General features: G+C 72.1%; 108 protein-coding genes (2 of these 108 cut by a window edge). 50 read left to right on the top strand and 58 right to left on the bottom strand.

Features of this window, described 5'->3' with window-relative positions; genetic code table 11:
* Positions 1-797, top strand: the 3' portion of a protein-coding gene (locus AB0C15_RS13690) for a DUF6596 domain-containing protein (RefSeq protein ID WP_357351588.1). Its footprint begins 487 nt before the window's first position; the window shows 797 of its 1284 coding nt (coding positions 488-1284); its start codon lies off the left edge, out of view; its stop codon occupies positions 795-797.
* 111 nt (positions 798-908) lie between these two features.
* On the opposite strand, the gene AB0C15_RS13685 is transcribed toward AB0C15_RS13690, so the two are convergent.
* On the bottom strand, positions 909-2009 hold the full coding sequence (locus AB0C15_RS13685) for an ionic transporter y4hA (RefSeq protein WP_357351586.1): 1101 nt from the start codon (positions 2007-2009) through the stop codon (positions 909-911).
* A gap of 110 nt (positions 2010-2119) precedes the next feature.
* On the opposite strand from AB0C15_RS13685, the gene AB0C15_RS13680 reads away from it, so the two are divergent.
* Together AB0C15_RS13680 and AB0C15_RS13675 are read left to right on the top strand one after the other, a co-directional pair.
* Positions 2120-2482 carry a metalloregulator ArsR/SmtB family transcription factor gene (locus tag AB0C15_RS13680; protein WP_357351584.1) on the top strand — a complete coding sequence of 121 codons (363 nt, stop codon included), beginning with the start codon at positions 2120-2122 and terminating at the stop codon, positions 2480-2482.
* Positions 2479-2982, top strand: coding sequence for an SRPBCC family protein (locus AB0C15_RS13675; protein ID WP_357351582.1), 504 nt, complete (start codon positions 2479-2481; stop codon positions 2980-2982). The genes AB0C15_RS13680 and AB0C15_RS13675 overlap by 4 nt, the downstream gene beginning before the upstream one ends.
* Here the strand turns inward: AB0C15_RS13675 and mug are convergent.
* On the bottom strand, positions 2979-3548 hold the full coding sequence (mug, locus tag AB0C15_RS13670; RefSeq protein WP_357351580.1) for a G/U mismatch-specific DNA glycosylase: 570 nt from the start codon (positions 3546-3548) through the stop codon (positions 2979-2981). The two genes, AB0C15_RS13675 and mug, sit on opposite strands and share 4 nt — an antisense overlap.
* Positions 3549-3610: 62 nt before the next feature.
* Here mug and AB0C15_RS13665 point away from each other — a divergent pair, with 62 nt between their 5' ends.
* The 4 genes from AB0C15_RS13665 (at position 3611) to AB0C15_RS13650 (ending at position 10314) form a co-directional block, all read left to right on the top strand.
* Positions 3611-4354 (top strand): methyltransferase domain-containing protein, encoded by a 744-nt coding sequence (locus AB0C15_RS13665; protein ID WP_357351578.1) that lies wholly within the window; start codon positions 3611-3613, stop codon positions 4352-4354.
* A 37-nt stretch (positions 4355-4391) separates the two neighbouring features.
* Entirely contained in the window at positions 4392-5210 is an 819-nt protein-coding gene (locus AB0C15_RS13660) for a CPBP family intramembrane glutamic endopeptidase (RefSeq protein ID WP_357351576.1), read from the top strand.
* 1040 nt (positions 5211-6250) lie between these two features.
* Positions 6251-7390, top strand: a complete 1140-nt coding sequence (locus AB0C15_RS13655; protein WP_357351726.1) for a ThuA domain-containing protein — start codon at positions 6251-6253, stop codon at positions 7388-7390.
* Between the two features lie 89 nt (positions 7391-7479).
* Positions 7480-10314, top strand: coding sequence for a PQQ-dependent sugar dehydrogenase (locus AB0C15_RS13650; protein WP_357351574.1), 2835 nt, complete (start codon positions 7480-7482; stop codon positions 10312-10314).
* Positions 10315-10511: 197 nt separating this feature from the next.
* On the opposite strand, the gene AB0C15_RS13645 is transcribed toward AB0C15_RS13650, so the two are convergent.
* Together AB0C15_RS13645 and AB0C15_RS13640 are read right to left on the bottom strand one after the other, a co-directional pair.
* Positions 10512-11456, bottom strand: a complete 945-nt coding sequence (locus AB0C15_RS13645) for an acyltransferase domain-containing protein (protein WP_357351572.1) — start codon at positions 11454-11456, stop codon at positions 10512-10514.
* 29 nt (positions 11457-11485) lie between these two features.
* Positions 11486-12070 carry a hypothetical protein gene (locus AB0C15_RS13640; RefSeq protein ID WP_357351570.1) on the bottom strand — a complete coding sequence of 195 codons (585 nt, stop codon included), beginning with the start codon at positions 12068-12070 and terminating at the stop codon, positions 11486-11488.
* Positions 12071-12241: 171 nt separating this feature from the next.
* Here AB0C15_RS13640 and AB0C15_RS13635 point away from each other — a divergent pair, with 171 nt between their 5' ends.
* The 3 genes from AB0C15_RS13635 (at position 12242) to AB0C15_RS13625 (ending at position 15653) form a co-directional block, all read left to right on the top strand.
* On the top strand, positions 12242-13270 hold the full coding sequence (locus AB0C15_RS13635; RefSeq protein ID WP_357351568.1) for a hypothetical protein: 1029 nt from the start codon (positions 12242-12244) through the stop codon (positions 13268-13270).
* Between the two features lie 58 nt (positions 13271-13328).
* Entirely contained in the window at positions 13329-14249 is a 921-nt protein-coding gene (locus AB0C15_RS13630) for an NAD(P)-dependent oxidoreductase (RefSeq protein ID WP_357351566.1), read from the top strand.
* A gap of 102 nt (positions 14250-14351) precedes the next feature.
* Positions 14352-15653, top strand: a complete 1302-nt coding sequence (locus tag AB0C15_RS13625) for an alpha/beta fold hydrolase (protein ID WP_357351564.1) — start codon at positions 14352-14354, stop codon at positions 15651-15653.
* 54 nt (positions 15654-15707) lie between these two features.
* On the opposite strand, the gene AB0C15_RS13620 is transcribed toward AB0C15_RS13625, so the two are convergent.
* From AB0C15_RS13620 to AB0C15_RS13610, 3 genes are all read right to left on the bottom strand, one after another.
* Entirely contained in the window at positions 15708-16148 is a 441-nt protein-coding gene (locus AB0C15_RS13620; protein ID WP_357351562.1) for a VOC family protein, read from the bottom strand.
* 116 nt (positions 16149-16264) lie between these two features.
* Positions 16265-17095, bottom strand: a complete 831-nt coding sequence (locus tag AB0C15_RS13615) for an MBL fold metallo-hydrolase (protein WP_357351560.1) — start codon at positions 17093-17095, stop codon at positions 16265-16267.
* Positions 17096-17140: 45 nt separating this feature from the next.
* Entirely contained in the window at positions 17141-17494 is a 354-nt protein-coding gene (locus AB0C15_RS13610) for a hypothetical protein (RefSeq protein ID WP_357351558.1), read from the bottom strand.
* Positions 17495-17817: 323 nt separating this feature from the next.
* On the opposite strand from AB0C15_RS13610, the gene AB0C15_RS13605 reads away from it, so the two are divergent.
* On the top strand, positions 17818-18276 hold the full coding sequence (locus AB0C15_RS13605; RefSeq protein ID WP_357351556.1) for a hypothetical protein: 459 nt from the start codon (positions 17818-17820) through the stop codon (positions 18274-18276).
* Positions 18277-18291: 15 nt separating this feature from the next.
* Here AB0C15_RS13605 and AB0C15_RS13600 read toward each other — a convergent pair whose 3' ends face one another.
* On the bottom strand, positions 18292-18633 hold the full coding sequence (locus tag AB0C15_RS13600; RefSeq protein WP_357351554.1) for a hypothetical protein: 342 nt from the start codon (positions 18631-18633) through the stop codon (positions 18292-18294).
* 402 nt (positions 18634-19035) lie between these two features.
* Here AB0C15_RS13600 and AB0C15_RS13595 point away from each other — a divergent pair, with 402 nt between their 5' ends.
* Positions 19036-19557 (top strand): hypothetical protein, encoded by a 522-nt coding sequence (locus AB0C15_RS13595; RefSeq protein WP_357351552.1) that lies wholly within the window; start codon positions 19036-19038, stop codon positions 19555-19557.
* Positions 19558-19802: 245 nt separating this feature from the next.
* Here the strand turns inward: AB0C15_RS13595 and metH are convergent, their stop codons facing one another.
* Entirely contained in the window at positions 19803-23318 is a 3516-nt protein-coding gene (metH, locus tag AB0C15_RS13590) for a methionine synthase (protein WP_357351550.1), read from the bottom strand.
* Between the two features lie 261 nt (positions 23319-23579).
* Between metH and AB0C15_RS13585 the strand changes: the two genes are divergently transcribed.
* Both AB0C15_RS13585 and AB0C15_RS13580 read left to right on the top strand, forming a co-directional pair.
* Entirely contained in the window at positions 23580-24449 is an 870-nt protein-coding gene (locus AB0C15_RS13585; protein WP_278139358.1) for a PAC2 family protein, read from the top strand.
* 122 nt (positions 24450-24571) lie between these two features.
* Positions 24572-25363, top strand: coding sequence for a GntR family transcriptional regulator (locus AB0C15_RS13580; protein ID WP_357351724.1), 792 nt, complete (start codon positions 24572-24574; stop codon positions 25361-25363).
* A gap of 411 nt (positions 25364-25774) precedes the next feature.
* Here AB0C15_RS13580 and mshC read toward each other — a convergent pair whose 3' ends face one another.
* The 6 genes from mshC to AB0C15_RS13550 all read right to left on the bottom strand — a co-directional run bounded on the left by mshC (position 25775) and on the right by AB0C15_RS13550 (position 31305).
* On the bottom strand, positions 25775-27013 hold the full coding sequence (mshC, locus tag AB0C15_RS13575; protein ID WP_357351547.1) for a cysteine--1-D-myo-inosityl 2-amino-2-deoxy-alpha-D-glucopyranoside ligase: 1239 nt from the start codon (positions 27011-27013) through the stop codon (positions 25775-25777).
* 66 nt (positions 27014-27079) lie between these two features.
* Entirely contained in the window at positions 27080-27898 is an 819-nt protein-coding gene (locus AB0C15_RS13570) for an SCO1664 family protein (protein WP_357351545.1), read from the bottom strand.
* Complete coding sequence (locus AB0C15_RS13565) at positions 27895-28476, bottom strand: DUF3090 domain-containing protein (protein WP_357351543.1); 582 nt, start codon at positions 28474-28476, stop codon at positions 27895-27897. Before AB0C15_RS13565 ends, AB0C15_RS13570 begins: the two co-directional genes overlap by 4 nt.
* 136 nt (positions 28477-28612) lie before the next feature.
* Positions 28613-29326, bottom strand: coding sequence for an MSMEG_4193 family putative phosphomutase (locus AB0C15_RS13560; protein ID WP_357351541.1), 714 nt, complete (start codon positions 29324-29326; stop codon positions 28613-28615).
* Positions 29327-29419: 93 nt separating this feature from the next.
* Positions 29420-30256 carry an undecaprenyl-diphosphate phosphatase gene (locus AB0C15_RS13555; RefSeq protein ID WP_357351539.1) on the bottom strand — a complete coding sequence of 279 codons (837 nt, stop codon included), beginning with the start codon at positions 30254-30256 and terminating at the stop codon, positions 29420-29422.
* Complete coding sequence (locus AB0C15_RS13550; RefSeq protein WP_357351537.1) at positions 30253-31305, bottom strand: LLM class F420-dependent oxidoreductase; 1053 nt, start codon at positions 31303-31305, stop codon at positions 30253-30255. The genes AB0C15_RS13555 and AB0C15_RS13550 overlap by 4 nt, the downstream gene beginning before the upstream one ends.
* A 186-nt stretch (positions 31306-31491) precedes the next feature.
* Between AB0C15_RS13550 and AB0C15_RS13545 the strand changes: the two genes are divergently transcribed.
* Complete coding sequence (locus tag AB0C15_RS13545; protein WP_357351535.1) at positions 31492-32463, top strand: aldo/keto reductase; 972 nt, start codon at positions 31492-31494, stop codon at positions 32461-32463.
* Here AB0C15_RS13545 and AB0C15_RS13540 read toward each other — a convergent pair.
* A complete protein-coding gene (locus AB0C15_RS13540) occupies positions 32442-32993 on the bottom strand; it encodes a helix-turn-helix domain-containing protein (RefSeq protein WP_357351533.1) in 552 nt (183 codons plus the stop codon). The two genes, AB0C15_RS13545 and AB0C15_RS13540, sit on opposite strands and share 22 nt — an antisense overlap.
* An 81-nt stretch (positions 32994-33074) precedes the next feature.
* Between AB0C15_RS13540 and AB0C15_RS13535 the strand changes: the two genes are divergently transcribed.
* Positions 33075-33983, top strand: a complete 909-nt coding sequence (locus AB0C15_RS13535) for an oxidoreductase (RefSeq protein WP_357351531.1) — start codon at positions 33075-33077, stop codon at positions 33981-33983.
* Between the two features lie 86 nt (positions 33984-34069).
* On the opposite strand, the gene AB0C15_RS13530 is transcribed toward AB0C15_RS13535, so the two are convergent.
* Genes AB0C15_RS13530 through AB0C15_RS13520 form a run of 3 tightly spaced genes read right to left on the bottom strand, consistent with a single transcriptional unit; the run spans position 34070 to position 36381 of the window.
* Positions 34070-34975, bottom strand: coding sequence for a hypothetical protein (locus tag AB0C15_RS13530; RefSeq protein WP_357351529.1), 906 nt, complete (start codon positions 34973-34975; stop codon positions 34070-34072).
* 15 nt (positions 34976-34990) lie between these two features.
* Complete coding sequence (locus tag AB0C15_RS13525) at positions 34991-36052, bottom strand: WXG100 family type VII secretion target (RefSeq protein ID WP_357351527.1); 1062 nt, start codon at positions 36050-36052, stop codon at positions 34991-34993.
* Complete coding sequence (locus AB0C15_RS13520; RefSeq protein ID WP_357351525.1) at positions 36049-36381, bottom strand: hypothetical protein; 333 nt, start codon at positions 36379-36381, stop codon at positions 36049-36051. The genes AB0C15_RS13525 and AB0C15_RS13520 overlap by 4 nt, the downstream gene beginning before the upstream one ends.
* 92 nt (positions 36382-36473) lie before the next feature.
* On the opposite strand from AB0C15_RS13520, the gene AB0C15_RS13515 reads away from it, so the two are divergent.
* On the top strand, positions 36474-36893 hold the full coding sequence (locus AB0C15_RS13515; protein WP_357351523.1) for a YbaB/EbfC family nucleoid-associated protein: 420 nt from the start codon (positions 36474-36476) through the stop codon (positions 36891-36893).
* On the top strand, positions 36890-37972 hold the full coding sequence (locus AB0C15_RS13510; RefSeq protein WP_357351522.1) for an SseB family protein: 1083 nt from the start codon (positions 36890-36892) through the stop codon (positions 37970-37972). The genes AB0C15_RS13515 and AB0C15_RS13510 overlap by 4 nt, the downstream gene beginning before the upstream one ends.
* Before the next feature lie 100 nt (positions 37973-38072).
* On the opposite strand, the gene AB0C15_RS13505 is transcribed toward AB0C15_RS13510, so the two are convergent.
* Entirely contained in the window at positions 38073-38195 is a 123-nt protein-coding gene (locus tag AB0C15_RS13505) for a hypothetical protein (RefSeq protein WP_357351520.1), read from the bottom strand.
* 397 nt (positions 38196-38592) lie between these two features.
* Between AB0C15_RS13505 and AB0C15_RS13500 the strand changes: the two genes are divergently transcribed.
* On the top strand, positions 38593-38784 hold the full coding sequence (locus tag AB0C15_RS13500) for a DUF5703 family protein (RefSeq protein ID WP_053655860.1): 192 nt from the start codon (positions 38593-38595) through the stop codon (positions 38782-38784).
* Between the two features lie 46 nt (positions 38785-38830).
* On the opposite strand, the gene AB0C15_RS13495 is transcribed toward AB0C15_RS13500, so the two are convergent.
* Both AB0C15_RS13495 and AB0C15_RS13490 read right to left on the bottom strand, forming a co-directional pair.
* A complete protein-coding gene (locus AB0C15_RS13495) occupies positions 38831-39493 on the bottom strand; it encodes a hypothetical protein (RefSeq protein WP_357351722.1) in 663 nt (220 codons plus the stop codon).
* A 58-nt stretch (positions 39494-39551) separates the two neighbouring features.
* Positions 39552-40880: a M20/M25/M40 family metallo-hydrolase gene (locus tag AB0C15_RS13490; RefSeq protein ID WP_357351518.1), complete on the bottom strand. Its 1329-nt coding sequence runs from the start codon at positions 40878-40880 to the stop codon at positions 39552-39554.
* A gap of 149 nt (positions 40881-41029) precedes the next feature.
* Here AB0C15_RS13490 and AB0C15_RS13485 point away from each other — a divergent pair, with 149 nt between their 5' ends.
* The 3 genes from AB0C15_RS13485 (at position 41030) to AB0C15_RS13475 (ending at position 43013) form a co-directional block, all read left to right on the top strand.
* The gene (locus AB0C15_RS13485; protein WP_357351516.1) at positions 41030-41641 is read left to right on the top strand and encodes a hemerythrin domain-containing protein; all 612 of its coding nucleotides are present in this window, start codon (positions 41030-41032) and stop codon (positions 41639-41641) included.
* 85 nt (positions 41642-41726) lie between these two features.
* Complete coding sequence (locus tag AB0C15_RS13480; RefSeq protein WP_357351514.1) at positions 41727-42707, top strand: LysR family transcriptional regulator; 981 nt, start codon at positions 41727-41729, stop codon at positions 42705-42707.
* A gap of 60 nt (positions 42708-42767) precedes the next feature.
* A complete protein-coding gene (locus AB0C15_RS13475) occupies positions 42768-43013 on the top strand; it encodes a hypothetical protein (protein ID WP_030490930.1) in 246 nt (81 codons plus the stop codon).
* 55 nt (positions 43014-43068) lie between these two features.
* Here the strand turns inward: AB0C15_RS13475 and AB0C15_RS13470 are convergent, their stop codons facing one another.
* From AB0C15_RS13470 to AB0C15_RS13460, 3 genes are read right to left on the bottom strand one after another with little or no spacing between them, the layout of a single operon-like run.
* On the bottom strand, positions 43069-43419 hold the full coding sequence (locus tag AB0C15_RS13470; RefSeq protein WP_357351511.1) for a DUF3140 domain-containing protein: 351 nt from the start codon (positions 43417-43419) through the stop codon (positions 43069-43071).
* Entirely contained in the window at positions 43419-43634 is a 216-nt protein-coding gene (locus AB0C15_RS13465) for a hypothetical protein (RefSeq protein WP_357351509.1), read from the bottom strand. The genes AB0C15_RS13470 and AB0C15_RS13465 overlap by 1 nt, the downstream gene beginning before the upstream one ends.
* A complete protein-coding gene (locus AB0C15_RS13460; RefSeq protein WP_357351507.1) occupies positions 43631-46189 on the bottom strand; it encodes an ATP-dependent Clp protease ATP-binding subunit in 2559 nt (852 codons plus the stop codon). The genes AB0C15_RS13465 and AB0C15_RS13460 overlap by 4 nt, the downstream gene beginning before the upstream one ends.
* Positions 46190-46329: 140 nt before the next feature.
* Between AB0C15_RS13460 and AB0C15_RS13455 the strand changes: the two genes are divergently transcribed.
* From AB0C15_RS13455 to AB0C15_RS13435, 5 genes are all read left to right on the top strand, one after another.
* Positions 46330-46722, top strand: coding sequence for a hypothetical protein (locus tag AB0C15_RS13455; RefSeq protein WP_357351505.1), 393 nt, complete (start codon positions 46330-46332; stop codon positions 46720-46722).
* Positions 46723-46874: 152 nt separating this feature from the next.
* Entirely contained in the window at positions 46875-47135 is a 261-nt protein-coding gene (locus AB0C15_RS13450) for a hypothetical protein (RefSeq protein WP_130400840.1), read from the top strand.
* A 6-nt stretch (positions 47136-47141) separates the two neighbouring features.
* Positions 47142-48278 (top strand): hypothetical protein, encoded by a 1137-nt coding sequence (locus tag AB0C15_RS13445; RefSeq protein WP_357351503.1) that lies wholly within the window; start codon positions 47142-47144, stop codon positions 48276-48278.
* Positions 48271-50946, top strand: a complete 2676-nt coding sequence (locus tag AB0C15_RS13440) for an FtsK/SpoIIIE domain-containing protein (RefSeq protein ID WP_357351501.1) — start codon at positions 48271-48273, stop codon at positions 50944-50946. Before AB0C15_RS13445 ends, AB0C15_RS13440 begins: the two co-directional genes overlap by 8 nt.
* Positions 50943-51605: a hypothetical protein gene (locus AB0C15_RS13435; protein WP_357351499.1), complete on the top strand. Its 663-nt coding sequence runs from the start codon at positions 50943-50945 to the stop codon at positions 51603-51605. The genes AB0C15_RS13440 and AB0C15_RS13435 overlap by 4 nt, the downstream gene beginning before the upstream one ends.
* A gap of 174 nt (positions 51606-51779) precedes the next feature.
* On the opposite strand, the gene AB0C15_RS13430 is transcribed toward AB0C15_RS13435, so the two are convergent.
* The 10 genes from AB0C15_RS13430 to AB0C15_RS13385 all read right to left on the bottom strand — a co-directional run bounded on the left by AB0C15_RS13430 (position 51780) and on the right by AB0C15_RS13385 (position 59053).
* Positions 51780-53057, bottom strand: a complete 1278-nt coding sequence (locus AB0C15_RS13430) for a cupin domain-containing protein (protein WP_357351497.1) — start codon at positions 53055-53057, stop codon at positions 51780-51782.
* A 9-nt stretch (positions 53058-53066) separates the two neighbouring features.
* Positions 53067-53372, bottom strand: coding sequence for a hypothetical protein (locus tag AB0C15_RS13425; protein ID WP_357351494.1), 306 nt, complete (start codon positions 53370-53372; stop codon positions 53067-53069).
* Positions 53373-53702: 330 nt separating this feature from the next.
* Positions 53703-54131: a DUF2267 domain-containing protein gene (locus AB0C15_RS13420; RefSeq protein WP_357351492.1), complete on the bottom strand. Its 429-nt coding sequence runs from the start codon at positions 54129-54131 to the stop codon at positions 53703-53705.
* A gap of 295 nt (positions 54132-54426) precedes the next feature.
* Positions 54427-55299 (bottom strand): DUF72 domain-containing protein, encoded by an 873-nt coding sequence (locus tag AB0C15_RS13415; protein WP_357351490.1) that lies wholly within the window; start codon positions 55297-55299, stop codon positions 54427-54429.
* A gap of 48 nt (positions 55300-55347) precedes the next feature.
* On the bottom strand, positions 55348-55746 hold the full coding sequence (locus AB0C15_RS13410) for a TraR/DksA C4-type zinc finger protein (RefSeq protein WP_357351488.1): 399 nt from the start codon (positions 55744-55746) through the stop codon (positions 55348-55350).
* Between the two features lie 164 nt (positions 55747-55910).
* Complete coding sequence (locus AB0C15_RS13405; RefSeq protein ID WP_357351486.1) at positions 55911-56573, bottom strand: uridine kinase; 663 nt, start codon at positions 56571-56573, stop codon at positions 55911-55913.
* Positions 56574-56615: 42 nt separating this feature from the next.
* Positions 56616-57221: a winged helix-turn-helix domain-containing protein gene (locus AB0C15_RS13400; protein ID WP_357351485.1), complete on the bottom strand. Its 606-nt coding sequence runs from the start codon at positions 57219-57221 to the stop codon at positions 56616-56618.
* A gap of 247 nt (positions 57222-57468) precedes the next feature.
* A complete protein-coding gene (locus tag AB0C15_RS13395) occupies positions 57469-58017 on the bottom strand; it encodes a winged helix-turn-helix domain-containing protein (RefSeq protein WP_357351483.1) in 549 nt (182 codons plus the stop codon).
* 50 nt (positions 58018-58067) lie between these two features.
* The gene (locus AB0C15_RS13390; RefSeq protein ID WP_357351481.1) at positions 58068-58556 is read right to left on the bottom strand and encodes a rhodanese-like domain-containing protein; all 489 of its coding nucleotides are present in this window, start codon (positions 58554-58556) and stop codon (positions 58068-58070) included.
* 41 nt (positions 58557-58597) lie between these two features.
* The gene (locus AB0C15_RS13385) at positions 58598-59053 is read right to left on the bottom strand and encodes a cysteine dioxygenase family protein (RefSeq protein ID WP_357351479.1); all 456 of its coding nucleotides are present in this window, start codon (positions 59051-59053) and stop codon (positions 58598-58600) included.
* Between the two features lie 155 nt (positions 59054-59208).
* Here AB0C15_RS13385 and AB0C15_RS13380 point away from each other — a divergent pair, with 155 nt between their 5' ends.
* Positions 59209-59601 carry an ankyrin repeat domain-containing protein gene (locus tag AB0C15_RS13380; protein WP_357351477.1) on the top strand — a complete coding sequence of 131 codons (393 nt, stop codon included), beginning with the start codon at positions 59209-59211 and terminating at the stop codon, positions 59599-59601.
* Positions 59602-59633: 32 nt separating this feature from the next.
* Positions 59634-60584, top strand: a complete 951-nt coding sequence (locus AB0C15_RS13375) for a DUF3500 domain-containing protein (protein ID WP_357351475.1) — start codon at positions 59634-59636, stop codon at positions 60582-60584.
* A gap of 280 nt (positions 60585-60864) precedes the next feature.
* On the opposite strand, the gene AB0C15_RS13370 is transcribed toward AB0C15_RS13375, so the two are convergent.
* The 8 genes from AB0C15_RS13370 to AB0C15_RS13335 all read right to left on the bottom strand — a co-directional run bounded on the left by AB0C15_RS13370 (position 60865) and on the right by AB0C15_RS13335 (position 70158).
* Positions 60865-61623 (bottom strand): methyltransferase domain-containing protein, encoded by a 759-nt coding sequence (locus AB0C15_RS13370; RefSeq protein ID WP_357351473.1) that lies wholly within the window; start codon positions 61621-61623, stop codon positions 60865-60867.
* Between the two features lie 121 nt (positions 61624-61744).
* Positions 61745-61939: a DNA-binding protein gene (locus tag AB0C15_RS13365; protein WP_357351471.1), complete on the bottom strand. Its 195-nt coding sequence runs from the start codon at positions 61937-61939 to the stop codon at positions 61745-61747.
* Positions 61940-61967: 28 nt separating this feature from the next.
* The gene (locus tag AB0C15_RS13360) at positions 61968-62453 is read right to left on the bottom strand and encodes a DUF2231 domain-containing protein (RefSeq protein ID WP_357351469.1); all 486 of its coding nucleotides are present in this window, start codon (positions 62451-62453) and stop codon (positions 61968-61970) included.
* 476 nt (positions 62454-62929) lie between these two features.
* Positions 62930-63670, bottom strand: a complete 741-nt coding sequence (locus AB0C15_RS13355; protein ID WP_357351467.1) for a GAF and ANTAR domain-containing protein — start codon at positions 63668-63670, stop codon at positions 62930-62932.
* 181 nt (positions 63671-63851) lie between these two features.
* Positions 63852-66143 carry an accessory Sec system translocase SecA2 gene (gene secA2 / locus AB0C15_RS13350; RefSeq protein WP_357351465.1) on the bottom strand — a complete coding sequence of 764 codons (2292 nt, stop codon included), beginning with the start codon at positions 66141-66143 and terminating at the stop codon, positions 63852-63854.
* A 76-nt stretch (positions 66144-66219) separates the two neighbouring features.
* On the bottom strand, positions 66220-68025 hold the full coding sequence (locus AB0C15_RS13345; protein ID WP_357351463.1) for an ABC transporter ATP-binding protein: 1806 nt from the start codon (positions 68023-68025) through the stop codon (positions 66220-66222).
* Between the two features lie 41 nt (positions 68026-68066).
* On the bottom strand, positions 68067-69155 hold the full coding sequence (locus tag AB0C15_RS13340; protein WP_357351461.1) for a zinc-binding alcohol dehydrogenase: 1089 nt from the start codon (positions 69153-69155) through the stop codon (positions 68067-68069).
* Positions 69148-70158 carry a Gfo/Idh/MocA family oxidoreductase gene (locus AB0C15_RS13335; RefSeq protein WP_357351459.1) on the bottom strand — a complete coding sequence of 337 codons (1011 nt, stop codon included), beginning with the start codon at positions 70156-70158 and terminating at the stop codon, positions 69148-69150. The genes AB0C15_RS13340 and AB0C15_RS13335 overlap by 8 nt, the downstream gene beginning before the upstream one ends.
* Positions 70159-70352: 194 nt before the next feature.
* Between AB0C15_RS13335 and AB0C15_RS13330 the strand changes: the two genes are divergently transcribed.
* The 5 genes from AB0C15_RS13330 (at position 70353) to ctaD (ending at position 76078) form a co-directional block, all read left to right on the top strand.
* Positions 70353-71369: a glucosyl-3-phosphoglycerate synthase gene (locus tag AB0C15_RS13330; protein WP_357351457.1), complete on the top strand. Its 1017-nt coding sequence runs from the start codon at positions 70353-70355 to the stop codon at positions 71367-71369.
* A 19-nt stretch (positions 71370-71388) separates the two neighbouring features.
* Complete coding sequence (locus tag AB0C15_RS13325) at positions 71389-72546, top strand: glycosyltransferase (RefSeq protein ID WP_357351455.1); 1158 nt, start codon at positions 71389-71391, stop codon at positions 72544-72546.
* 79 nt (positions 72547-72625) lie between these two features.
* Positions 72626-73084, top strand: a complete 459-nt coding sequence (locus AB0C15_RS13320; protein ID WP_357351453.1) for a DUF4383 domain-containing protein — start codon at positions 72626-72628, stop codon at positions 73082-73084.
* A 147-nt stretch (positions 73085-73231) separates the two neighbouring features.
* A complete protein-coding gene (locus AB0C15_RS13315; protein ID WP_357351451.1) occupies positions 73232-73960 on the top strand; it encodes an ATP-binding protein in 729 nt (242 codons plus the stop codon).
* A gap of 126 nt (positions 73961-74086) precedes the next feature.
* A complete protein-coding gene (gene ctaD, locus AB0C15_RS13310; RefSeq protein ID WP_357351449.1) occupies positions 74087-76078 on the top strand; it encodes a cytochrome c oxidase subunit I in 1992 nt (663 codons plus the stop codon).
* A 95-nt stretch (positions 76079-76173) separates the two neighbouring features.
* Here the strand turns inward: ctaD and AB0C15_RS13305 are convergent, their stop codons facing one another.
* Both AB0C15_RS13305 and AB0C15_RS13300 read right to left on the bottom strand, forming a co-directional pair.
* Positions 76174-77316 carry a SigB/SigF/SigG family RNA polymerase sigma factor gene (locus AB0C15_RS13305; RefSeq protein ID WP_357351447.1) on the bottom strand — a complete coding sequence of 381 codons (1143 nt, stop codon included), beginning with the start codon at positions 77314-77316 and terminating at the stop codon, positions 76174-76176.
* Between the two features lie 222 nt (positions 77317-77538).
* Positions 77539-78981, bottom strand: coding sequence for a hypothetical protein (locus AB0C15_RS13300; protein ID WP_357351446.1), 1443 nt, complete (start codon positions 78979-78981; stop codon positions 77539-77541).
* A 145-nt stretch (positions 78982-79126) separates the two neighbouring features.
* Here AB0C15_RS13300 and AB0C15_RS13295 point away from each other — a divergent pair, with 145 nt between their 5' ends.
* On the top strand, positions 79127-79357 hold the full coding sequence (locus AB0C15_RS13295; protein WP_357351444.1) for a CDGSH iron-sulfur domain-containing protein: 231 nt from the start codon (positions 79127-79129) through the stop codon (positions 79355-79357).
* Positions 79358-80386: 1029 nt separating this feature from the next.
* Here AB0C15_RS13295 and AB0C15_RS13290 read toward each other — a convergent pair.
* From AB0C15_RS13290 to AB0C15_RS13280, 3 genes are read right to left on the bottom strand one after another with little or no spacing between them, the layout of a single operon-like run.
* On the bottom strand, positions 80387-81487 hold the full coding sequence (locus tag AB0C15_RS13290; protein ID WP_357351443.1) for an iron-containing redox enzyme family protein: 1101 nt from the start codon (positions 81485-81487) through the stop codon (positions 80387-80389).
* Positions 81488-81536: 49 nt separating this feature from the next.
* On the bottom strand, positions 81537-83291 hold the full coding sequence (locus AB0C15_RS13285) for a thiamine pyrophosphate-binding protein (RefSeq protein WP_357351442.1): 1755 nt from the start codon (positions 83289-83291) through the stop codon (positions 81537-81539).
* Positions 83284-84408, bottom strand: a complete 1125-nt coding sequence (locus tag AB0C15_RS13280; protein ID WP_357351441.1) for a Vms1/Ankzf1 family peptidyl-tRNA hydrolase — start codon at positions 84406-84408, stop codon at positions 83284-83286. The genes AB0C15_RS13285 and AB0C15_RS13280 overlap by 8 nt, the downstream gene beginning before the upstream one ends.
* Positions 84409-84550: 142 nt before the next feature.
* Between AB0C15_RS13280 and AB0C15_RS13275 the strand changes: the two genes are divergently transcribed.
* On the top strand, positions 84551-85099 hold the full coding sequence (locus AB0C15_RS13275; protein WP_357351720.1) for a hypothetical protein: 549 nt from the start codon (positions 84551-84553) through the stop codon (positions 85097-85099).
* Positions 85100-85194: 95 nt separating this feature from the next.
* Here AB0C15_RS13275 and AB0C15_RS13270 read toward each other — a convergent pair whose 3' ends face one another.
* Positions 85195-85533, bottom strand: coding sequence for a DUF3817 domain-containing protein (locus AB0C15_RS13270; RefSeq protein ID WP_357351440.1), 339 nt, complete (start codon positions 85531-85533; stop codon positions 85195-85197).
* Between the two features lie 153 nt (positions 85534-85686).
* Between AB0C15_RS13270 and AB0C15_RS13265 the strand changes: the two genes are divergently transcribed.
* Both AB0C15_RS13265 and AB0C15_RS13260 read left to right on the top strand, forming a co-directional pair.
* The gene (locus AB0C15_RS13265) at positions 85687-87165 is read left to right on the top strand and encodes a glutamate--cysteine ligase (RefSeq protein ID WP_357351439.1); all 1479 of its coding nucleotides are present in this window, start codon (positions 85687-85689) and stop codon (positions 87163-87165) included.
* Between the two features lie 156 nt (positions 87166-87321).
* Positions 87322-88344: an LD-carboxypeptidase gene (locus AB0C15_RS13260; protein ID WP_357351438.1), complete on the top strand. Its 1023-nt coding sequence runs from the start codon at positions 87322-87324 to the stop codon at positions 88342-88344.
* Positions 88345-88409: 65 nt separating this feature from the next.
* On the opposite strand, the gene AB0C15_RS13255 is transcribed toward AB0C15_RS13260, so the two are convergent.
* The 3 genes from AB0C15_RS13255 to AB0C15_RS13245 all read right to left on the bottom strand — a co-directional run bounded on the left by AB0C15_RS13255 (position 88410) and on the right by AB0C15_RS13245 (position 91769).
* The gene (locus AB0C15_RS13255) at positions 88410-88796 is read right to left on the bottom strand and encodes a DUF2267 domain-containing protein (RefSeq protein WP_357351437.1); all 387 of its coding nucleotides are present in this window, start codon (positions 88794-88796) and stop codon (positions 88410-88412) included.
* An 818-nt stretch (positions 88797-89614) separates the two neighbouring features.
* Entirely contained in the window at positions 89615-90787 is a 1173-nt protein-coding gene (locus AB0C15_RS13250) for a zinc-dependent alcohol dehydrogenase (protein WP_357351436.1), read from the bottom strand.
* Between the two features lie 31 nt (positions 90788-90818).
* Complete coding sequence (locus AB0C15_RS13245; RefSeq protein WP_357351435.1) at positions 90819-91769, bottom strand: SRPBCC family protein; 951 nt, start codon at positions 91767-91769, stop codon at positions 90819-90821.
* A gap of 238 nt (positions 91770-92007) precedes the next feature.
* Here AB0C15_RS13245 and AB0C15_RS13240 point away from each other — a divergent pair, with 238 nt between their 5' ends.
* The 5 genes from AB0C15_RS13240 to AB0C15_RS13220 all read left to right on the top strand — a co-directional run bounded on the left by AB0C15_RS13240 (position 92008) and on the right by AB0C15_RS13220 (position 97307).
* Positions 92008-93018: a carboxypeptidase regulatory-like domain-containing protein gene (locus tag AB0C15_RS13240; protein WP_357351434.1), complete on the top strand. Its 1011-nt coding sequence runs from the start codon at positions 92008-92010 to the stop codon at positions 93016-93018.
* A 72-nt stretch (positions 93019-93090) separates the two neighbouring features.
* Positions 93091-93603 (top strand): sigma-70 family RNA polymerase sigma factor, encoded by a 513-nt coding sequence (locus AB0C15_RS13235; RefSeq protein ID WP_357351433.1) that lies wholly within the window; start codon positions 93091-93093, stop codon positions 93601-93603.
* The gene (locus AB0C15_RS13230; RefSeq protein WP_357351432.1) at positions 93590-94795 is read left to right on the top strand and encodes a hypothetical protein; all 1206 of its coding nucleotides are present in this window, start codon (positions 93590-93592) and stop codon (positions 94793-94795) included. Before AB0C15_RS13235 ends, AB0C15_RS13230 begins: the two co-directional genes overlap by 14 nt.
* A 79-nt stretch (positions 94796-94874) precedes the next feature.
* On the top strand, positions 94875-95237 hold the full coding sequence (locus AB0C15_RS13225; protein WP_357351431.1) for an SCP2 sterol-binding domain-containing protein: 363 nt from the start codon (positions 94875-94877) through the stop codon (positions 95235-95237).
* 12 nt (positions 95238-95249) lie between these two features.
* Positions 95250-97307: a glycogen debranching N-terminal domain-containing protein gene (locus AB0C15_RS13220; RefSeq protein ID WP_357351719.1), complete on the top strand. Its 2058-nt coding sequence runs from the start codon at positions 95250-95252 to the stop codon at positions 97305-97307.
* A gap of 119 nt (positions 97308-97426) precedes the next feature.
* Here the strand turns inward: AB0C15_RS13220 and AB0C15_RS13215 are convergent, their stop codons facing one another.
* Entirely contained in the window at positions 97427-98380 is a 954-nt protein-coding gene (locus AB0C15_RS13215) for a helix-turn-helix domain-containing protein (RefSeq protein WP_357351430.1), read from the bottom strand.
* Positions 98381-98474: 94 nt separating this feature from the next.
* On the opposite strand from AB0C15_RS13215, the gene AB0C15_RS13210 reads away from it, so the two are divergent.
* Entirely contained in the window at positions 98475-99491 is a 1017-nt protein-coding gene (locus AB0C15_RS13210) for a saccharopine dehydrogenase NADP-binding domain-containing protein (protein WP_357351429.1), read from the top strand.
* 243 nt (positions 99492-99734) lie between these two features.
* Positions 99735-101240 (top strand): DUF1996 domain-containing protein, encoded by a 1506-nt coding sequence (locus tag AB0C15_RS13205; protein WP_357351428.1) that lies wholly within the window; start codon positions 99735-99737, stop codon positions 101238-101240.
* An 86-nt stretch (positions 101241-101326) separates the two neighbouring features.
* On the opposite strand, the gene AB0C15_RS13200 is transcribed toward AB0C15_RS13205, so the two are convergent.
* Positions 101327-101830: a hypothetical protein gene (locus tag AB0C15_RS13200; RefSeq protein ID WP_357351427.1), complete on the bottom strand. Its 504-nt coding sequence runs from the start codon at positions 101828-101830 to the stop codon at positions 101327-101329.
* A 128-nt stretch (positions 101831-101958) separates the two neighbouring features.
* Between AB0C15_RS13200 and AB0C15_RS13195 the strand changes: the two genes are divergently transcribed.
* The 3 genes from AB0C15_RS13195 (at position 101959) to AB0C15_RS13185 (ending at position 105790) form a co-directional block, all read left to right on the top strand.
* Positions 101959-102852, top strand: a complete 894-nt coding sequence (locus AB0C15_RS13195; RefSeq protein ID WP_357351426.1) for a carbonic anhydrase — start codon at positions 101959-101961, stop codon at positions 102850-102852.
* 649 nt (positions 102853-103501) lie between these two features.
* Complete coding sequence (locus AB0C15_RS13190; RefSeq protein ID WP_357351425.1) at positions 103502-104689, top strand: DUF418 domain-containing protein; 1188 nt, start codon at positions 103502-103504, stop codon at positions 104687-104689.
* Between the two features lie 9 nt (positions 104690-104698).
* On the top strand, positions 104699-105790 hold the full coding sequence (locus AB0C15_RS13185) for a winged helix DNA-binding domain-containing protein (RefSeq protein ID WP_357351424.1): 1092 nt from the start codon (positions 104699-104701) through the stop codon (positions 105788-105790).
* A gap of 45 nt (positions 105791-105835) precedes the next feature.
* On the opposite strand, the gene AB0C15_RS13180 is transcribed toward AB0C15_RS13185, so the two are convergent.
* Both AB0C15_RS13180 and AB0C15_RS13175 read right to left on the bottom strand, forming a co-directional pair.
* Positions 105836-106489 carry a TMEM175 family protein gene (locus tag AB0C15_RS13180; RefSeq protein WP_357351423.1) on the bottom strand — a complete coding sequence of 218 codons (654 nt, stop codon included), beginning with the start codon at positions 106487-106489 and terminating at the stop codon, positions 105836-105838.
* Positions 106490-106509: 20 nt separating this feature from the next.
* The gene (locus AB0C15_RS13175; RefSeq protein WP_357351422.1) at positions 106510-107277 is read right to left on the bottom strand and encodes an MBL fold metallo-hydrolase; all 768 of its coding nucleotides are present in this window, start codon (positions 107275-107277) and stop codon (positions 106510-106512) included.
* A 140-nt stretch (positions 107278-107417) separates the two neighbouring features.
* Between AB0C15_RS13175 and AB0C15_RS13170 the strand changes: the two genes are divergently transcribed.
* On the top strand, positions 107418-108119 hold the full coding sequence (locus AB0C15_RS13170; protein WP_357351421.1) for a DUF4396 domain-containing protein: 702 nt from the start codon (positions 107418-107420) through the stop codon (positions 108117-108119).
* A 170-nt stretch (positions 108120-108289) separates the two neighbouring features.
* Entirely contained in the window at positions 108290-110905 is a 2616-nt protein-coding gene (gene rph / locus AB0C15_RS13165) for a rifamycin-inactivating phosphotransferase (protein WP_357351420.1), read from the top strand.
* A gap of 35 nt (positions 110906-110940) precedes the next feature.
* On the opposite strand, the gene AB0C15_RS13160 is transcribed toward rph, so the two are convergent.
* Positions 110941-111453, bottom strand: coding sequence for a DUF3592 domain-containing protein (locus AB0C15_RS13160; RefSeq protein ID WP_357351419.1), 513 nt, complete (start codon positions 111451-111453; stop codon positions 110941-110943).
* Between the two features lie 166 nt (positions 111454-111619).
* Positions 111620-111638: the end of an SDR family NAD(P)-dependent oxidoreductase gene (locus AB0C15_RS13155; protein WP_357351418.1), read on the bottom strand. The gene runs 896 nt beyond the window's last position; only the last 19 of its 915 coding nucleotides appear in the window; the start codon falls outside the window, past its right edge; it ends in the stop codon at positions 111620-111622.

The raw sequence follows: 111638 nt of genomic DNA, 5'->3' as shown, positions 1-111638 counted from the left end.
GGCGGATCAGTCGGGGCAAGCAGCGGATCCGGGACAGTGGGCTGCGGTTCGCCCCGCCCACCGACCCGGAGCGCGCCGACCGGCTCGCCGCGGTGCTGCACGTGCTCTATCTGATCTTCACGGAGGGGTACTCCCGCACGGCCGGGCCCGGGTTGCTGCGCGCCGACCTGACCGCCGAGGCGATCCGACTGACCCGGCTGGTGCACCGACTGGTGCCCGAGGACCCCGAGGTCACCGGGCTGCTCGCGTTGATGTTGCTCACCGATGCCCGCGCGCCGGCGCGGATCGGCCCGCACGGTGAGCTGGTGCCGATGGCCGAGCAGGACCGCACCCGGTGGCGGGCGGACCAGATCGCCGAGGGGGTCGAGCTGATCACCGGGGCGCTGCCGGGCGGGGTGGTCGGGGCGTACCAGCTCCAGGCGGCCGTCGCGGCCGTGCACGACGAGGCGCCCAGCGCGGCGGCCACCGACTGGGCGCAGATCACCGCCCTCTACGAGGTGTTGCTGGGGATGTCCGACAATCCGGTGGTAGCGCTCAACCACGCGGTGGCGGTGGCGATGAGCCGGGGCGCGGCGGCCGGGTTGGCGCTGCTCGACGCCCTGGCCGACGACCCCCGTCTCGCCGACGACCCTCGACTGCCGGCCGCCCGCGCCCACCTGTGGGAGCGCGAGGGCGAGCGGGTCGCGGCGCGGGAGGCGTACCGGATGGCGGCAGCGCGCTCGATGAACCTGGCGCAGCAGCGTTACCTGAATTCCCGCGCGGAGCGTCTTGCGGGCGACCCGCCGCCCGCCGGCTGAGCCGGCGGGCAGGGGCGGGTCAGCCGGCGGGCCGAACGGTCACGGCTGAGCCCGGCCGGCGGGGCCGGTCAGCCGGCGGCGGGCCGAGCCGGTCACGGCCGGCAGGGCCGGTCACGGGCTGGCGGCCAGGAAGACGAAGGCGGCCAGCAGCACCAGGTGCACGCCGCCCTGCAACACGTTGGCCCGGCCGGGCACCACGGTGAGGACGGCGGTCACGGCGGTGAGCGCGAGCAGGGCGAGCTGGGTGCCGCCGAGGCCGAGCAGCAGCGGGCCGTCGAGCCAGATCGAGGCGATCGCGATGACCGGGATGGTCAGGCCGATGCTTGCCATCGCCGAGCCGAGCGCGAGGTTCAGGCTGATCTGCACGCGGTCGCGGCGAGCGGCGCGGGCGGCGGCAAGGGTCTCCGGCAGCAGCACCAGCAGCGCGATGATCACGCCGACGAACGCGTGCGGCAGGTTCGCCGCGGCGACGCCCGCCTCGATGGTCGGGGAGACGGTCTTGGCGTCGCCGACCACCGCGACAAGCGCCACCAGCAGCAGCACCAGGCTCATCAGCGCGGCGCGGGTGGTCGGCGGCTTGGCGTGCTCCTCCGCGTCGATCACCTGGCCCCGACTGTCGACCGGCAGGAAGTAGTCGCGGTGCCGGCCGGTCTGCACGAGCACGAAGAGCCCGTAGAGCGCCAGCGAGGCGACGGCGGCGAAGGCGAGCTGGGCCGGGCTGAACTCCGGGCCGGGCCGGGCCGTGGTGAAGGTCGGGATGACCAGACTCAGGGTGGCCAGGGTGATCACGGTGGCCAGGGCCCCGCCGGTGCCCTCCGGGTTGAACACCGCGACGCGACGGCGCAGTGCCCCGAGCAGCAGGGACAGGCCGAGTATCCCGTTACAGGTGATCATGACGGCGGCGAAGACGGTGTCCCGGGCGAGCGACTGGGTCTTCTCCGGCCCGCTGATCATCAGCGTGACGATGAGGGCGACCTCGATCACGGTCACCGCGACGGCGAGCACCAGCGACCCGTACGGCTCCCCCACCCGGTGGGCGACCACCTCCGCGTGGTGCACGGCCGCGAGCACGGCACCCCCGAGCAGCACCGCGACGACCACGATGATCGGGCCGGGCAGGTTCCGCCCCCAGGTGACGATCAACACCAGAACGGCGAGCACGGGTACGACGAAGGTCCAGTCGGTCATGCGGGAGCGAAGCAGGGCGGCCATCCGTACAGAGTGCCAGGTCAGGTGATCATGTGCCCACCATCGACGCACCGTTCTGCGTTGCCGGGGGTCCACAACGGGCAGACGCGTAACCTGTGGGTTACGCTTTGGGGGTGGATGACGTGGCCGTCGCGATCGCCGACCCGGTGCGGCGGCACATCCTGACCATGTTGCGCGCCGAGCCCCTCACCGCCGGCGACATCGCCGAGCGGTTCACGATCAGCCGGCCCGCCGTCAGCCGCCACCTGCGGGTGTTGCGTGACAGCGGGCTGGTCCGTGCCGAGCTGGTCGGGCGACAGCGGGTCTACCGGCTCGACCCGGACCCCCTCACCCCGCTGATCGACTGGCTCACCGCTCTCACCACTGGCGACAGGTGGGGCCGCCATCTCGACGCGTTGGAGACCGAGGTCTACCGCACCCGCCGAGAGCGCCGCAGCCGCGGCCCGGCGGAGCACCGAAGGGAGCACACCGCATGACCCGCACGCCCGCCGGACGCCTGTTCCGCACCGCCACCGGCCACGATCTCGTCCTCACCCGGACCTTCCGCGCCCCCGCCGCGGACGTCTGGGCCAGCCTGACCGAGCCGGAGCGCACCGCCCGCTGGTTCGGCCCGTGGGAGGGCGACGCCGGCCCCGGACGGACCATCCGGGTCCAGATGGCGTACGAGGAGCAGCAGCCCTGGTGCGAGGTACGCATCGACGCCTGCGAACCGGACCGGCGCCTCGCCGTGTCGATGGTCGACGACTTCGGCAGCTGGCTGCTGGAGCTGTCGCTGACCGAGACCGACGGCACCACGGAGCTGCGGTTCGTGCAGCACCTGAGCAGCGTGGAGGGCATCGCCGAGGTGGGCGCCGGTTGGGAGTACTACCTGGACCTGCTCGTCGCCTCCCGCGACGGCTCGCCGCGCCCGGAGTTCGACGACTACCACCCGGCGATGCAGCCCTACTACCAGAAGCTGGCGGCGGCAGCCGGTTAGGCGTCCAGCTCCCGCCGCAGCTTGGCGAACTCGGCGGTCAACGCCGGCAGCGGGAAGTGCGCGTTCAGGCCGCTGGGGTTCGGCAACACCCAGACCCGGGCCGGGCCCAGCCGCTCCGGTCGCGGGCCCAGCCCGGCCGTCGGTCGGGCGAAGGCGATCCGGTACGCGCTCACCCCGAGCACCGCCACCCAGCGCGGCCGATAGCGCTCGGCCTTCACCGCCAGCCCGGTCACCCCGGCCACCAGCTCCTGCGCGGTCAGCTCGGCGGCACGGGCGGTGGCCCGGTTGCTCAGGCTGGTGATGCCCAGGCCCTGCCGCAGCAGCTCGTCACGTTCCCAGGAGTGCAGCTGACGGTCGGTGAAGCCGGCCCCGTGCAGGGCCGGCCAGAACCGGCTGCCCCGGCGGGCGAACGGCTCCCCCACGGCGGCCGAGTAGAGGCCCGGGTTGTAGCCGCAGAACAGCACACGCAACCCGGGGGCGATGATGTCCGGCAGGCCCCGGCCGGCCGCCGCCGCCACCTCCTGCGGGGTCGGCCGCCGCGCCGGCCCGGCACGCTCCGCGTCCACCCCACCGATCCTGCCGTACGCCCCGGTGCCCGGTCCGGCGCACGCTTTGACACCCTCGACGGATGCAGTCGACCGACCACCTCTCCGCCAGCCGTCACGCCCGGATGCGCTGGAACACTCCGCTCTCACCGGAGCACGCCGCTCTGCTGCTGCAACGGCTCGACGTCCGGCCCGGAGCGCGCGTGCTCGACCTCGGCTGCGGCTGGGGGGAGCTGCTGCTGCGCGCGGTCGCCGCCGGCGGTGCGTCCGGCCCGGTCGCGACGCGTGGCGTCGGTGTGGACACCGACGAGGCGGCGCTCAATCGAGGGCGGCGACTGGCCGCGGATCGGTCACTGGACCGGCACGTCGCCTTCGTGCTGGGCGAAGCCGCCGCCTGGCAGGAGCCGGCCGACCGGATCATCTGCATCGGGTCGGCGCACGCCTTCGGCGGCACCACGGCCGCCCTGGACGCCCTCGCCGCCGTGGTCCGACCCGGTGGACGGCTGCTGTTCGGCGACGCGTACTGGGAACGGACCCCCACGGCGGAGGTCGCCGAGATCTTTGGCCCCGACGTCCCGACCCTTCCCGAGCTGGTCGAGGCCGCCGGCGAGCGGGGCTGGCGGTTGCTGCACCTGAGCACCGCCGACCAGCGGGAGTGGGACGACTTCGAGTCCACCTGGCTCGCCGGCCGGCAGGAGTGGCTGCTGGCGTACCCGGAGGATCCCCGTGCGGCCGACGTCCGCACGGAACTCGACGACCGGTTGCGTGAGTACGTCGGCGGTTACCGGGGTGTCCTCGGCCTCGGCTACCTCGTCCTCGGCCGTTGACGCTCGGCCGTTGACCCCGCTGGCTACGCTGCGCGGGGTGAGCGCCGAACCCCGTCTCGCCCTGCCGTGGCGGGTCCTCGTCGTGGCCACCGCCGCCGTGCTGGTGTGGCTGTCGCTGGATGCCCTGCTTGGCAGTGACTACGACCGGACCACCCACGCGGTCGGGGCGGTCCTCACCAGCGCTGTCGTCGTACCCCTGGTGGTCGTCGCCCGTCGCGTCCTGGACCGGCGGCCCTGGGCCGGCCTCGGGTTGCCGTCGCTGCGCGCCGGCTGGCGGCACCTGCTGTTCGGGATGGCCTGCTGGCTCGTCCCCGCGGCGGTGGGGTTCGCGCTCTGCCTCGGCCTCGGCTGGGTCGAGATCAGCGTCCGGACGTCCGTCGGGGACGTGCTGCGCGTGGCGGCCCTGCTGGTGGTGCTCGTCTTCCTCAAGGAGGCGCTGCCGGAGGAGGTGGTCTTCCGCGGGTACCTGCAACACCACCTCGCCACCCGGCTGCCCGCCTGGCAGGCGGTCGTCGGGCAGGCGGTGCTGTTCACCGGGTTCGGGTTCCTGATCGGGGCGGCCAGGTCCGTCGACCGACTGGCGCTGTTCCTCGTCTTCGCGCTGCTGGTGGGCGCCTTCCGGGCCGCGACCGGCGACGTCTGGGCCGGCATCGGCCTGCACGTCGCCTTCCAGACGGTCGCTCAGTTGTTCGGCGAGGTCGGGGCGGTCTTCGACGTGGTCGGCGCGGATGTGCTGGGCGTGGTGGCCATCGGAGCCGTTCCGTTCTCGGTGAGCTGGCTCGTCCTGCGCCACCGCTACCGCGACCACCTGAACTGGAACGCCATCGCACCGGAGCCGGTGCCGCAGAGCGGCTGAAGCCTGGGCGTCCCCACCCACACGCGCCCCGCCCCGCCCCGCCCCGCTCCGCCCCGCTCCGCCCCGCCGATCATGGAGTTGTGCTGGGGGACAAAGCACTCGTCAGAACCCAAAGCAGGCACCATAGCTCCATGATCGACGGAGCAGGCCCTCGCGGCCCACGACCAGGTGCGCCGATCTTGCACTTCTTGTTGCGGCATTTGGGGCATCCCACTCAATGCGACATCCGTAAGTGCAAGATCGGCGCGCGGGCGGGGCGGGTCGGGGCGTCGTGCGGAGGTTTTCGCATCGGCGATGCCTGCAATCATCCGACGGTTACCGCGCTGGTGTACGTAGCGGCGCGCACGCCGGCCGCCTGGCGGGGCAAGCCCTGCCACCTCCTCAATCCCCACGCAGAGACCGCACGACCGCAGGAGCCCTCGTGGGCCCGGCTGGGGCGACCGGGGCCAGCCGTACGACATCCGGGGCGTCGGGGCAGGTCAGGGTGCACGCGGATCCGCAGTACGGGCAGTACGCGCGCTTGGCGTTCGAGATGACCGCGATGTCGCACGACACGCAGTGGCCGTTCTCCCACCGGCCCTGGTCTGTCCCGAGTCCGCCGTCGTAGACGTCGCGATCCGGCCAGACGAACTCGCGGCCCGGCAGCGACATGGGGTGCTCGGCGAGACGTGTCCGATCTTCGTCGGTGCTCAAGCTGCCGACCTTACGTCCCACCTGCACCGCGACCCGGGCCGTGCGCGGGTGCACCCGGTGGGCTTGACGGGGCGCATACATCAGAGGTTTACTGCGTCAGCGATACCAATCGATGAATTCTGACCGTCCACAGTGGTTGTCCGAGGTCAACGATTGGTCCAGCACACCACCCCTTCACCCCCCACCACCCCGCAGCACCTCAGCCGAGCATCGGCGGCCCGGCTCCCGTACCGCCACCGTGGCCCCTGGCCTGCCCACGTGCACGCCCTGAGGTCGACGCTCAGCAGAGGAGCAGATCCATGCGTTCCCGTCCCCGCCTGTTGGCACTCGTCACCGGACTGGCAGTCATGCTTGCCAGTCTGGTCGCCCTGCCGACCCCCGCCTCGGCGGCACCACTGACCAAGGTCCTGGTGTTCAGCAAGACCGCCGGCTTCCGCCACTCGTCGATCCCCAACGGCATCGCCGCGATCCAGCAGCTCGGCTCGGCCAACGGCTTCACCGTGACCTCGACCGAGGACGCCGGCCAGTTCACCACCTCCAACCTGGCCCAGTACCAGGCGGTGGTGTTCATGTCGACGACCGGGGACGTCCTCAACGCCAGCCAGCAGACGGCCTTCGAGTCGTACATCGCGGCCGGTGGTGGCTACGTCGGCGTGCACGCCGCGGCCGACACCGAGTACAGCTGGCCGTGGTACGGCCAGCTGGTCGGCGCGTACTTCGACTCGCACCCGGCGATCCAGAACGCGACCGTGCGGATCGAGGACAACACCAACCCGTCGACGGCGCACCTCAGCGCCACCTGGGTCCGCTCCGACGAGTGGTACAACTACCGCACCAACCCCCGGTCCACCGCGCGGGTCCTGGCCAACCTCGACGAGTCGTCCTACAGCGGCGGCAACATGAGCGGCGACCACCCGATCACCTGGTGCAAGGCGTACGGCGGCGGGCGGGCCTGGTACACCGGCCTCGGGCACACCGAGGCGTCGTATACCGACCCGAACTTCACCCGGATGCTGCTCGGCGGCCTCCAGGTCGCCGCGGGTTCGGTGACCGCCGACTGCTCGCCGCGCACGACCACCCCGCCGCCCACCGTCAGCGGCTCCACCCTGCGGGCCCGTGCCAACAACCAGTACGTCAGCGCACCCAACTCCACCACGGCGTTGATCGCCAACAAGACCTCGGTGAACACGAGTGAGCGCTTCGACCTGGTCAACCTCGCCAACGGCAACGTGGCGCTGCGGGCCAAGAGCAACTCGCAGTACGTCGCGGCGGAGAACTCCGGATCGTCCGCGCTGATCGCCAACCGGGCCTCCGCCGGCGCCTGGGAGACGTTCCAACTGGTCCGTAACTCCGACGGCACGGTGAGCCTGCGGGCCACGGTGAACAACCGGTACGTCTCCGCCGACAACGGTGGCGCCTCCCCGTTGATCGCCAACCGGACCTCCATCGGCCAGTGGGAGAAGTTCGACCTGGTCACCACCAGCTGACCTGCTCCCCCGCCCGCTCTTCACCACCCCCACCTGGTCGTGGTGCGCCCCCGCGCACCCGCACCCCCGGTCGTCGAGAAAGGACGATCATGCTCTCGTATCCCCGGCGCTGGCCCCGGGCGCTCTTCGCGGCGGTTCTCACCGTCACAAGCGCGGCCCTCGCTGTGGCTGCACCGTCCACCGCGCAAGCCGCGGTGATCCCCGCCTCCGACTATCAACAGGTCAAACTCGCCACCGGCTCGGCCGAGCTGGGTGAGGCCATGTCCCTGGCCGTCCTGCCGAACCGCTCGGTGCTGCACACCGCCCGCAACGGCGTGCTGCGGGTGACCGACGTGGCCGGCAACACCAAGACCTCCGGCACCCTGTCGGTCTACACCCACGACGAGGAGGGGTTGCAGGGCGTCGCCGTCGACCCCGGCTTCGCCACCAACCGGTGGATCTACCTGTACTACTCGCCCACGTTGAGCACCCCGTCCGGGGACGCGCCGACCACCGGGTCGCAGTCGGACTGGGACCGGTGGAAGGGGCACCTGCGGCTGTCCCGGTTCACCCTCAACTCGGACGACACGCTCAACGTGGGCAGCGAGAAGATCGTGCTCCAGGTCGCCAACGACCGTGGCCAGTGCTGCCACGTCGGCGGCGACCTGGACTTCGACTCCGCCGGCAACCTGTACCTGACCACCGGCGACGACACCAACCCGTTCGAGTCGTCCGGCTACGCGCCGCTCGACGAGCGGACCAACCGCAACCCGCAGTTCGACGCCCAGCGCACGGCGGGCAACACGAACGACCTGCGGGGCAAGCTGCTGCGGATCAAGCCGCAGGCCGACGGCACGTACACCATCCCGTCGGGCAACCTGTTCGCACCCGGCACGGCCAACACCCGGCCGGAGATCTACGCGATGGGTCTGCGCAACCCGTTCCGGATGAGCGTCGACAAGGCCACCGGCGTCGTCTATCTCGGCGACTACGGCCCGGACGCGGGCAGCACGAACTCCAGCCGGGGCCCACAGGGTCAGGTCGAGTTCAACCGCATCGCGTCGGCCGGCAACTACGGCTGGCCGTACTGCACCGGCGCCAACACCAGCTCCGAGACGTACAACGAATACACCTTCCCGTCCGGGCCGTCGCAGTCCAAGTACAACTGCACGGGCGGGCCGACGAACAACTCGTTCCGCAACACCGGGCTCGGCACGCTGCCCGCGGCGAGGGCGGCGTGGATCAAGTACGCCGGCGACTCGGGTTCACCGTCGGAGTTCGGCAGCGGCTCGGAGTCGCCGATGGGCGGGCCGGTCTACCGGTACGACGCGTCGCTGAACTCCAGCGTCAAGTTCCCGCAGTCGCTCAACGGCCAGTTCTTCGCCGGTGAGTACGGTCGCCGCTGGATCAAGGCCATCGCGGTCAACTCCGACGGCTCCCGCGGGGAGATCTCCAACTTCCCGTGGTCCGGCACCCAGGTCATGGACATGGCCTTCGGACCGGACGGCGCGTTGTACGTGCTGGACTACGGCACCGGGTCGAACAACCAGGCGTTGTTCCGGATCGAGTACATCGGCGGCGGCAACCGCAACCCGATCGCGGTCGCCTCGGCGAACCCGACCTCGGGGGCCAACCCGTTGACCGTCAACTTCTCGTCGGCCGGCAGCTCGGACCCCGAGGGTGGGGCGCTGAGCTACCTGTGGACGTTCGGTGACGGCACCACGTCGACGGCGGCGAACCCGACCAAGACGTACACCACGAACGGCACCTACTCCCCCACGTTGAGGGTCACCGACCCGAATGGGTTGACCGGCACGGCGAGCCTGGTCATCACCGTGGGCAACACGGCACCGACGGTGACGCTCACCTCGCCCGCCGACGGGCAGCTGTTCAGCTTCGGTGACACGGTCTCGTACCAGATCAGCGTGAGCGACCCGCAGGACGGCACCATCGACTGTTCCAAGGTGAGCTTGACCTACGCGCTGGGACACGACAGTCACGCCCACCAGATCACCTCGAAGAACGGGTGCAGCGGCTCGATCACCCTGCCGACCGACGGCGAGCACGACTCGGCGGCGAACATCTACGGGGTCTTCGACGCCGCCTACACCGACAACGGCGGGCTGACCACGCACAGCATCAAGACGCTGCAACCGAAGCACCGCCAGGGTGAGCACTTCGGCGCCCAGTCCGGCGTCCAGGCCACCGACCACACCAACGCCGAGGGTGGCCGCACCGCCGGGTTCATCGAGAACAACGACTGGATCTCGTACCAGCCGTACAACCTGGCCAACGCCAACCGCATCACCGTGCGGGCGTCGTCGGCCGGCGCGGGCGGCACCATCGAGGTCCGGGCCGGGTCGGCGACCGGATCCCTGCTGGGCACCGTCACGGTGCCGGTGACCGGCAACTGGGAGACGTTCGTCGAGGCGTCCGGCACGATCAGCAACCCGCCGAGCGCGTCGACGACCCTGTACCTGGTGTTCAAGGGCGGGTCCGGCTACCTGTTCGACGTCGACGCGTTCACCTTCGCCACCGGCACCGGTAGCAGCACGCCGGTGAGCACGCTGCGGGCGCAGGTGAACAACCAGTACGTGTCGGCGGTCGGCACCACCGCGTTGATCGCCAACAAGGCCAGTGTCGGTGGCACGACCGAGCAGTTCGACCGGGTGGACGCCGGCAACGGCAACATCGCGCTGCGGTCGCGCGCCAACGGGCTCTACGTCTCGGCCACGAACGCGGGCGCCGGGGCGTTGGTCGCCAACGCCAGCTCGATCGGGTCGTGGGAGACGTTCCAGCTCATCACCAACTCGGACGGGACGGTGGGCCTGCGGGCCACGGTCAACAACCAGATCGTGTGCGCCGAGAACGCCGGGGCCGGATCCCTGATCGCCAACCGCACGTCGGTTGGCGCCTGGGAGAAGTTCACCCTGACCACCGGCTGACAGGTGGCGGGTGGTGGGGCCCGGTCTGGTCGCTGACCAGGCCGGGCCCTACCGTGTGAAGTAGGCGGCGCTCTGCGCGTCCGCGGGGTAGTAGGACTCGACCGCGATCTCCTCAATGGTGATGTCCGTGCCGAGGGTCGGGAGGTGATCGGACCGGCGGCGCACGCACCCGCCAACGGGGCGTGGTGGAAGGGTGGCTAGATCGGGAAGCGGCCGTGGCGCCAGTGCCAGTGGCCGCCGGCGCGCAGGTGGTCGATGATCGCGCGTTGGAGCACGGTGCCGCGCGGCAGCTCGTCGAGGGGCGTGGTCAAAGTGCGGAACCCGAACCGCAGCACCTCGATGTCGGCGTCCGGCCCCTCTGACGCCTGGTAGGGCTCCAGCTCGAAACGGCGTTGGAACCGCACGATGTTGGAGTCCTCGGGGAGGTATTCGCGCAGTTGCGGGTCGAGCAGCCACGAGGCGCAGGAGAACGCGGTGTACCGCTCGTCGGGGAAGTGCCGGGCGAAGAACGCGCGGGCCTGGTCGAGGGACGACTCGACCGCCTGCGGGGTCATCGGGCCCGAGTCGGGGACGTGCAGACCGATCGCGCCGTCGCCGCGCTGGTGTTGCAGCCGGCCCAACTCGTAGACGCTGCCGCGCGAGTGCAGCGTCAGCCAACTCTGCATGATCGGCCAGCCCTCGCCGCGCATCCGCCGGTCGATCGCGAGGTTGCGGCCCAGGTCGGCGAGGGTCACCCAGGAGACCGCGTCGGGGACGCCGTGGTCGCGGTGGTAGCCCCGCACGACGTCGACCAGGGCCAGGTACGCGTACACGTAGAGGTGCCGCCAGGCGGGGCCCCGGTCTCGGGGCAGCTCCGGGCCGGGTGACATCCACTCGTAGCCCGCGAGGTCGGCGCGGACCAGGGCGATCGAGCGGTCGAGGAGCCAGCGCAGCTCCTCGGTCCACAGCGGAGAGCCGGGGTCGGGCCAACCGGCCATGATCTCGGCGGCGTCCTGCGGCGGCACGGCGAGCCGGTCGAGGAGAGCGGACGCGTCGCCCTTGGCCGGTAACGGAGCTGACGGCCCGTCACCGGCGAGTCGGTGCACACGGGTGACGTCCTCGACGGGCACCCCGAGCCGGGCGGCGATGTCGTCCAGGTCCACGGTGACGACCATACCGGCCGGCGGGCGGCTCAGGAGCCCGCCGGCACCCCGGCGTCGAGCTGCCCGACCATCGGCGCGAGAAGGTCGTTGAGTTCCCGGGCCAGCACCGCCACGGCCCGCCGTGCCGCCACCGGGACGTCGTCGTCCGGCCCGGCGGGGGTCGGCGGCAGGTCGTCGAGCGGGACCGGAGCCTCCACCTGGAGGAGCGCGCGCAGGTGTGGGCGGCGCGTCTGGTCCTGCTCGGTGGGCGTGGTGAACTGGCCGAACAACTGCGGCCAGTTCTGCCAACCACGGTCGCGCTGCCACTGCTTGGTCCAGGTCAGCTCGGCCGGCCAGCGGGAGGCCACGGTCACCGCGCAGACCAGGCTGCCGTCCCACGGGCTGCGCGCGCAGGTCGCCGTGATGATCCGCCGGTGCCAGCGGACGAAGCCCGGCGACAGCTCGGTGGCCAGCCGCCAGGCGGTCACCGCGAACGCGACGGGCGCGAAGTCTCCCCAGGTGTCGGTGAACTCGTCGAGGCGGCCGAGCACCTCGGCCTCGTACCGGCCGTGTCCGTCGGTGCCGTGCTCGCGGTCGAACTGCTCGTCCAGCCAGAAGGCGCGCGGTTCCGGCATCCTCAACCCCCGTTTGTGAGAACTTCTCGGACACAGCCCGGTGCATCTCGCAGTCAGGCAACCGTCACTGACCGTATACGACACGCCCACTGTAGACCGTGCATCCGAGCCTAGCGTCTGCGGGAGGACGTCGGCGCGCATCCGCTCCGGCCACCAACCCCAGGAGGTCTCGTGCGTAGGCAACTCGGATTACTCTCGGCCGGCGTCATGCTGCTGGCGGCCGTCACCGTCGCGCAGCCGCCGGCCCAGGCCGGCCCGACCGCCGCCGCCGAGTCCGCGACAGTGACCGAGGCCCGCGCCACCATCCACGGGCGGCCGTCCACCGACGCCGACGCCGCGGCGAGGTCGAGCGCCGCCTACTGGACGCCCGAGCGCATGCGAGCGGCACGACCCGCACCCATGCCGGACGGGGTCGACGCACCCGACGGGGAAGCCACCGACCGCCCCGGCCGGGTCGGCGCGCCCCGCGACGTGGAAACGCCGGCGGCACCCCGGCCCTCGACCGCCACGCTGAGCGCGGCCCCGGCGGGCAGCGGTCAGGCGACCCAGGCGGTGAACGCCTCACCCGGCGTCGGACGGGTCTTCTTCACCCACCACGGCGATGACTTCTTCTGCTCCGGTGCCACCATCAACAACCCCCAGGCGAACCTGGTGTCCACCGCCGGCCACTGCGTACACCCGGGTGACGGCGGGTCGGTCTGGTTCGACAACTGGGTGTACGCGCCGGAGTTCACCGAGGGCGAGCCGCTGCACGGCCTCTGGTCGGCCAAGGAGTTCACCTCGGTGGAGGGCTGGGTCGACTGGGGTTACCTCTGGTGGGACTTCGCGTTCGTCACCATGCACCCGCTCGGCGGCGACCGACTCGTGCACGTCACCGGTGGGCAGGGGCTCAGCGTGAACAAGTCCAAGTCGTTCTCCGCGATGCTGCTCGGCTACCCGGGTGAACCGCCGTTCGACGGGCAGTCGCAGTTCTTCTCCTCCGGCACCACAAAGGCCGCCGGGGTGCAACGGATCAAGCTGAAGGACTGCCCGCTCAACAAGGGCGCGAGCGGCGGCCCCTTCCTGCGCGGCTGGGACAACGACCTGCGGTTCGGGTGGGTCAACTCGGTGATGTCGTACAAGTACTCGGGGAACATGTACGGCCCCTACTTCGACGACGACGTCCTGGACATCTACACCGTCGCGAAGAACAAGCAGTGACCCGCCCGGCGGCGACCGTGGCTTGACAAGACACCCGTTCCAGAGTGGACGATGCACCGTGCGAATTCTCGTGGTGGGTGGCAGCGGGCTGATCGGCGCTCACGTCGTGGACGTCCTGCGCGACGGTGGTCACGCCGCGACCACCGTGGCGCGGACCGCCCAACCGGGCGTCGACCACCTGCTCGATGTCGGGTCCGCCTCGGTCGACGACCTGCGGCCGTTGCTCGCCGGGCACGACGGCGTCGTGTACGCCACCCGCACCGACGAGCAACGGCCGCTGCCCAAGCCGATCTATCCCGAGTTCCGGCGCGACAACGTCGACCCGGTGGTACGCCTGCTCACCGCCGCCCGCCTCGAAGGGCTCACCCGGGGCGTCGTGATGGGCTCCTACTACACCTACTTCGACCGGCTCCACCCGCAGTGGCGCCTCGCCGAACGGCACACGTACATCCGCTGCCGCCTGGAGCAGGCCCGGGAGGGGCGGGCGGCAGCCGGCGATGGCCTTCCGGTAGCCGTCCTCGAACTGCCCTTCGTCTTCGGCCGGGCCGGCGACCGGCTGCCCAACTGGGCCGGTCCGCTGGACCGGTGGGCGCGCTCGCGTACCCCCCTGGTCGCCCCGACCGGCGGTAGCGCCGCGGCCTCCGCCCGCAGCGTGGCCGAGGTCGCGGTCGATGCCCTGGAGCGGGCCAGCGGCGCGGACATCCCGGTCGCCGACGAGAACCTGACCTGGGCCGACATGCTCGCGCGCATCGCTGACGCGGTGGGCCGGCCCCGCCGGGTCGGCCGCCTGCCGGCCGGCGCGGCGCGGGCCGCGCTGCGACTCGGCGGCGCGGCGCAGGCCCTGGGTCGCAAGGAGTCCGGCATCAACCCCAGCCACCTCGGCGACCTGCTGCTCACCGACCTGTTCATCGAACCGACGAGCGGCCGCGCGCTGGGCCCGGCCCTACGCGAGACCTTCCCGGTCGGCGACACCCACTGACGGTCACCCGGACGCCGCCGGGCACCGGGGTCGAGACGGCGTCACCGCCCTCGTCGGGCAGGCTGGGGGCACCAGGCCGCACCGACAATCGGGAGAGAGCACGTGCCGACCCACCGCCACCCGGGCACCCTCATCAGCGATCACACCTTCCGGGTACCGCTCGACCACGCGGACCCAACCGGGGAGCAGATCGAGGTGTACGCCCGCGAGGTCGTCGCCGCGGGCGCGCAGCGGGAGTCCCTGCCCTGGCTGCTGTTCCTGCAGGGCGGGCCGGGCGGGCGGTCCCCACGCCCGGTGGGCCGGGACGAGTGGCTGGACCGGGCGCTCGACGACTACCGGGTGCTGCTGTTGGATCAGCGCGGCACCGGCCGGTCCACACCCGTCGACCGGCACACCCTGCCACTGCGCGGCGACGCCGCCGCACAGGCCCGGTACCTGGCGTACTTCCGCGCCGACTCGATCGTGCGGGACTGCGAGCTGATCCGCCGGGAGTTCCTCGGCAACGCCGGGCAGTGGAGCCTGCTGGGCCAGAGCTACGGCGGCTTCTGCACCCTCACCTACCTGTCGTACGCCCCACAGGGGGTGCGCGAGGCGTTCGTGACCGGTGGTCTCGCCGGGCTGCGCCGCACGCCCGAGGCGGTGTACCGGGCGGCCTACCCCCGGGTGCAGCGCAAGGTCGAGGCGCACTACACGCGCTACCCGCAGGACGCCGACACCGTCCGGACCGTCGTGCGCCGGCTACGCGAGCAGGAGGTACGGCTGCCCGGCGGTGGTGTGCTGACCGCCGAGGCGTTCCAGACGCTGGGCATGTTGCTGGGCACCGGGAACGGCTCGCACACGCTGCACTACCTGCTGGAGGAGAGCACGCTGCCCGGCGTGCCCTTCGCCGACGCGTTCCTCGCCCAGGTCGAGCGTCACCTGTCGTTCACCGGCCGCCCGCTCTACGCCGTACTCCACGAGTCGATCTACGGCCAGCGCTCGGTGTCCCCACACGGCACCCGATGGGCGGCACAGTCGGTCCGCGCGGAGTTCCCCCGCTTCGACGTCGACCGGGCGCTCGCCGAGAACCTTCCGGTGCTGCTGACCGGGGAGATGATCTACCCCTGGATGTTCGCCACCGACCCGGCGCTGGCGCCGCTGGCCGAGGCGGCGGACCTGCTCGCCGAGCGGGAGGACTGGCCCGACCTGTACGACCCCGGACAGCTGGCCCGCAACGAGGTGCCGGTGGCCGCCGCCATCTACCACGACGACATGTACGTCGACACCGGCGACTCGCTCGACACCGCCCGCTCGGTCCGCGGGCTGCGCACCTGGGTCACCGACGAGTACGAGCACGACGGCCTGCGGGTCAGCGGCGGCCGGGTCCTCGACCGGCTGATCCGGCTGGTCCGGGGCGAGCTGTGAGGCGTACACCCGCTGGGCCCGCCCCGGGCCCCGGTTGATCCGGACCGGCGCCCCTCAGCGCAGCTGTTCGGCCAGCCCGACGATGATGCCCTCCGGGCCGCGCAGGTAGCAGAGCCGGAAGATGTCCTCGTACCGCTCCACCTCCCCGACCAGTTCGGCCCCATGGCCGCGCAGCCGGGCGATCACGTCGTCGATGTCGTCGACGGCGAACATGATGCGCCGGATGCCCAGCGTGTTCGCCGGGGCGTCCCTCGGCGTGCCGCTGGCCGCCGCCGGCGAGTGGAACATCGCCAGCTCGACCTTGCCGTGGCCGTCCGGGGTCCGCAGCATCGCCACCTCCTGCCGCACGTCGTCGAGCCCGATGACGCGCTCCACCCACCTCCCCTCGACCGGCCCTCGCCCCTCCACCTCCATGCCCAGTTCGACGAAGAACGCGATGACCGCGTCCAGGTCCTCGACAACGATGAGGACGTTGTCCATCCGCTGGATCGCCATGCTGACCCTCCCTGGCCTGGCGCGGTCCCCGGTGACCGCCTTCTCTCTGAAGAGAGAACCATTCCGTCGTTCTCGCCATCCGGAGCCGGGGTCAGCCGCCGCGAGTTCTGCGCCGATCAGCCGGCTGGCGTTCCGAGCGTCACGGTGAGCCCTTCCTCAGCCGTCAGCACAGCGCCGCCGAACTCCGCCCGCGCGGCGGCCACCGCGACCGTCCGGTCGTTGCCGGGCCAGAAGTGGGTGAGCATCAGCCGCCGCGCACCCGCCCGACGAGCCCACTGACCCGCCTCGGTGGAGGTCATCAGGTTGCGGGCGGAACGACTGGTCTCGCCGTCGTGGTCGGTGGCCTCGACGATGAACAGGTCGGCGTCGCGGCCCAGCTCGGCGAGCGCGGGCATCGGCCCGGTGTCCCCGGAGTAGGCCAGCACGATGCCGTCGGCCTCGATCCGGATGCCGACGTTGGGCACGAAGTGCGGCAGCGACAGCCCGGTCAGGTCGAACGGCCCGACCCGGTAACTACCCGGCATTGGATGCAGGTCGAACACCGTGCGCAGATCGACATCGGGCTCCAGGCCGCTGAGCCGGTCGAGCACGCCGGGCGGGCAGAACAACGGCAGCCGGGGCGCCCCGGGCCGACCGTAGAGGCGCATCCGGAACAGACCGTGCAGGTCGACGCAGTGATCCGGGTGTTCGTGGGTGATGACCACGGCGTCCACCGCGCCATCGGGCCAGTGCTGGAGCAACCGCGGCAGCGTGGCATAACCCAGGTCGAGCACCAGGCGGTAGCCGTCCCAGTCCACCGCGAAACCGCTACAGGCACGGCCCGGCTCGGGAAAGGCACCACAACTGCCGAGCACGGTCACCTGTCGCATCCGCACAGCCTGCCAGAACACCAACACCGTGTCCGTCCACCAGCTCGGGGGCACGACGGCGAGGCACCCGAAGATCACGTGATGGAAAGTAGCTCTGGACGGGCTCCTGGCAGCTACTTTTCATCACCTGATCAAGCGGGAGCCTCGGACGTTGCCGAGCGGCGCGGGAACGGGGACCTCACCCCTGATGGCCTTCTCACTCAACTCGACGCGTTCCGGGTGCAGGTTGTTCTCCTGCAACGGGTGGCCGGGCGCGTTGACGCAACGCTGCCCCGACTGCGCACTACAGACCGGGCACTGAAGGAAGAAGCCGCAGGAGGGCACCAGTTCGACGCCCTGCGCCAACGCCGACCTACCGATCTTGACGATGGCGTTGTACAGGGCGGAGTCCTGGTGCCGGGCGGCGGCAGCGGCAGCCTCCCGCATCCCGTTCCAGAACTCCTCGACCGCGTTTGGTTCGTCGACGTCAACCCACATGGCCCGGGGCTGCCCGGCTCGGACCTGACTAAACCTGACCATTCGCCGCGCTCTGCCGGCGCTTCGGTGACGTGGCATCAGCACCCGACACACGTGACGTCGCATTGATCAAGGACGAGGCGTAGCTGATCAAGCGACGACATGCCGCGTGAGCTGCTGCTTCGCTTGACAGCGATGGTCGGCTGTGGACCCAGCCGACCCCGGTGGACAACCCGCCAACGGCATGATCTTGATTGGTTGCTCGACATCGGGCAGGCGCGACAATCACCCGAAAGGCTTGCTCGGCAGCGCCAACCCTGGTCGCAGCGCCTAACCTCTTCGGCATGCAACAGCTGCGTGACCTTGCCATCCGGCTGGCCTTGGATCAGCCGGTCGGCGATGACCTGCCGATGGCGGCTGCTCACGCTCTGACCCGCGGCGTCGACTCTCCGAGCTTGCGCGAGCTCGCCGGTCTTTCGAAGGGCCAGTCACGGGAGGCCGTCGACCTGTTCCTGCAGGCGATGGACGAGCTCGGCTGTCCGGTCCCGGACGAGAGCGGCGCCCGCCTGCACCGCATGCGTGAGGCAGCAGCGCACATCGTTGCGGGAGAGGGAGACCCCGAGGACTTGGCCCACGAGATCTACTGGCAGGCGTGCTACTCCGGCATGCCGGAGCTACAGGCGGTGGGTGATCGATTCTTGGAGCTGTACGCCCTATGGGGCGCAGCGGCTGACCAGGCCGAGGAAGTAGTAGCGGTCATGAAGGCAGCGGCGCGGTCGTTCCTCCGGGACTCGTCGCCCTGATCGTCACTGAGTTTGTCAGTCAGGGGGAAAAACACCGCTCGCCGTGTACCGCTCGTCGTCGTCGCCTTGGAGATTGGCCCGCAGGTCCTCGGCGAAAGACCCGAACTCGCGGTAGGGGTCACCATCGACATGACCCTTGATGTCGATCGCACCTTCGAACCAGGTCAGCGAAACCGGGCTTCCGTCCGCGCAGGTGTACTCGTAGATGGGCTGGCGGTCCTCATCCCAACCAAGCCATCCGACGACGTTGAGCGCGGGATTACCATCCGCGTAGGACTGCCATTCGGGCATGTTTATCGGCTGCCCCTCGCTCTCGTAGTACTCCTCGGCTCGGCTGATATGAATCTCGTATCCCACGCTTCCTCCACCGTAGTCGGCTCTCTTGCCAGGAGGGACGCAGGATACCGGGCAGACGGATGCTGGCCGAAGGTCGTCAGCAATGCGCTGGCGCATGACGCCCACCCGACACCATCACCAGCCGGAGCAGCAGCCACTGACAGGTACCGCGCCCGCAACTCCGCCCTGACGTGGGCAACTCTCTGCGGTCAGCGCATGTCGCTCCACCTTGATCGGCCCTGAGAGCGGCGTACCGCTGCTTCAACCCGGCTGTGCTCCGACAACTGTGTGCGACACGACTCCGTCAGGTGACGCGCGACGGGGGGTTCGGCGCTCGAACGGCGGTTCAGCCGCCGACAGACCTCCTGCAGGCCGAGTTGGGTGCACTCGATCTATGGGCTGTTGTGAGCAATAATCAGCGACGTGGATACTGTCATCGCCATCTCTCAAGTCGTTTCCACTTTAATCGTTGCGCTGGCGCTGCTGGTCGGAGCTCGCCAGGCCCGGCACGCTGGGCGGCAGGTCGAGGCGGTATACCGTTCGCAACAGGTTCAAGGAACAATGGAAGTGGTCAGGCTGATAACCTCGCCCGAAATGCGGGCCGCCGCCCGGGTGCTGCCGTCGGTCATCGAAGTGCCTTACAGTCAGTGGACCGAGGAGCAGAAGACAGCAGTCACGGTACGTGGTAACGGCTTCGATGTGGCGGGCATGTTCGTCCGTGCCAACATGGCCGACGAGAACTTCATCGTCGACAACTGGGGAGCATCCATTCTGGAGATCCGCGAGATAGCGAGCCCGCAGATCGCCGAGCTGCGAAACAGGTACCGGGTCGAAAGCTACTGGGGGAACCTGGTGTGGCTGGCAGGTCGTTGGGAGTCCCGGCGGGCATTGCGGTCAACGCGCGATTCAGCCGCCGATGCCGCTGAATCACCCTTCAGTTTGTAACGATCATTATTCGGACGGCCCGCACCCCCTCTATGTGTTCGACGTAGGTTCGGTGACGAAATTACTGTCATGCCGCTGCGCCGGTTATCGCAGAATTCCCCGATGACCGGCGCGGCGGCAGGCACGTTCTGAGGCACACCTACGCCCCGGTCCGCCAGGACGCCCTCGACGGCCTGAAGACGGCATGACTATGGTTCAGCAACCCTCGGAACGGTCGTCATTGCAGGTCAGCGACCTTGCGCCCGTCACTTGGCGTTGAAGTAGTTGGCCTCCGGGTGGTGCACCACGATCGCGTCGGTGGCCTGCTCCGGCATGAGCTGGAACTCCTCGGACAGCTCGACCCCGATCCGGTCCGCGCCGAGCAGATCCATGATCTTCGCCCGGTCCTCCAGGTCGGGGCAGGCCGGGTACCCGAACGCGTACCGGCAGCCCCGGTAGTCGTTGTGCAGGATGCCGGCCAGGTCCGCCGGGTCGTCGTGCCCCAGCGGACGCCCGTCAGGCAGGGTCAACTCGGCGCGGATGCGCTGGTGCCAGTACTCGGCGAGGGCCTCGGTGAGCTGCACGGAGAGCCCGTGCACCTCCAGGTAGTCGCGGTACTCGTTGCGGGCGAACAGCTTCGCCGCGTACTCGCTGACCGGCTGACCGACGGTGACCAGTTGCAACGCGACCACATCGAGCTGGTCGCCCTGGGGCTTGAAGAAGTCCGCCAGGCAGAGCCGCCGCTCCTGCCGCTGCCGGGGGAACGAGAACCGGGCGCGCTCCGCGTGCCCGTTCTCGTCGAGCACCACCAGGTCATTGCCTTCGGAGTACGCGGGGAAGTAGCCGTACACCACGGCTGCCTCAAGGATCTGGTCGGCGATCAGCCGGTCCAGCCAGTACCGCAGGCGCGGCCGACCCTCGGTCTCGACCAGCTCCTCGTAGGAGGGCCCGCTGCCACCCCGGGCACCGCGCAGCCCCCACTGCCCGGAGAAGGTGGCCCGCTCGTCGAGCAGCGCCGCGTAGTCGGCCATCGGCACCCCCTTGACGACCCGGGTGCCGAAGAACGGTGGGGTGGGCACCGCCACGTCGGCCGCCACGTCGGAGCGGACCGACGAGTCGTGCAGCTCCGGCAGTGACGTGGTGACCATCGAGCGTTGCCGCTCCCGGCGCGCCCGTCGGGCCGCGAGGGCCGCCTCCCGCTCCGGGTCGATCACCGGGGCGCCACCACGCTTGGCGGTCATCACCCGGTCCATCAGGGACAACCCCTCGAACGCGTCCCGCGCGTAGTGCACCTGCCCGGGGAACGTCGAGCGCAGGTCGTCCTCGACATACGCGCGGGTCAGCGCCGCCCCACCGAGCAGGACGGGCCACCGCTCCGCGACCCCGCGGGTGGCCATCTCGGCCAGGTTCTCCTTCATGATGACGGTGCTCTTGACCAGCAGCCCGGACATGCCGATCGCGTCGGCGCGGTGCTGCTCCGCGGCCTCGAGGATGGCGCTGATCGGCTGCTTGATGCCGATGTTCACCACCTCGTAGCCGTTGTTCGACAGGATGATGTCGACCAGGTTCTTGCCGATGTCGTGCACGTCGCCGCGGACTGTGGCGAGCACGATGCGGCCCTTGCCGCCATCCTCGACGGCTTCCATGTGCGGCTCCAGGTAGGCCACCGCGGTCTTCATCACCTCGGCGGACTGGAGCACGAACGGCAACTGCATCTGGCCGGAGCCGAACAGCTCACCTACCACCTTCATGCCGTCCAGCAGGATGTCGTTGATGATCGACAGCGGTGACCGGCCGCCGGCCATCGCCTCGTCCAGGTCGGCCTCCAGGCCGTTGCGCTCCCCGTCGATGATCCGCCGCTTGAGCCGCTCGTCGAGCGGCAGCGCCGCCAACTCCTGCGCCCGACTGGCCCGGGCACTTGTCACGTCGACGCCCTCGAAGAGCTCGAGGAAGCGCTGCAACGGGTCGTACCCCTCGCGGCGCCTGTCGTAGACCATGTCCAGGGCGACCTCGCGCTGCTCGTCGGGGATCTTCGCCATCGGCAGGATCTTGCTGGCGTGCACGATCGCGGAGGTCAGGCCGGCCTGCACGCACTCGTGCAGGAACACCGAGTTGAGCACCTGCCGGGCCGCCGGGTTGAGCCCGAAGGAGATGTTCGAGATGCCGAGGGTGAAGTTGATGCCGGGATAGCGGCGGGAGATCTCCTGGATCGCCTCGATCGTCTCGATGCCGTCGCGCCGGGTCTCCTCCTGCCCGGTGGCGATCGGGAAGGTCAGCGTGTCGATGAGGATGTCGGACAGGTCCATCCCCCACCTGCCGGTCAGGTCGTCGATGGTGCGCGAGGCGATGCGGACCTTGTCCGCGGCGGTACGCGCCTGCCCCTCCTCGTCGATGCACATCACCACCACGGCGGCGCCGTGCTCGCGGATCACCGGCATCACCCGCCCGTAGCGGGACTCCGGGCCGTCCCCATCCTCGAAGTTCACCGAGTTGACCACGCACCGGCCGCCGAGCATCTCCAGCCCGGCCTCGATGACCGCCGGCTCGGTGGAGTCCAACATGATGGGCAGGGTGGACGCGGTGGCGAACCGACCGGCCAGCTCGCGCATGTCCTGCGTGCCGTCGCGGCCGACGTAGTCCACGCAGAGGTCGAGCAGGTGTGAGCCGTCGCGCGCCTGACTGCGGGCGATCTCCACACAGGCCCGCCAGTCGCCGGCGAGCATGGCCTCCCGGAACGCCTTCGAGCCGTTGGCGTTGGTCCGCTCCCCCACCATCAGCACCGACGCGTCCTGGGCGAACGGCACCGGGTGGTACACCGAGGAGACGCCCGCCTCGTGCCGGGGCTCGCGGGCCGGGGCGGTGACGCCGTGCAACCGCTCGGACAGCACCCGGATGTGCTCCGGGGTGGTGCCGCAGCAGCCGCCGATCAGCCCCACGCCGTACTCGGTGATGAACCGCTCCAGGGCCTCGCCCAGCTCCACCGGGCTCAGCGGGAAGTACGCCCCGTCGGCGGTCAGCACCGGCAGGCCGGCGTTCGGCATCACCGACAACGCAATGCGGGAGTGCTGCGACAGGTAGCGCAGGTGCTCGCTCATCTCGGCCGGGCCGGTCGAGCAGTTGAGCCCGATCAGGTCCACGCCGAGCGGCTCGATCGCGGCGAGGGCCGCACCGATCTCGCTGCCGACGAGCATCGTGCCGGTGGTCTCCACGGCAACGTGACAGATGATCGGCACCGACTGGCCCAGCTCGGCCATCGCCCGCTTCGACCCGACCACGGCCGCCTTGACCTGGAGCAGGTCCTGGCAGGTCTCGATGATCAGCGCGTCCGCGCCACCGACGATCAGACCGGCCGCGTTCTCCTGGTAGGCGTCGCGCAGCGTCGAGTAGGCGGCGTGCCCGAGGGTGGGCAGCTTGGTGCCCGGACCGATCGAGCCGAGGACGAACCGGGGCCGCTGCGGGGTGCTTGCCGCGTCGGCGGCCCCCCGTGCGATCCGGGCGCCGGCCTCGGACAGCTCGCGGATGCGGTGCGGGATGTCGTACTCGGCGAGGTTGGCGAGGTTGGCGCCGAAGGTGTTTGTCTCCACGCAGTCGGCACCGACGGCCAGGTAGGCGTCGTGCACCCCGCGTACCACGTCCGGGCGCGTGACGTTGAGGATCTCGTTGCAGCCCTCCAGCCCGTCGAAGTCGTCGAGCGTGAGGTCCGCGGCCTGCAACATCGTGCCCATCGCGCCATCGGCGATGAGAACCCGCTCAGCCAGCACATCCATCAATGAAGTCCGCACCCGTTCAGGTTAGTGCGATTCGGCGGGACTCCACGACCATCCTCGAGCGATCCCCTATTGTGTCACGGGGATCACCCTGTCTGGTTCGTTCGGGTATGACCTGCTGCCGGAGTGGCTGACCGGCGCGGCCGACGGGCCGCGCACTCGCCCTGCACGTAGGCTGACGGACGTGAAGGACAACAGGGACGCCGCCGTGCCACACGGTGTGACGACCGGGCGCGGTCCCGGCGCCAGCCGCGACGAGCAGGGTGAGGTGACGGCGTGACCGAGTTCGACGGACTGCCGGTGCTGCGGTCCCCGGTGGCGATCGCCGCGTTCGAGGGTTGGAATGACGCCGCCGACGCGTCCACCGCCGCGGTCGAGCACCTGGAGCAGGTCTGGAACGCGCGGCAGATCGCCGAGCTGGATCCGGAGGACTTCTACGACTTCCAGGTCAGTCGGCCCACGATCACGATGGCCGACGGGGAGACCCGGCGGGTGGAGTGGCCGACGACCCGGTTCATGGTGGCCAGCCCGGAGGGCACCGACCGCGACGTGGTGCTGATCCGCGGCATCGAGCCGAGCATGCGCTGGCGGACGTTCTGCGAGCAGGTGCTGGAGATCTGCCACAGCCTGGAGGTGGAGCGGGTGGTGCTGCTCGGCGCGTTGCTCGCCGACGTGCCGTACACCCGACCCCTGCCGATCAGCGGCAGCGCCTCCGACGCGCAGGCCGCCGAGCGTTACCAGCTCACCCCCACCCGGTACGACGGGCCGACCGGCATCGTCGGCGTGCTGCACGACGCCTGCTCCCGCGCCGAGGTGGACGCCGTCTCGTTCTGGGTGCACGTGCCGCACTACGCCAACAACCCGCCCTGCCCGAAGGCCACCCTCGCCCTGCTGCACCGGGTCGAGGAGGTCGTCGACCTGCCGGTGCCGATGGCCGACCTCGCCGAGGAGTCCGCCGAGTGGGAGCAGCGCGTGCGCAGCGCCGCCGAGCAGGACGCCGAGCTGGGCGAGTACGTCCGCGAGTTGGAGGAACGGGTCGGCGACGAGGGCATCACCCCGTTGACAGGTGACGAGATCGCCCAGGAGTTCGAGAAGTACCTGCGCCGCCGGGGCGGTTCGGCCGGCCCCACTGCCGGCTCCTGGTAGCACCGTTTCGCTGCGGGCCCCTGGACCTTCTGGTCCGGGGGCCCGTTTTCCGCGTGTCCGGGGTAGCGCCGTCACACCCGCTAGGGCATCCTAGGAACCTAGATGTGATCAAGGAGGCGGGTGTGCAGATCAACCCCGGGGCCGCCGAGTTCCCGCACCGACAGATCGCCGCGCAGCTCAAGGCCCAGGTCCGCCGGGGCGACTGGGGGCCGGGCGAGCGACTGCCGTCCATCCCGGCCATCGCCGAGATGTTCGGCGTCGCCAAGCAGACCGTGCAACGCGCCGTCGACCAGCTGCGGGTCGAGGGCATCCTGATCACCAAACCCGGCTCCGGTACGTACGTCCGAGGCACCCGCCGCCGACTCAACCGCCTCTCCCGAGGCCGGTACGGCGGCTTCCGCGGCTACCACACCGACCTGGCCGCCCGGTACCGGCAGCAGCTCGTCTCCGTCGGGCCCGCCCCCGCCCCCGCCGAGGTCGCCGACGCCTTCGGCGTGTCCGACGGCACCAGCCTGCTCTGCCGCCGGCACCTCGTCCGCACCGACGACTCCCCCGTCGAGGTGGGCGCCTCCTGGTTCCTGCCCCGCGACACCGCCGGCACCTCACTGGAGCGCACCGAGGCGTTCGGCCGGCCGCTCTACCAGGAGGCCGAGGAAGCCACCGGGCGGCGCTACGTCTCCGCCACCGACACGATCAGCGCCCGCCAGCCGAGCCGGGAGGAAGCCGAGACCCTCCAGATCCGGCCGGACACTCCGGTGCTGCACCTGCTGCACGTCGCGTACGACGCGCACCGCAAGCCGATCGAGGTGTCCCAGGCGACCTGGCCCGGCCCGATGACCACCCTCACCGAGGAATACAAGATCCCCGGCCCGACCCCCGACCCGGAACCCGACCCCGGCCTGGTCCTGGGCTAGCGGCTACCGCCGCGCCTCGCCCCACCCCACCTACCTCGCCCCGCCCCGGCCTCGCCCCGGCCTCGCCTCACCCGTGCCTCGCCTCAGCGATCTTGCACTTTGTGTCGCCGCTTTTCCCCGACTAGCACCTTTCGCGTCGACACAAAGTGCAAGATCGGCGAGGCGAGGCACGGGGAGCGCGTCGATCAAGGAGTTGTGGTGCCTCGTATAAGGGGCGCAGCATCACATACCGGCCACCACAACTCCATGATCGACGCCAGCCGGGCGGGTAGGGGCTGAGTATGCGCGCAGGACGCCAGCCTTGCGCGCGGGGCTAAGCAGGCGCGCACGACGCCAGCCAAACGCGCAGGAAGCCAAGCAAGCGCGCAGGAGCCACCTAGGCGGGCAGGACGCCGAGCCGGTGCCTAGAGGCTAGAGGCGGATGCCGAGGAGGGCGTCCATCGTGGTCGCGAAGAGGGCCGGGGCCTCGGGGTCGTCAGTCGCGCCGGCGAGGGTCGACTCGGCCCAGCGGTCCGCCGCCGCCAGGGCGCCGGGGGTGTCCAGGTCGTCGGCCAGACGTACGCGTACCTCGGCCAGCAGCTCAGCCCCGGACGGCCCGGCGGGCGCGGCGGCGGCCCGCCGCCAACGGGCCAGGCGCTCGTGCGCGGCGGTGAGCAGGTCGTCGGTCCAGGTGCGGTCGCTGCGGTAGTGCCCGGAGATCAGCGCCAGCCGGATCGCCATCGGGTCGACCTTGTCGGCGCGCAGCCGGGACACGAAGACCAGGTTGCCGCGGGACTTGGACATCTTCTCGCCGTCCAGACCGATCATGCCGGCGTGGACGTAGTGCTCGGCGAACGGCGCCTGGCCGGTGAGCCGCTCGGCGTGCGCGGCGGAGGCCTCGTGGTGCGGGAACAGCAGGTCGTTGCCGCCGCCCTGCACGTCGATCCGGTCGCCGAGCAGGTTGAGCGCGATGACCGCGCACTCGATGTGCCAGCCGGGACGGCCCGTGCCCAGTTCGCCGCCCGGCCAGGACGGCTCGCCGTCGCGGGCGCCGCGCCACAGCAGCGGGTCCAGTGGGTCTCGCTTGCCGGCGCGGTCGGGGTCGCCACCGCGGTCGGGGAAGATCTCCAGCATCTGCTCGCGGGTCAGGTTCGACTCGTAGCCGAACCGGCCGGTGGCAGAGATGTCGAAGTAGACGTCGCCGGTGCCGTCGTCCAGCCGGTACGCGGCGCCGTCCTTGAGCAGCACCTCGACCTTGTTGGCGATGTCCGGGATCGACTCGACCGCGCCCACGTAGTGCGCCGGCGGGATGATCCGCAGCGCCTCCATGTCCTCCCGGAACAGCGCCGTCTCGCGCATCGCCAGGACCACCCAGTCCTCGCCGTCGCGGGCGGCCCGCTCCAGCAGTGGGTCGTCGATGTCGGTGACGTTCTGCACGTAGCGCACCGGACGGCCAGCGTCGCGCCACATCCGCTGCACCAGGTCGAACGTGATCATGGTGGCGGCGTGGCCGAGGTGGGTGGCGTCGTACGGGGTGATGCCGCAGACGTACATGCTGCCCGCGTCGGCCGGCTCACTCGGGTGGACGCCCTGCCGCGCCGAGTCGTACAACGCCAGTGGCTCGCCCCTGCCCGGCAGCCGTGGCACCTCGTGTCCCGCCCAAGACTCCATGGGATCAGCCTAGCCAGCCCGGCGGCGACGCCGGAGCACCCCACGGGTGATCAAGATGACAGCGGGTCACATGGGTGGCCAGGGCATCGCCGGCCAGTCCTCCGGAGGCTGCGGGAAGCGGCCGGTCTCGCGCAGCCGGTCGACCCGGGCGGCCACCTCGGCCACCTCGCTGATCGTCAGATGGTCGGCCAGCTCCGCGCCGAGCGCACCGGCGACCTGGTCGGCAAGCGCGTCGAGCATCTCCACGGCGTCGGCCGGCAGCCGCTTACCGGCCCACCCCCAGAGCACCGTGCGCAGCTTGTCCTCCACGTGGAAGCTCACCCCGTGGTCCACGCCGTAGATCCGGTCGTCGGGACCGACGAGCACATGACCGCCCTTGCGGTCGGCGTTGTTGAGCACCGCGTCGAGCACCGCGAGCCGGGCCAGCCGTGGGTCGTCGGCGTGGGCGAGGGCGTAGTCGGCGCCGTCCTCGTCCCGGGCGGCGGCGATCGGGATCCAGCGCGGCGGCAGCTCCCCGGCGGGCAGGAAACCGACGAGCGCCTCGGCGTCCTCCGGCTCGTCGATCCAGAGCTGGCAGGAGCCGGGGCCGAACGGGCCGTCGCGCAGCACGGTGGGCGGCACGAGATCCCAGCCGGTGGCCCGGGAGACCAGGTACGCCGAGACCTCCCGGCCGGCGAGGGTGCCGTCGGGGAAGTCCCAGAGGGGGCGCTCGCCACGGACCGGCTTGTAGACGCAGCGGGCGGTCAGACCGTCCAGGGTCAGGATGCCGCGCAGCGTCGTGTTCGACGCGTCGACAAGCCGACCCTCCAGATCGAGGGCGCCGTCACGCAGCAGCCGCAGCGCGGCGTCGCCGTCCTGGCGGGGCTGGAGGCCGGACGAGGTCACCGGTGGTAACCGTTGTGCCGCGGGCAGAGGTGCCCGGCGGGGTCCAACGGTTGGCCGCAGAGCGGGCACGGTGGCCGGCCCGCGTTGACCACTCGCCGGGCCCGCTCGATGAACTGGCGGGTGGCCTGCGGGGTGAGCCGGACCCGGAGCCGGTCGAGGTCCTCGTCCGGCTCCTCGTCCTCGTCGTCGTCCTCGTCGTCGTCGTCATCGCCGAGCTCGACCTCGGGCTCCACCTCGCCCGCGGCGATCGCCTCGATCACCACGGTCGCGGTGTCGACGTCGAAGGCCAGCCCGAGGGTCCCGACCCGGAACTCCTCGTCGACGGGAGTGTCCAGCGGCTCGTTGTCGCCGATCACGGGCGCCAGCTCGGGCAGGTCCACCCCGAAGCGACGCTGCGCCTCGGTGAGCAGCTCCTCCAGCTTTTCGGCGAGCAGGGACACCTGGACCTTCTCCAGCGCGACGCTGACCAGCCTGCCGCCGCCGCGGGCCTGCAGGAAGAACGTGCGCTCCCCCGGCGGCCCGACAGTCCCGGCGACGAACCGCTCCGGCGGTTCGAAGGCGTGCACCTGGTGGGTCATACCCACGACCCTATCCGGCCCGCCCTGGCGTCGCGCACCCCACCGACGCGAATCGCCGCAGCGCCGGCGCGCCCGGCGTACCAGGGGCGATACCCGGGCGTGGCGGCCTTTTCGACCTCCGCTGGCGTGACCCGCCTCACCGTGACACACCCGCCCCGCCGCCGACGGCCGCGTCCGAGTCGGCCGCCCGGTTCGCGCGCCGACGCCGCTTCGCCGGCGGTGGCACCAGCGCCGCCAGGTCGCCGCCGGTGTCGTTGAGACGCACCACGAACGGACGCAGCGGCGTGAACCGGATCGCCGTCACCGACGCCGGGTCGGCCACGATCCGCTGAAAGGCATCCAGGTGTACGCCGAGCGCGTCCGCCACGATGGCCTTGATCACATCGCCGTGGCTGCACGCCAGCCAGACCGCCTCGGGCCCGTGTTCGGCGTTCACCCGGGCGTCCCAGGAGCGCACCGCCGCCACCGCACGCGCGGCCATGGCCGCCATCGCCTCACCGTCCGGGAAGACCACCGCGCTGGGATGCTGCTGGACGACCGGCCAGAGCGGCTCCTTGGCGAGCTTCTTCAGCGGCTGCCCCTCCCAGCTGCCGTAGTCGCACTCGATCAACCCGTCCTCGACCACCGGGGTGGCCTGTGGAAGCGCCAGCTCCAGGGTCTGCCGGCAGCGGATCAGCGGGCTGGTCACCACGGCGGCCAGCGGCACCGCCCGCAACCGCTCGCCGACCGCGCTGGCCTGGGCACGCCCGGTGTCGTCCAGTTCGACCGGTTGCCGACCGGCCAGACCGCCGTCCGCGTTCGCGGTCGTCCGGCCGTGTCGCAGAAGCAGAAGGGTCGCCACGGTGACCACCCTATGACCTGGGCTCGACGGCGGGCCGTCGCGGGCAGCGGACGGCCCCCGGGTCCGCGCGCGGGCGGGACCGGGGGCCGTCGGCAGGGCCGGTCAGGTGGCGCTGATCGTGCCGGTCAGCAGCAGGGCCAGGACCAGGGTGCCCAGCGCGACCCGGTACAGCACGAAGACGTACAGGGTGTGGTGGGCGACGTAGCGCAGCAACCAGGCGATGGCCGCGTAACCGACGCCGAAGGCGATGGCGGTGGCCACGATCGTCTGGGCCACGGTGGGTACGGACGTGCCCGGGGCGGACGGTTCGAAGACGTCACCGAGGCTGAACACGCCGGACATCACCACCGCCGGGATGGCCAGCAGGAACGAGTACCGCGCCGCCGCCTCCCGGGTCAGGTTGAGCAGCAGGCCGGCGGTGAGCGTGCCACCGGAGCGGGACACCCCGGGGACCAGCGCCATGGCCTGGGCGAAGCCCATCACGATGCCGTCCTTCATCCGGAAGTTCTCCAGGGTGCGGGTCTGCCGCCCCCAGTACTCGGCGAAGGCCAGCACGAACGCGAACACGATAAGCGTGGTCGCCACCACCCACAGGTTGCGCCCGGCGGTCTTGATCTGGTCCTTGAAGAGGAAACCGAAGAGCCCGATGGGGATCGAGCCGACGATCACGTACCAGCCCATCCGGTAGTCGAGGCTGGAGCGGACCGACGTGTCCCGGATGCCCACCAGCCAGGTCCGGGTGATCCGCCAGATGTCCTTCGCGAAGTAGATCAGCACTGCCGCTTCGGTGCCGAGCTGGGTGACCGCGGTGAACGACGCGCCGGCGTCCTGGTCGAAGAAGATCGCCGAGGTGATCCGCAGATGCCCCGACGAGCTGACCGGGAGGAACTCGGTCAGCCCCTGGACGATGCCCAGGACGATGGCCTCGATCCAGGTCACTCGCCGACTCCGGACAGGTCGAGAGCCTCGGCGACGGTACGCAGGGTCTGCACACCGCTGTCCCGGTCGGCCACGAAGAGGGTCACCGACAGCGTGGTGACGCCGGCGGCGGCGTACTCCCGCATCCGCTCGGCGATGCGCTCCTTCGGGCCCAGCAGCGAGGTGCGGTCGATGAACTCCATCGGTACGGCGGCCGCGGCGTCGCGCTGCCGCTTGGCCAGGTACAGGTCCTGCACCTCACGGGCGGCGTCGCCGTAGCCCATCCGGGTGGCGAGCTGGTTGTAGAAGTTCTGCTGCCGGCTGCCCATACCGCCCACGTAGAGCGCGGCGTACCAGCGGACAAGCTCGGCGCAGGACGCCACGTCGTCGCCGATCACCACGGGCACCGACGGCACCACGTCGAACCCGGCCAACTCCTTGCCGACCTTGGCGCGGCCGGCGCGGACCGAGGCGAGCTGCTCCTCGGCGAACTCCGGGGCGTAGAAGACCGCCAGCCAACCGTCGGCGATCTCGCCGGCCAGCTCCAGGTTCTTCGGGCCGACCGCGGCCAGGTAGATAGGTATGTGTTCGCGGGGTGGATGGAAGCCCAGTCGCAGGGCCTTGCCCGGGCCGTCCGGCAGCGGCAGCGTGTAGTGCTCGCCGTCGTACGCCACCTCCTTGCGGGCGATGGCGAGCTTGACGATGTCGACGAACTCGCGGGTCCGGGCCAGCGGCTTGGCGAACCGTACGCCGTGCCAACCCTCGGACACCTGCGGACCGGAGACGCCCAGACCGAGCCGGAACCGGCCGCCGGAGAGCGCGTCGATGGTGGCGGCGGTCATGGCGGTGGACGCCGGCGTACGGGCGGGGATCTGCATCACCGCGGCGCCGACGTCGATCCGTTCGGTCTGCCCGGCCATCCAGGCCAGCATGCTCGGTGAGTCGGAGCCGTACGCCTCCGCCGCCCACACCACCGAGTAGCCGAGCCGGTCCGCCTCCTGGGCCAGCGCCAGGTGGTCGGCAGGTGTGCTCCACGCCGTCTGGTATCCGAGACTGAGCCCGAGTCGCACTGGTCCTCCCCCATCCGTGGCACAGGTCGCCCCAGGTTACGCAATGCCGATAACGGACTCGATCACCGGCTCGACACCTTTGATCCCCCCTCCATCGGGGCAGCCCGGGACGGCGGAACCGGCAGAACCGGCAGAGATACGGGAGCGAGGATATCGGTGGCGGCAGGTTGCAAATAAGGTTCACCCATGCAACAGCGACCGCTCGGCCGAAGCGGGCTGGCGGTTTCCCGGCTCGCGCTCGGCACCATGACCTGGGGCCGGGACACCGACGCCGATGACGCGGCCGCTCAGCTCAAGAGTTACCTGGACGCGGGCGGCAACCTCATCGACACCGCCGACGTGTACGGCGACGGCGACGCCGAGTCGGTGATCGGCTCCCTGCTGGGCTCCCTCGTCCCCCGCGAGGAGCTGCTGATCGCCACCAAGGCCGGGTTGCGTCCGGGCAGTGGCCGACGCCGCGACGGCTCCCGGGGGCATCTGCTGCGCACGTTGGACGCGTCGCTGCGCCGGCTCGGCACCGACCACGTCGACCTGTTCCAGGTGCACGGGTACGACCCGGACACCCCCCTGGAGGAGACCCTGGCCGCCCTGGACCATGCGGTGGCAAGCGGAAAGGTCCGCTACGTGGGGGTGTCCAACTTCTCCGGCTGGCAGACCGCGCGGGCCGCCGCCTGGCAAACCGCCTGGCCGGGGCGGGCGCCGGTGGTCGCGTCCCAGGTGGAGTACTCGCTGCTGGAGCGGGGCGTGGAGCGGGAGGTGCTGCCGGCGTGCGACGCGCTCGGTCTGGGCGTGCTGCCCTGGTCGCCGCTGGGTCGGGGCGTGCTCACCGGCAAGTACCGGCACGGCCGTCCGGGTGACTCCCGGGCCGCGTCGCCGCACTTCGAGCGGTTCGTCTCCACCTACCTGGAGCCGCGCTGCTCCAGCATCGTGGAGGCGGTGGCGACCGCGGCCGGCGGGCTGGGGGTGTCGCCGCTGGAGGTGGCGTTGGCGTGGATCCGGGACCGACCCGGTGTGACCGCGCCGATCCTCGGCGCGCGCACGGTGGGTCAGTTGCTCGGGGCGCTCCAGGTGGAACGGATCACCCTGCCCGAGGAGATCACCACCGCGCTCGACGACGTCTCCGGGGTGCCGGTCGGCTACCCCGAACGCGACGGCTGACCGCCGGCAGGTTCACGGCCGGCACCGCGCACCGGGCTCAGGCCGGCGACGACGATCTGAACGAGGTCTGTGCAGCCGCGGTGGCGCGCGGTCGCGACGCAGCCGACCACGAGAGCGTTGATGTCGTCGGGGGTGATGTCCGCACGGATGGTTCCGCGTTGCTGCGCCTGGTCGAGGAGTTCGGCGAAGGCTGCGTTGAGGGCGGCGTCAGCGTCGGCGGGTATCCGGTAGCCGCCGCTGGCCAGCACATCCGCGATGGCGCGATTGGTGACGCCGGCCTCCACCATGACGGTGAAGAACTCGGCGAAGTCGATGCCGGAACGGGCCTTGTCGGTCAGGGCGTGGAGGCGGTCGAGCACCACGGCCTGGATAAGGGACTCCTTGGTCGGGAAGTGCCGATAGACGGTGCCGGCGCCGACGCCTGCGCGGCGGGCGATTTCGTCGATCGGCACGCCCAGGCCCTCGGTGGCCAGGACCTCGTAGGCAGCGCTCAGCACGCTCTGGCGATTGCGGCGAGCATCGGCACGCATGGAGTCCTCCGGCCTGTCGACAAGCGGGGCGGCCGTTCCGTATAGTCAAACGGGGCGACCGTTCCGATTATAGGAGACGCCATGTGGAGTGCGCGCGACATCCCCCGGCTCGACGGCACCACCGCGCTGGTGACCGGAGCCACCGCCGGCATCGGCCTGGAAACGGCAACGGCTCTGAGCGCACGAGGAGCCCACGTGGTGATCGGCGCTCGCGACGCGGAACGCGGTGCGGAGGCCGTGCGTGCGTTACCCGGCACAGGCAGCGTCCTCGCACTCGAACTCGCCAGCCTGCACAGCGTGCGGCAAGCGGCAGGCGACCTCCACGAGCGCTTCGAGCGGCTCGACATCCTGATCAACAACGCCGGCCTGTGGTGGCAGCCGGCACAGCGCACCGAGGACGGCTTCGAGTCTCAGATGGGAGTCAACCACCTCGGCCACTTCGCGCTGACCGGCCTGCTCCTCGACATGCTTGAGCGATCACCGGCCGGACGGATCGTCACGGTCAGCAGCAAGGCGGCAGCGGCAGGCTCCGTCACGGCCCTCGACCCCAGGAGCCTCGACGGGTACCGGCCAACGACGGCCTACAACGCCTCGAAACTCGCCAACTTGCTGTTCGCGTTCGAACTGCAGCATCGACTCGCCGCGGCCGACTCATCGACGATCAGCCTCGCGGCCCACCCGGGTGGAGCGCGCACCAGCCTGTTTCGTGACGCGTCGGCAGGATTCCGGGTGGCCAACGCGACACTCGGGTGGCTGTTCACCCAGCCGGCGCGGGCCGGTGCACTGTCGGTACTCCGAGCGGCTACCGACCCGCAGGCCGTCGGCGGCGAGTACTACGGACCGGGCGGTCCCGGGCAGTTCAAGGGCGCCCCCGAAGCACACCGGGCGCCGGAACGTGCCTGCGACCCGGCCGCCCGACGCCGACTGTGGGCGATGTCCGAAATGGCGACAGGCGTCGTCTACCCCTTACCCACCCAGGCCGCGCACTGATCTGTTCCTCAGCGATGGATCGCTAACCAGCAGTGTTGCGACGACCGTGTGCCTGCGCCGGGTCACCGCCGCCCCCGCCCGCCCGGTCACGGCGTCGGGCGTTGGCCGGGGAGGTCCTGGATCGCGGTCAGGAAGCGCGACTGGTCGTCGCGAAGCGCGGGCTGGGTGAGCCGGATCCACGACCCGTCGTCGAACACGACGGTGGAGGCGAGCTGCACCAGCCCGCTCGCGCCCCGCTCGGAGTCGACCCGGGCCACCCGGTCGCGGCGCACACTCCACAGCACCCGCGGTTGCCGCCGGTCGGGCCGGTCGGCGTCCGGGCGGGGCCCCATCCGCAGCAGGTGCAGGTGGGTGTCGGTCACCGCCAGCGGGGTGCCGCTGTAGCGCTCCAGGAAGAGCAGCAGGCTGCCGGCGAGGGTGGCGAGGTCGCCGCTGAAGACGTACCGGCGGCGGTAGGCGATCTCGGCGAGCTGCTCGGCCAGCGGACGGTACCGGCTCAGCCGGAACAGCGCCCGGAACGCCTCCTGCTCCTCGGTGAGCGGGATCGGCTCCCGCTGCGCGGGTTGCTGCGGCAGGCCCGGTTCCGGCGCGGCTGACTCCGGCACCCCGGCCGCGACGGCAGCGGCCCTGCCCGGCAGCAGCAACACACCCGCGGCCAGCCGCACCGGCGTCAGCACGGCGTCCACCCAGACCACCGGGTTGATGATGTTGAGCAGCCCGAACAACGCCTTCGGGTCGAGCGCGTCGGCCAGCTCGTCGCCCACCTCGTCGGCGAGCTGGCGACCGGCCCGGTGGGTCTGCGACATGCGCACCGGCGCGAGCCCCACGTAGCGAAGATCCTGCCCCTCGAGCAGCGGCGCCACCAAGGCGCGCTCCGGGTCGTCGCTGGTACGGAACTCGTCGCGCAGCTCACAGGCCTTGTCCCGGGCGGCCCGCGCGCCGCCGAGCACCGCGTCGGTGAACCGGCCCAGCCGGCCCCGCTCCCCTGCCATCACCCGTCGCCCCCCCTAGCGGCCCGCCGGCTGCTCCGCCGGCGGCTGCCCGAAGACATTCTGGTCGACCCAGTCCGCGCCGCCCCGCACCGCCTCGTTGATCTGGTCACCGACCTGTTCACTGCCGGGAACGGAGAGCCCGGTGGTCAACGCGACGGTCCCCCAGGTGACCCCGTGGACGACCGAGTTCGGCACGTTCCACGGCAGGTGCGTCGCCCAGTCCCGGGCGATCACCCGGGCACCGTCGGCGACGCCGTGCGCCCGCAGCGCGGCGGCCCGGTCGAGGGCGCCCATGTCGAACGGGGAACCCGACTTGCCCAGCTTGTAGGTGCCCTTGGTGGGGTCGAGGAACTTGTGGTGCCACTTGTCGAGCTTGCCGGCGGCGCGGCGCTTGTCGGCGTACTTCTTGCCGGCGCGCAGCCCCTTCTGCATGTCGACCAGCTTGTCCAGGTGTGCCCGCAGCTTGCGCAGATAGAGCAGGACCCGTTGGAGCAGGCGGATGACCTTCTGCAGGTGCACCGCCAGTGGGCGGATGACCTTCAGCATCCGGGTGACCACGATCAGGCCCCTGGTGACGGCCAGACCCACGCCGGCGGCCCAGGACGCACCCATCGTGACCGGCGCCATCAGCAACGCCGTCACCAGCGTCACCAGAAGGAAGTTCACGAACTCCACGCAGATGTCCACGAGCACGTCGTGCACGGTCTGCAGACCGTCGGCGACGCTGCGCAGGTACTCGGCGGTCGCGGCGAACTGCTCGGCGACGTCGAGGAGCTGCTGCTCCACCTCGGCCAACCGCTGGCCGTACGCCACACCGGACGGTGAGCGCCACCCGGCCTGCGCGGACTCCCTGGTCCCGCGGTGGCCCTGCGCCAGGTCGCGCACCTGCGCGGCCAGCGCGTCCCACTCGGCGGCCTTCGCGCGCAGCACGGCGGGCTCGCCGTCGACGAGGTCGACGAGCTGGATGAGTGGCCAGGCCAGGGTCCGGCAGACGCTGTTGACGGCGTCCTCCACCCCGGACAGCGCGTTGTCCAGGCCGTTCCAGAGCTGGACGGCGCTGCCGGCGGGGCCGCTCATCCGGGCAGCCCCGACTGGATGGCCTTGAACCCGGCGTCGAGGTCCCGCTCGTTGAGCTCGTACGCCTCGGCGGTGTCGGCGAGCGCCGTGGCGACCCGCCCGAAGGCCGCGTTCGCGGCGGCGAACAGCTCCTTACCGCCGGTGACCTGCTCGGCGTACTTGTCGCGGAGCATGTCGCTCGCGAACGGCAGGTGACCGAACGCGTCCGACGGCACGTCGCCGGCCGACACGATCTGACTCTCCAGCGCCGCGAGCGAGCTGGCAACCTGTCTGGCGGCTGTCTCCAGTCGACGGACCACCTGCACGTCGACATCGATATCCGGCGGCATGCCGTTCCTCCCCCATGAGTCGCGCGAACCGACGATACGATCTCCCGGCTGCCGGGCACCACCCGGTCGCACGATTCACGGGGAGGAATCTCATGACGGACCCGTCCTCGGCGTTCGACGCGCTCACCGGGCGGATCGCCGACATCGAGCGCCGGTTCGCGGGTCTCCGCGACGACCTGGCCGAGTTGTCCGGCACCGCGGTCGACGAGAGCGGGCTGGTCTCGGCGACCGTCGACGCCACCGGCGCGCTCACCGGTCTCACCCTCGCGCCCGCCGCCCTGCGCGCCGGCACGGAGGGCGTGGCCGAGTTGGTCCTCGACGCGTACCGGCGGGCTCGGGAGGTCGCCGCCACGCACGTCGACGAGCACACCGAAGGGCTTGACGTGGCGCTCGGCAAGGGGCTCGGCGACCTGTTCGGCACACCCGGGGACTTCTCGGCGCTGGGCCGCCTGGAGGAGACCGTGGCCCGGCTCGGGCGGCTGGACGACCGCCTGCCGGGCGCACCGGCGTGACGTCACCGTCCCCGACCTGGCCGGAGATCGCCGCCCGGCTGCGGGACACCGTCGCCCGCTGCGACCGGGACACCGACCTGGAACTCTCCGCCGGTCCGCGCGGGATCCGACTGCTGGTGCGCCGCCAGGTGGTGCGGGTGGTCTGCCCCGGCCACGACGAGGCACGCCTGGCCGCGCTCGGCTGGCACCGTCCGACCGGCGACGAGGGCTGGTGGTACGAGGCACCGCGCACCCCGGAGCAGGTCGAGCGGCTCAGTGCGTTCGTGACCCGTACCGCCGCCGAGGTGTTGACCGACGAGCCCGGCGCGCTCTCCTGCCGGGCACTGCCGGCTGCCGCACTGCCGGCGCCCGAGCCCCGCACCGCCCCAGAGCCGCGCCCCGACCTCGGGCAGCGCCCCGACCTCGGGCAGCGCCCTGGTCCGCTCCTGCCACCGGCCGTGCTCCCTGGGCCGCCAGCGCGAACGGCTGCCGACCGGCCGGCACCGGGCGGGGCCAGACCCGCCGGGGCGACACCGGCCGGGGCCAGACCCGCCGGGGCGACACCGGCCGGGGCCAGACCCGCCGGGGCGACACCGGATGGGACCGCGCCGGACGGGGCCACACCCGCCCGGGCAACACCAGCTGGGACCGCAGCGGACGGGACCGCACCGGACGGGGCCGCGGAGGACGGGACCGCACCGGACGGGGGTGCACCGGACGGGGGTGCGGAGGCGGCGGTGGTGGCGGCGCTCGCCACGGCCGGCAAGCGCCGTGACCTGCCTGGCTACCTCGCCGCGCTGGCCGCCGCCACGGTGTGCGTCCCGCTGGCCGGGGAGCCGTCGCCGGATGCCGACTTCCCATGGTCGGTGCTCAACGACGCGACAGGCGCGCCGCTGCTGCCGGTCTTCACCTCACCGGTGGCGCTCGGCGCGTTCACCGGAGACGGGGTGCCGTTCATCGCCCTGCCCTGCTCCGAGCTGCTGGAGGACTGGCCGGACCCCTCCTGGGGTCTGGCAGTCGACCCGGGCAGCCCTCAGGCGCTAACGCTTACCGCCCCAGCGCTGGCCGCCCTCCTGACAGCGAACCTCCCCACCCTCTGACCCCACGGCCGCCCCAGCCCCAGCCCAGCGCAAGCCCCTCACCCCAGCCCAGCCCGAGCCCTCACCCAGCCCGAGCCCTTCACCAGCCCGAGCCCCTCACCTAGCGCTGCCCCACCGCCCAGCTAAGCGCCACCGCCCCGTCCACCCCGTCCACCCCGTCCACCCCGTCGATCATGGAGTTGTGGTGCCTGATCTGACCCAGATCGAACCTTTCATCCCCCACCACAACTCCTTGATCGACGAAACCTGCGGACTGACAGGTGCCGCGAGTGGGCTTCGAGGCCACCGGAAGGCTCGCTTGTCGGCTCCGTGCGTCGATCTTGCGGTTTCGGTTGACGTTATGTTTGTATACGCGGCTTTTGTCGCCACAGAAAGTGCAAGATCGGTGCGGTGAGGGCGCGGCGGGGCGCGGTGAGAGCGCGGCGCGGCGGGCCGCGGCTCGGCGGGGCGCGGTGAGGGCGCGGCGCGGTGAGAGCGCGGCGCGGTGAGAGCGCGGCGCGGCGAGGGCGCGGCGAGGGCGCGGTGGGGACGCGCGGGGTGGCACTGGGCGGGCTTGGTGGCGTTGTTGGTCACCCTGGAGGGGGTGGCGAATGGCCGCTGGGCTGGGCAGCATGGGTGGCATGGACTACGAGTACGCGCCGCTGCGGTTGCCGCCGAACGTCGACCGGTTGACCGCCGCGGCGCAGTTGGCGATCCAGGCGGAGTTCTCCGGGTGGGAGTTGGCCCGGGTACGGCTGTTCCGGGACGGCACGCGCCAGGTGGTGCTGCGGCGGCGGCGGGTCAACCAGCCGCAGCCGGGCCTGTCGTACTGAGCGCCGTGGCCCGGGGCCCGCGTGGGGCCCCGGGCGCACGCGGGCCCTAGTGCTGGTGCCCGGCGTGGTCGTGGTCGTCGTCGAGCTCCAGGAACGGGTGCTCGTCGAGCCGGCCGACCAGCCGGTCGTCGACCGCCGGCTGGAACGGGCCGACCGCGTCGTCGTCGTCGAACGACTCCAGGTCGACAGGGGTGCCGACCTCGCTGACCATGACCACCCCGTCGAGTGGTTCCAACTCGGGGACGTCCAACGCGCCGAGCGAGCCGTCGCCGCTCTGCAGCAGCTCCAGCACCGCCTCGCCGACGCCCTCCACCGGCGCCGGCTCGTCGTCCTCGGGGGTGCCTTCGCGGCGGGCCGCCTCGGCCACCCGCAGCAGCGCGGCGACGCTCGGCACCCGGTAGTCACGACGCTGGCGCACCGAGATCACCCGGGGGTGCGGGTCGCTGGCCTCGGCTCCCTCGCCGCCGCCGAAACGCTCGTCGGCCTCGTCCGGGTCGATGGAGTCGACGTCCCACGGCGTCACCTCGCCGAAGGCGTCGAGCAGTCGCTCGTCGTACGCGAAGGAGGCGTTGTTCAACGCCACGTACGCCTGCCAGACGTCGTCGTCGTCGACGCGGCCCTGTGCGGCGCGTACGGCAGCCAGGTGGTGGCGGGCCGCTTCGATCACCCGCTCGAGAGCGGCGTCCAGCTCACCATTCTGGTCGGTCATGTGGGGCAGTCCCTTCACGATGGGGAGGTTGCGCGCCGGCGGCAACGGCCGGACGCGGCTAGCAGGTGCGGAGGAACCGGTCGAGAACCCGCACGCCGAACTGTAGTCCGTCCACCGGAACGCGCTCGTCGATGCCGTGGAACAACGCCGAGAAGTTCAGGTCGGCGGGCAGCCGGAGCGGGGCGAACCCGAAGCAACGGATGCCGAGCTGCGAGAACGCCTTGGCGTCGGTGCCTCCGGAGAGCATGTACGGGACGGGCCGTGCCCCCGGGTCCTCCGCGCGCAGGGCCGCCGACATGGCTTCGACCAGGTCACCGTCGAAGGTGGTCTCCAGCGCCGGTTGCCGCTGGACGTACTCGATGGCGATGTCCGGGCCGACCAGCTCGCGCAGCTGTCGCTCCAGCAGCTCGGACTGGCCGGGCAGGCTGCGGCAGTCGATGGTGGCGGTGGCCCGGCCGGGGATGACGTTGTCCTTGTAGCCGGCGCTCAACCGGGTCGGGTTGGCGGTGTTGCGGATGGTCGCGCCGATGATGTTGGCGATCGGGCCGAGCTTCGCGATGGCGGTCTCCGGGTCGTCCGGGTCCAGCTCGATGCCGAGCAGGTCGGAGACCTCGGTCAGGAAGGCCCGCACGGTGTCGGTGACCACCACCGGGAAGCGGTGCCGGCCGATCCGGGCGACCGCTTCGGCGAGCGCGGTGACGGCGTTGTCGTCGTGCATCATCGAGCCGTGCCCGGGGCGGCCCTTGGCGTGCAGCCGCAGCCAGTCGATGCCCTTCTCGGCGGTCTCGATGAGGTAGAGCCGCTGACTGTCGTTGACCGAGTAGGAGAAGCCGCCCACCTCACCGATCGCCTCGGTGCAGCCGTCGAAGAGGCCACGGTGGTTGTCCACCAGGAAACGCGCGCCGTATTCGCTGCCCGCCTCCTCGTCGGCGGTGTACGCGAGCACGATGTCGCGCGGGGGTCGGACGCCGGTGCGTTGCCAGTGCCGCACCACGGCGAGCACCATCGCGTCGAAGTCCTTCATGTCGATGGCGCCCCGGCCCCAGAGGTAGCCGTCGCGCAGCTCGCCGGAGAACGGGCCCACCGACCATTCGTCGGCGTCGGCGGGCACCACGTCCAGGTGGCCGTGCACCAGCAGCGCGCCCCGGCTCGGGTCGGTGCCCGGGATGCGGGCCACCACGTTCGCCCGGCCCGGGGCGGACTCGTGCAGGACGGACTCCACGCCCACCTCGGCGAGTTTCTCGGCCACGTACTCGGCCGCGCGGCGTTCGCCGACGCTTGTGTCGTTGTCACCGGTGTTGGTGGTGTCGATGCGCAGCAGGTCGCGGCAGAGGTCGACGACCTCTGCGGTGGGATCGGGTCGGGCGGAGGCGGCGTCGCTCGTCATCGCCTCTTCATACCAGCCCGGGCGGGTCGACAGGCCGGCGCGGGTGGACGCATCGACGGGTCGGTTTCGCGGTCGTCGTGTTCGGGTACCGCCGCCCACGACCGAACGTCCCCTGCCGGAGCTTCCGCCCGCCAGTCGAGGAGGGCACCATGTCCGCCGTTCCCCTGCCGCCGCTGCCGCCCGCGCCCGTTCCCGAGGAGGGTTACCGGCCCGCCGGTCGCAGCATCGCCGACATCGTCGACCGGGAGCACCGGCAACTGCTGGCGCTGCTGGACCAGCTCACCGGCCCGGACACCACGCCACAGGAGGGGCTGCCGGTGCTCACCGCCGCGCTGTCGCGGCACCTGTCCGCCGAGGAGCAGTACCTGCTGCCGGCGGTCCGCGCGGCGCTGCCGACGGCCACCGAGCGGGTGGACGCGGAGATCAACGCGGACGCGGCCCTGTTGAGCGCCCTGAAGGGGCTGACGGACGAGGCGCTGAGCGAGGTCGCCGAGCGGGTCCGCCGGCACGTCGACGGGGTGGGCGCGCTGGTCACCGAGCTGCGCGCGGTCGCGACCGAGGAGGAGCTGATCCGGCTCGGCAACCGGCTGGAGATCGCCGAGGAGGCTGCGCCGACCCGGCCGCACCCGAGCACGCCGGCCACCCCGCCGTGGAACCGGATCGTGGAGCCGGCGGTCGGGGTGGTGGACAAGGTCCTCGACGCGGTGACGCGGCGGCCGACGTACCTGGCGGACCTGCCGGAGCCACCGCGCGAGCGGTGACCGGCGACAGCCCGCGCAGTGCATTCATTATCACCGATCCGCTCGGGCTATTCCGCCAGCAGACGCGTAGTCCTACCGTCACCCTATGAACCTGGAGCTGCGTCACCTGCGGGTGGTCTGCGCGATCGCGGAGACGGGAAGTGTGACGAAGGCGGCGTCGGCGCTCGGCCTCGCCCAGCCGGCGCTCACCGCCCAGCTCCAACGCATCGAGCGGACGCTCGGCGGCCCGCTGTTCGACCGGGACCGGCGTGGGGCCCGGCCGACCGCGCTCGGTGAGCTGGTGCTGGCCCGTGCCCGGGTGCTGCTGCCGGCGATGAAGGGGCTGCAGGACGAGGCCGCCCGGCTGGCCGGGGCGGGTGACACGCCGCCCTGCTACCGGTTCGGTGGGGTGAACAGCCCGATCCTGGGTCGGCTGGTGCACCGGTTGGCGGCCGAGCAGCCGCCCGCCCAGATCACCACGTTCGCGTCCTGGTCGGTGGACGAGTTGGCGCAGTTGGTGGCCGGCGGCCGACTGGACTTCGCGCTCGCCGGTGTGTGCGGCGACGCCAGTCCGTCGGGCGGGTTCGGGTTGAGCTGGCAGGAGGTGGCCGTCGACCCGGTGCTGGTGCTGCTGCCGGAGACCCACCCCCTCGCGACGCAGGACGAGGTGCGCCTGGCGGACCTGCGCCACGAGCAGTGGGTGGCCGCGCCGGGTGACGGCTGCTTCGCCGACTGCTTCGCCGCCGCGTGCGCCCGCGCCGGCTTCACCCCCCGCAAGGTGTACGAGACCGACATCCGTGGCTGCGTCGACCTGGTGGAGGCGGGCGTGGCGGTGGCCCTGTGCCAGGCGACGTTCCGCCCGGTGAGCGGTCTGGTGACCCGTCAGCTCGCCGGGACGCCACTGCGCTGGCGACTGCTGCTCGGCTGGCACCCGGACTCCCCCGCCGCCGAGGGTGCGGGCCTGGTGCTGGAGACGGCCAAGGCGGCGTACGTCGACTCGTTGGCACCGCATCCGGCGTATCTGGCCTGGTTGCCCCGCAACCCGGGGTTCGGTGTCCGGCAGCCCAGTGGGGTCCGACCGGGCTGAGCGGCAGGTATTCCCTGGCCCTGGCGGTGCGAACCGCCGTGGGCCGGGTATCTGGCGGACATGACCGACCTCTACCCGCCCGCCGACGACCGCGAACTGCTGCGCCAGGCGGCTGCCGCGCACACCGCCGCCACCCGCGCGGTGGAGGCGTTCCTGCGCCGCCTGCCGACGGTGCCAGACCCGGCCGATGTGACCGAGTACGCGAACCTGCTCAGTCGGGAGGACCAGACCCGCGGCGACCGGGACGCCGCCGCCGACGCGGCGGGTCTGACCATCGGCAGCCTGGAGCCCGACCAGGGTCAGTAGTACGCCGCGACGGTGCCGTCCCGGACCGGGGCGGCACCGTCGTGGGTTGCCTCGCTCAGCGTTCGACGAGCGGGTCGTGACCGAGGTCCAGCAGGGAGTGGCGCCAGGTGTCGTCGGCGTTGCCGCGCGACGGCTTGGCGTCCATCAGCTCGCGGATCCGCTCGACCGCCTCCCGCATCACCTCGATGTCCTCCGGGGTGAGGTCCACCTTGCGCTTGTTGAGCACCTTGAGGATCTCCCGACCCGGTTGGGGCAGGTCGAGGTTCGGGTTGGGGCTGAACGACTCCTCCCCCGAACCCCGGGTCAACAGCCAGGTCCGCAGCTGCTCCGACGGGACGTTGACCTCGGCGTGGAAGTCCTCCCAGAGCACTTCCACCTCGGGGTCGAGCCGCGCTTCGCGTACCATCAGGTCTCCTCTCGCCGGCGGTGCCCGGACGTCTCCGGGTCGTCCTCCTGGTCGGTCTTCGGATGCAGGCCCTCCGCGGGCACCCGGGTGCGGCGGGGGTTGGCGGTGGGCGACGCCAGGATCGGGTCGGGATGGTCGTCCTCGTCCCGGTTCTTCGCGGGCTCCGCGGGCTCGTGCGGGTCCTCGTGGTCGTCCTGTCGCGCCGACCCGCTCATCGCGGGTGGGTGGTCGTGGCGGCGGTGTACCCCCGCTCGCCGGCGGCCACGTCGAAGGTGAGCGCGCCGTCGCGGACGTCCACCGTGACCTTCTGCCCCGGCGAGATCGCCGACTCCAGCAGCATCCGGGACAGGTGGTTGTCGACCTCCCGCTGGATCACCCGACGCAGCGGGCGGGCGCCGAACTCGGGCTGGTAGCCGTGCTCGGCGAGCCAGTCGATGCCGGCGGTGGTGAACTCCACCTGGAGGTCCTGGGCGTGCATGCGGCGGCGGGTCTCCTCCAGCAGCAGCGCGGTGATGTCGCGCAGCTGCTCGGCCTCCAGCCGACGGAAGATGATGATCTCGTCGATGCGGTTGAGGAACTCCGGGCGGAAGTTCTCCTGCAGGCGGCGCATGAGCCGCTCCCGCAGCTCGTTGCTCTCCTGCTCGCTGCCCACGTCGCCGGTGCCGAAGCCGACCGAGCGCTGGGCGCCGGTGATCAGCTCGGAGCCGAGGTTGCTCGTCATGATCAGTACGGTGTTCTTGAAGTTCACCGTGCGGCCCTGGCTGTCGGTGAGCCGCCCGTCGTCGAGCACCTGGAGCAGGATGTTGAACACGTCCGGGTGGGCCTTCTCGATCTCGTCGAGCAGCACCACCGCGTACGGGCGGCGGCGGACCGCCTCGGTGAGCTGACCGGCCTCCTCGTAGCCGACGTATCCGGGCGGCGCGCCGACCAGCCGGCTGACCGTGTGCCGCTCCTGGAACTCGCTCATGTCCACCCGGACCATCCGGTCCGCCTCGCCGAACAACGCCTCGGCCAGGGCGCGCGCCAACTCGGTCTTGCCGACACCGGTCGGGCCGAGGAACAGGAAGCTGCCCATCGGCCGCTCCGGGTCGGCCAGCCCGGCCCGGGAGCGACGGACCGCCTCGGCGACGGCGGTGACCGCGTCGTCCTGGCCGACCACCTTCTGGTGCAGGTGACCCTCCAGGCGCAGCAGCCGGTCGCGTTCCTCCTCGGTGAGCTGGCTGACCGGGATGCCGGTGGCCCGGGAGACCACCTCGGCGATCTCCTGCGGCCCCACCTCGGGCACCTGGGAGCTGGACGAGCCGTCCTCACCGTTGGCGCGTCGGATGTCCCCCTCCAGCTCGGCGATCCGGTCCCGCAGCGCGGAGGCCCGCTCGTACTGCTCGTCGGTGACGGCCTGTTCCTTGTCCCGGCGTACCTCGTCGAGTTCCTGCTCCAGCTCCCGCACATCGGACGCGGGGGTACGGGTGCGCAACCGCACCCGGGCGCCGGCCTGGTCGATGAGGTCGATCGCCTTGTCCGGCAGGAACCGGTCGGTGACGTACCGGTCGGACAGCTCGGCGGCGGCGACGAGCGCCTCGTCGGTGAAGCGCACCTGGTGGTGGGCCTCGTACCTGTCGCGCAGCCCGCGCAGGATGGCGATGGTGTCGTCGACGCCGGGCTCGGGCACCAGCACCGGCTGGAACCGCCGGGCCAGGGCGGCGTCCTTCTCGATGCTCTTGCGGTACTCGTCGAGCGTCGTCGCGCCGATCACCCGCAACTCGCCCCGGGCGAGGGCGGGTTTGAGCATGTTGGAGGCGTCCATTCCGCCCTCGCTGCCGGCGCCACCGGCACCGACCAGGGTGTGGATCTCGTCCATGAAGATGATCAGCTCGTCGCGGTGGGCCCGGATCTCGTCGATCACCTTCTTCAGCCGCTCCTCGAAGTCGCCTCGGTAGCGGGTGCCGGCGACCAGGCCGGCCAGGTCGAGCTGGACGACCCGCTTGCCGAGCAGGGTCTGCGGTACGTCGCCGTCGCAGATCCGTTCGGCCAATCCCTCGACGATGGCGGTCTTGCCGACACCGGCCTCGCCGATCAGCACCGGGTTGTTCTTGGTACGTCGGGAGAGGATCTCCACGGCCTGCTCGATCTCGTCGGCGCGTCCGATCACCGGGTCGATCTGGTCGTTGCGCGCCAGGTCGGTGAGGTCCTGCCCGTACTGGTCGAGGGTGGGGGTGCCACGGTCCGGCTTCGGCCCGTTCATCGGCCCCCGCTCGGCGTTGGCGGCCTGCAACGACTCGGGTTGGATCCGGCCGGCGGCGAGCATCCGCCCGGCCGGCGACTCCGGGTTGAGCGGCAGCGCCATCAGGATGTGCTCGGGGCCGATGTAGTTGGCGCCCATCGCCCGGGACAACTGGTGGGCGTCGAGCAGCGCCCGCTTGGCGGCGGGGGTCAACGACAGGTTGGGCGGCACCTCCCCGCGCGGCGCGCCGTCGCCCTTGCCGCCGAGGGCGTTGAGCAGGGTGTCCGGGTCGGCCCCGGCCCGGCGGACCAGGTCGCGCAGCGGTTCCCGTTGCAGCGCCGCCCAGAGCAGGTGGTCGGTGTCCAGGTCGCTGCTCTGCCGTTGCGCCGCCCTCCGGGCCGCGTCGGCCAGCATCTCCCGGGCGTCGGCCGTCATCAGTCGGGTGATGTCGACCCGGTGCGGCGGTCGGCGCCCTCCCTCGCCCCGGCCGAAGTACCTGGCCAGGAATTCGTCCCACGGGTCGGAGCCGATGTCACCGGGTCCCATCATGTCTGTCCTCCGCGGTAGGGCTCGGCACGGTCGGCAGGGGCTACCCGGCGCGCGCCCCGACAAACGCCGCAGGTGACGGAGCACCGGCATTCCGGGAGTGGCGTCCGGCCGGGGCCGGCCCGTGGTGGCAGGCTTGCGGGATGGATGAGACCCCGTTGCTGATCGTGGATGGCGCCAACGTGGTGGGCTCCCGCCCGAACGGTTGGTGGCGGGACCGGGCCGGGGCCGCGGCCCGGTTGCGCGACTCGCTCGCACCGGTGGCGACCGTCGGGTTGCCGGCCCGGCTGCCCGCCCCGGTGGAGGTGGTCCTGGTGGTGGAGGGGGCCGCGCGGGACGTGCCGGGCACCGAGGGCGTGCGGGTGGTCTCCGCCGCCGGCTCCGGCGACGACACGGTGGTCGAGCTGGTGGAGGGCGCGCCGCGCCGGCGTCGGCTGGTGGTCACCGCCGACCGGGAGTTGCGCGGGCGGGTGACGGCGCTGGGCGCCGAGGTGTACGGCCCGCGCTGGCTCCGCGAGGACCCGACCAGCAACTGAGAAATTCTCGCAGTGGGACTCCCACACATCGGACTCCCCGCACTTCCGAGGGCCTTCCGGACAGGCGGGCAGGAACACCGACAGGGCGGATGTTCTTTCGGAACCACCGATAGGCTCTAATGGAGATCTCCCCGCCCCCAGGAGGTTCCGCCGTGGCGAGCGTCGCCGAGTTGAAGGCTGCCATCGATGTCGCCCTCCAACAGATCGGGGACGGGCAGACAGCCGTGCAGGCAGCCGGCGAGAAGTTGTCCGAGGCACAGCAGACCCTGGCCGGGGCGCTGGAGGGCAGCGGGCACGAGACGGTGGAGGCGGCCCAGGCGTCGCTGACCCAGGCCAGCCAGGAGCTGGAGGAGTGTCTCGCCGCGACACTTGTCGCGGTGGAGCAGGCGCAGCTCTACGTCGCCACCCTGTAGGCCGCCATGTCCATCATCGAGGATGTCGGCGGGCAGGTCCGTGCCGCCACCGAGGAGTTCCCGGTGGCCCTGCTCGGGCAGGCGCTGGAGAAGTTCGGCCTCGCCGCGGAGCGGCTGCGCTGGGTACGGCAGGAGTCGGCCAACCCGATGGGGGTGCCCGAGCTGTCCGCCGCCACCGAGCACGCCGAGAGCGCCGGCTACGCGCTGCGGGTGGCACAGGAACAACTGTCGGCGTACCTGACGGCGATCGGGCTCGGCGCGGACGGCGCCCCGGCGCCGCGCCCGGAGCAACGCGCTCCCAGGCACGACACACCACCGGCGTCCGAGCCCACCGCCGTCGCGCCGGAGCCGGCCGAGCAGGTGCGGATGCGCCGCTGGTGGTCGGTGCGGGTGGCCGAGCTGACCGGCGGGCGCGAGAGCAGCGACGACGAGCCCGACGAACGGCTTGCCGACTCCCAGGAGTTGCTGCGCCGGGTGGTGGGTGGGGTCCGCTCCGGCGACCGCGACCGGCTGCGCAAGGAGCTGCGCCGGGCCCCGGCCGACGTGGGGTTGGGCATGGCCGCGCTGGCACCACCGCTGCTGCGCGAGCTGGCCGGCGAGCTGCTGGGGCACCCGCCCCGCGCCACCGACCTCGGGCGGCTGCGCGGCGAGTTGGACGGTCGGGTCCGCGACCTGCTGCCCGGGCTGCCGCCGCCGGTGCTGGAGACGCTGCTGACCCGGGTGTGCCGGATGCCGCCGCCGCGCACCTCCGGTGAGCCACCGCACGCCGCCGACTCCGCGGTCACCGCCGGGGTGGCGACCGCGTTGCTGCTCGCCCGCCTCGGCCGGGACCTGCCGGCCGCCGGCGCGAACGAACCGGCGGGCGGGAAAGCACCGGCGGCCGCCGGGCAGCGAGGCGACGCGGGGCAGCCTACGCGGGACGGACGGCCGGCGGGCGCGCAGCAACCGGGCGGGACCGGGCGGCCGGCGGGCGCGGTTCCCCGCGCCGGCGGTGCCGTGCCGCGGCCGGGCACGCCCGCCGCGCAGCGCTCCGGAGGGCTGCCGCGCCCGGATGGGCCGACGACACGCCCCGGTGGGCTGCCGCCACCACGCACGGGCAGCCCCTGGCGGGACGCGCCGACGCGTCGGGGCTCCGATGGCTGACCGGCGCGGTCAGCTGGCCAGCCGGGCCCGGGACACCCTCGCCGAGGCGTTGGGTGCCACCCGTACCCGGCTGTCCGCCGCCCAGGCCGACCTGACCGCCGCGCGGGAGCGACTGGCCCGGGTCCAGCGGGCCGCGGCCGCCGTACCGGAGCGGGTGGGCGCCCAACGGGACCGCCGCGTCGCCGAGATCGACGCCCGCTACTCCGCCCGGATCGCGGAGCTGGCCCGCCGCGCCGCCGACGCGGCCCGGAACGAGGCGCCCGGCTGCGCGGGGGCCGACTGGGCGCGGTGGGCGCCGACGCCCGCCCACCGGGCCGAGCCGCCCGGTGCGCTGCGGGTAGGCACGGTCCGGATCGACGGCGTCGACCCGGTGCCCGCGCTGGTGCCGCTGCTCGACGCCGGGCACGTCCACCTCTCCGGCGACGACCGCGCCGGCTGCGACGCGGTGGTCTCCGCGTTGCTGCTGCGGGCCGTCGGCCGCGCCGACCCCGGTGCGGTACGACTGGTCGGGTACGACCCGGACCAGCTCGGCGGCGGGCTCGCCGGGTTCGCCCCGCTGGGCACGGCCGGGCTGCTCACCTTCGTCGGCCCCGGCGGGCTGGGCCCGCTCCTCGACGACCTGGTCGAACAGATCCGCCGGATCAACGAGACGGTCCTCGCCGGCGAGTACGCGTCGCTGCGCGAACTGGCGGCGGCGACCGGCCGGCGACCCGAGCCGTGGCGGGTGGCGGTGCTGCTCGGTGGTGAGGAGCTGAACCGGCACGAGCGCGGCCAACTCGACCGGGTGGTGCGGGCCGGCGCGGCCTGCGGCGTACACCTGGTGGTGCATGGTGTGCCGTTGCCGGAGGACCCGACGGTGACCCGGGTGGTGGCCGGGGTGGGTGGCGCGCGCATCGGCGGAGCGTCCGGCCTGCCGATCCGGCTGGATCCGCCGCCGCCGGCCGTGCTGGTCACCGAGACCTGCCGGGACGTCGCCGCCCGGGTGAACGCGGGCCCGCCGCCGACCCCCTTCGACGACCTGCTGCCGCCGCCCGAGCTGATGTGGCGGGAGGGCTCCGCCGACGGGCTGACCGCCCCGATCGGAGAGGGGCCGCAGGGCCGGCCGGTGCGGTTGACGCTCGGTGACTACCCACCGCACGCGCTGATCGGCGGGCCGTCCGGCACCGGCAAGACCAACCTGATCTTCGCGTGGATCGGCGCCCTGGCCGCCCGCTACTCCCCCGCCGAGCTGGAGTTCTACCTGCTCGACTTCAAGGAGGGGGTCTCCTTCGCGCGGTTCGCGCAGGGCCGGCGCGACCCGAGCTGGCTGCCGCACATGCGCCTGGTCGGCATCAACGTCAACACCGACCGCGAGTTCGGCTTGGCGCTGCTGCGCTTCCTCACCGAGGAGTTACGTCGGCGCGCGGACGCGGCCAAGAAGCACGAGGTGACCAAGCTGGCCGAGCTGCGGGCGGTCGACCCGACCGGGCACTGGCCACGGATCGTCGCGGTGGTGGACGAGTTCCAGATGTTGCTGGCCGGCCGGGACGTGGTCGCCCGGGAGGCGGCCGACCTGTTGGAGGACCTGGCCCGCCGCGGCCGGTCCCAGGGCATCCACCTCGTCCTCGCCTCGCAGGACGTGCGGGGCATCGAGGCGCTGTGGGGCCGGCCCGCGCTCGTCGCCCAGTTCACCCTGCGCATCGCGTTGCCCAAGGCGCTGCGCATCCTCGCCGAGCGCAACGACGCGGCGCAGTCGCTGCCGCGCTGGCACGCGGTGGTCAACGCCGAGTCGGGCATGGTGGAGGGCAACGAGGTCGCCCGCATCCCCTCGGCGAGCGACTGGGAGACCTGGAGCGGGTTGCAGCACCGGCTGTGGCGGATGCGCGCCCCCGACGCGGCACCCGCCCGGCTCTTCGACGGCGACGCGATCCCCCGGCTGGCGGACGCCCCGGACTTCCGGGCGCTCGCCGTACCCCCGGACGGGACCGCGCCGCGCAACCCGGTGGCGCTGCTCGGCGAGATCATCGACGTGCAGTCCCGCTCGGCGGCGCTGCGGCTGCCGCGCGCCCCGGGCCGCAACCTCGCGGTGCTCGGCACCCGCGTCGACGAGGCGTGCGCGGTGCTGGACGCGGCGGCCCGGTCGCTGGCCCGCCAGCACCCACCGGGCACCGCCCGGTTCTCCATCGCCTGCCTCGACCCGGACGCCGACCCGATCGCCCGCGCCCTCTACGACGACCTGGCCGACGACGCCGCCTGGTACGACGAGGAGACCGTCGGTGAGCTGATGGCCGAGACGGCCGACGGGCTGGGCGGCCCGGCAGCTCCGCACTACCTGCTGCTGTTCGCCGTCGACGCGGCGGCGGGTGCGCTGGCCGCCCGGGTGGGTCGGCGTACCGGCCTGGAGCAGCTGCGCCGGATCATGCACGACGGGCCGGAACGGCGCACGCACGTGCTGGCCTGGTGGCGCGGCGTGGCCCGGATGCGCGCCGACCTCGGCGGGCCGGGCGCCCGCACCGACCAGATCGGCGCCTGGGTGGCCCTGGACGCGCACGGCGACGAGCTGGGCTCCTCGCTCTACCCGGGCACCGGCGGCCCGGACTGGTATCCCCGCCCCTGGCGGGGGCTCTTCTTCGACCGGGCGGTCCACCGCACCGGACAGGTGATCATCCCGTATGGACCGACACGATGAACGAACCGGTGACGAGCGAGACGTACGCGGCACAGCTTCGGCGGCTGGCCGACCTCACCGCGCGGGTGCGCGAGCAGCGCGCCGAGGCGCACACCTGGCACGAGCGACAGTGCGCTGCCGCCGAGCGGGCCGTCGCCGAGGCGACCGACCAGCTCCAAAGCGCCGAGGAGGAGCTCGACGCCGCCCGTGAGCAGCAGGAACGGGTCGACGCCGAGGTGGCCCACCTGTGGCAGCAGGTCCGCTCACGCCTCGGTGCCCGCCGCCTCGGCGGCCCGCCCACCCCGGCGAACGGGGTCGGTGCCACCGACCCGGTGCCGCTGCTCGCCAAGGTCCGGGACCTCCTGGACCGGGCCGGGCAGCCGGGCGAGTTGCCAAGCTCGGTCAACCCGCTGCTAGCGCTCTGCGGAGTGGCCGGCGCCGTGCTGGCGTACGGGCTGGGAGCTGGGGCGAGGGCGTTGGGCACCGGGTACGGCGGTGACCTGGCGGTCGGACTGCCGGTGCTGGCGCTCGTGGTGACGCTGCTCGGGCCCCTGGTCGGGCTGGCGCCGGCCCGGGTGCTGGCCGACCGCCGGCACGCGGTGCTCGGGCCTCGGCCGATCACCGTGGTGATCGGCGCGGGCCTGCTGACCACCGTGCTGCTGCTGGCGCTCGGCCGCTGACCCCGGGCGCGGGCGGCCCGCCGGGCGCGGGCGGCTTGATCGACTCGGTTTCCTGAAAACCGCGCTGTCCAAGTCTCCCGGACACCGCGACTTCCTGAAAACCGAGTCGATCACCGCCGACCGGCCGGTCACCGCCGGCCCGCCGATCAGGCCGGGCCGGTCGCCCCGCCGGCCTCAGGCCGGGACGAGGACGGCCTCGCGGAGCAACCGGCGGGCCAGGGTGATTCGGTCGGCGTCGTCGGGCAGGCCGGGCAGGTCACCGACCCGGGTGACGGCTCCGGTGAGCAGCGCGCGGGCGGCCGGTTCGCAGCTCACCGGAAGGGTGATGGTGCGGTCGAAGAGCCGCAGCGCCACCATGTCCGAATCGTGCGGCACGAGCTGCCACCGCAGGCCCGCCCGCAGGGTGAGCCGGGAGTCGGCGTCCAGGGTGGTCAGCGCGTCGGCCTGGGCGAGCGGGCGGATCGGCGCCGGGCGGGCGGCCGGCCAGGCACGCTGGCGCAGCCGCGCGGCGACCGCGCCCGGGTCGGCGCGCAGCAGCCAGTCCCGCAACGCCTCCACCGTCTCGGTCAGCTCCGGCTCGATGGCGTCCGCGTCGGCGACGTCGGTGCCGAACGGCAGGCTGGCCCGCAGCCGTTGGTCCTCGGCGGACAGCGCCAACAACTCCTCGACCAGCGCGTACCGGGTGAGCGCGCGGATGCCCACGGTCAGGTGCAGGGAGCTGGCGTCCTGCGCCTGCGCGCTGTGCAGCCACCCTCTCGGCAGATAGAGCGCGTCACCGGGGGCGAGCACCACGTCCAGCGCGGCCGGACCCTGGGCGGTGGCGCCGACCTCGTCGGCCCGGCCACCCCACGGCTGCTTCTCCAGCGGGTCGGGCAGCACCGGCGGGTGGATCCGCCAGTGTTTGCGCCCGTCGACCTGGAGCACGAACACGTCATGGGTGTCGTAGTGGGTGGCGAAGCCCTGGCTGCCCGCCGGGGTCAGGTACGCGTTGATCTGCAGTGGCTGGTTGAGCGCGAGGCCCAGGTCGCGGGCGAAGTCGACGAGCGGCGGCCAGATCCGGTGCAGACCCTGCAACACCAGCGTGGCCCCGGACGCGTACTGCTCCAGGACCCGCTCGTCGAGCACCTGGTCGCCGATCTCGGCGCCCGCGCCGCCACCGCCGGTCCAGCGCGCCGCCGCGACCAACTGGCCGTCCTTGGCGACCCGCAGGAACGGGGTACGCAGACCGCGCCGACTCAGCAGCTCGTCGGCGTCGGCGGGGCTGAGCAGGTCGGTGAAGCCGGTCGGGTCGGGCAGGTCGGCGGCGCGGGACAGCAGCGGCGTGTGCCCCCAGTGCGCGGCGGCGAACTTGGCCGGTTCGACCGAGACGCAGCGGGCCAACGCGGCGGTGGCCTCGGCGGACGGAACCGCCGGGCGGCCGTGGTGGCCGCCCGGCGGGTCGAGGTGGGTCATGATGTGCCGCTACCGGGCGCTGCCGTCGGCGCCACCGTCCTGCTGACCGGGAGTGGCACCACCGTCGGCCGGGCCCTCCGCGCCACCGTCGGCGCCACCGTCGTGTTGACCCGGAGTGGCACCACCGTCGGCCGGGCCCTCCGCGCCACCGTCGGCGCCACCGTCGTGCTGACCGGGGGTCGCGCCACCGTCGGCGGGGCCCTCCGCGCTGCCATCGGCGCCACCGTCGTGCTGACCGGGGGTCGCGCCACCGTCAGCCGGGCCCTCCACGCCGCCGCCGCCGGTGGTCTGCATGTCGTCATCGTTGAGTGCCATCGGTACTCCCTCGGGTGTGCCGCCCCCGCCGTACGCCGGGGTCCGTCGTGCTGCGGGTGGTACCCCACGCGCGATCTTCTCTAACCCTCACCGTAGACGCCGAACCGGGGCGACACGGGCAGTTCGCGAGCGGCGGCGAGGCTGCCTGCCGGCCAAGCCCCACCCCACGCCCAAGATCCTCACAACATCGGGGATGTTGCTGCCTCAAACGCGCGGGAGGCAGCAACATCCCCGATGTTGCTCGGATCTTGACGACGAGGCACCCGACGCGGGCTGGCGACGACTGAGCCCGCCCGACGCGGGGTCGGGCGGGCTCTCCATGTCGGGCCGTCACGGCATCATCATGGCGAGATCCTTGGGCATGGTCTGCTTCACGTCCTGCCACTCGCCCTGGGTGACATGGCGGCGCAGCGTGTCGAGCACCACCCGCGTCACCCGTTCCGCGCCGCCCTCCGCGTCGTACGGAAATCCCTGCCGGACCTCGTACAGGAAGTCGTCGCGGTTGAGCTTGATCGGCACGTCGGACGGGACCCAACCGTCGAAGTAGATCCCCCGCACCAGCACCGGCAACTGCTGGGCGAACTCCACGCTCTCGTCCACCGGCAGCCGGTCGCGCAGCAGGTGCAGCACCGTGCGCAGGGCCGCGTACGACTGGTTGCGCCGTTCCTTCGGCCACCCGTACGCGTCCTCGATGTCCTTGAGGATGAGGTTCGTCTTGTCCAGCGAGGACTCGAACGCCGAGATCATCGCGTCAGCCATCGGTCGACCCCCGTTCCGTGCTGTCCCACCGCCGGTCGTCCGCGCGGCGCGGCGGTCCGACCGGGCCACGACGGGCCCGTACCGGGCTGCCCTGCGGGGCACGTCGGGCGTTGTCGGTGGTGCCTACCACCTTCAGGACGGCACCACGCCGCCGATCCGTCACCACTCGAACCGTCATCCCCGTCACCTCCGTGTCGTCTCCGGCGTCGGCCGTCCACGCAGGCGGCCGTACCCACCGCGTCCACCCTCCCCGCGGGTGGGGTGAGGGGGCACCACCCCGATCGGGTGAGGTCGGTCAGTCCGTGCCGAGCAGCCCGGCGAGGGTCGTCGCGTTGGTCTGCGCGTAGTCGCGGTAGCAGTTGTTCATGAGCACGTGGGTCTGGCCGGCCTGGTCGGCCAGTTCGCGCAGCTTCGGCGCCCAGTCGGCCAACTCCCGCTTGGAGTAGTGGTAGCCGAACTTCTCGTGGATGTCCTTGCTTGTCCACTTGTCGCTGTGCCCGTGGAAACGCATGACCGCGAGGTCCGCGGTGGCGGCCAGCACCGGGGGCAGCGACGAGCGGTGACCCTGCGGCATGTCCACGCAGACGTACGGCAGGTTGTGCTCGCGCAGGAAGGCAAGGGTCTCGTCGGCGTTGTCGCCGTCGAACCAGGAGGCGTGCCGGAACTCGTAGACCGGGCGTAGCGGCGCGCAGCGCTTCGCCACCTCCAGCAGGTACTGCTTGTTGGCCCGCTTGATGGTGAACCAGGGCGGGAACTGGAACAGCAGCGCGCCCAGCTTGCCGGCCTCGACAAGCGGGTCCAGGGCGGACAGGAAGCGCGTCCACACCTCCTCGTACGCCTCCGCAGGCAGGTCGTCGGGGTAGACGTTCTTCTTGTCGGTCTCCGGGCGCAGGTCCTTGTAGAGCGCGCTGACCCGGGTGGGGTGCCCGGTCAGCAGGCTGAACGCCTTGACGTTGAAGGTGAAGCCGGCCGGGGTGCGCTCGGCCCACAGCCGTGCGGTCGCCTCGGCGGGTGGCGAGTAGTAGGTGGCGTCCACCTCGACCAGCGGAAACTGCCGGGCGTAGTAGACCAGCCGCTTCTCCGGGGTGTCCGCGGTCTGCGGGTACCACCCCGAGTCCAGCACTGTGCGGTCGGTCCAGGACGCGGTGCCCACCAGGATGTCACCCATGGGTGAAGTCCATCGCGCCCGGAACCGACCGGCAACCGCTGGGGTGGCTCAGGCCGCCCGCCGCTCGCGGGTCTGCTTGCACGTCACGCAGGTGGTGGCGGACGGAAAGATTTCCAACCGCTCCACCGGGATCGCCGCCGAGCAGCCCTCGCACCAGCCGTAGGTGCCCTCCTCGAGCCGGCCGAGGGCGTGCTCGTACTGGGCGCGGCGGTCGAGGATGGTGCGCAACAGCGACTGGGCGGTGTCCCGTTCGGCCGTCTTGGTGCCGCTGTCGGCCTGGTCGTCGCCGGCGGTGTCGCCGACCTCCACCAGCCGGAGCACCTGGCTCTGCAGCAGCGCCTGGTCGTACTCCGCGGTCAGCTCGTCGTAGCGCGCCTGGAGCGACTGACGGATCTGGTCGATCTCCGTCTGGGACCGGGTCGTACCGACCGTGTCGTGGACGAGCATCGCTGCCTGCCTTTCCTAAGCCTGTGGCTCACGGTGAACCGGGTGCCGGCGGCGCGGAGCCCCGGTCACGGTCGCGTTCGGTACGCGGGCGATCACCCGCGCTCTGTGAGCCGGGCGAGTACCCGCCGGATCAGCGGTGCAAACCGACAATTTTTCGGGTGTGCTCAGCCGTTTTCGCCGGGCTCCACGAGCGCTGGTCGACGGGGGTCGTCGGCGCGTACCACCACGTCGGCGAAGCTCGCCGGGACGACCTCCTCGGCGTACCTGTCGAAGGCCGGCAGCACCCACCGCTGGGCCGGGTCGGTACGTCGGCGCAGCGCCGCCGGGGACAGCTCCAGGTGGACGGTGACGTCGAAGGGCAGACCGCCGCCGAGCAGCAGTGAGCCGCTGACCAGGACGACGCCGCCGGGTGCGAGGTCGACGTAGCGGGCGCGGCTGGCCCGGTCGGCGCCGGCGTCCCAGAGCGACGGGAGGAGCCGGCCGGTGCCGCCCGGGCCGGCCGGGTCGAGCACCTCCCGGCGCAGCCCGGCCTCGTCGACCCAGGCCTCGTAGAAGGAGTCCGGGTTGGTGCGGCCGAGTTCGTAGCGCAGCGACGCGGGGCGGAGGAAGTCGGTGCTACGGACGTGCAGCACCGGGCGGCCCTGGGCGCGCAGCGGGTCGACGAGCGCTGCGGCCAGGTCGTCGGCGCCGGCGGCCGGGGCGCCGTCCAGCGCCACCCGTAGCCGGGCGGGCCCGGCGGTGGAGGTCGCGGCCCGGGTCGCCGCGTCGGCCAGCCGGCCGGTCAGCTCGGTGACGAGCAGGTCGGGCGAGATGGGACGGATGCGCACCCGACCCATCCTGCCCCGGGCCGGGCGGGTCGGTGCCGTCGGTCAGCCGCTGCGGTCGATGGTGACCCGGGCGTCGTCGGCCAGCCGGTAGCCCACCCCGTAGACGGTGGTGACGAGCGGGACGTCCACGCCGACCTTGCCGCGCAGCCGACGCACGTGCACGTCGACGGTACGCACGCCGGCGTGCTCGTAGCCCCATACGGCGTTGAGCAGTTGCAGCCGGGTGAACACCCGGCGCGGGTGGGCGACCAGGTGCAGCAGCAGGTCGAACTCCAGCCGGGTCAGCGGCAACGGCTCCTCGTCGCGCAGCACCGACCGCGACGAGGCGAGGATGTGCAGGGCCGGGATGGTCGAGCTGATCGGGCGCCCCGGTGACCGTCCGGCGGGCGCCGGGTCGGGCCGACGTTCGGTCGGGACCGACCCGATGATCACACCTTCGCCCCGCTCGAGCATCTCGCGAGCGGCCTCCAACAACCGACGCGCCGCCGGGGTCAGCGACTCCTCACAGGCCAGCGGGATGGACAGCGTCACGGTGAGCACGGGCGCGGCGGTGTTCGCCGGGCGACGCTGGCCGCCGGGAGGTCGACCGGGCACCGCGGGTTGGGACGTATGCCATCCGGCGCGCGACGAGGCGGGGCTGACCGACATGGTCCTCCTTGGGCTGGTCCGGGTATCTCCCCACGGCCCGGGACGCCGCTTCATCGATGCTTCCCGGCGCCTGGGCGAGGGTCAAGAGGCGGCTGCGTTGCATGAATGTGACAATTGACGAACACATCGGAGCCGAATGCTCGCTCTGCGTACGAGGCCTGATGATTACAGCAGAGTCGTCGGGATGCCCCGGTACGGGGGTCCCCGACCGGTCACCAGGCCGGTCACATCACCGCCGGACCGGCGCTCAGCTGCTGTGATCCACGCTGATCGAGGCATCGTCGGCCAGCCGGTAACCGACCCCGTAGACGGTGGTGACCACCTCGGAGTCGGCCAGCTTGGCGCGCAGACGGCGGACGTGCACGTCCACCGTCCGGGCCACCGCGTGCTCGTAGCCCCAGACACTGGAGAGCAGTTGCAGTCGCGTGAAGACCCGACGGGGCCGCTCGGCCAGGAACAGCAGCAGCTCGTACTCGATGCGGGTCAGCGCGACGACCCGGTCGCCCTGGCGCACCATGCGCGAGCCGGCCAGGATGCGGACATGGTCCGCCGGCACGGACGGCTCGGCGGTGGCGGGGAGCGGGGCCGGGCGCGACCCGGACGCGGTGTCCTCCACGGCGCGCAACTGACCCTCCCCCGACTCGGCCAGCTCGCCGAGCAGCTGCACCAGCCGGGCCAGCCGGGGGCTCAGTGGCCCCGGTGCGAGGTCGAGGGTGATGGTCAGGGTCGGGCCGGTGCGCGGACGCGCCGGGCGCATTCCCGGGTGGCGGCGCGTGGGGATGGCGACGACGGACATGGTGCCTCCTGAGTGGCGGTACGACCGCCACGCCGGGTGTGGCGTGACGGTCAGCGGCGCGCCCAGCCGGCGTTGACCGGGGACGCGAGGGGCGAGGGATGGTGCAGTGGGGTCGGGCCGAGGGCCGGCAGGCCGGCGATCCGCCAGGCCGCGAAGCCACCGACCACGTCGGTGGCCCGGTGCAGGCCGACGTCCTGCAACGCGGCGGCGGCCAACGACGAGGTGTAGCCCTCCTGGCAGAGGATCATCACCGGTACGTCGTAGTCGACGGCCTGCGGCAGTCGGGCCGGGCAGCGTGGGTCGAAGCGCCACTCCAGCACGTTGCGCTCGACGATGAGCGAGCCCGGCACCACGCCGTGCGCGGCCCGCTGCGCGGCCGGGCGGATGTCGACGAGCAGCGCCCCGGTCCGGTACGCCAGGTGCGCCCGCTCCGGGTCCAACCGGCGCAGCCGGGCCCGCGCGGCGGCCAGGATCTCGTCGATGCCCCGGGATCCTGGCGGCGGCACGGGGGTGGGACAGTGCTCGGCGGTTATCTGCATCTCGGGTTCCTCTCGGTGACAGGGGATGTCGGAGCGCGCGACTACCAGGACCGGCCGGCCTCGGCGACCTCGGCGACCCGCAGCCGCCCGTCCACGAGGTGGTATCGGGTCATCCGCAGCAGCGCCGGCCGGTAGACGTGCACGCTGACCGCCGGGTCCGCGCCCCGGTTGGTCACCTGGTGCACGTGCCGGGGGCCGAAGCGGCGGCCGGCGCCGGCGGGCAGCAGTCGGGGGTGCAGCCGGCCGGCGCTCACCGTCTCCTCGGTGAGCGCGCCGCTGACGACCCGGAACCCGCCGGAGGACCCTCCGTGGTCGTGCAGGTCGGTGCCCTGTCCGGGCAGCCAGCTCAGCGCCCAGACCTCGTGCTCGTCGTCGGCGGCGAGGCGGGCGTACCAGCGCTCGGCGGGATCGAAGCGCAGCGCGACCGGCCAGTCGGCCGGGTCGGTCCACCGGGCGGCGACGGTGAGCAGGTCGGGCTCCGGACGGTGGTGCGTCATGGCGGTTCCTCGCGGGTCGTTCGGCGGGGTGCTCTCGTACTCTAGACGGCAAAGCCTATAGGTTTAGTAGGTAATTCCGTCTGATGGGACGCGGGGTCAGCCGTTCCGGGTCGACGAGCACAGCACCGCCGGGCCGCTGCGGCTAGCCTGGACCGGTGACCGAGGACCTCGACGCCGAGACGCTGGCATTCGCGCACCGGATGTTCGACCTGGCCCGAGCCGGGTCCACCGAGGAGCTGGCCGCCCAGCTCGACGCCGGCCTGCCGGTCAACCTCACCAACGACAAGGGCGACACGCTGCTCATCCTGGCCGCGTACCACGCCCACCCGGACACGGTGGCCGCCCTGCTCGACCGCGGCGCCGACCACTCCCGGGCCAACGACCGGGGGCAGACCGCGTTGGCCGCGGCGGTCTTCCGCAGCAGCACCGAAGCGGTCCGCGCGCTCCTCGCCGCCGGCGCGGAGCCGGCACACGGCAACCCGTCGGCCGTTGAGACCGCCCAGTTCTTCGACCTGCCGGAGATGACGCTGCTGCTGCGCGTCGGCTGACACCGACGCGGGCCGGCCGGTATACAGGGTCGGTGGAAGATCCCCTGCCGGAGCAGATGCGAGCCGCCGGCACCGCGCTGCTGACCGCGCTCGACCCCGCCGCCCGTGAGAACGCCGTGCACCCGTTCGACGACGAGTCGGCTCGACGCTGGCTGGAGTACCGCCCCCGACCCCGACCGGGCGTCTGCCTCGCCGCGCTCGACGTCACCGCCCGCAAGGCCGCGCACCGGCTGCTGGCCACCGCGCTCAGCCCCTCGGCGTACGCCCAGGCGATGGCGATCATCGCGCTGGAGGAGGTGCTGGACCGGGCCGAGGGTTGGCAGCGCGGGCGGCACAGCGCCGACTACTGGGTGGCCGTGTTCGGCGACCCGGCGCGCGACGACCGCTGGGCGTGGCGGCTCGAAGGGCACCACCTGTCGGTGAACATGACCGTGGTGGACGGTCAGGTCTCCCCCGCGCCGATCTTCTTCGGCGCCAACCCGGCCGCGGTCCGCTACGCCGGCCGGCCGGTCTCGCGCCCCCTCGGCGTCGAGGAAGACCTGGCCCGCGCCCTGCTCGACGCGCTGGGCCCCGCCGAGCGGGCCGCCGCCATCATCGCCGACGAGGCGCCGGCAGACATCATCAGCGCCACCCGTGGCCAGGTCGACGCGCCGCTGGAGCCGCTCGGCGTACCGGCACAGCGACTCGGCCCGACCGGCCGCGCGCTGCTCGACCAGGTGGTCGCCCTCTACCTCGACCGGCTACCGCCCGACCTGGCCATCCGCGAGGCGAGACGCATCGACGGCGGCGAGCTGCACTTCGCCTGGGCCGGCCCGACCCACCCCGGGCGACGGCACTACTACCGGGTCCAGAGCGACGACCTACTGATCGAGTACGACAACACCAGCGCCGACGGCAACCACGCGCACACCGTGTTGCGTCGCCCCGCAAGCGACTTCGGCGCCGACGTCCTGGCAGCCCACCACCAAACCCACCCCCACTAACAATCCTCCGGAACCCCCGCTCCGTCCCCGCCCCCGTGCCCGCGCCCCCGCCCCGCGGCCCCGCGCACCGCCCCCCGCGCCCCGCGCCCCGCGCCCCGTCGATCTTGCAGTTTCGGTGGTCGGTGTGTCCTCAAAGGCGGCTTTTGCGGCGACGGAAAGTGCAAGATCGGCGAATGGTCCGCGGGGCAGGGGCGCATGGTCCGCGGGGAAGATCGGCGAATGGTCCGCGGGGCAAGGGCGCATGGACCCCGGGGCAGGGGCGCTTTAGTCCCCGGGGGCGTCAGGGGCGGGTGGCCTCGATGAGGAAGCGTTGGGCGTGGGCGACGAAGGGGCCTTCCCTGGCGATGCGGTGGTGCAGGGCGTGCAGTGGTGCGCGGTAGTCCTCGACCGTGAAGCCGGGCACCGTCCAGACCACCTTGCGCAGGAACCAGACCACCGCGCCGATGTCGGCGAAGGTCGCCCGCAGGGTGGCCCGACGCAGGTCGACCACCCGCAGGCCGGCGGCTTCGGCGGCGGCCGCCGCGTGCTCGGGGTGCCGCTGGGTCGGCGGCGGCAACGGCCCGAGCATCGCCTCACTCAGCTCCCGCATGGTGCCGGCCCCGATCTGCTGCGACAGGAACGTTCCGCCCGGCCGCAGCACCCGCGCCGTCTGTACCCAGTCGGTACGCACCGGATGCCGACTGACCACCAGGTCGAACGAGGCGTCGCGGAACGGCAGCGGCCCGTCCGGCGCGACCGCCACCACCGATGCGCCGATCCGGCGGAGGGTCCGTCGGGCGACCTCGACGTTCGGCGGCCACGCCTCGGTGGCGGCCAGCAGCTTCGGTGCAGACGGCACCTCAGCGAGCACCTCACCGCCGCCGGTGTCCACGTCCAGTGCCGCGTCGGCGTACGTCATCCGGTCGGCGACGAGCCGGGCGTACCCCCAGGGTGGACGCTCCTCGGTGGCCCGGCCGGCCAGCCAGCCAAAGCCCCAACCATCGACGGGCGCGGCGGCGGCCGCAGCGATCAGGTCCTCGGCGTCACGGTCAACGATCATGGCGGTCAGCCTCGCGGCCGGCTCAACCGGCAGGCAACCGATTTTGTCACCGCCCCGGGCCGGGGCGCCCTGCGACCTACCCCGATGTCCCACGCCGGCACCGTCGGTGCCTGCGACGATCTCAGCCGAGGCCGAGGTCGTGTTCCTCGAGGGCGGCCTGGAGGATTCCGAGTGCCCTGGGGCCCAGGCCGTGCAACTTGGCCAGGTCCGCCCGGGGGACGCCGGCGAGCTGACGCAGCGTGGTGTAGCCAGCGCCGTTCAGGGCCCGGGTGGCGGGCGCACCGATCTTCGGGAGCGCGTCCAGCGACGAGGTCATCCGCAGATGGTAGGCCGAGCAGGGCGGGTCAGGGGCGGGCGATCTCGCCGGTGGAGCCAGCAAGCGCGTCCAGGCCGCCGGTCTCGGCGCGACCGCTGTCGAACTGGCGCATCAGCCGGGCGCCCAGGTGCACGCCGACCCCGCCGACGGCAAGCGCGACCAGCTCCGTCACCAGCATCGCGACCGACGCGCCGCGTTGCGGGGAGTGCGACCGGACCAGGCAGGTGAGCAGGAACATCGCGGCCATCACCGCGTTCACCAGGTTGAAGGCGACCGCGGTACGCCGGGTGCGGTCACCCGGCACGTCCCACAGGTCGACCATCCCGGCCACGGCGGTCAGCGCGGCGGCGACGAGGGCGGCGACCCCGGTCCAGTAGCCGACCTCGCCGAGGAACGCGGGCCCGCCGGCCACGTCGGTGAGGTCGAAGACGGTGGCGCTGACGAAGAGCCCGAGCGGGAACGTCACGAGCATCGGTTGGATCGGGTGCCCCTGCACCTTCAGCCGGCTCTGCATCGGTCCTCCCCCGGGTCGGCGCAGTTCACCTGACCAGAGTGCTACCCGAGGCCGCTCGAGGCGAAACAGTACTGCCCGACTCGCCGCTGACCGGACGAACGGACACCACCGGCCGTGATCGACTCGCGTTTCAGACAACCGCGCGATCCGGGCGGCCGGGACGCCACGCCATCCGGATCGATCCACTCGGCTCTCAGGAAACCGCGCCGTCCCACCGACCCGGACACCCCGCTTTCAAGAAACGCGAGTCGATCACCACAGGCGCACCGCGCGGACACGGAGGGCGGACACCGGGGGCCGGACGGGGGTCGCGCGGACACGGCGGGCCGCGCGGACACGGCGGGCCACGGACACGGAGGGCCACGCGGACACGGCGGGCCACGCGGACACGGCGGGCCACGCGGACACGGCGGGCCACGCGGACACGGCGGGCCACGCGGACACGGCGGGCCACGCGGACACCGCGCGCGGGGTCGTCAGTTGTCGCGCTGGCGGGAGACGGTCCGGACCAGTCGCTCGGCCACCTCGCGAAGCGGGATGTCCAACGACGAGGCGGCGGTCCGCAGCACGTCGAGAGCCTCGGCCGGCGGGCAACCGCGCTGCGTCATGATCACGCCGACGGCCTGGCCCACCACCCCCTCGTGCAGGAGCGCGGCGTCCCGTTCGCCGGCGACGGCGAGCTGCCGGCTCCGGTCGCGGACAGCGGCGAGCAGCAGGCCGGCGTGTTCGGCGAGCAGCATCGCGGTCAACTGGTGTTGCGGGGTCAGCAGGTCCGGCGCGGCGGCGTACAGGTTGATCGCGCCGATCACCTGATCGTCGATGTCGACCGGCGCGGAGATCACCCCGCGTACGCCGAGGTCGCGGGCGCGCGCCGTCCAGGCTGGCCAGCGGGGCTCACCGGCCAGGTCGGCGGCGAGGATCATCTCGCGGCGGTGGATCGCGCTCATCGCCGGCGAGTCCGGCCCGTGTCGCAGGTCGTCCAGCCCGGCCAGTCCTTCGTCGGAGGCGGCCACCCCGGCCGGCTCGCCGGCTCGCAGGGCGGTGAACCCGCACCACCGCACCCCGGCGACGGCGTCCCGGGTGACCCGGACCAGGGCCAGCAGCGCCTGATCGAAGTCGGTCAGGGCGATCAGCCCGGCGGTCAACTCCCGCAACAGCGCGGCTGTTTCCAGGACGCCGAGGGTCGGTACGGCCGGTTCCCGCGTGTCGAGGTTCACCTGTTCGCAGCTCCCGTGCCGTCACTAGCCTGCCCGGCAAGGATCGTCACCTGTGTCATCGTCTGCTCTCTCCCGACTTGACCGACCAGCCCTACTACCCTGCGAATCCAGGGTCGAAACGGCGTAAATCGGGGTCCCGGTCGCCCGTGAAGGCGCGGCCGGGACCCCGACGGTCGGTACGTCAGCGCGCGCCGCCGCTCAGTCGCCGCCCGATCGACGCGATCAGACGGTCGAGCTCGGAGCCGAACGGGTTGTCGTGCACCAGGTACGTCCAGGTGGCGGTGGGCCGGACCAGGGTGCCGTCCTCGGGCTGCCAATCCTCATCGAATTCGGTCTCGGTGAAGGTGGCGATGGTGCGGGCCTCGATCTCCGGGATCAGGTCGTTGAACGCCGGCACCGCAGCGCGGTGGAACTCGTCGAGCGGGTCGAGCCGGCCCAGCGCGCGCAGGTGCACGCCCTCGCGGACCTCGGACAACTCGGCCAGGTGGTCGGCCCAGAGTCGGTCCAGGTGGTAGAGCGCGATCGACCGGGCGGCGCGGGCGAGCAGGTCCTCGTCCATCTCGCCGGCCTTCTCGGGCTCCTTCTCGAGCAGCATCACCGCTGCCACGTCACTGGTCAGCAGCCGCTCGCGCCGTGCGGCGAGGGCCTTGCGCTGCTGCTCGATGACCACGCTGTAGCGCCAGGTGTTGCGGTGGATCTCGTGGTTGACGCCCTCGGCGACCCGCTGGGCGTGCTCCACCGCGTAGTCGACCTGATCGTCGGTGACCAGGCCGTCGGCGTTCATCCGGGGCGAGGCCGGCACCGAGTCGGCGGCGTGCCGGACGACGAGGTCGTCCTCCAGGCTGACGAAGAAGACCGAGCCGCCCGGGTCGCCCTGCCGGCCGGCCCGACCGCGCAGCTGGTCGTCCACCCGGCGGCTGTCGTGCCGGCCGCTGCCGATCACGTAGAGCCCGCCCAGCTCGGCGACCCGCTCCTGGTCACTCTGGTCGCTGCCGCCCAGCCGGATGTCGACGCCCCGGCCGGCCATCTGGGTGGAGACGGTGACCGAGCCGTACGCACCGGCCTCGGCGATGATCGCCGCTTCCTCGTCGTCGTTCTTGGCGTTCAGCACGACGCAGGGCACCCCGGCGGCGTTCAACCCGGCGGCCAGCCCCTCGGACTCCTTGACGTCCAGGGTGCCGACCAGCACCGGCCGCCCCTTGGCGTGCGCGCGCTGGATCTCGTCGACGAGCGCCTCGTCCTTCTCGGCCCGGGTGGCGTAGATGCGGTCCGGCTCGTCCTCACGGATGCACGGGGTGTTCGGCGGGATCACCGCGACCTCGAGATTGAAGAACTCCCGCAGCTGGTCGCCGACGTGCACCGCGGTGGCGGTCATCCCGCACACCTTGGGGTAGAGCGCGATGTACGCCTGCATGGCGATGGTGCCGAGCACCTCGCCCTCGGCGGTGGCGTCCAGCCCCTCCTTGGCCTCGACGGCGGCCTGGAGACCGTCCGGCCAGCGGCGGCGCTGGGCCACCCGGCCCCGCATCTCGTCGACCAGCTCGACGGTGCCGTCCCGGACGATGTAGTCCACGTCACGGTGCAGCAGGGCGTGCGCGTGCAGCGCCACGTTGACCGCGGAGAGCTGCTCGACGTGCTCCTCGTCGTACAGGTCGATGCCGAGCTTAGCCTCGATGGCGGCCAGGCCGGCGGAGGTGAAGGCCACGCTGCGCCCGTCCTCCGCGACCGTGTAGTGCTTGCCCTTGCGCAGGCCACGGACCAGCGTGGCGGCGGCGTGCACCGGGTCCTGTTCGCCCGGCACCGCGCCGGCCAGGACCATCGGCACCCGGGCCTCGTCGATCATGATCGAGTCGGCCTCGTCGACGATGGCGGTGCTCAGCGCGGGTTGCACCCGGTCTTCCACGTCGGTGACCAACTGGTCGCGCAGGTAGTCGAAGCCCGCCTCGCTGACCGAGACGTAGGTGACGTCACAGGCGTACGCGTCGCGCCGCTCCTGCGGGGTGGAGGCCTCGTTGACCCAGCCGACGGTGAGGCCGAGCAGGGTGTAGACCGGCTCCATCCACTGGGCGTCACGACGGGCCAGGTAGTCGTTGATCGTGAGTACGTGCACCGGACCATTGCCGCGCCGGACGTGCCCGTACGCGGCGATCGTGGCGGTCAGGGTCTTGCCCTCACCGGTGGCCATCTCGGCGACCTTGCCGGAGAGCAGCGACATCGCGCCGAGCAGCTGCACGTCGTACGGCCGCTGGTCGAGGCCGCGGCGGGCGGCCTCGCGGCCGACGGCGCAGATCTCCTCGTAACCGGCGGCGGCGCCCGCTGCCTCGGTCAGCTCGGCGTCGTCGAGCGCGGCGAGGTCAGCCTCGCGCGCCTCGATGGCCGGGAGCAGCTTCTCCAGCGGAGCAAGATCCACGGTCGAGCCGGGGCGCTGGAGGAACCGCCGGAACTTGCTCTTGAACCGTTGCGACACACCCATGAGCGGCAACGGTACGCGATTCTGGCCGGCGTGCGCGGCCCGGTCGCCCGGCAAGTTCGCCGGGACCGGGCGTCGGTCATCCGACCAGCAGTTGGTGACTGGCGAGTTCGCGGTAGAGCGGGTCGGTGGCGGTCAGTTCGGCGTGGGTCCCGACGGCCACCACCCGGCCACCGTCGAGGACGACGATCTGGTCGGCGTCGACCACGGTGGCGAGCCGGTGCGCCACGATCAGCAGCGTCCGGCGGACGGCCACCGCGTCGATGGCGCGACGCAGCGCCACCTCGTTGCGGGAGTCCAGGTTGCTCGTCGGTTCGTCGAGCAGCAGCACCGGCGGGCCGGCGAGCAGCGCGCGGGCGATGGCCAGCCGCTGGCGCTCACCGCCGGAGAGCAGGACGCCGCCCTCGCCCACCTGCACGTCCAGGCCCTGCGGGGTGCGCTGCTGCAGATGACCGAGGTTCACCTCGTCGAGGACGTCGCGCAGGCGGTCGTCGGTGGCGTCCGGGGTGGTGATCAGCAGGTTCTCCCGCAGCGTGCCGGCGAGCACGGGGGCCTCCTGCTCGACGTAGCCGAGCCGGGCCCGTAAGGCGTCGCGGGGCAGGTCCCGTACGTCGGTGCCGTCGAGTCGGACCGCGCCGGCGCTCACCTCGTAGAAGCGCTCGACCAGGGCCAGCAGTGTGGATTTGCCGGCGCCGGAGGGACCGACCAGGGCGGTTCGGGTGCCGGCGGGGACCGCGAAGCTGACCTCGTGCAGCACCGGCTCGCCGCCCGGGTAGCCGAAGCCCACCCGGTCGAACTCGATCATCGGGGTCGGGCGACGCGGAGTCGCCGTGGTGGCGGACGCGGGCCGGTCGTCCGAGCCCTCCGCGGGCACGGCGAGGATCTCCTCGATCCGCTGGAGGGCCCCCAGGCCGGACTGCAACTGGGTGTACGCCCGCAACACCTGGCCCAGCGGCAGTGCCAGGAGGAACAGGTACATGACGAACGCGACCAGGTCGCCGACCGAGATCGCCCCGGCGGCGACCCGCGCCCCGCCGATGCCGAGCACCAGCAGGAACGCGCCCTGCACGGTGACCGAGCCGATCGGGCCGACCACCGCCTGCACCCGGGCCACCCGCAGCCCCGCCTTGTACGCCTCCCGGGCGCTGCCGGTGACGGTCCGCGTCTCCCGGGCCTCGGCGCGGCTGGCCCGGATGGTCCGGGCCGCCGAGATGGCCCGTTCCACCGCCGAGGTCATCTCGCCGATCCGTTCCTGGGCGGCCCGGGCCAGCGCCCGCACCCGGCGGACGAAGGTGAGCGCGAAACCGAGCCCGAGCGCCACGCCGAGCAGGGTGACGCCGAAGAGCAGCGGATCGAGCAGCACCATGGCCGTGCCGGCGCCGACCACCGTCACCGCCCCGGTGACCGTCTCGAAGAGCCCGGAGGTGACGACCGCCCGCAGCAGCGTGGTGTCCGAGCCGACCCGGGAGAGCAGGTCGCCGGTGCGTCGGCTGTCGTACTCGGCGATGGGTAGCCGCAGCAGGTGGCCGGCGAGCCGGCGGCGGGTGCCCAGCACCAACCCTTCGGCGGTGCGTTGCAGCAGGTAGTCGCGCAGCCCGCCGATCGCCGCGGCGAGCACCACGAGGACCACCAGCACCGCCACCAGCCGGGACACCCCCTGCTCGGCGCCGATCCGGTCGAGCACCGAACGGGTGAGCAGCGGCTGCGCCAGCGACGCCGCCGCGCCGACGAGCGACAGCGCGCCCACCACGACCAGGGTGCCGCGGTGCTCCCGCAGGTACGGCAGCAGCGCGGCCAGGCCGACCGGGCGGCCCCCGGAACTGTCGCCGGGCGGCCGGCCGGTCGAGGTGTCGCCGGGAGTCGGCCGGTCCCGCGGGGTGCTCATGCCGGGAACGGTAGTCGGCGCGGGCACGCGGGGACGGCCGCTCAGGCGGCGAGCACCACCTGTTGCTCCTGGCGGCGACGGTCGGCCAGGTCGGTGAGCAGGGCGGGTGCCTCGTCGAACGGCACCACCGCGGAGACGAGGTGCTTACGGATCGGGTCGCCGTACGCCCGGAGCAGGTCGATGGTCTCGGCGGAGAGCCGCTCGCGGTCCCAGGTGGGCGCGAGACCGCGTGGCACCCGCCCGATCTGGGCGCAGCGCAGCGACAGCCCGTTGTGGTGGAACTCCTCGCCGAGGCGGACCGCGTCCGCGCCGCCCTGGTAGAAGGCGAGGTCGATGACGGTGCCCTGGGGCCGCAGCAGCCGCAGGGCGAGGTGCAACGCCCACGCCTGCCCCCGGCACTGGAACACCACGTCGGCGCCCCGGTCGCCGGCGGTGTGCGCCCAACGCGTCTTCAGCACCGCCGCCGGGTCGTCCGCGTCCGGGTCGAGGGTTTCCAGGCCGAGCGCCTCGGCGACCTGGCGGCGCTGCGGGGTGGGGTCGAGCACCACGACGGACGCCGCCCCGTTGCGCCGGGCGAACAACGCCGTGAGCAGGGCCACGACACCCGCGCCGACGACGGCGACGCGGCGGCCGCGTACCCCGTCGCCGAGCGCGCGGACGTCGGTGCCGTGCAGGTCGGCGGCGGCGTGCAGCAGACCATTGGCGCAGATCGGGCCCATGTGCGCCACGTAGACGCCGAGCAGCGGGTCCAGGTCGTCGGGGAGCGCCACGAACCGTTCGGCCACCGGGTCGGCCACCCAGCCGGTGCGGTGCCCGTACGTCATCGCGCCGACCGTGCCCACCGCGACGGCCGGAGTCTCGCTCTGCACCACCCGGCCGACCTGCATGTAGCCGAGTCGGGTCACCGGGTACGGCGTGCTCGCCGGGCCCGGCTGGAACAGCCCCAGGTCGGCGTTCCAGGTGACGTTGAGGTAGGGGTTGGTGCCCTTGACGTAGCTCAGTTCGGTGCCGGCGGAGACACCGCTGAACAGCGTCTCGACCCGGAACGTGCCGGGGCGCAGCGGCGCGGCGTCCTGCTCGACCAGCTCGACCCGGCCGGGGCCGGTGACCACCACGACCTTGTCACGCATCGACGGTCACCCCGGTGGTGAGCACCGCCGGCGCGGTCGCGCTGGCGAGTCGCACGGTCGTGCCGGTCCGGGCCGAGTCGGCCACCGCGAGGGCCAGGCGCTGGGTGGCGAGGGCCTCGGCGTACGGGACGCGGATGTCGTCGCCGATGCCGCGCACGGCGTCGACGAAGGCGCGGTCCACCGCCACCCGGGCGGCCTCCGGGTCGGCGGGTACGTGGCGTTCGCCGTCGGCGTCGCGGATCGACAGCCCGTCCTCGTTGATCGCGAGGGCCAGCCCGTCGGCGAGGACCTCCAGGCCGGCGCGGTGCTTCCAGCCCAGGACGCAGGCGGCGCTGAGCGTGCCGACCGCGCCGTCGGCGAAGCGCAGCACGGCGGTGGTCACCGAGTCGATGTCGGCACCGTCGACAGGCGGCGGTGTGCCGTTGCCGTACGCGGTGACCTCGCTGACCTCGCCGGCCAGGACGCGGATCAGGTCGAGCACGTGGGCGGCCTGCTCGACGACCGGGCCGCCGGAGCGGTCCCGCCGCGACCACCACGCCACCGGGGGCACCTTGTCCAGCCAGGCGCCGCTGACCATCCGCACCTGGCGGTCGGCGAGCAGGTCACGGGCCTGGTCGAGGACGCTCAGGTAGCGCCAGTGGTGCCCGACGGCGGTGCGCAGCCCGCGCCGGGCCACGAGGTCGCCGATCCGTTCGGCGGTGCTCAGGTCGACCGCGACGGGCTTCTCCACGAACATCGGCAGCCCGGCCTCGATCACCGCCTCCTCGGCGGGGCCGTGCGCGAACGGTGGTACGCACACGTACACGGCGTCCAGGCCGGCGGCCAGCAGCTCGGCGACGTCGGCGCAGGCCCGCCCACCGTGCCGCGTGGCCAGCGCGGACGCCGCCTCCGGTGCCACGTCGGTGACCGCCACCAGCTCCACGTCGTCGAACCCGGCCAGCACCCGCGCGTGGCGTTGCGCCACACCGCCGGCGCCGACCAGACCTACCCGGCACTTTCGCATCCCGACACCCCTTCGAAGACATTTCATGTCGCGTGGGAGCAGTCCCCTGGGGTGTGCGCAATCAAACGTTCATCCCCAGGGAACGAATTGTCGTCACCTCTGTGATCAAGCTGTTGCCGAGAATGCGGTTAGCACGTGATGAGGAATGGGAACAACCAATTTCGGTTTTTCCACGCACGATCGGAGGAGTGCCCGTGCGGGATGAGACATCGAGTGTGTCACCGGTGGTCGAGGCGTGGGCCACGTACCGGACGACGACGGCGGCGGACTGGCCGACGCGTCGTCTGATGCGGGCCAAGGGAGCTACCCGGGTCAGCGTGGTGCTGCCCGCGCGCAACGAGGAGGCCACCGTCGGCGCGATCGTGTCGACCATCCGGGAGCACCTGATGGATCGGGTCGCCCTGGTGGACGAGCTGATCGTGGTGGACTCGCGCTCGACGGACCGGACGGCGCAGGTGGCCCGTGCCGCCGGCGCGGAGGTGGTCAGCCAGGACGTGATGACCCGGGGGTTGCCCCGGCTGACCGGCAAGGGCGATGCGCTCTGGGCCGGCCTGGCCGCCGCCGAGGGGGATGTGGTGGCGTTCATCGACGCCGACCTGCGGGAGTTCCGGCCGCACTTCGTGAGCGGGCTGCTCGGTCCGCTGTTGACCGACCCGTCGGTCGACTTCGTGAAGGGCTTCTACCACCGGCCCCTGGTGGGCACCGCGAGCGTGGAGCAGGACGGCGGGGGCCGGGTGACCGAGTTGATGGCCCGGCCGCTGCTCAACCTCTTCTGGCCGGAGCTGGCCGGCTTCGTGCAGCCGCTCGCCGGCGAGTACGCGGCCCGCCGCGACGTGCTGGCCCAGGTGCCGTTCGTCTCCGGGTACGGGGTGGAGACGGCCATGATGATCGACCTGCTCGATCTGGTCGGCCTGGACGCGCTGGCGCAGGTCGACCTCGGTGAGCGTAAACACCGGCACCAGGACACCGCGGCCCTCGGCCGGATGTCCGCGCAGATCATGTTGACCGCCTGGTCCCGACTGCAACGGCGCGGCTGGGCGACTCCCGGTCTGGTGCCGGAGTCGTTGCTGACGCAGTTCCGTCGCGGCGGTTCGGACACCCTGCCGAACCTGGACCGCGAGATCGTGGTCAGTGACGTGTCCATCGAGGAGCGCCCGCCGCTTGTCGAACTGCGCCACCGGCTCCCCCGCCGTCGGGTGGCTGCCGCGTGAGTACGGGAAAGGGAGCCTGATGAGTCTCACCGTGCTGATGAACGCCGGCCCGTGGCTGTCCGTGCCACCGCCGGGCTACGGCGGCATCGAGAACGTTATCGCCACGCTGGTGCCGGAGCTGCGGCGACTCGGTGTGCGGGTGGTGCTCGCCTCGGTGGGCAGCAGCACCCTGCCGGTGGACGAGCAGGTGTCGGTCTTCGCCGACGGGCAGTTCGCGGCGTTGCAGCGGCCGTACAACCAGGTCTGTGGGATCGCCCAGGCGCACCTGGCCGGGGTGGTCCGTGAGCTGCACGCCCGCGACGACATCGACCTGGTGCACGATCATGTCGAGGCGGTCGGATTGGCCACCCTCGCCGCGATGGGGCCGGCCGGGCCGCCGACCCTGCACACCCTGCACTGGGACCTGGCCAAGCACCCGGCGCTCTACGGCAGTCTGGACGGCGGTGACCGGGTCCGGGTCAACGGTGTCTCCGCGTCGCAGTTGGCCCGCGCCCCCCTCGCGCTGCGGGAGCACTCGGTGGGGCACGTACACCTGTCCACGCCGCTCGCCGTCGACGCCGACCGGCGGCCCGGACCGGAGAAGGGCGAGCACCTGCTCATCCTGGGCCGGATCAACCCGGGCAAGGGGCAGGACGTGGGCGCCCGGCTCGCGCACCGGGTCGGTCTTCCGCTGGTGCTGGCCGGGCCGGTCGGCCCGTACCATCGGCCGGCCGACCTGGCGGCGGCCGGTGACGAGGCCCGGCAGAACCCGGACGTGCGGTTCTTCCTCGACGAGGTGGCCCCGCACGTCGACGGTGACCTGGTGCGCTGGGTCGGCACGGTGGCCGGCCAGGAGCGCGACGACCTGCTCGCCAGTGCCCGCGCGTCGCTGTTCCCGCTGCGCTGGGAGGAGCCGGGCGGCACCGCGGTCGTCGAGTCGCTCGCCCTGGGTACGCCGGTGGTGGCCACCGCCCGGGGTTGCCTGCCGGAGTTGATCGAGCACGGCCGCACCGGGTTGCTCACCACCGACGAGCAGGAGTTGGACGACCTCGTCCTGGCCGCCGAGTTGCTCGACCCGGACGAGTGCCGGCGGGTGGCCGCGCAGCGCTTCACGCCCGCGGTGATGGCCCAGCGCTACGTCGAGTTGTACGACCGGGTCCGGCAGTCGGCGAGTGCGCCGAGGTTGCTGCCGGCCTGACCGGTGGCCGGCCGGTTTGTCGAGCACGGCAGCGGGTAGCCCGCAGCGCTCATGCCCGCCGTGCGACGAGGAGCCGGTAATGGTCGGACCGATGGCGCACTCGCGGGCCCGGCCCAACCCGGCCGACGGCAAACCGCCGGTCCGTCGCGCGGCGGCAACGGTGGGGGTGCTGTTCCTGCTCGTCGGCGTACTCGGCTTCGTGCCGGGGATCACCAGCGGGTTCGGGTCGTTGCGCTTCGCCGGGCACGATTCGGGCGCGTACCTGTTCGGTGTCTTCCAGGTGTCGGTGCTGCACAACCTGGTGCACCTGGCGTTCGGGGTGGCGGGGCTGCTGCTGGCCCGGACGGTGACCGGCGCTCGGGCGTTCCTGATCGGCGGCGGCGCGGTCTACCTGGTGCTCTGGCTGTACGGGTTGGCGGTGGACCACGACACCGGGGCGAACGTGCTGCCGGTCAACGACGCCGACGGCTGGCTGCACCTGGGCCTCGGCGTCGGCATGATCGCGCTGGGCATCCTGACCGGTCGGCCCCGTCGGTGACCGCCGACCCCGGCTCGAACGGTCGCGCCCGTCCCTGACCTGGGGTTGCGGGACGTGAGCTGCCTCGCCCCGGCGTCGGTCCGGTTTGATCGAGAACGGCCTCGGGTAGTTGGCAGATCCCGACCCAGCAGCGAATCGAGGGCGCCGATGTCGAGCGGGATCACCTGCGAGGTGCGCACCACGGCACCGGTGGCGGTCGTCCGGCTCACCGGCGCACTGCACCTCGGCACCATGCGCTCGGTGCACCAGGCGCTCGGTGACGCGCTCGTCGATCAGCCGGAGGCGCTCGTGGTCGACATGGCCGGGGTGGAGGTGGAGGACCGGCTGGCGCTGTCCGTCTTCGCCGCGACCGCCCGTCGGGCCGAGGAGTGGCCGGCGGTGCCGGTGCTGCTCTGTTCCCCGTCGCCGGTCGCCGCCCGGTGGCTGGCCGAGTCGACAACGTGCCGGGTGCTGCCGGTGTCTGCTGACTGCGCGGAGGCGACCCGGTTGGCCGGTGCGGCGTCCGCGTTGCGGATGCGGGCCCGGTTGGAGCCGGTGGCCGAGGCCTGCCGGCGGGCCCGGGAGCTGGTCACCGACGCGTGCGCGCGGTGGAACCTGCCGGACGCGTCCGGACCGGCCGCGTTGGTGCTCAGTGAGCTGGTCGGCAACGTGGTGCGCCACGCCGGCACCCCGATGCAGGTGACGGTGACGCTGCGCCGCCCGTACCTGCATCTGGCGGTGGTGGACGGCAGCAGCGCGCAGGCCCGGCCCGGCGGTGCGGACCTGCACGCCGAGGGCGGGCGTGGGTTGATGCTGGTGCGGGAGCTGGCCCAGCGCTGGGGCAGCGTGCCGGCGGGTCAGGGCAAGGCCGTCTGGGCGATGCTGCCGGCAAGCTGAGCGTTCGAGGCGCTTGCGCCCGGGTACCAGCGTTCTGACCGAAATTACCGCTCTGGCCTGGTTACATGGTGCGAGGGTCGGGTAGGCACGCCCGTCCTTTCTGCCGTCACGACGGGGTGAGCAGCCATGCCCAAGCGGGTAACCACGGAACCCGGTCGCGATCGGGGCCCGGCGATCCTGGCACCGGCCCGCTTCGGGGGCTTCCCGGGAGCGGTACGGGCGCCGGTCCCCGGCAACTCCCTGATCAAGTTCCTGGCCACGACCGACCACAAGCAGATCGGCGTGCTGTACCTGCTGACCTCCTTCGGGTTCTTCCTGGTGGCGGGCCTACAGGCGATGGTGATGCGCGCCGAGTTGGCCCGGCCGGGGATGCAGTTCCTCTCCTCCGAGCAGTACAACCAGCTCTTCACCTCGCACGGCGCGGTGATGCTGCTGCTGTTCGCGACGCCCGCGGCGTTCGGGTTCGCCAACTTCATCGTGCCGATCCAGATCGGCGCACCGGACGTGTCGTTCCCCCGCCTCAACGCGCTCGCCTACTGGCTGTACCTGTTCGGCGGGCTCATGGTGATCGGCGGGTTCGTCACCCCGGGAGGTTCGGCGGACTTCGGCTGGACCGCGTACAGCCCACTCAGCGACGTGGACCACAGCCCCGGCGTGGGCGCGAACATGTGGGTGCTCGGCCTGGTCGTCTCCGGTCTGGGCACCATCCTGGGCGCGGTCAACCTGATCACCACGATCCTGACCCTGCGCGCGCCGGGGATGACCCTGTTCCGGATGCCGATCTTCACCTGGAACATGCTGTTCACCAGCGTGCTGGTGATCCTCGTCTTCCCGCTGCTGGCCGCCGCGCTGCTGGCCCTCTCCGCCGACCGCCTGCTCAACGCGCACGTGTACGACCCCGCCACCGGCGGCCCGATGCTCTGGCAGCACCTGTTCTGGTTCTTCGGTCATCCCGAGGTCTACATCATCGCGTTGCCGTTCTTCGGCATCATCACCGAGATCATTCCGGTCTTCTCCCGCAAGCCACTGTTCGGCTACACCGGGATCGTGCTGGCCACCATCGCCATCACCGTGCTGTCCATGACGGTCTGGGCGCACCACATGTTCGCCACCGGCCAGGTCCTGCTGCCGTTCTTCAGCATCCTGAGCTACCTCATCGCGGTGCCCACCGGTGTGAAGTTCTTCAACTGGATCGGCACCATGTGGAAGGGCCAGCTCACCTTCGAGACGCCGATGCTCTTCGCCATCGGCTTCCTGGTCACCTTCCTGCTCGGCGGTCTGACCGGCGTCCTGCTGGCCAGCCCGCCGGTGGACTGGCACACCCACGACAGCTACTTCGTGGTGGCGCACTTCCACTACGTGGTCTTCGGCACCGTGGTCTTCGCCCTCTTCGGCGGGTACTACTTCTGGTGGCCCAAGATGACCGGGCGGCTGCTCGACGAGCGGCTCGGCAAGGCGCACTTCTGGACCATGTTCATCGGCTTCCACGGCACCTTCCTGGTGCACCACTGGCTCGGCGCCGAGGGCATGCCGCGCCGGTACGCCGACTACCTGCCGACCGACGGCTTCACCACCCTGAACACGATCTCCAGCATCTTCGCGTTCGTCCTCGGCCTGTCCACCCTCTTCTTCATCTACAACGCCTGGAAGTCCTGGCGCTACGGTGCGGTGGTGACGGTGGACGACCCGTGGGGCTTCGGCAACTCCCTCGAATGGGCGACCAGTTGTCCGCCGCCGCTGCGCAACTTCGACCGGATGCCCCGGATCCGCTCGGAGCGCCCCGCGTTCGACCTGAAGTACGGTCCGCTCGTCGCCGACCTGGGTCGCGACCTGCCGCAGCGCACCACCAAGCCGCCGCAGCAGTTCGCCGAGGAGCTGCGGTTGGAGCACCACGCGCCGGAGTCGCCGGCCGCCGAGGGCGCGCACGGCGCCCGCGAGGCGACCGACTACCAGCCGGCGCCGCGCTCCGGCGCCCGGCCGGTGGACGTGCCGGAGCCCGAGGGCGTCCGCCGGCCGAGCTTCGAGCAGAGCGACCCACCGCAGGACGCCGAGGACACCCCGAAGCCGCACGAGCGCTGGCGGCATCCGCACAGCGACGGCAACCCCGAAGAGCGCTGACCAGGCGTACGCGTGGAAGGGCCGACACCCGCCGGGGTGTCGGCCCTTCGCCCGTTCGGCTGTGCTCAGTCCCGGGCCGGCGCGAGGCCGGCGGCTCAGTCCCGGGCCGGCGCAAGGCCGGCGGCGGTGAGTGAGCGGCGTACCGCGGGCTGGACCCGGGTCAGCCGCAGCGGCACTCCGGTCCGCTCCGCCGCGTCCCGCCCGGCCATCAGCGCGGCGATCCCCCCGGCGTCGAACCCACCCGCGCCGACCAGGTCGACGACCACCTCGCTGGGCTGGCCGGTGACCGCCTCCAGCATGGCCCGGCGCAACTGGTCCGCGCCGTCGCGGTCGACCTCGCCACCGACCTCGACCACCACCGTGTCGCCGTTCTGCTTGACCGAGATCCGGGTCTTGCCCGGGTCGGGCTCGGCGGCCCCGTTCTGCCACGGCGGCGGCGCGTCGGCGAGCATCGCCTGACGCAACCAGGTGAGCGCCCGCGACAGCAGCCGGGACACGTGCATCTGCGAGATGCCGAACCGGGCCGCGATCTCCGCCTGGGTCTGGTTGCCGTAGAAGCGCATCGCAAGGATCCGCCGCTCACGCCAGGGCAGTCGGTGCAGCAGTCCGCTCACCGTCACCCGGTCGTCGACCGACTCCAACGCGTTGTCCGACTCGCCGACCAGATCCCCGAACTCGGCCGAACTCTCCCCGCCCACCGGAGCGTTGAGGGAGGCCGGGCTGTAGCCGGCCGCCGACTCCAGGGCGGCGAGGATCTCCTCCTCCGGGGTCTCCAGCCGGGCCGACAACTCGGCCACCGTCGGAGCCCGGGACAGTTCGCTGGTGAGAGCGGCGGTCGCCTGCCCCACCTCGAGGATCAGGTCCCGCAGCCGGCGCGGCACGTGGACGCCCCAGGTCCGGTCCCGGAAGTGCCGTTTGATCTCGCCCACGATGGTGATCGCGGCGTACGCGGTGAACGAGCCCCGTTCCGGGTCATAGCGGTCGACGGCGTTGACGAGCCCCAGTCGGGCCACCTGCTCCAGATCCTCGAGTGGCTCCCCCCGCCCCCGGTACCGGCGGGCCAGCCGCCCGGCGAACGGCAGCGCGAAACGGACCAGGTCGTCCCGAGCCTCCCCCCGCCGCTCCGGCGGCAGCCCGGCGATCCGCGCCGCGTACGCCATCGCCGCCGCGTCGAGGTCCTCCAGACCTCGATCCGTGGGTGGTGGTGTGGTCGTGCTCGTGCTCGTCTGTCCGAACATCCGCGCCTCCCTCAGGAAGGTCCCCCGCCCGGATCGGGAAACCGGTCGTGCGCGTGGTCGAGCCACGCACCGGGCCGGAAAGTGGGTCAGTGACTGGGATGCCAGCGGGCGACACCGCTTCTACGCAGCGCAATCAGGCCGTAGCAGCCAGCGATGTTCCCGCTCCGTAGGTACTCAATCACGGGACCCAGGGTTCGCGAGGATGTTTCGGCGTCCTCCGTCTCAGGAGACCAACAACCCCTGGTGGCCGCCGCTGTCGCGGAGCGCGGACAGGGCCTCGGCGACCCCGATCGGGGGCGGCGTGGGCAGGTCGTACGGCTGGGCACGGAGGACCTCGGTGGCCCGGCGGGTAGGCACCGAGGTGACCGGGTAACCCCGGGCGGTGGTGCGGTCCAGCGCCCGACGCCGTCGACCGAAGCCGGCCACGGCCAGCCACTGCGGCAGCCCGGCCAACGCGGGCGAGCGCACCCCCGGCGGCTCGGGCAGCACGTCCACCGAGCTGAACGCCTCGCTGCCGGCCAGCCACCACTCGGCCTCGTCGACGCTGCGGCGGGTGGCGTTCTCGCACCAGTACGGCACCAGCCCCGCCCGCACCACCTGCCACGGGTCGAGCAGCCGGCCACACTCCACCACCAACCGGTCACCGGTCTTGCCGGCACGCCGCAGCCACCGGCGGTACAGGTCGGCCACGCCTGCGCTCAGCGCCGCCGGACCGGGCACCAACACCCGGTGCAGCGGGTGCCCACGCCGCGCCGACCAGTCCCGCACCGCAGGCTCGAAGGCCGGGTCGACACCATGTTCGGCGTACGCCGACGCCACGGACACCTCCGGCGGCTCCCACCGGGTGGCGTCGCCGCCGACGGAGCGCAGCACCTGCCGCAAGGCGTGACTGTCCGGGTGGAAGTCCACCGGGTCCAGCCCGCTGCCCGGGCAGCCGAGCTGGAAGCTGTGCCCCGGCCCGCGCTCCAGCACCGGCCAGGTGCGCGCGTCGAGGACCAGCAGCACCGGAGCCCCCGGCAGCAGCAGATCGGCCAGGAACTGCGCGTACGCGGCCGGTAGGGCCCGCCATGCGGCGGTCAGCGACACGGTCGCCCCGGTCAACGCGCCACGGCTGGCCGGGCAGTGCACCTGACGCAGGTGCAGGTCGGCGTTGCCGGCGAGCAACCGGGTGGCGAGTGCCGCCCCGTGCTCCACGGCGTCCGCCGGACGGTCCACCCCGCCGTCCGACCAGTGCAGCGTCATCTCGAAGCCGGCCGGCAGCCACGGCACGCCGAGGGCCACCGCGAGGTGCGCCGCCGCGCCGTGCGGAGAGCCGATGATCACCCCGGGGTAGCGGCGACGGGGGTACTGGTCGACGAACCACCGGGCCACCCGGGCGGCGTCCACCTCGTCGGCCTGGGCGACGGTGAGCGCGACCCGGCCGGCGGCGCGGGTGACGGCGGCGCGGCGTACCGGCTCGGGGGCACCGAGGAACCGCGACGTCGGCCCGGTGTGCCCGAGGTCGGCGCAGTCCACCCCGCGCAGGGCCCGGGCGGTGGCGGCGACCAGCACCCGGGCCGCGCTGCCCGCGGCCACGACCCGGTCGCCGGCAAGACCGGCGCCATCGGCCGTGAGCCCCTTGTGCACCTTGTGCACCGGCCCCACCTTGCCTCGTTCGCTCACCACGCGGCCGGGCTTCCCGTCCCGATCAGGTTCAAACGGGGCATCACCCACCCGGCGGCACATTCCGCTGGTCAGCGGGGTGCCCCGGTCATCACCGGCGTTCGGCCGCGCTGGTTTCGCCGGGGTCAGGGCGGGCACTTCCGGGTTCATGCGCACCGACGACACCAGCGAGCCCGCCGCCGCCACGATCACCCCGTACGAGGACGGACCGCTCCTGGTCCGTGGCGACTTCGCGTTGGTCACGCCGGACGGCGAGCGCATCGACGCCCGGCGGGGCACGGTGGCGCTGTGCCGGTGTGGCAAGTCGGCGCTCAAGCCGTTCTGCGACGGCACCCACAAGGCGATCGCCTTCCGCGCGGGCACCACCCGCGAGGGGTGAGCCCACCCCTCGTCACGTCACGCGCTGCCGTAAGCACAAGAGTCGACCAAACCCCCAAGCGACGCCCACGCCGCGCGCGCCGCCAAACCCCGCGCCCCCAGGCCGCCCCCGCAAGCCCACGCCGCCAAGCCCCGCCCCGCCCGCCCCGCCAAGCCCGCCCCGCCAAGCCCGCCCCGCCAAGCCCGCCCCGCCAAGCCCGCCCCGCCGAACCCGGCGCCGCCAAGCCCGCCCCGCCAAGCCCGCGCCGCGCCGCCCACGCCGCGCCGTGAAAACCGCGCCGAACCCGAGGATCGCGCCGATCTTGCAGTTTCTGTTGTCGACATGAGGCGATATGCCCCTTGCGTCAGGACAGAAAGTGCAAGATCGCGAACCAGGGACAGGCCCATCGCGTCGATCATGGAGTTATGGTGCCCGTTTTGTCATCTCGCGGACTTTTTATCACCCACCACAACTCCATGATCGACGCGGCAGTGCCGACCAGACCGTGCGCCGGTTGGCGGACAGCTCGTTGCCCGCTCGCATCTTTGCGAGCCTGGGTCCGTGACGCGCTCATCGCGTCGGTTCGGCGTGCGTAAGCCTGAGTGACCAGCGCGTTGGCGAGCCCGCGTGTGGGCGCTTGCGTGGCCCGCAGTGGGGTTACGTGACCTGGTGGGGTACGTGGTGCGCGCTCGCTGATCCCCGCATGGGCGTGGCGTTGCGCACGTGGGTGGTGCGTCGGCGGGTGCAGAGCAAAGGGCGGCCCCGACGCGGGAGACCCCAGCGGCACTACCCAAAGCCCGACACGCAGCGGCACTACCCAAAGCCCGACACGCAGCCGCACTACCCAAAGCCCGACACCCAGCCGCACAACTCAAGGCCGGCACCCCGGCCGTACGGCCACGGCCCGGCACTCCCACCTCAAGGCCCGACACTCACCTCAAGGCAACCGGAGCCCGGCACCCCAGCTCAAGGCCCGACACTCCCCACCCCAGCGCCGACAGACAAACCGCCGGCCTCACCCCGCGTGGGCGCGACCCGGTGTGCCGCGGGTCAGACCAGGGCGGGTGGGGCCGGCGGGGCCACCACCGTGGTCGACGCGACGAGCGGGACGGTAGGCGGCAGGGCCGGCGGGGCGGGCGCGCGCAGGGAACTGTGGCCGGCGGCCCACCTGTCCAGCAGGTGCGCCGCGAACAGCCGGTCCAGTGCGAGCCCGGCCTCCGCGCCGAAGAGCACGTCCGGGGCGAGGGCCGGCTCGGCGCGGGCCAGGCCGCCGCACATGTCGTGGGCGGCGATCTGCTCGTGCACCGCGTCCGCCTCGACGTGCTCGTCGTAGAAGCGGGTGGCCACCTCGTCGAAGCCGAGCCGGCGCAGCCCGTTGCCGTAGCGACGGTTGGGCAGCGAGGAGGTCATCTCGAACGCGGCCAGGTGCCCGAGCAGCGCACCGCGTAGCCGGCGGTGCAGCCCGAACAACGACATCAGGTTGTTGGTCGCCAACGTCACCGCCGGCGCCACGTCGATGTACGCCCCGTAGCTGGTGTCCAGGCCCAGCCGGTCGAGGGTGCGCCGGAACAACTCGGCGTGCATCCGGTCCAGCCGCCCGTTGCCGTACTCGTCGGTCTGGATCTCCACGAGCGCGGCCTTGGCGGGCCCGCCGAGGCGGGGCAGCGCCCAACTGTGCGGGTCCGCCTCCCGCAGGTGGTAGACGGAGCGGTGGGCGACGAACTCGCGGAACTGGGTGAGGTCCGCGCGACGTTGCAGCGTCGCGGCCAGTGGTGGGCCGTCGTCGGCGGCGACCAGTTCGGCCAGACCGGCGGCAACCCCGGCGACGGGCACCGGCGGCGAACCGACCAGCCGGCGCAGCGCCGCCTCGAAGACCTGCTCGCAGCGGGCGCGCAGGGCCAACAGTGTCGGCTGCCACTCCCACGACTCGTCCACCCCGAGCCAGCCCCGGTAGTGCAGCTCGTAGCAGAGGAACAGCGTCAGTTGCAGATCCTCGTCCGTGATCGGGTCCGCCGGGTCGAGGTCGACACCAAGGCTGGCCGGCAGGTCGTACGCCGGAAGTCGCAGCGCCTCGACGACCGCTGCCGAGAGTGGGCCGCGCGCCCTCGGCAGGGTCGCGGGACCGTAGCGGCGGTCGGCGGGCTCGGACATGTGACCTCCAGCGTCGTCAGGCCGCTACTGATGCCCTGGTCCGGGGTGACTAAACGAGATCGTCGGCGTTCGCGGTGACCTCCACCTGCTCGCGGACCTTCCGGGCCGGAGCACCCTCGGCGTACAGACCCCGCAGGTCGGCGAAGGCGGGCTCCGGCGGCGCCAGCGACACCGCCGGGTCGACGACCGCCTCCAGTACGCAGGGGCGGTCGGCGGCGAGGGCCTCGTCCCAGGCCGCGCCGACCAACTCCGGCCGGTCCACCCGCACCCCGTGCAGCCCCAGCAGTCGGGCCCACCCGGCGTACGGCACGTCGGGGCGCCGGTGGGTCGGGTCGGACGACGGCTGCCGCCCACCTCCCATACCGTTCTGGTCCCGGTTGTTGAGCACCAGCACCACCAGCCGAGGGTCACGCCACCGCTGCCAGAGGTGCGACACGGTGATCAGCTCGGCGAGCCCGTTGAGCTGCATCGCCCCGTCACCGACGAGCGCGACCACCGGCTGGTCGGGGGCGGCGAGCTTGGCCGCCACCGCGTACGGCAGCGCACAGCCCATCGAGCCGAGGGTGCCGCACAGCTGTGCGTTGACCCCCGGCGGCAGGGTGAGGTGGCGGGCGTACCAGTAGAGGACCGAGCCGACATCGACCGCGACCGCGCCGGTGCCGGGCATCCGGGCGGACAACTCCTGCAGGACGAGCTGCGGGTTGACCGGGTCGGCGGCGGCCGCGGCACGCTCGGCGGCGACCTCCCGCCACCTGTCCACCGAACTCTCGACGGTGGCACGCCACTGCTGCTCGGGCCGACCGCGCAGCCGGCTCAGCAGTGCCCGCAGTGTCTCGGCGGCGTCACCGACAAGCGGGACGTCGGCCGGGTAGCGGGTGCCGATGCGGCGGCCGTCGATGTCGATCTGCACCGTGCGCGCCTGCTCCGGCATTGGGAAGTAGTCGGTCCACGGGTCGTTGGTGCCGACCATCAGCAGCGTGTCGCAGCCACCCATCAGCTCGGCCGCCGCCGGGGTGCCGACCTCGCCGAGCACCCCGGTGTGGAAGGGCAGCCGCTCGTCGAGCACCGGCTTGCCCAGCAGCGAGGTGGCCACCCCGGCGCCGAGCCGGTCGGCCACCTCGATGATCTCGGCGGCCGCGTCCCGACCGCCCTGGCCCACCAGGATCGCGGTGCGCTGGCCGCCGCTGAGCAGCTGCGCGGCGGCGTCGAGGTCCGCCTCGTGCGGCAGGACCCGGGCCAGCGGCTCGCCGGGGGTCGCCGTGATCACCCCGGCGCCGTACGACTGCGGGTCGGGCACCAGCGCCTCCTGCAACTGCCGGGGCAGCACCACGCAGGTCGGGCTGCGGGTCGCCGCCGCCGTCCGGAACGCCTGGTCCAGCAGCGTGCCCACCTCGTCCGGGCTGCGGCCGTACCTGACGAACTGGTTGCACACGTCACCGAAGAGCCGGCTCAGCCCGATCTCCTGGTGCGCGCCGCCAAGCGGCCCGGAGATGTCCTCCCCGACGATGGCCACCACCGGCTTGCTGTCCAGTTTCGCGTCGTAGAGGCCGTTGAGCAGCTGCACGGCGCTGGGCCCCTGGGTGGCGAGGCAGACCCCGATGCCGCCGGTGAACTTGGCGTGCCCGGTGGCCATGAACGAGGCGGTCTCCTCGTGTCGGGCCGGGATGAACGCCGGTTCACCGCCGGTACGGTCCAGCGCGTCCACGAGTGGGGCGATCGCCTCGCCCGGGTACCCGAAGGCACGGGGCACCCGCCAGGCCAGCAGCCGCTCCACCACGACGTCCGCAACCGTTCGGTCAACCATTGTCGCGCCCCGGTGTGCTGGGGTCGACGTAACGCAGCACCGCGCCGACGCCGTCGGTCAGGTCGGGTGCCTCGTCGGGGCCGAGCACGGTCAGCGCCGCGTCGGTGCCGACGAGCGCCCGGACCAGCGCCGCGTCGGCGCGTACCCGTTGCGGGTCGGTCACCGACATGGCGGCCAACTGTCCCGGGTCGACGGCGATCTCGGTGGGTTCCGCGCCGATCCACAACTCACCGTTGGCCGACGGGTCGTCCACGATGATCATCATGTCGACCTGGTTGCGTTGCAGGGCCGAGACGACGGCGTCGAGGCCGCCGCCCACGTCCTCCTGCACGCCGAACTTGTCCAGCGCGGCGCTGATCCGCTGGTCGGCGATCTCCGCGATGGTCTGCACGGTGAGGTCGTCGAGCATCGTCTGGTCGGCGCCGCCGGCGCGGGAACCGGCATCGGTCCGGACCACCAGGTCCTGCCAGCGCTCCGGCATCTGGGCGGCGATCATGCCGGTGGCCCGGACGTCACCGGCGACCACCACCACGTCCGCGCCGACCCGGTCGGCCAGCTGCACGGTGGCCGCGGTGACGTCACCGGCGTTCTGGTGCCACGCCTCCATGGCCGCCCGCTGGTAGCGCGACTGGGACCAGCCGCCGGGCTTCGTCCGCCGCAGCGGGTACTCGTCGCGGCCGGCGACGTGTGCCCGACGGGGCACCCCACCGGCGCTGACCGCCATGGCGTCGGCGCCGACCCGGTCGGCGACCACGCGTACCCAGGCGACCTGCTCGCCGCGCTGCGCGAGCAGCGGCATCACGTGTGGCAACGACCCGACGTTGGCCAGGTCCCGCAGTGGCGGCGCGGACAGGTACTCGGAGAGCACCACCCGGCCGTGACTGGCGAAGAGCGCCAGGCCGTAGTCCCCGACCATCGGATCGTGGCCGCGGACCACCCGGTCCAGCGCGGCGATGTCCGCCTCGTCCGCCCCCTGTTCGGCCAGGCCGCGTTCCAGGGCACGCCAGCGCAGGTCCAGAGCGGGTTTGGCGTCCTCCGTGTCCGCGGAGGCGTCCAGATACACCGAGCACCACGGCCCGGGACGGTCGTAGAGCGGGCGCAGGAAGGACAGCTGCATGCTCGACCCCTTTCCAGCTCGGCCCCCCGCTTACCCGGGTCGCCGGTGATGTCACCTCGCGGCCGTGAGCCCGTGACCAGGTTTCATTCACGTCGTTCAACCGAGGACGTCGATACGATCTGTGAACACAAGCGGACTCTCGGTGGTGGAGATGGACAGCGGACTCGATACCCGACGGATCGTGCACCCGACGGAGCGGATCGTCACCGGGCGGCTGGTCCGCCTGCTCGACGGCTACACCCGTGAGGTGCGCATCGGTCAGCCGGTGCTGGTGGCGGTGCTCGCGGCGGCTGCCTTCGCCCGGCTGCCCGCCCTGCTGCTGCGCGCGCTCTTCTCCTTCGGCGGTGGCGGCACCAGGCGTCGCTGGAAGGAGTTGAAGCAGGGCCCGGAGTACCTGGTCACACCGGTGCGGCTGCGCAACACCGCCGGTCAGCTCTGTGAGGTGGAGCTGCACGGCCATCTGCCGCAGAGTGCCCTGCACCCGGCCGACCAGGTGCAACTCACCCTGCGCCCGCAACGTGACCCGGACCTGCCGCCCCGGATCGAGCGGATCGTCAACCTCACCACCGGGCAGCTACTGACGCCACGGACCGCGACGCTCTGGTCGCACCTCGGGCCGCCGCTGCTACTACAGGCGTTCCTGGGTGGGTTGCTGTTGGCCGGCATCGCGGCCTGTTCCGCGCTGACCTGAGCGGCCCGGCGGGTTCGCGGGCCGGCTGCGGGATCAGCCGGACCTGTGGCTCAGCCGGCTCAGCCGCCTCGGACCGGCTCAGCCGGACCGGTGGCTCAGCCGACCGGCGCGGGCTCGCGGGCCGGTCGCCTGTCGGCGCCGAGCATCCCCCGGCGGCGGGCCCAGCGCTCGAAGGCCAACGTGGCGAACGGCGGCACCGCACTGGCCAGGGCCACCGCCGTGGCCAGCAGGCTCCAGCGGTGCAGCCGGGCCACGGCCAGCACCAGCAGGACGTACGCGACGAACAGGGCCCCGTGGATCGGCCCGAAGATCTTGACGCCCAGCTCGTTGTCGGACGGGCCGTACTTGACCACCATGCCGACCAGCAGGGCCAGCCAGGAGCAGGCCTCGGCGATCGCCGCCACGACGAACAGCCGGGTCACCTTCTCGCGCATCCGTACGCCACCACCTCTCGGGCCGCAATGCTATCGGTCCGCTCTGGCTGGGCTAACGGGGCGGGCAGGTGGGTAGGAAAGGGTCCTCGGGTCTTCCCCCGCCCGCCGATCACGTGCGAGGTTAGGGGGACCAGCGGTGACAGGGCGGTGACCATGGGCGAGGACGTCGGCGTACGAACCTTCAGTCGAGAGGATCGCGCCCGCTACCGCGACAAGGTCCGCCGCTGTCTCGACGTCTTCGCCGAAATGCTGCGCGAGGCCCGCTTCGACCTCGACCGGCCGATGACCGGTGTGGAGATCGAGCTGAATCTGGTCGACGAGGCGTCGAATCCGGCGATGCGCAACGCCGACGTGCTGGCGGCCATCGCCGACGACAGTTTCCAGACCGAGCTGGGCCAGTTCAACGTCGAGATCAACGTGCCGCCGCGTCGGCTGACCGGCACCGGCACGGCCGACTTCGAGGAGTACGTACGGGCGAGCCTCAACGCCGCCGAGGTGAAGGCACGGGCGATCGGCGCGCACATGGTCATGATCGGCATCCTGCCGACGCTGCGCCCCGAGCACCTGACCGCCGAGACCCTGTCGGCCAACCCCCGTTACAAGCTGCTCAACGAGCAGATCTTCGCAGCCCGGGGTGAGGATCTGCCGATCGCCATCAGCGGGGTGGAGCGGCTGGCGGTCACCGCCGACACGATCACCCCGGAGGCTGCCTGCACCAGCACCCAGTTCCACCTTCAGGTCAGCCCGGTCCAGTTCGCCGACTACTGGAACGCCGCCCAGGCGATCGCCGGCATCCAGGTCGCGGTCGGCGCGAACTCGCCGTTGTTCTTCGGCCGGGAGCTGTGGCGTGAGACCCGCATCCCGCTGTTCCAGCAGGCCACCGACACCCGGTCGGAAGAGATCAAAGCCCAGGGGGTACGCCCCCGCGTCTGGTTCGGCGAACGATGGATCACCAGCGTCTTCGACCTGTTCGAGGAGAACGTGCGCTACTTCCCGGCGCTGCTGCCGGTCTGCGATCCGGAGGACCCGGCGCAGGCCCTCGCGGCCGGCGAGGTACCCAATCTGGCCGAGTTGCGCCTGCACAACGGCACCGTCTACAGGTGGAACCGCCCGGTGTACGACGTGTCGCGGGGTCGCCCTCACCTGCGGGTGGAAAATCGGGTGCTGCCCGCCGGCCCGACCGTGCTGGACACCGTGGCCAACGGCGCCTTCTACTTCGGGTTGGTTCGCGCCCTCGCCGAGTCGGACCGACCACTGTGGTCGCAGATGTCGTTCAGCGCCGCCGAGGAGAACTTCACCAGTTGCGCCCGGCACGGCATCGACGCGCAGGTCTTCTGGCCCGGCCTCGGCTACCTGCCGGTCACCGAGTTGGTGTTGCGCCGGTTGTTGCCGATGGCGCACCACGGCCTGGACCGGTGGGGGCTCGACCCGGCCGAGCGGGACCGGCTGCTCGGCGTCATCGAGCAGCGCTGCCTGACCAGCCGCAACGGCGCGACCTGGCAGGTGGGGACGCTGCACCGACTGGAGTCGACCGACCACCTGGACCGGCCGGAGGCGTTGCGCGAGGTGGTCCGGCACTACGTGGAACTGATGCACAGCAACCGTCCCGTGCACGAGTGGCCCATCCCCTAGCCCCTGCTGTGTCCCTTGTGGACCCCCATACGCATCGAGGACCGTCGTAGGCTGCAGCGACTGGACATCGATGATGATGGAGGGTTGCCAGTGGCCACCTCTGGATCCGACCGCGTCCCGACTCAACGTCCCGCGCCGGCCCTGTCCCGTCGGCGCATGCTGCGGATGGGCGCGGCGGCTGCCGGCGGCGCCGCGCTCGTCGGCACGGCAGCGCCGACGGGGGCGCAGGCCGCTGCTCCGGGTGGTGCGAAGCGGGCACTGCGGGCGCCGGTGCTGGCCCCCGGTGACCGGGTACGAGTGGTGGCACCCGGTCGGACTCCGGATCCCACCCTGATGGGTCGCGGCATCGAGATCCTGCGCGGCTGGGGTCTGGAGGTCGAGCTGGGCGAGCATATCTACGCCAGGTACGGCTACCTGGCCGGCACCGACGCGCAGCGGCTGGCGGACCTCAACGCCGCGCTCACCGACCCCGGGGTTCGTGCGGTCTTCGCCGCCCGCGGCGGTTACGGCACCCAACGCATCGTCGACCAGATCGACGTCTCCGCTCTGCGCCGGGATCCTCGGGTGGTGGTCGGTTTCAGCGACATCACCAGCATTCAGGGCAAGCTCTGGCGCGAGGCCGGCCTGGTCACCTTCTACGGCCCGATGGTCAACTGGAACGACGTCCGCACCGGCCCGGAGTCGGCCGAGGCACTGCGTCAGGCGGTGATGACCACCGCGCCCGTCACGCTCACCAGGGACCCGGCCGAGACGGCGGCCTCCGTGGTGGTGCCGGGGCGGGCGTCCGGCCCTCTGCTCGGCGGTTGCCTGACGTTGCTCTCCACCTCGTTCGGCGCCGGGGACCTCCCGAGGTTCGACGGCGCGATCCTGTTCTTCGAGGACGTGGACGAGGCTCCGTACAGCATCGACAGGATGCTGACCGAGCTTCGCCGGGTGGGCGCGCTGTCCCGGCTCGCCGGGGTGGTCGTCGGTCAGATCACCAACAGCGTCGGCGGGGCGGGCGAGTGGGACGCGGCGGCGGTGCTGAAGGACCGCCTGTACGACCTGGGTGTGCCGGTCCTGGGCGGGCTGCGGCTGGGGCACGGCAACGGGCAGCTCACCGTGCCGCTCGGCGCGCGGGCCACGATCGACGCCGCCGCCGGGACCCTGACCGTGGAGGCCGGAGTTCGCCCCCGCTGACCTCCGGTGCCGACGCACACGCCGCCGGGACCGGCCGGTCCGGCCGGTCGCGGCGCGGGCGACGCTCAGCCGCGCGGGGTGGGCACGCCGAAGAGGTCGATGATGCCGCCGGGCAACTGGGCGAGCAGGTCGTGCCGCTCGTCGTCGTTGAGCGCCTCGGCGACGGTACGCAGCACCGCCTGGGCATGTTCGCGCACCTGGTCCGCGTTCGCGACCTGCTCGCGGTCGCCGACGTTCTTCAGGAACTCGCCGACGTCCCACCGTCGGCCCTGCGGGTTCCGGGTGACGGACCCGTTCAACCGGTCCGGTAGCTGGGCCGCCAGGTTGTCGGCCTCCTGTCCGGCGAGCCGTTCTCCGAGCACCGACAGGACGGCCTGCACGGACCGCACGGCCTCGTTCTCCCCGAGACCCGCGCGCTGTCGTACCGTGGCGATCATCTGGTCGTACTCCATGACCCGCTCCTTCCGTCTCCTCGGCGGGCCGTGCGGCCTGCCGGCGGACGAACGGGGCGAGTTCCCTGGGTCCTCGGCCACAAACAGGCTGGTCCACCGAACCGGACGGCCCGTCAGCAAGCGGTCAGGGCACCCTGGGCTGGCGCCGCAGGGGGCGGGTCGTCACGCAGCCGGCTGTAGAGGTGGCCGTCGCGCCACTGACCGGCCCGGAACTCGCAGGCCCGGCCAGGGAGATCAGTTGTCCCGTGCGCGGCGGCACCGACACCATCCATAGCCGACACGGTAACCGCGACCCCACGACCACCGCCGGCCCGCAATGGAGATGGACAGCCTTTGGAGCTGAACCGTTTGCGACATCACGGCCGGCGGTCGCGCGTTCGCAACGTCCTGGCCGTCGCTCGCCGGCGACATCACGGCCATCCCTCGCTCGCGACAGCACAGCCGTCGCACCGTGATTCGTTTGCGACATCAGCTCCAAAGGCAGCGCGGACAGCGTCCCCCGCCCACCCCAACCCACCGCACCCCAAACCACCCCAAACCACCCCAACCCACCCGCGCCCCGGCGGCCCTACTCCCCCGTCGATCATGGAGTTGTGGTGGGCCGCAAAGTACCTTTAATAGCCCCAAACCAGGCACCACAACTCCATGATCGACGTTGGTGGGTCGCGATCTTGCGCTTGGTGTCCCGGCATCGGGGGCATACTGCGCTTATCGACGACCGAAACTGCTAGATCGACGCGGGCCGGGCCGGGCGGGGCGGGACGGGGCGTTGCCGGAGTTGCGCGGGCCGGGCGGGACAGGGCTGTCGAGCGGAGGGGTCAGACCTTGAGCAGCACCTTCGTACAGTCGTCCTGCTTCTTCTGGAAGATCTTGTAGCCCTTCGGGGCGTCACGCAGCGGCATCCGGTGGCTGACGATGAAGCTCGGGTCGATCTCGCCGCGCCGGATGTGTTCCAGCAGTGGTCTGGTGTAGCGCTGGACGTGGCACTGACCGGTACGCATGACCAGCGACCTGTTCATGAACGCGCCCATCGGGAACTTGTCGACGAAGCCGCCGTACGCGCCGACGACCGACACCACACCTCCGGAGCGGCAGGCGAGGATCGCCTGTCGCAGCGCGAACGGCCGTTCCGTCTCGACCCGGGCGACCTGCTTGGCCCGGTCGTACGCGTACATGGCGGCGTTGCCGTGGTGGCCCTCCAGGCCCACCGCGTCGATGCACGCGTCGGGGCCCCGGCCGGCGGTCATCTCGTTGAGCGTGTCCAGCACGTCGACGTCCTCGTAGTTGATCGTCTCGGCGTCGAGGTGCTCCTGGGCCAGTCGCAGCCGGTACGGGAAGCGGTCGATGACGATCACCCGCTCGGCGCCGAGCAGCCGGGCGCTGGCCGCGGCGAGCAGCCCGACCGGCCCGGCGCCCCAGATCGCGATCACCTGCCCGGGTTTGATGTCGCACATCTCGGCGCCCATGTAGCCGGTCGGAAACACGTCGGCGAGCATCACCGCCTGGTCGTCGCTGACGTCGTCGGGCACCGTGACCGGGCCGACGTCGGCGAACGGCACCCGGGCGTACTCGGCCTGACCACCGGCGTAGCCGCCGAGCAGGTGGGAGTAGCCGAAGATGCCGGCCGGCGAGTGCCCCATGATCTTCTCGGCGATGCCGGCGTTCGGGTTGGAGTTCTCGCAGACCGAGTAGAGGCCGCGTTGGCAGGACGAGCAGTGCCCGCAGGCGATCGGGAAGGGCACCACCACCCGGTCACCCGGTTTGAGGTTGCGGACCTGGGGGCCCACCTCGACGACCTCGCCCATGAACTCGTGGCCGAGGATGTCGCCCTTGCGCATGGCGGGGATGTAGCCGTGGTAGAGGTGCAGGTCGGAGCCGCAGATTGCCGTGGTGCTGACCCGGACGATCGCGTCCCGGGCGTTCATGATGCTCGGGTCGGGTACGTCGATGACCTTGACGCTGTCGGGTCCCATCCAGGCGGTGGCCTTCATTCTCGGTCCCTTTCGAACGAGCCCCGGGCGGTCAGCGGCGGGACGCCGGCAGCGGCTGGGCGGGGCGCTGCATGGCCTGTTGGCGTACGGAGATGCCGGTGGGGCTGCCCTCGGAGCGGACCACCTCGCCGGTCTCCAGCACCTGCTTGAACCGGCGCAGGTCGTCACGGACCTGCTGCTCGGGTTCCTCGCCGAAGAGCTTCGCCACCGCGCGGCCGAGCGCGCCGGCCGGCGGCGCGTAACGCAGCTCGACCCGCACCTCGGTCCCCCGGTCGCCGGGGGCGGGCACGAACCGGACCCGCCCGGCGTTTGGCACCCGGGTCCCGGGCATCGACCGCCAGGTGATCGACTTGTTCGGCTGGTCGTCGATGATCTCGGCGTCCCACTCGACCCGGCGCCCGGCCGGGCCACGGGCGATCCAGTGTGAGCGGCGCAGGTCGTCGGCGCGGACGGATTCCAGGTGCGCCATGAACCGGGGCAGGTTCTCCATGTCCCGCCAGAACCGGTACGCCTCGGCCGGCGACCGGTTCACCGTCACCGCGATCTCCATCCGGATCACCCGGGCGCGGGCCCGGCGCGCCCGGCCGATGCGGATGGCGGAGAGCACGTCGACGGCGGTGACGCCGGCGATGGCGAGGGTGGTCAACGCGACCCGGCGGCGGCGTTCAGCGTCACGGTCGGCGAGGGCCCGTCCAAGCAGGGTGAGGTCCATCGCGTCGCCGGCTACCCGGCTCCAGGCCCACCCGGCGGGTCGGCGGCCGCTGAGCAGGCCGGCGGCGCTGCCCAGCTCCCGCAGACCGATGGCGGGGAGCACGGAGCGCGCGGCCGGGGTGTCGTCCACCCCGGTCAGTCGCGCGACGGCTCCGGGGGCGACGAGCGCGCCGGCTCCCAGGGCCAGGCTCAGCAGGCCGAGCGCGCTGGGCAGCGTCGCCGGCACCGGCCCGTCCAGCTCCGGCAGGAGCACAGTGTCGACACGACTCATGTCCGGTCCCTCTCCGGTGGGCGTCGCCGCCGGTGCGGCGGGACGAGCGGTGGTTCCGCCCCCGTGACGCTATGCGGTACCCGTGACCTCTGCGCCACGTTCGGGCATAACGCGGCATTCGCGCGGCACGAGTGGGTTGTCGGCCCACCTCAGTCAGGAACGCGACATTGACCGATTTGGATCATCTACTGACCGTTAGCGTCTGCTCACCATGCCACGACACGGAGGGACCACGCCCGTGAGTCGCACACTCCTGCGCCACCTCACCGCCACCATCGCCGTCGCCCTGCTCGTCGTTGACGCCACCGCCCCGGCCGCCGCGCGTACCCCCGGGTCGTCCGAGCCCGGCGCCGTCCGCACCGTCGTGCGCGACGCGGCGACCGGCGCGCCGGTCCCCCGGGTCTGCGCCGCGCTCGTCCCGGTGGACGCCGCGGCCCTGGCGGCGGTCACCCTCGGTGAGGACCAGCTCGGCCGGGGCGGGGGTTGCTCCGACGACCAGGGCGTTCTGGTGACCAGCGAGGTCGCCCCCGGCGGGTACCGGCTGCTGGTCAACTCCATCTACCCGCCGGGGTACGGCTGGCAGTGGGTCGGCCGGCACGGCGGCACCGGTGAGCGCGAGCGGGCGCAGGTGGTCCAGGTCCGCCCCGGTGCGGTGGTCGGTGCGCCGACCGTCCGACTCGACCCGGCGGGCACCGTCGTCGGGGTGGTGACCGACGCGGCGACCGGCGCGCCGGTGCCGCGCGCGCGGGTGATGGTCGTGCCCTACGTGACGGACCCGAAGAACGACGACCACGGCCCCATGACCGACGAGGAGGGCCGTTACACGATCAGCGGCCTCGGCCCGTACCACTGGCCGGTGCAGTTCGCCGCGGGCGGGCTGGCCACCGTGTGGTCCGGTGGGGTGGGCGCCCGGGCGCAGGCGCGGACGGTGCGGGTCCGCGCCGGGCTGACAGCGACCCTGAACCAGGCGCTGCCCGCCGGCATCCCGCTGGGCGGAGCGGTGGTGGTCGACGAGCTGCTCACCTACGCCCAGGTGCTCGCGTTCGACGCGGCCACCGGGGACCTGGCCGGCGTGGCGGACGTGGGCAACGGGTACGCCCTGCGCCTGCTCCCCGGTCAGCGGGTGCGGCTGCGCTGTGACTGCGCGTACGCCCCGCCGGTGTGGCACCGCGACGCCGCCGGCTTCGACGCCGCGACCCCCGTGCGGGTCCGACGGGCGCCGGTCGTGGTGGACTTCCCCATCGACTGACGGCGGATTCTGGCCGTCGACCGGAACCTTCTTCCCCGCCCGTGGGTGGGAGTGAGGGGAAGGGAGGTGGCGGTGTCCGACGGCGATCTGATCTCCGAGCTGTATGCCGGCTGTTTTCGACGCCTGGTCGTCCAGGTGTACGCGGTGACCGGCGACCTGAACGAGGCGCAGGAGGCGGTCCAGGAGGCGTTCACCCGGGCGCTTGTGGCGCCGGGTCGGTTCGCCGGGCTGGAGAACCCGGAGGCCTGGTTGCGTCGGTTCGCGGTGAACTGGGCCCGCAGTCGGTTTCGTCGTCGCCGGATATACGACGGCCTGCTGCGCCGCATCGGTGCGCCGCCGGCCGTCGCCGACCACTCCCCGGAGCACCTCGCCCTGCTCGCCGCGCTGCGCGCGCTGCCCGAGGGGCAGCGGCACGCGTTGGCGCTGCACTACCTCGTCGACCTGCCGGTGGACGAGGTCGCCGCCACGCTCGGCGTGACGTCCGGGACGGTGAAGTCCCGGCTGTCGCGGGGTCGGGTCGCCCTGGCCGCGCTGCTTGCCGACACGGACGCTACGGAAACCGGGAGGATCGATGTCGGGTCGTGAGTTCCCCGGATTCGACGTGGACACCGTCACCGAGGCCGTCTCGCCGCCGCCCCTCGACCAGTTGCGCAGCACCGCCCGGTCGCGGCGGCGCCGGGTGGTCGCGATGGCCGCGGCCGCACTCGTGGCGGTGGCCGGGCTGGCGGTCGTACCGCTGGTGGCCGAGCCGGACCGGGTCGCGCCGGCCGACCCGCCGACACCGTCGGATGGACAGTACAGCCAGTTCACGCTGACCGGGCCGAGCTCCGGGGTCGACGTGCGGCAGGACGGCTGTGTCGTGCGCTTCTCCTACACCGGCGACGGTGGCCGCGGCTGGTCGGACTGGGACGCGGCGCGTTTCGAGGGCACTCGGTGTGTGGCCGGCACCGCCGCCGGGACGCCGGGCAGCGGCACCGGCTTCTTCGTCCTCGGGGAGCGGTCCTACCTGGTCACCGACTCGGGGCTGGCGCAGGTCTCCACCGACTACGGCCGCACCTGGCGCAACGCGGATGCCGCGATCGTCGCGGTGCCCGCGTTCCCGGCAACGGCCCGACCCGTCGCCTGTGGCTTCGGCTGCGCGCCGGTGTCCGAGCCCCTGGCGGTGGACCCCACGAGTGGAACGGTGTACCGCCTCACCGCCGCGGCGCCGTCGTGGCGCCCGCTGTACAGCCTCTACCCGGCGGCGGACGGCAGCATCTGGGCCACGTACCGGATGGGGAGGGGCGCGGGGTCGACCGTCGCGCGCAGCGCCGACCGGGGCGCGACCTGGACCGCGTGGGAGATGAGCGATCAGGGCGCGCTCACCGCGGTCGGCATCGACGAGCGGGAAGGATATGTGCTGACCGAACCGTCGACCGCGGAAGGTGGGCTCCGGCTGTTGCGGACCACGGACGGCGCGAAGACCTGGACGGACACCGGCGCCCAACTGCCGGGCAGGGGCCACTACGACCTCACGGTGGGGTCGGACCGGTCCCTGTTGGCGATCACCGCCGGCGAGGGCACCGAACCCGACCGCCGTGCTCGACTGCTGGTCAGCCGGGACGACGGGCAGCACTTCACCGTCGCCCGGGAGTACGGCCGGCTCGTCGGCGCGGTCAGTGTCGCGCCCGGCTACGCGTGGATCTTCGGGCGCGACGACGGGTCGACAGGCGAGCCGGACCATCTCCTCGTCACCACTGACGGCACCACCTGGACCCGCTTCTCGCTCGCTCCCTGAACGAGGGGCACCGCAAACGTTAGGAGTGATCCGCACCGGGTAGCCGGCATGCGCTCTGACCAGCGGCCGAGGAGGTGGGATGTCGGAGACCAGCGCCTTCTTCGAGCGGTTGACGGTCGCCGGCCAGGACCCGCGGTTCAGCAAGGTCTGTGGGAGCGTGCGGTTCGACATCCGCGACGGCGGCCACCTGGAGCAGTGGCTGCTGGACATCGACCATGGCCAGATGCGGGTGACCCGCAGCGGTGGTCCCGCCACCACGGTGATCAAGGTGTCCGCGCAGGTGGCGGAGGCGATGGCACGGGGTGAGGTGAACGGTCTGGCGGCGATCACCCGGGGCGAGATCCTGGTCGACGGTGACCTCGCCCTGGCGTTGCGCATCGGGCGACTGTTTCCCCGCGAACCCGGGCCGCCGCACGGCGACGACCCGGACAGCGGGGCGTGACCGATGCGGGACATCGCGGGCACGGTGGCGTGCATCGACGGGAACACCTTCATGGTCTCCGACGCCAGCGGCGACGTGGAGTCGTCGCCGAGCACCCCGGTCGGCCTCTTCGCCGCCGACACCCGGTTCCTGTCCCGCTGGATGCTCACCGTGAACGGCGAGTGCATGACCGCGCTGTCGGTGGACGACAGCCAGTACTTCGAGGTCACGTTCTTCGTGGTGCCGGGCGGGGCGGTGGACTACGTGCAGGCCGACGTGTCGGCCATTCGACGCCGGCGCATCGGCCCGGACCTCACCGAGTCGCTGACGATCTTCAATTACGGCGAGCGGGACATGACCCTCGACGTACGCCTGGAGGTGGCCGCCGACTTCGCCGACATCTTCGAGATCAAGTTCGACATCGGTGACAAGGCCGGTGCCCACTACACGCACGTCGGTGCGGACGAGCTGCGTCTGGGCTACCGGCGCGGCACGTACCGCCGTGAGGTCGTGGTGTCGGCGAGTGAGCCCGCCGAGTTCGATCCGAGCGGCCTCCGGTTCGCGGTCCGGCTGCGCCCCGGGGAGCAGTGGTCGACCCGGCTGCAGGCCGCCATGCTGGCGCTGCGACCGGACGGTGTCGACCTGCGCTCCGCCCTGCGCGCCCAACGACCGGACGAGTCCACCCTGCCCAGGAGCGTGCGGGCCTGGGTGGCGTCGGCCCCGACCCTGGACACCGAGAGCGTCGACCTCCAGCAGGTCTACCATCGCAGCCTGGTGGACCTGGCCGCGCTGCGCTTCGCCCCGCTCTCCCTCAGCGGCGCGAGTGTGCCCGCCGCCGGGTTGCCCTGGTTCATGACCCTGTTCGGTCGGGACAGCCTGTTGACCTGTCTGCAGACCCTGCCGGTCACCCCGTCGCTGACCCCACCGACACTGCGGATCCTCGCGTCGCTGCAGGGCGCCCGCACCGACGACGTGCTGGAGGAGGACCCGGGTCGGATCCTGCACGAGCTGCGCTACGGGGAGTCGGCCGCGTTCGAGGAGCAGCCGCACTCGCCGTACTACGGCACGGTGGACGCCTCACCGTTGTTCGTGGTGCTGCTCGACGAGTACGAGCGGTGGAGCGGCGACACCGCGTTGGCGTTGGAGTTGGAGCAGGAGGCCCGCGCGGCGCTGGCCTGGATCGACAGGTACGCGGACCTGACCTCCACCGGCTACGTCTGGTACCAGCGACGCAATCGGGCCACCGGCCTGGACAACCAGTGCTGGAAGGACTCCTGGGACAGCATCTCCTACGCCGACGGCCGGCTGCCGGGCTTCCCGCGGGCCACCTGCGAGGTCCAGGGGTACGCCTACGACGCGAAGATCCGGGGAGCCCGGCTGGCCCGTACCGTCTGGGGTGACCCCGCCTACGCCGAGCAGTTGGAGAGTGAGGCGGCGGCCCTGTACGACCGCTTCAACCGGGACTTCTGGTTGGAGGACCGCGGCTTCTACGCCCTCGCGCTCGACCACGACGGCACCCCTGTCGACAGCCTGTCGTCGAACATCGGGCACCTGTTGTGGAGTGGCATCGTGCCACCGGAGCGGGCGCCCCGGGTGGTCGAGCACCTGATGGGTCCGGCGCTCTTCTCCGGGTGGGGGGTGCGGACGTTCGCCGAGGGGCAGCGCCGCTACAACCCGCTCGGCTACCACAACGGCACGGTCTGGCCGTTCGACAACTCGTTCATCGCCTGGGGTCTGCGCCGCTACGGGTTCGGCGGTGAGGCGGCCCGCATCGCCGAGGGCATCCTCTCCGCCGCGACCTACTTCGAGGGTCGGCTACCCGAGGCGTTCGGCGGGTTCGACCGCGACACCACCCGGTTCCCGATCCGGTACCCGACCGCCGGCAGCCCGCAGGCGTGGTCCAGCGGGGCCTGCATGCTGCTGATCCGCACCATGCTCGGGATCAACCCGCACGACGACCACCTGGCCGTGGACCCGGCGCTGCCGTCCGCCTTCGGGCGGATCGCGCTGCTGGACATCCCCGGCCGGTGGGGCAAGCGCGACGCGTTCGCCCGGCAACGCCCGGACAGCGGCGGCGGCCCGGTCAGTTGACGGTGCAGCCGCCGTGGGCGCGCGTCTCGCGCAGCCAGTCGAGCCAGCCCACCCACAGCGCGTCGGTCTCCCACTCGACGGGCGGGGTGGTCGGCGTCCGCGCGTACCCCGGTCGGGACTCAGCCGACGGTGGATCTGGTGGCCCGGAAGGTACGCCGGTACGCGTCCGGGGGCACGCCGACGGTGCGGTGGAAGTGTCGACGCATTGTCGCGGCGGTGCCCATGCCGGCCGCCTCGGCGACGGCGTCGATGCTGTCGTCGGTGTTCTCCAGCAGCTCCTGGGCACGGCGGACGCGCTGCGTCGACAGCCACAGCAGTGGGGTGGTGCCGGTGGCCGACCGGAAGTGGCGAGCCAGGTTGCGTGAGCTCATGTTCGCCTGCCGGGCCAGGTCCTCGACGGTCAGTGGCCGGTCAAGGCGGGCCAGCGCCCAGGGGAACAGGGTGGCCAGCGGGTGGTCGTCGCGGGCGGGCACCGGGGTGGTGACGTACTGGGCCTGACCGCCGGCGCGGTGCGGTGGTACGACCAGGCGCCGGGCAACGGCGTTGGCGACCGTCGAGCCGTGGTCGCGGCGGATCAGGTGCAGGCACAGGTCGATCGCGGCGGCCTTGCCGGCGGAGGCGAGCACGGCGCCGTTGTCGACGTAGAGCACGTCCGGGTCGACGCGTACCCGGGGATAGCGGGCGGCCAGCACCTCTGTGTGGGCCCAGTGGGTGGTGGCGCGCTGCCCGTCGAGCACCCCGGCGGCGGCCAGCACGAACGCGCCGGTGCACAGCGAGACCATCCGGGCGCCCGCCGAGTGGGCCGCGCGGACCGCGTCGAGCAGGTCGGGGGGTAGGTCCCCGTCGACGTCCTCGACCGACGGGATGATCACGGTGTCGGCGCGGGCGAGGCGGTCCAGCCCGTCGTCGGGCTCCACCAGGAAGCGGCCGACCCGGACCGGGTGGGGGCCGCAGATCACCACGTCGTACCAGGGGTCGGCCAGGCCGGATGGGTCGTGGGCGAATGCCTCGCAGGCCAGCGCCAGCTCAAGGTGCAGCATCCCGTCGGTGGCGGCGATCGCGACAAGGGCCATGTCCGAAACTGTACGGGAGTTGGCGTTCCCGACGCTGGCTGGTCGCCGGCCGCTGCGCGAGGCTGGACCCAGTCGATCTTCCGAGGGGGCAGTTGTGGGTTACCACGTGGCGGTGTTCGGGGCGTACGGGCACACCGGACGGTTCGTGATGGCGGAGCTGCGTGAGCGCGGGTTCGGCGCCCTGCCGGTGGGCCGTGACCCGCGCCGGTTGGCAGCGTTCGGGCTCGACCACCGGGTGGCGTCGGTCGATGATCCGGCCTCGCTCGACGCGGCGCTGGCCGGCGTGGACGCGGTCGTCAACTGCGCCGGACCGTTCGCGTCGACCGCCCCCGGCGTGATCGAGGCCGCGCTGCGCGCCGGGATCCCGTACGTGGACGTGGCGGCCGAGATCGAGGCGAACCTCGACACGTTCGCGCACTTCACCGAACCGGCCCGAGCGGCCGGTGTCGCGGTGGTGCCGGCGATGGCCTTCTTCGGTGGGCTCGGCGACCTGCTCGCGACGACGGCGATGGGCGACTGGACGTCGGCCGACGAGGCGCACGTCGCGTACGGACTGAGCAGCTGGCACCCGACGGCCGGGACGGTCGCCGCGGGCGTCGTCTCCCGCGAGCGCCGCGCCGGCCGCCGGGTCCGCTACGCCGGCGGCCGGTTGGAGTACCACTCGGGTGGGGAGCTGCCGAGGGTGGACTGGGACTTCCCCCCGCCGCTGGGCCGGCGCGCCGTCTTCGGGGAGTTCAGCATGGCCGACATCGTCACCATCCCCCGTCACCTGGTCATACCCGAGGTCCGCACCTACATGACCGTCGACGCCGCCACCGACCTGGTCGCCGCGGCAGCGCCGGTCGCCGTCGACGAGCGGGGCCGGTCAGCGCAGACGTTCACCGTCGACGTCGTCGTGCGTCGCGGCGACGCGCGCCGCCGCGTCGTGGCCAGTGGGCAGGACATCTACGCGGTCAGCGCGCCCCTGGCCGTGGAGGCGGTCCGGCGCATCCTCGATGGTCGGACGAGGACCAGCGGCGTCGCCCCCGCCGGCGAGATGTTCGACGCGGCCGACTTCCTGCGCGCGCTGTCGCCGGCCGTCACTGTCGAAACGGTCAGCGACCGGGGCTGAGAATTCGACCACAATTCGTTCCCCAAAATCCGTAATCACTGAACCGGGACGGGACGACCGAACTTAAAGAAGACTTAAGACTATACGGAGGAAAAATTGTCATCCGGGGCCGCCGAGCCGGCTGCCAGGGCACTTGCCAAACGGCCCCCTTAATTCTTTCCCCGCGAGTTGAATCAGGCCCCTGACGTGCACATACTCCTTCCGACAGAAGCTTTGTCGTCGACTCGAAGGAAACCACTGGTAATGCGGACTCCCCCCGCGCACGTCGCACCGCCGGACCGGGCGCGAAAGCGCCGCCGCCTCGCCCGCGTCACGCTCGCCTCCGCTGTCGTCGCCGCACTCGCCGGCAGTGGCATCTACATCGCCGGCGCTCAGGCCGAAGAGGTCGCCGTACCCGGCCGGGTGCAGGCGGAGGCCTTCGCGGCGCAGTCCGGTGCACAGACCGAGGGCACCGGCGACGCCGACGGCGGCCGCAACGTCGGCTGGCTGGCCAGCGGCGACTGGCTGCGCTACGACGGCGTGTCGGTGACGGGCGCCGACCTGACCGCCCGGTTCGCCTCGCACAACTCCGTCGGCGGCGCCGTCGAGTTGCGCCTCGGCACGCAGAACGGTCAACTACTGGCCAGCTTCCCCATCACCTCGACCGGCGGCTGGCAGAAGTGGAAGACCGCCACCGCGAAGGCGTCGGGTGTGCCGGCCGGCCCGCAGACCGTCTTCGCGGTCGTGAAGAGCACCGTCACGTCGGATTTCGTGAACCTGAACTGGTTCACGTTCGGCCCCGCGACGGGCACCTCACTTAGCGCGTCAGCGACGGCGAGCACGTCGGCCGCCCCCTCGGCCCCGCCGAGCTCCACCGCATCCCCGTCGACGTCGGTCCCGCCGAGCACGCCGCCGGCCGGTGGCTGGGTGCCGGTCGACCAGGCCAAGTGGAACAGGGAACTGGCCGCCTTCAACGCCCTCACGCCGAAGGCGGTGCCGCCGGGCACCACCCGGGTGCCCGAGTTCCACACCGACTGCGGCGTCGCGAACTCGGCCCCGGACGACCCGATCGTCCTGCCGGGCCTCTCGGGCGCCTCGCACATGCACACGTTCTTCGGCCCGAAGATCGACGCCTTCACCACGACGGACAAGCTGTTCGCCGCGGCGAACACCTGCAACGCACCCGGGGACAAGAGCGCCTACTGGGTCCCGGAGCTGCGCAAGGACGGCAAGGCCGTGCCGATCAAGAGCATGCGCATCTACTACGGCTCGCGGGTCAAGGACCCGTCGACCGTCAAGCCCTTCCCGCCGGGCCTGGTGGTGGTCGAGGGCGACGCCAAGCGGCAGGTGGACACTCCGAAGAACGCCGGTAGCAACCAGTTCTGGTGCGCGGGCAGCGCCGAGATCGGCCGCAGCACGGACGGCAACTGGCCGAGGTGCGCCTCCGGTGGCAACCTGATCTTCCAGCTCGTGTTCAAGGACTGCTGGGACGGCAAGAACATCGACTCCCCCGATCACAAGTCGCACATGGGCGACCCGGTGAACGGTGTCTGCACCGGGAAGTACCCGGTGGCCGTGCCGGACCTCTCCTTCATGGTCAACTATGAGTCGCTTGGTGGCGACGGCCTCAGCCTCTCCTCCGGCAAGCCGTCGTCCATGCACGGCGACTTCATGAACGCCTGGGAGCCGGAGCGTCTCGCCGACCTGGTCAAGTCCTGCCTCAACCAGAACGCGAAGTGCGGCATCGACACGACCTTCGCCGGCGGCTGACCCCCGCCTGCGCGCACAGGAACGGCCCCCACGCCTGAGCGTGGGGGCCGTTCGTCGTCACACCCGACCTGATCAGGCCGCGATGGTCAGAGGACCATGGTGACGCCCTGCGCCTTGCACGCGGTGCTGATGTCCTTGCCGGCCTTCTCGAAGGCCGGGTTGTCGGCTGCGGTCGCCGGGTCCGCCGCGGCTGCGGCCTTGGCCGCCTCAGCGGCGAACGCCCGCAGGGCGTCGACGAGCTTGCCGTCGCCGGTCGCGGCGACAGTGGTCACCTTCTGCTCCAGCCCGGTCAGGATCTTCTTGAAGTCCGCCGCCGACCCCTCGCCGGTCGTGACGACCTTCACCATCTCGGCCCGCATCTCGTCGCTGGCCTTCTTCACCGCCTCGCAGAGCTGCTTGTCGGTCGCCGAGCCCGCCGCGGCGGACGACGGCGTGGCGGCAGCGGAGGTGGCCACCGCGGTCGCGGCTGCGGAGGTGGGAGCGGGTGTGGCGGATCCGGCGGTGGTCGCCTTGTCACCGTCACCACAGGCGGCGAGGGTCGTCGAGACGGCAAGGATCAACATGGCGGAAGCAAGACGGGAAGATTTCACGGACGCGGACGATAGCCGATGTCCGGACGCTGATCAATTTGCTTGGCGCCGTGAGCTGGAGCGGGGGCACCACTGTGGACGGCGGGCTGGTAGGAAGAGGCGAATCGCCTTACCTCAGGGAGATGATCGTGGCACGTTCCCACCTGTCCCGCCGTTCGCTGCTGACCGCCGGTGGCGCCGCCGCCGTGGCGCTCGGCGCGGCCGCAGCCAGCCCGTCCGCCGCCATCGCCGCGCCAGCCGAGACCCCGGTCGACACGCCGGCCGAGGCGCTGCGTCGCCTGCTGGCCGGCAACCGGCGGTTCACCTCCGGCCACGGCCGGCACCCCCACCAGGGCCTGACCGACCTGCACCGGCTCGCCGCCGGCCAGCACCCGTTCGCCATCACCGTCGGCTGCGCGGACTCCCGGGTGGCCCCCGAGGTGCTGTTCGATCAGGGGCTGGGTGACCTGTTCGACAACCGGGTCGCCGGCAACATCGTCGACGACCTGCTGCTCGGCAGCGTCGAGTTCGCCGTGGAGGAGTTCGGCAGCCTGCTGATCGTCGTCCTCGGCCACGAACGCTGCGGCGCGATCACCGCCACCATCGACGCCATCCACAGCGGTGCAACGGCGCCCGGGCACGTCGGCACCATCGTGGACGCCCTGCGCCCGGTCGTCGAGCCGGTGCTGGACCAGCCCGGCGACCCGGTGGAGGACGGGGTCCGGGCCAACATCGCCGCGCAGGTGCGGGCGCTCAGCGCGCGCAGCACGATCATCGCCGAGAAGGTGCAACGAGGGTGCGCTGCGTGTGGTGGGCGCCCGCTACGACCTGGACAGCGGGCGGGTCTCGCTGGTGGCCTGAGGCCGGTCACCCGATCCTGGGCCAGAGCGGTGGCGCTGGGCGGTCGTCCAACGAGGCCGACCAGCGCCGCCGGTCGCGTCGCGGCAGCCGGGTACGGCGGTAGTAGGACCAGCCGGCCATCGGCAAGGCGATCGTCCAGGCCACCAGGAGCGGGAGGCCGATCAGGACGCCGGTCGGGGTGAAGATGTCGTCGGCGCCGGGCTCGGTCAGGTCCGCCGCGAACTGCCACGGCAGGGTCGCCGAGTAACCGATCATCAGAGCGGACCCCAGCACCGTGGGTGTCAGCGGCACCCACGGTGGCACCCGACGCCCGCGCAGCCACGGCACCCACCGAGGAAAGACCGTCCCCCAGTCCTTGATGAGCCCCAGCGCCAGGACGCCACCGAGGCCGGCGAGGACGCAGAGCAGGCCCAGGTAGAACGCGCCGGCCGGCAGGCCCAGGAAACCGTCGACGGGGTGGTCCCCCACCCCTGGCCCACGACCGTGGTACCACTCGCGGAACGGGCCGGGGTTGGCGAACAGCGGAATACCCAGAATCCATGGCACGTGCAGCGGGATGAACCCGAGTACGGGGGCGATCCACGCCACGTGACCGGCCCGGCGCGCCCAGGGCGGCGGTGGTGGTGTCGCAGCAACTGCGCGGGTCATGGTTGTCTCCGTTTCAGCGGCGGTCGGCGCATCCGAGTTCACCGTGGTCGAACGACGAGACGAACGAATCGCTACCCGGGGGGACTCGCCTCCCCCGGTCCGGGGATCAGCCCTTTTTCGTCACGACAGTGTTTGTGACGAAAAGGCTCCCGGCGGCGGGCCACGGTCCGGAGGCTGAACACCATGAATGTGACCCGAATCGGCCGACCCGCCGACGGCAACCCACAGCCCGCGCCCGGCGACACCGTCGTCCGGATCACCGTCGTGGACGCCCTGCGGGGAAGCGCGCTGCTGCTCATCCTGCTGGTCAACATCGCGTTCTTCAGCTCCGGCTACGACTTCCACCTCGTCGACGACCCGACGCACGGCACCGTCGACCGACTTGTCGCGGGCGCGGTGGAGCTGCTGTTCGCGATGAAGGCGTACCTGCTGTTCGCCTTCCTCTTCGGCTACAGCTTCACCCTGCAACTCGACTCCGCGGCCCGGCGCGGCGTGGCGTTCCGCCCGGCGTTCCTCCGCCGACTCTCCGGGTTGTTCGTTCTCGGGGTGCTGCACGCGGTGCTGCTGTTCCACGGCGACATCCTCACCACGTACGCGCTGCTCGGTCTCGCGCTGCTCGCCGCCCGACAGATGGCGCCCCGCACCGCGCTGGTCGTGGCGGCGGGCATCATCGGTGGCATCGCCGTCGTGGTCGGGATCGCCGCGGTCCTCGGCGCCACGCTGGTGCCGGACGAGGCCACCGCGGTCAGCGCCGGCGCGCGTTCCACGCTGGCCCTGGGCGGTGGCCCCGGTGACGTCGTCCTGGAGCACCTGCGGTCGATGCCGGCGATGATCGGCGGCCTCGCCGTGCAGGGGCCTCTGGCGTTCGCGGCGTTCCTCGTCGGACTCGCCGCCGGCAGGCACCGCTTTCTCGCCTCCGTGCCCGCGCACGCGGACCTGCTGCGCCGGATCGAACGGGTGGGCTATCCGATCGGGCTTGCCGGCGCCGTCGTCTTCGCCGTCGGTGGGGGCACCGCGAACCTGACCGGGCTGATGGTCAGCATCGTCACCGCGCCGTTCCTGGCCGCCGCCTACGCCGCTACCCTGCTGCGCCTGTTCACGCGGCGGCCACGCGTCGCAGACGTGTTCGCACCCGCGGGGCGGATGGCCCTGACCAACTATCTGACCCAGTCGCTCGTGTGCGTGCTCGTCTTCAGCGGCGTCGGGTGGGGCCTGGTCGGCCGGACCTCGCCGGCACAGACGCTGGTGATCGCACTGGTGGTCTTCGCGGTCCAGGTGGCAGCCAGCTCGTGGTGGCTGCGGCGGTTCCGGTACGGGCCGGTCGAATGGGCGCTGCGCGCCTGGACCAACCGGGATCGCCGCCGCGACTAGGGTGGTGGCATGGTCGACCGGCACCAGGTGATGAACTTCCGGGTCCGCGCCCAGCAGCTCCACCGGGACCAGGGCGTCCTCGCCGACACCGCCGTCCTGGACCTCGGAGTGCAGAACACCGGTCCGGACGGCGCCCGGTGGGCGCTGGTCGTACGCGGTGTGGACGTGACGGCGTTGCCCGCCCCGGAGCTGGTGCTGTTGTGGACGGTGCGCGGCGCTCCCCACCTCTACCGGCGGGCCGACGTCGCGAAGGTGGCGGCGGCCGTCGAACCCTTCTCCGAGGCCGACGCCGGCAAGCGCATCTACGACGCCTCCAAGCCGTTGCGGGCCGCCGGCATCGACACTCTCGCGGCCCTCGACGAGATCGCCTCCCGGATACGGGGCATCGTCAGCACCCCGACGGTGAAGGGAGAGGTCTCTGGTCGCCTGGCCACCATGCTGCCCGAGCCGTACCTACGGTTCTGCCGGCCGTGCGACGCCACCCACCTCTACGAGATGCCGTTCCGGCTCGCCGCCCTGCGGGCCGGTCTGGAGTTGCAACTGGACACCTCACCCCCGATCCTGCAGCGCATCTCCGGGTTCCGGAAGGCAGCCGCCCCCGGCGACCGCTTCGACCTCATCCGCGCGTACCTTCGCCTGCTGGGCCCGGCCACCCCGAAACAGGTGGCCGACTATCTCGACGCTCCGGTGAAGGACGTGAAGGCGCACTGGCCCGACGATGTGGTCGAGGTGACCGTCGACGGCGAGGTGCGCTCACTGCTGGCCGCCGACGAGGAGGCGCTGGCGTCGGCCGACGGCCGGGGCATCCGGCTGCTCGGCCCGTTCGACCTGTTCCTCCAGGCCAAGGACCGGGCAACGCTGGTGCCGGACGCCGCCCGGGCCAAGGAACTGTGGCCGGTGTTGGGTCGCCCCGGCGCCGTCCTCGTCGACGGCGAATTGGTCGGCACCTGGCGTCCCCGCAAGTCCGGCAGGACGTTCACGGTCGCCGTCCAGCCGTGGCAGCAGCTGTCGGCCGCCACCCGTAAGGCCGTCACCGTGCAGGCCGAACGCCTCGCCGCGTACCGTTCCGTCGCCCTCGCCGGAGTCGACTTCGGCAGCTAGACGGACCCCCACTCCACCGTCCACGAGACGGCGGGCGCGGGTCGGTCAGCCGGGCGGCTGCTCGGCGGTAATGTCGTCCTCGCCGTACTCGCCGCGGACGGGCAGGTAGTAGGCGGGCAGGAACGCGGCGATGATGACGACGCCGGCGATCGGCACGAACGCGCCGACGACGATGCCGGAGCCGATCCAGACCAGCGCGAGCGCGAACCGGCGACCGATGGCCCGAGCACCGAGCGGGCCGAGGCCGGGATCCAGCAGTCTGGCCCGCCGAAGGTGGACCCAGATGATGTTGAACAGGGCCGCCGCCGTCCACAGCGTGCCCCCGTAGGCGACGACCGACGCCCGCAGCCCCTGCTCCGCGCGCAACGCCTCGGCGAGCAGTGAGGTGGTGAACGGCAGGAACGCGATGACCATCAGCAGCAGGGTGTTGAGGAACAACACCCCTCGGTCGACGTGCCGTACCCGGTCGAACATGACGTGGTGATTGACCCACACCTGCCCGATGAGCAGGAAGCTCAGCGTGTACGCCAGGTACGAGGGCCAGAGTTCGCCGAGCCCCTGGACGAGGCGCCCGAAGTCCTTCGGCGGTTGGATCTCCAGCACCAGGAGCGTCACGGCGATCGCGAAGACAGCGTCGCTGAAGGCCAGCAAGCGGCCCGGGCTACGGGTGAGCCGGAAGGTTTCCCTTTTGGGAGGCACGTAGCGAATTATGCGGTACGTCAGCTCTCGTCACGGTCGGCGGCGGCCGTTCTGCGCAGGTATGCCTCGGCCAACTGGCGCAGGCGCGCTCGGTCGAAGCTGTCCCCGTGGCCGGGATGGACGACGGACACGTCGAGGTCGACGAGGAACTGCATGCTCCGCCGGTACGCGGTCACGTCGGAGTTGGGCAGATCGTCGATCAGGGCACCCTCGTAGATGATGTCGCCGGAGTACAGGACCCCGGTGCGCTCCTCCAGCAGGGCGATGCTTCCCGGCGTGTGGCCCGGCAGGTGCAGCACGGTCAGCACCCGTCCGCCCAGGTCGACCCGGTCGCCGTCGTCGAGCAGGCGGGTCATGGCCAGGGGTGCGATCCGGTAGGCGGCCGGGTCGTAGTCGGGGTCGGGCAGGACGTCGATCATGAGCTCCGGGACGGCGTCCCCGGCGGCGTCGATACCCAGCTTCGCGAAGAGTTCCGCGCCGTAGAGGCTCGCCGGCACACCGGCCGCCAGGACCCCCGCCTCGCCGGGGTGGGCGGCCCGGTCCGCGAACTCCGACGCCCCACCGACGTGATCCAGGTGCGCGTGGGTGAGCACGACCAGCGGGTCGCGCGCGAACAGGCCCGGAATCGCCTCTCGCAGGGCGACCACACCGAGCCCGGCGTCGATCACGATGTCCCGGTCAGTGCCGCGCAACCACCAGAGGTTCGCCGACAGCAGCTCGTTGACGTGCGGCTCCGAGACCCGGACGACGTCGCCGTCCACCTCGGCCCGCGTAAACCAGTCGACCATGACCGAGAGTGTGCCAGCGCGGAGAGGAGTCATCTGTCCCGCGCGGACCGTGTCCGCGCCCGCACCAGCGGGAACGCCCGATCCGCCGATCCGGACGATTTCGACATGAAAGACTCGCCAGGCGCGCGAAAGGGGCGGGGATGGCACCAACCTGGCTCGTGGCGCTCTCATGGGCGTCGCTCGCGGTCGGCGTGGTCAGCTTCGCGGTCGTCCTGGCCGACACCTATCTCCGCGGTCACCGTCAGCCGGTCCGGGTCATGGAGATCGTCTGGCTGGTGACAGTCCTCTACGTCGGTCCGGCAGCCGTCCGCCTCTACTGGAACTGGGGTCGGCCCGAGGCGTTCTCCCGACGACGGCGGGAGGGTCTGCCGCGCCGGCCCCGCCGGGGCATCGTCGTCACCCACGTGTCCCGCTGCGGCGCCCACTGCGCTCTCGGCTTCATCGTCGCCGAGATCGCCCTGTACGCGGTGAGGTTCGACCCCGCCGAGGACCCGCTGTGGGTCGACTACGCCGGGGACTACCTGATGGCCGTGACGATCGCCGTTCTCTTCAGGTACTTCGCCGGGCCGGGTCGCAGCCTCGGCAAGGTCTGGCGCGCGCTGTCGAGCGTCGGCAGGATCGAGCTGTTGACCATCAGCGCCTTCGAGTTGGCATTGTTCGTGTGGCTGACGCTCGCGCACCGTGTGGTCCTGCCGGAGCCACCCCTGCGACCCGACAGCGCCACGTTCTGGTTCGTGGGTCAGATCGGGCTGATAGCGGGGTTCGTCGCGGCCTGGCCGACCGCGTCCTGGCAGCTCGGCCGAGGGTTACGGATCGAGCCGCGCCGACTCCCCTTCGACTGAGCAGGCCCGAACGCCCCGACAAACGACAAGCGGCAAGGAGATCACTCTCCCTGCCACTTCTAACGTATATCGCACCTGGGGGCTTGTGGCAAGACCCCGGTCGTGGCGCAGAATCAGCGGCCGGACCAGCACAAACGAGGTAACGGGGGCGCGACGTGGGTGTGTTGTCAATGGACGAGGGCCGCGGCGAGCGGGCACCGCTTGTGGATCTTCGGGAGGTCGACGAGACGCGGGTGTCGGTCGTCGGCGGCAAGGCCGCGCACCTGGGCGCGCTGTCCCGGATCGACGGCCTCCGGGTACCGGCCGGGTTCTGCGTGACCACTGCCGCCTACCGGCGGGTCGTGGGGCAGACGCCGTCGATCGACGACCGGCTCGGTCGGCTGTCGGGGCTGAGCCCGGACGACCGGGAGGCCATCCGTACGCTCAGCGCGGAGGTCCGCCGGAGCATCGAGGGCACCCCGATTCCGGACGACCTGGCCGCCGCGATCACCGACGCGCTCGCCCGCTTCGGCGAGCAGGCCGCGTACGCGGTGCGGTCGAGCGCGACGGCGGAGGACACGCCCACGGCGTCCTTCGCCGGCCAGCAGGACACCTACCTGAACGTGGTGGGGCCGGAGGCCGTCCTGCGGCACGTCAGCCGGTGCTGGGCGTCGCTCTTCACCGAGCGGGCCGTCGTCTACCGCCTGCGCAACGGCATCGACCACCGGACGGTTCAGATGGCTGTCGTCGTACAGCAGATGGTTTTTCCGGATGCCTCCGGCATCCTGTTCACGGCCGACCCGGTGACGGGCAACCGGAAGGTCGCGACAGTGGATGCCAGCTTCGGTCTCAGCGAGGCCCTGGTGTCCGGCCTGGTGAACCCGGACGTCTTCAGCGTGCGCGACGGGGAGGTGGTCGCCGGTGCGGTCGCCGCCAAGCGGCGCGCCATCACCGCGCTACCCGGCGGCGGGACGCGGGAGGTGGCCGTCGACCCGCAGCGGCAGGAGCAGCCGGCGCTGACCGAGGCGCAGGTGCTGCGGCTCGTCCGGCTCGGGCGGCAGATCGAGGCGCACTTCGGCCGCCCACAGGACATCGAGTGGTGCCTGGTCGACGACGACTTCCAGATCGTGCAGAGCCGGCCGATCACCACCCTGTTCCCCGTGCCCCCGGCCGGTGATGAGGCGAACCACGTCTACCTGTCGGTCGGGCACCAGCAGATGATGACCGACGCCATGCGGCCGCTGGGGCTCTCGATGTGGCAGTTGACGGCGATGGCTCCGATGCTGGAGGCCGGCGGGAGGTTGTTCGTCGACGCGACCCGGTTGCTGGCCGCGCCCGCGGGCCGCGCCACCTTCCTGGAGATGATCGGGAAGTCCGACCCACTGACGCGCGACGCGTTGCAGACGCTCCTCGACCGCCCGGACTTCCTGGCGACGACGCCCACCGGCGACGGTGGTCCGGCACGGCTGACGACCGGCGGTGTGTCGATCGAGGCCGACCCGACCATCGTGACCGACCTGATCGGCCGCAGCGAGGCGTCCCGCACCGACCTGCGGCGCGACATCGCGGCGGTGAGCGGCCCGGCGCTGTTCGACTTCCTGCTGGAGAAGGCCTTCGCGGAGCACAAACGGGTCCTCAGCGACCCGCTCAGCATGCAGGCGATCATGGCCGGCATGGAGGCCACCTGGTGGCTCAACGACAACCTCGGCGAGTGGCTGGGCGAGAAGAACGCGGCGGACACCCTCACCCTGTCCGCGCCCGGCAACATCACCTCGGAGATGGGGCTGGCGCTGCTCGACGTCGCCGACGTGATCCGGCCGTACCCGCAGGTCGTGGCGTTCCTCCAGGCTGTCGGGGACGACGACTTCCTCGACCGGCTGCCCACGGTCGCGGGCGGGGTCGAGGCGCGCGAGGCCATCGAGGGATACCTCGACCGGTACGGCATGCGCTGCGTCGGCGAGATCGACATCACCAGGCCACGGTGGAGCGAACGCCCTCGCACGCTCGTGCCCGTGCTCCTCGACAACGTCAGGCTCTTCGCGCCGGGCGAGGCCGGGCGGCGCTTCGCGCAGGGCCGGCAGCAGGCGCAGCAGAAGGCGCAGGAGGTGTTGACGCGCCTGCGGGCGCTGCCGGACGGTGAGCAGAGGGCCGACGAGACCACCCGGATGATCGACCGGGTGCGGACCTACATCGGCTACCGGGAGTACCCGAAGTACGACATCGTCAGCCGCTATCTCGTCTACAAGCGGGCCCTGCTGGCGGAGGCCGAGCGGCTGGCGGAGGCCGGCGTGCTCACCAGCGTCGACGACGTCTTCTACCTGACGTTCCAGGAGTTCCACGAGGTCGTCCGGTCACAGAAGGTGGACCACGAGCTGCTCCGGCGGCGCCGGGAGGAGTTTCGGTCGTACCAGGCGCTCACCCCACCCCGGGTGGTGACCTCCGACGGTGAGGTCGTCACCGGGGCGTACCGGCGCGACGACGTGCCGGCCGGCGCCCTGGCCGGCGTGCCGGTGTCCGCCGGTGCCGTCGAGGGGCGTGCCCGCGTCATCCTGGACATGGCCCAGGCCGACCTGGAAGCGGGTGACATCCTCGTCACCGCGCACACGGACCCGAGCTGGACGCCGCTGTTCGTCGGCATCGCGGGCCTGGTGACGGAGGTCGGCGGGTTGATGACACACGGCGCGGTGATCGCGCGGGAGTACGGCCTGCCGGCCGTCGTCAGCGTGCTCGACGCCACCCGGCTGATCCGCGACGGGCAGCGGATCCGCGTCCACGGCACCGACGGGTACGTCGAGATCCTGCCCTGACCGACGGCGCCGGCCACCCGGGTGGTCGTCGTCGATCAGGGCCGCGGATCCTCGCGCGGCCGGAGCAGTCGAGGACCGGCGCTCCCTCTGCCAGCCGGTTTCGGCGTACGGCGCCGTTTGAGCAGCTCATGGATGACGCCCCAAAGCCCGACGAAGGAGAGCGCTATCCCGCCGAGCGCGGGCAGAAACTCCGCCCCGCCTCGGGACACCCACAGCCGGCCCTGCTCCGGGGCATCGGGTGAGTAGAGGACGGTGACGGAGTCACCGTCCTGGTAGAGGGAGCCGCTGCTGGAGACCAACTCGTTGAGCACAACCTGCCGTCCATCAGGTACGGCGTACTGGAACTCGTAGTACGTACCCTTTCGGTTGGCGCGTGCCGGCGTCTCCGTTGAGCTGATCAAAGTGGCGGTGGTGTAAACCTCCCCCGGCCAACCTCGACCATCCCAGACGATGGTGACGCCGAAGCCGGTCAGCAACAGGCCACACAGGACTGCTGTGAGTGCGGCCCGTTGCGCCGATACACCTGTGGGACTGCGGTACTCCGGCATGGCCGAGAGGATATCTGTGGCCCGCAGAGGGGTTGTCGGGTAGGCACAACGATGCGTGAAGTCGGGGTGTCCGAGTAGGCGGGACACCCCGACTTACCGGCAGGCGAGTGGCCGCCGACACCGAGCGTGCGGGTGTCCGGCGACCGCTGCCCGCCCCTTGGTGCGGTCACGCCGAGGCGGTCGCC

The sequence above is a fragment of the Micromonospora sp. NPDC048835 genome, from assembly GCF_040649995.1.
Classification (GTDB): domain Bacteria; phylum Actinomycetota; class Actinomycetes; order Mycobacteriales; family Micromonosporaceae; genus Micromonospora.
This window is presented reverse-complemented; position numbering and strand designations above follow the sequence as displayed.

What these genes read in the sequence shown, in the direction of transcription:
- AB0C15_RS13335 (WP_357351459.1), bottom strand. Translation starts at nt 70,158, where the DNA reads ATGCGAAAGTGCCGGGTAGGTCTGGTCGGCGCCGGCGGTGTGGCGCAA.
- AB0C15_RS13500 (WP_053655860.1), top strand. Translation starts at nt 38,593, where the DNA reads ATGGACTACGAGTACGCGCCGCTGCGGTTGCCGCCGAACGTCGACCGG.
- AB0C15_RS13365 (WP_357351471.1), bottom strand. Translation starts at nt 61,939, where the DNA reads ATGACCTCGTCGCTGGACGCGCTCCCGAAGATCGGTGCGCCCGCCACC.
- AB0C15_RS13420 (WP_357351492.1), bottom strand. Translation starts at nt 54,131, where the DNA reads ATGGCTGACGCGATGATCTCGGCGTTCGAGTCCTCGCTGGACAAGACG.
- AB0C15_RS13160 (WP_357351419.1), bottom strand. Translation starts at nt 111,453, where the DNA reads ATGCCGGAGTACCGCAGTCCCACAGGTGTATCGGCGCAACGGGCCGCA.
- AB0C15_RS13620 (WP_357351562.1), bottom strand. Translation starts at nt 16,148, where the DNA reads ATGGCGATCCAGCGGATGGACAACGTCCTCATCGTTGTCGAGGACCTG.
- AB0C15_RS13425 (WP_357351494.1), bottom strand. Translation starts at nt 53,372, where the DNA reads ATGGCACTCAACGATGACGACATGCAGACCACCGGCGGCGGCGGCGTG.
- AB0C15_RS13360 (WP_357351469.1), bottom strand. Translation starts at nt 62,453, where the DNA reads ATGCAGAGCCGGCTGAAGGTGCAGGGGCACCCGATCCAACCGATGCTC.
- AB0C15_RS13435 (WP_357351499.1), top strand. Translation starts at nt 50,943, where the DNA reads ATGAACGAACCGGTGACGAGCGAGACGTACGCGGCACAGCTTCGGCGG.
- AB0C15_RS13675 (WP_357351582.1), top strand. Translation starts at nt 2,479, where the DNA reads ATGACCCGCACGCCCGCCGGACGCCTGTTCCGCACCGCCACCGGCCAC.
- AB0C15_RS13470 (WP_357351511.1), bottom strand. Translation starts at nt 43,419, where the DNA reads ATGGTACGCGAAGCGCGGCTCGACCCCGAGGTGGAAGTGCTCTGGGAG.
- AB0C15_RS13225 (WP_357351431.1), top strand. Translation starts at nt 94,875, where the DNA reads ATGTCGGAGACCAGCGCCTTCTTCGAGCGGTTGACGGTCGCCGGCCAG.
- AB0C15_RS13640 (WP_357351570.1), bottom strand. Translation starts at nt 12,070, where the DNA reads ATGCCGGAACCGCGCGCCTTCTGGCTGGACGAGCAGTTCGACCGCGAG.
- AB0C15_RS13260 (WP_357351438.1), top strand. Translation starts at nt 87,322, where the DNA reads ATGCTGCGGATGGGCGCGGCGGCTGCCGGCGGCGCCGCGCTCGTCGGC.
- AB0C15_RS13295 (WP_357351444.1), top strand. Translation starts at nt 79,127, where the DNA reads ATGCGCACCGACGACACCAGCGAGCCCGCCGCCGCCACGATCACCCCG.
- AB0C15_RS13190 (WP_357351425.1), top strand. Translation starts at nt 103,502, where the DNA reads ATGAATGTGACCCGAATCGGCCGACCCGCCGACGGCAACCCACAGCCC.
- AB0C15_RS13490 (WP_357351518.1), bottom strand. Translation starts at nt 40,880, where the DNA reads ATGACGAGCGACGCCGCCTCCGCCCGACCCGATCCCACCGCAGAGGTC.
- AB0C15_RS13245 (WP_357351435.1), bottom strand. Translation starts at nt 91,769, where the DNA reads ATGAGTCGTGTCGACACTGTGCTCCTGCCGGAGCTGGACGGGCCGGTG.
- AB0C15_RS13525 (WP_357351527.1), bottom strand. Translation starts at nt 36,052, where the DNA reads ATGAGCGGCCCCGCCGGCAGCGCCGTCCAGCTCTGGAACGGCCTGGAC.
- AB0C15_RS13270 (WP_357351440.1), bottom strand. Translation starts at nt 85,533, where the DNA reads ATGCGCGAGAAGGTGACCCGGCTGTTCGTCGTGGCGGCGATCGCCGAG.
- AB0C15_RS13325 (WP_357351455.1), top strand. Translation starts at nt 71,389, where the DNA reads ATGAGTCTCACCGTGCTGATGAACGCCGGCCCGTGGCTGTCCGTGCCA.
- ctaD (WP_357351449.1), top strand. Translation starts at nt 74,087, where the DNA reads ATGCCCAAGCGGGTAACCACGGAACCCGGTCGCGATCGGGGCCCGGCG.
- AB0C15_RS13475 (WP_030490930.1), top strand. Translation starts at nt 42,768, where the DNA reads ATGACCGACCTCTACCCGCCCGCCGACGACCGCGAACTGCTGCGCCAG.
- AB0C15_RS13285 (WP_357351442.1), bottom strand. Translation starts at nt 83,291, where the DNA reads ATGGTTGACCGAACGGTTGCGGACGTCGTGGTGGAGCGGCTGCTGGCC.
- AB0C15_RS13460 (WP_357351507.1), bottom strand. Translation starts at nt 46,189, where the DNA reads ATGATGGGACCCGGTGACATCGGCTCCGACCCGTGGGACGAATTCCTG.
- AB0C15_RS13445 (WP_357351503.1), top strand. Translation starts at nt 47,142, where the DNA reads ATGTCCATCATCGAGGATGTCGGCGGGCAGGTCCGTGCCGCCACCGAG.
- AB0C15_RS13480 (WP_357351514.1), top strand. Translation starts at nt 41,727, where the DNA reads ATGAACCTGGAGCTGCGTCACCTGCGGGTGGTCTGCGCGATCGCGGAG.
- AB0C15_RS13370 (WP_357351473.1), bottom strand. Translation starts at nt 61,623, where the DNA reads ATGATCGTTGACCGTGACGCCGAGGACCTGATCGCTGCGGCCGCCGCC.
- AB0C15_RS13215 (WP_357351430.1), bottom strand. Translation starts at nt 98,380, where the DNA reads ATGGCCCTTGTCGCGATCGCCGCCACCGACGGGATGCTGCACCTTGAG.
- AB0C15_RS13545 (WP_357351535.1), top strand. Translation starts at nt 31,492, where the DNA reads ATGCAACAGCGACCGCTCGGCCGAAGCGGGCTGGCGGTTTCCCGGCTC.
- AB0C15_RS13650 (WP_357351574.1), top strand. Translation starts at nt 7,480, where the DNA reads ATGCTCTCGTATCCCCGGCGCTGGCCCCGGGCGCTCTTCGCGGCGGTT.
- AB0C15_RS13175 (WP_357351422.1), bottom strand. Translation starts at nt 107,277, where the DNA reads ATGGTCGACTGGTTTACGCGGGCCGAGGTGGACGGCGACGTCGTCCGG.
- AB0C15_RS13465 (WP_357351509.1), bottom strand. Translation starts at nt 43,634, where the DNA reads ATGAGCGGGTCGGCGCGACAGGACGACCACGAGGACCCGCACGAGCCC.
- AB0C15_RS13250 (WP_357351436.1), bottom strand. Translation starts at nt 90,787, where the DNA reads ATGAAGGCCACCGCCTGGATGGGACCCGACAGCGTCAAGGTCATCGAC.
- AB0C15_RS13685 (WP_357351586.1), bottom strand. Translation starts at nt 2,009, where the DNA reads ATGGCCGCCCTGCTTCGCTCCCGCATGACCGACTGGACCTTCGTCGTA.
- AB0C15_RS13665 (WP_357351578.1), top strand. Translation starts at nt 3,611, where the DNA reads ATGCAGTCGACCGACCACCTCTCCGCCAGCCGTCACGCCCGGATGCGC.
- AB0C15_RS13430 (WP_357351497.1), bottom strand. Translation starts at nt 53,057, where the DNA reads ATGACCCACCTCGACCCGCCGGGCGGCCACCACGGCCGCCCGGCGGTT.
- AB0C15_RS13400 (WP_357351485.1), bottom strand. Translation starts at nt 57,221, where the DNA reads ATGTCGGTCAGCCCCGCCTCGTCGCGCGCCGGATGGCATACGTCCCAA.
- AB0C15_RS13320 (WP_357351453.1), top strand. Translation starts at nt 72,626, where the DNA reads ATGGTCGGACCGATGGCGCACTCGCGGGCCCGGCCCAACCCGGCCGAC.
- AB0C15_RS13230 (WP_357351432.1), top strand. Translation starts at nt 93,590, where the DNA reads ATGTCGGGTCGTGAGTTCCCCGGATTCGACGTGGACACCGTCACCGAG.
- AB0C15_RS13315 (WP_357351451.1), top strand. Translation starts at nt 73,232, where the DNA reads ATGTCGAGCGGGATCACCTGCGAGGTGCGCACCACGGCACCGGTGGCG.
- AB0C15_RS13290 (WP_357351443.1), bottom strand. Translation starts at nt 81,487, where the DNA reads ATGTCCGAGCCCGCCGACCGCCGCTACGGTCCCGCGACCCTGCCGAGG.
- AB0C15_RS13390 (WP_357351481.1), bottom strand. Translation starts at nt 58,556, where the DNA reads ATGCAGATAACCGCCGAGCACTGTCCCACCCCCGTGCCGCCGCCAGGA.
- AB0C15_RS13255 (WP_357351437.1), bottom strand. Translation starts at nt 88,796, where the DNA reads ATGGAGTACGACCAGATGATCGCCACGGTACGACAGCGCGCGGGTCTC.
- AB0C15_RS13170 (WP_357351421.1), top strand. Translation starts at nt 107,418, where the DNA reads ATGGCACCAACCTGGCTCGTGGCGCTCTCATGGGCGTCGCTCGCGGTC.
- AB0C15_RS13345 (WP_357351463.1), bottom strand. Translation starts at nt 68,025, where the DNA reads ATGAGCACCCCGCGGGACCGGCCGACTCCCGGCGACACCTCGACCGGC.
- AB0C15_RS13520 (WP_357351525.1), bottom strand. Translation starts at nt 36,381, where the DNA reads ATGCCGCCGGATATCGATGTCGACGTGCAGGTGGTCCGTCGACTGGAG.
- AB0C15_RS13605 (WP_357351556.1), top strand. Translation starts at nt 17,818, where the DNA reads ATGCAACAGCTGCGTGACCTTGCCATCCGGCTGGCCTTGGATCAGCCG.
- AB0C15_RS13530 (WP_357351529.1), bottom strand. Translation starts at nt 34,975, where the DNA reads ATGGCAGGGGAGCGGGGCCGGCTGGGCCGGTTCACCGACGCGGTGCTC.
- AB0C15_RS13185 (WP_357351424.1), top strand. Translation starts at nt 104,699, where the DNA reads ATGGTCGACCGGCACCAGGTGATGAACTTCCGGGTCCGCGCCCAGCAG.
- mshC (WP_357351547.1), bottom strand. Translation starts at nt 27,013, where the DNA reads ATGGAGTCTTGGGCGGGACACGAGGTGCCACGGCTGCCGGGCAGGGGC.
- AB0C15_RS13395 (WP_357351483.1), bottom strand. Translation starts at nt 58,017, where the DNA reads ATGTCCGTCGTCGCCATCCCCACGCGCCGCCACCCGGGAATGCGCCCG.
- AB0C15_RS13340 (WP_357351461.1), bottom strand. Translation starts at nt 69,155, where the DNA reads ATGCGTGACAAGGTCGTGGTGGTCACCGGCCCCGGCCGGGTCGAGCTG.
- AB0C15_RS13440 (WP_357351501.1), top strand. Translation starts at nt 48,271, where the DNA reads ATGGCTGACCGGCGCGGTCAGCTGGCCAGCCGGGCCCGGGACACCCTC.
- AB0C15_RS13280 (WP_357351441.1), bottom strand. Translation starts at nt 84,408, where the DNA reads ATGCAGCTGTCCTTCCTGCGCCCGCTCTACGACCGTCCCGGGCCGTGG.
- AB0C15_RS13655 (WP_357351726.1), top strand. Translation starts at nt 6,251, where the DNA reads ATGCTTGCCAGTCTGGTCGCCCTGCCGACCCCCGCCTCGGCGGCACCA.
- AB0C15_RS13535 (WP_357351531.1), top strand. Translation starts at nt 33,075, where the DNA reads ATGTGGAGTGCGCGCGACATCCCCCGGCTCGACGGCACCACCGCGCTG.
- rph (WP_357351420.1), top strand. Translation starts at nt 108,290, where the DNA reads ATGGACGAGGGCCGCGGCGAGCGGGCACCGCTTGTGGATCTTCGGGAG.
- AB0C15_RS13515 (WP_357351523.1), top strand. Translation starts at nt 36,474, where the DNA reads ATGACGGACCCGTCCTCGGCGTTCGACGCGCTCACCGGGCGGATCGCC.
- secA2 (WP_357351465.1), bottom strand. Translation starts at nt 66,143, where the DNA reads ATGGGTGTGTCGCAACGGTTCAAGAGCAAGTTCCGGCGGTTCCTCCAG.
- AB0C15_RS13385 (WP_357351479.1), bottom strand. Translation starts at nt 59,053, where the DNA reads ATGACGCACCACCGTCCGGAGCCCGACCTGCTCACCGTCGCCGCCCGG.
- AB0C15_RS13455 (WP_357351505.1), top strand. Translation starts at nt 46,330, where the DNA reads ATGGATGAGACCCCGTTGCTGATCGTGGATGGCGCCAACGTGGTGGGC.
- AB0C15_RS13495 (WP_357351722.1), bottom strand. Translation starts at nt 39,493, where the DNA reads ATGACCGACCAGAATGGTGAGCTGGACGCCGCTCTCGAGCGGGTGATC.
- AB0C15_RS13265 (WP_357351439.1), top strand. Translation starts at nt 85,687, where the DNA reads ATGGGCGAGGACGTCGGCGTACGAACCTTCAGTCGAGAGGATCGCGCC.
- AB0C15_RS13205 (WP_357351428.1), top strand. Translation starts at nt 99,735, where the DNA reads ATGCGGACTCCCCCCGCGCACGTCGCACCGCCGGACCGGGCGCGAAAG.
- AB0C15_RS13485 (WP_357351516.1), top strand. Translation starts at nt 41,030, where the DNA reads ATGTCCGCCGTTCCCCTGCCGCCGCTGCCGCCCGCGCCCGTTCCCGAG.
- AB0C15_RS13540 (WP_357351533.1), bottom strand. Translation starts at nt 32,993, where the DNA reads ATGCGTGCCGATGCTCGCCGCAATCGCCAGAGCGTGCTGAGCGCTGCC.
- AB0C15_RS13410 (WP_357351488.1), bottom strand. Translation starts at nt 55,746, where the DNA reads ATGCTCGTCCACGACACGGTCGGTACGACCCGGTCCCAGACGGAGATC.
- AB0C15_RS13565 (WP_357351543.1), bottom strand. Translation starts at nt 28,476, where the DNA reads ATGACCCACCAGGTGCACGCCTTCGAACCGCCGGAGCGGTTCGTCGCC.
- AB0C15_RS13415 (WP_357351490.1), bottom strand. Translation starts at nt 55,299, where the DNA reads ATGGGTGACATCCTGGTGGGCACCGCGTCCTGGACCGACCGCACAGTG.
- AB0C15_RS13305 (WP_357351447.1), bottom strand. Translation starts at nt 77,316, where the DNA reads ATGTTCGGACAGACGAGCACGAGCACGACCACACCACCACCCACGGAT.
- AB0C15_RS13610 (WP_357351558.1), bottom strand. Translation starts at nt 17,494, where the DNA reads ATGTGGGTTGACGTCGACGAACCAAACGCGGTCGAGGAGTTCTGGAAC.